At 45.3% G+C, this 82,375-nt stretch carries 69 protein-coding genes and 1 other RNA gene; 61 read left to right on the top strand and 9 right to left on the bottom strand.

All coding sequences use genetic code 11. From position 1 onward, the window contains the following. The first annotated feature begins 127 nt into the window (after positions 1-127). Positions 128-892 (top strand): RsmE family RNA methyltransferase, encoded by a 765-nt coding sequence (locus CA598_RS10525; protein ID WP_042190982.1) that lies wholly within the window; start codon positions 128-130, stop codon positions 890-892. A 3-nt stretch (positions 893-895) separates the two neighbouring features. Continuing rightward, positions 896-2,239, top strand: a complete 1,344-nt coding sequence (gene mtaB, locus CA598_RS10520) for a tRNA (N(6)-L-threonylcarbamoyladenosine(37)-C(2))-methylthiotransferase MtaB (RefSeq protein WP_094876463.1) — start codon at positions 896-898, stop codon at positions 2,237-2,239. Positions 2,240-2,331: 92 nt separating this feature from the next. Here mtaB and CA598_RS10515 read toward each other — a convergent pair whose 3' ends face one another. Next, the gene (locus CA598_RS10515; RefSeq protein WP_094876462.1) at positions 2,332-2,658 is read right to left on the bottom strand and encodes an AzlD domain-containing protein; all 327 of its coding nucleotides are present in this window, start codon (positions 2,656-2,658) and stop codon (positions 2,332-2,334) included. Further along, positions 2,649-3,383, bottom strand: coding sequence for an AzlC family ABC transporter permease (locus CA598_RS10510; RefSeq protein ID WP_094876461.1), 735 nt, complete (start codon positions 3,381-3,383; stop codon positions 2,649-2,651). Before CA598_RS10510 ends, CA598_RS10515 begins: the two co-directional genes overlap by 10 nt. Positions 3,384-3,594: 211 nt before the next feature. Between CA598_RS10510 and CA598_RS10505 the strand changes: the two genes are divergently transcribed. The 4 genes from CA598_RS10505 to CA598_RS10490 all read left to right on the top strand — a co-directional run bounded on the left by CA598_RS10505 (position 3,595) and on the right by CA598_RS10490 (position 9,186). Continuing rightward, on the top strand, positions 3,595-5,823 hold the full coding sequence (locus CA598_RS10505; protein WP_094876460.1) for a hypothetical protein: 2,229 nt from the start codon (positions 3,595-3,597) through the stop codon (positions 5,821-5,823). Positions 5,824-5,981: 158 nt separating this feature from the next. Beyond that, entirely contained in the window at positions 5,982-6,542 is a 561-nt protein-coding gene (locus CA598_RS10500) for an ECF-type riboflavin transporter substrate-binding protein (protein WP_042190972.1), read from the top strand. A 110-nt stretch (positions 6,543-6,652) separates the two neighbouring features. After that, a complete protein-coding gene (locus CA598_RS10495) occupies positions 6,653-8,359 on the top strand; it encodes an ABC transporter ATP-binding protein (protein ID WP_094876459.1) in 1,707 nt (568 codons plus the stop codon). Next, the gene (locus tag CA598_RS10490; RefSeq protein ID WP_179283638.1) at positions 8,356-9,186 is read left to right on the top strand and encodes an energy-coupling factor transporter transmembrane component T family protein; all 831 of its coding nucleotides are present in this window, start codon (positions 8,356-8,358) and stop codon (positions 9,184-9,186) included. The genes CA598_RS10495 and CA598_RS10490 overlap by 4 nt, the downstream gene beginning before the upstream one ends. A 52-nt stretch (positions 9,187-9,238) precedes the next feature. On the opposite strand, the gene CA598_RS10485 is transcribed toward CA598_RS10490, so the two are convergent. Continuing rightward, positions 9,239-10,225 (bottom strand): Na/Pi cotransporter family protein, encoded by a 987-nt coding sequence (locus tag CA598_RS10485; protein ID WP_094876458.1) that lies wholly within the window; start codon positions 10,223-10,225, stop codon positions 9,239-9,241. Between the two features lie 99 nt (positions 10,226-10,324). Between CA598_RS10485 and CA598_RS10480 the strand changes: the two genes are divergently transcribed. From CA598_RS10480 to rnpB, 30 genes are all read left to right on the top strand, one after another. Further along, positions 10,325-11,749, top strand: coding sequence for a class I SAM-dependent rRNA methyltransferase (locus CA598_RS10480; RefSeq protein WP_094870311.1), 1,425 nt, complete (start codon positions 10,325-10,327; stop codon positions 11,747-11,749). A 291-nt stretch (positions 11,750-12,040) separates the two neighbouring features. After that, positions 12,041-15,553 (top strand): helicase-exonuclease AddAB subunit AddB, encoded by a 3,513-nt coding sequence (gene addB / locus CA598_RS10475; protein WP_094876457.1) that lies wholly within the window; start codon positions 12,041-12,043, stop codon positions 15,551-15,553. Positions 15,554-15,555: 2 nt separating this feature from the next. Then, positions 15,556-19,680, top strand: coding sequence for a helicase-exonuclease AddAB subunit AddA (addA, locus tag CA598_RS10470; protein WP_094876469.1), 4,125 nt, complete (start codon positions 15,556-15,558; stop codon positions 19,678-19,680). A 41-nt stretch (positions 19,681-19,721) separates the two neighbouring features. After that, the gene (locus tag CA598_RS10465; protein WP_094870313.1) at positions 19,722-20,903 is read left to right on the top strand and encodes an exonuclease SbcCD subunit D; all 1,182 of its coding nucleotides are present in this window, start codon (positions 19,722-19,724) and stop codon (positions 20,901-20,903) included. A gap of 1 nt (position 20,904) precedes the next feature. Further along, the gene (locus CA598_RS10460; protein WP_094876456.1) at positions 20,905-24,321 is read left to right on the top strand and encodes an AAA family ATPase; all 3,417 of its coding nucleotides are present in this window, start codon (positions 20,905-20,907) and stop codon (positions 24,319-24,321) included. A 365-nt stretch (positions 24,322-24,686) separates the two neighbouring features. Next, a complete protein-coding gene (locus CA598_RS10455) occupies positions 24,687-25,046 on the top strand; it encodes a histidine triad nucleotide-binding protein (protein WP_042130338.1) in 360 nt (119 codons plus the stop codon). A 139-nt stretch (positions 25,047-25,185) separates the two neighbouring features. Beyond that, complete coding sequence (gene rpsU / locus CA598_RS10450) at positions 25,186-25,359, top strand: 30S ribosomal protein S21 (protein WP_036657994.1); 174 nt, start codon at positions 25,186-25,188, stop codon at positions 25,357-25,359. A gap of 15 nt (positions 25,360-25,374) precedes the next feature. Beyond that, positions 25,375-25,818, top strand: a complete 444-nt coding sequence (locus CA598_RS10445; RefSeq protein ID WP_042190953.1) for a GatB/YqeY domain-containing protein — start codon at positions 25,375-25,377, stop codon at positions 25,816-25,818. A 139-nt stretch (positions 25,819-25,957) separates the two neighbouring features. After that, positions 25,958-27,322 carry an NfeD family protein gene (locus CA598_RS10440; protein ID WP_094876468.1) on the top strand — a complete coding sequence of 455 codons (1,365 nt, stop codon included), beginning with the start codon at positions 25,958-25,960 and terminating at the stop codon, positions 27,320-27,322. Positions 27,323-27,385: 63 nt separating this feature from the next. Continuing rightward, positions 27,386-28,387, top strand: coding sequence for a flotillin-like protein FloA (gene floA, locus CA598_RS10435; protein WP_060621995.1), 1,002 nt, complete (start codon positions 27,386-27,388; stop codon positions 28,385-28,387). An 18-nt stretch (positions 28,388-28,405) separates the two neighbouring features. After that, on the top strand, positions 28,406-28,957 hold the full coding sequence (locus tag CA598_RS10430; protein WP_094870315.1) for a hypothetical protein: 552 nt from the start codon (positions 28,406-28,408) through the stop codon (positions 28,955-28,957). Positions 28,958-29,130: 173 nt separating this feature from the next. Next, positions 29,131-29,424: a sporulation protein YqfC gene (gene yqfC / locus CA598_RS10425; protein WP_094870316.1), complete on the top strand. Its 294-nt coding sequence runs from the start codon at positions 29,131-29,133 to the stop codon at positions 29,422-29,424. Beyond that, a complete protein-coding gene (yqfD, locus tag CA598_RS10420; protein WP_094870317.1) occupies positions 29,421-30,602 on the top strand; it encodes a sporulation protein YqfD in 1,182 nt (393 codons plus the stop codon). The genes yqfC and yqfD overlap by 4 nt, the downstream gene beginning before the upstream one ends. 15 nt (positions 30,603-30,617) lie before the next feature. Further along, on the top strand, positions 30,618-31,589 hold the full coding sequence (locus CA598_RS10415) for a PhoH family protein (protein ID WP_042190944.1): 972 nt from the start codon (positions 30,618-30,620) through the stop codon (positions 31,587-31,589). Between the two features lie 14 nt (positions 31,590-31,603). Continuing rightward, positions 31,604-33,859 (top strand): HD family phosphohydrolase, encoded by a 2,256-nt coding sequence (locus tag CA598_RS10410; RefSeq protein ID WP_094870318.1) that lies wholly within the window; start codon positions 31,604-31,606, stop codon positions 33,857-33,859. Then, a complete protein-coding gene (ybeY, locus tag CA598_RS10405; RefSeq protein WP_094876455.1) occupies positions 33,856-34,353 on the top strand; it encodes an rRNA maturation RNase YbeY in 498 nt (165 codons plus the stop codon). The genes CA598_RS10410 and ybeY overlap by 4 nt, the downstream gene beginning before the upstream one ends. After that, positions 34,353-34,748 (top strand): diacylglycerol kinase family protein, encoded by a 396-nt coding sequence (locus CA598_RS10400; RefSeq protein WP_042130323.1) that lies wholly within the window; start codon positions 34,353-34,355, stop codon positions 34,746-34,748. The genes ybeY and CA598_RS10400 overlap by 1 nt, the downstream gene beginning before the upstream one ends. 205 nt (positions 34,749-34,953) lie before the next feature. Next, entirely contained in the window at positions 34,954-35,373 is a 420-nt protein-coding gene (locus tag CA598_RS10395; RefSeq protein WP_094870320.1) for a cytidine deaminase, read from the top strand. A gap of 630 nt (positions 35,374-36,003) precedes the next feature. Next, positions 36,004-36,897 (top strand): GTPase Era, encoded by an 894-nt coding sequence (era, locus tag CA598_RS10390; protein WP_042190933.1) that lies wholly within the window; start codon positions 36,004-36,006, stop codon positions 36,895-36,897. 112 nt (positions 36,898-37,009) lie between these two features. Beyond that, positions 37,010-37,153 carry a YqzL family protein gene (locus tag CA598_RS10385; protein WP_076117313.1) on the top strand — a complete coding sequence of 48 codons (144 nt, stop codon included), beginning with the start codon at positions 37,010-37,012 and terminating at the stop codon, positions 37,151-37,153. Between the two features lie 36 nt (positions 37,154-37,189). Then, positions 37,190-37,945: a DNA repair protein RecO gene (recO, locus tag CA598_RS10380; RefSeq protein WP_094870321.1), complete on the top strand. Its 756-nt coding sequence runs from the start codon at positions 37,190-37,192 to the stop codon at positions 37,943-37,945. Positions 37,946-38,373: 428 nt separating this feature from the next. Then, positions 38,374-39,261, top strand: coding sequence for a glycine--tRNA ligase subunit alpha (gene glyQ / locus CA598_RS10375; RefSeq protein ID WP_094870322.1), 888 nt, complete (start codon positions 38,374-38,376; stop codon positions 39,259-39,261). Beyond that, the gene (glyS, locus tag CA598_RS10370; RefSeq protein WP_094876454.1) at positions 39,254-41,329 is read left to right on the top strand and encodes a glycine--tRNA ligase subunit beta; all 2,076 of its coding nucleotides are present in this window, start codon (positions 39,254-39,256) and stop codon (positions 41,327-41,329) included. The genes glyQ and glyS overlap by 8 nt, the downstream gene beginning before the upstream one ends. A 240-nt stretch (positions 41,330-41,569) precedes the next feature. Next, a complete protein-coding gene (locus CA598_RS10365) occupies positions 41,570-42,046 on the top strand; it encodes a YaiI/YqxD family protein (RefSeq protein ID WP_094870349.1) in 477 nt (158 codons plus the stop codon). A 39-nt stretch (positions 42,047-42,085) separates the two neighbouring features. Continuing rightward, on the top strand, positions 42,086-43,906 hold the full coding sequence (gene dnaG / locus CA598_RS10360) for a DNA primase (RefSeq protein WP_094876453.1): 1,821 nt from the start codon (positions 42,086-42,088) through the stop codon (positions 43,904-43,906). 40 nt (positions 43,907-43,946) lie between these two features. Next, positions 43,947-45,080, top strand: a complete 1,134-nt coding sequence (gene rpoD, locus CA598_RS10355; RefSeq protein ID WP_042130309.1) for an RNA polymerase sigma factor RpoD — start codon at positions 43,947-43,949, stop codon at positions 45,078-45,080. 106 nt (positions 45,081-45,186) lie between these two features. Next, the gene (locus CA598_RS10350; RefSeq protein WP_094876452.1) at positions 45,187-46,011 is read left to right on the top strand and encodes a hypothetical protein; all 825 of its coding nucleotides are present in this window, start codon (positions 45,187-45,189) and stop codon (positions 46,009-46,011) included. Between the two features lie 5 nt (positions 46,012-46,016). Further along, positions 46,017-46,787: a tRNA (adenine(22)-N(1))-methyltransferase gene (locus CA598_RS10345; protein ID WP_094876467.1), complete on the top strand. Its 771-nt coding sequence runs from the start codon at positions 46,017-46,019 to the stop codon at positions 46,785-46,787. Beyond that, entirely contained in the window at positions 46,763-47,878 is a 1,116-nt protein-coding gene (locus tag CA598_RS10340) for a Nif3-like dinuclear metal center hexameric protein (protein ID WP_094876451.1), read from the top strand. Before CA598_RS10345 ends, CA598_RS10340 begins: the two co-directional genes overlap by 25 nt. Positions 47,879-47,942: 64 nt before the next feature. Next, positions 47,943-48,358: RNase P RNA component class A (rnpB, locus tag CA598_RS10335), an RNA gene on the top strand. A gap of 533 nt (positions 48,359-48,891) precedes the next feature. Here rnpB and CA598_RS10325 read toward each other — a convergent pair. Then, the gene (locus tag CA598_RS10325) at positions 48,892-50,112 is read right to left on the bottom strand and encodes an aminotransferase-like domain-containing protein (protein ID WP_094870328.1); all 1,221 of its coding nucleotides are present in this window, start codon (positions 50,110-50,112) and stop codon (positions 48,892-48,894) included. 93 nt (positions 50,113-50,205) lie between these two features. Here CA598_RS10325 and pdxR point away from each other — a divergent pair, with 93 nt between their 5' ends. Next, complete coding sequence (gene pdxR, locus CA598_RS10320) at positions 50,206-51,645, top strand: MocR-like pyridoxine biosynthesis transcription factor PdxR (protein WP_094870329.1); 1,440 nt, start codon at positions 50,206-50,208, stop codon at positions 51,643-51,645. A 3-nt stretch (positions 51,646-51,648) separates the two neighbouring features. Here the strand turns inward: pdxR and CA598_RS10315 are convergent, their stop codons facing one another. Beyond that, the gene (locus CA598_RS10315; RefSeq protein ID WP_094876450.1) at positions 51,649-53,589 is read right to left on the bottom strand and encodes a S8 family peptidase; all 1,941 of its coding nucleotides are present in this window, start codon (positions 53,587-53,589) and stop codon (positions 51,649-51,651) included. A 309-nt stretch (positions 53,590-53,898) separates the two neighbouring features. Here CA598_RS10315 and CA598_RS10310 point away from each other — a divergent pair, with 309 nt between their 5' ends. The 6 genes from CA598_RS10310 to thiI all read left to right on the top strand — a co-directional run bounded on the left by CA598_RS10310 (position 53,899) and on the right by thiI (position 58,747). Beyond that, the gene (locus CA598_RS10310; RefSeq protein WP_042190914.1) at positions 53,899-54,396 is read left to right on the top strand and encodes a YpuI family protein; all 498 of its coding nucleotides are present in this window, start codon (positions 53,899-53,901) and stop codon (positions 54,394-54,396) included. Positions 54,397-54,637: 241 nt separating this feature from the next. Then, positions 54,638-54,859 carry a DUF1540 domain-containing protein gene (locus CA598_RS10305; RefSeq protein ID WP_042190912.1) on the top strand — a complete coding sequence of 74 codons (222 nt, stop codon included), beginning with the start codon at positions 54,638-54,640 and terminating at the stop codon, positions 54,857-54,859. A gap of 12 nt (positions 54,860-54,871) precedes the next feature. Next, complete coding sequence (locus tag CA598_RS10300; protein ID WP_256990450.1) at positions 54,872-55,285, top strand: DUF5353 domain-containing protein; 414 nt, start codon at positions 54,872-54,874, stop codon at positions 55,283-55,285. Between the two features lie 182 nt (positions 55,286-55,467). Next, complete coding sequence (locus CA598_RS10295; RefSeq protein WP_094876449.1) at positions 55,468-56,178, top strand: lytic transglycosylase domain-containing protein; 711 nt, start codon at positions 55,468-55,470, stop codon at positions 56,176-56,178. A gap of 127 nt (positions 56,179-56,305) precedes the next feature. Further along, a complete protein-coding gene (locus CA598_RS10290; protein ID WP_094876448.1) occupies positions 56,306-57,457 on the top strand; it encodes a cysteine desulfurase family protein in 1,152 nt (383 codons plus the stop codon). Positions 57,458-57,460: 3 nt separating this feature from the next. Further along, positions 57,461-58,747: a tRNA uracil 4-sulfurtransferase ThiI gene (thiI, locus tag CA598_RS10285; RefSeq protein WP_179283637.1), complete on the top strand. Its 1,287-nt coding sequence runs from the start codon at positions 57,461-57,463 to the stop codon at positions 58,745-58,747. A gap of 37 nt (positions 58,748-58,784) precedes the next feature. Here thiI and CA598_RS10280 read toward each other — a convergent pair whose 3' ends face one another. Then, positions 58,785-59,477 carry a TerC family protein gene (locus tag CA598_RS10280; RefSeq protein ID WP_094876447.1) on the bottom strand — a complete coding sequence of 231 codons (693 nt, stop codon included), beginning with the start codon at positions 59,475-59,477 and terminating at the stop codon, positions 58,785-58,787. A gap of 173 nt (positions 59,478-59,650) precedes the next feature. On the opposite strand from CA598_RS10280, the gene CA598_RS10275 reads away from it, so the two are divergent. From CA598_RS10275 to CA598_RS10250, 6 genes are all read left to right on the top strand, one after another. Continuing rightward, positions 59,651-60,310, top strand: a complete 660-nt coding sequence (locus CA598_RS10275; protein ID WP_094870334.1) for a TerC family protein — start codon at positions 59,651-59,653, stop codon at positions 60,308-60,310. A gap of 183 nt (positions 60,311-60,493) precedes the next feature. Further along, entirely contained in the window at positions 60,494-61,003 is a 510-nt protein-coding gene (locus tag CA598_RS10270) for a hypothetical protein (RefSeq protein ID WP_094876446.1), read from the top strand. Between the two features lie 206 nt (positions 61,004-61,209). Continuing rightward, positions 61,210-63,051 carry a translational GTPase TypA gene (gene typA / locus CA598_RS10265; protein ID WP_042190900.1) on the top strand — a complete coding sequence of 614 codons (1,842 nt, stop codon included), beginning with the start codon at positions 61,210-61,212 and terminating at the stop codon, positions 63,049-63,051. A gap of 125 nt (positions 63,052-63,176) precedes the next feature. Further along, entirely contained in the window at positions 63,177-63,473 is a 297-nt protein-coding gene (locus CA598_RS10260) for a YlaH-like family protein (RefSeq protein WP_042190898.1), read from the top strand. 86 nt (positions 63,474-63,559) lie between these two features. After that, the gene (locus tag CA598_RS10255) at positions 63,560-64,657 is read left to right on the top strand and encodes an LCP family protein (RefSeq protein WP_094876445.1); all 1,098 of its coding nucleotides are present in this window, start codon (positions 63,560-63,562) and stop codon (positions 64,655-64,657) included. A 101-nt stretch (positions 64,658-64,758) separates the two neighbouring features. Continuing rightward, positions 64,759-65,211 (top strand): PNPOx family protein, encoded by a 453-nt coding sequence (locus CA598_RS10250; protein WP_094876444.1) that lies wholly within the window; start codon positions 64,759-64,761, stop codon positions 65,209-65,211. A 29-nt stretch (positions 65,212-65,240) separates the two neighbouring features. Here the strand turns inward: CA598_RS10250 and CA598_RS10245 are convergent, their stop codons facing one another. Continuing rightward, on the bottom strand, positions 65,241-65,816 hold the full coding sequence (locus CA598_RS10245; RefSeq protein WP_094876443.1) for a YhcN/YlaJ family sporulation lipoprotein: 576 nt from the start codon (positions 65,814-65,816) through the stop codon (positions 65,241-65,243). Positions 65,817-65,921: 105 nt separating this feature from the next. Between CA598_RS10245 and CA598_RS10240 the strand changes: the two genes are divergently transcribed. Continuing rightward, positions 65,922-67,253 (top strand): PhoH family protein, encoded by a 1,332-nt coding sequence (locus CA598_RS10240; protein WP_094870338.1) that lies wholly within the window; start codon positions 65,922-65,924, stop codon positions 67,251-67,253. A gap of 383 nt (positions 67,254-67,636) precedes the next feature. Beyond that, positions 67,637-68,863 carry an extracellular solute-binding protein gene (locus CA598_RS10230; protein ID WP_094876441.1) on the top strand — a complete coding sequence of 409 codons (1,227 nt, stop codon included), beginning with the start codon at positions 67,637-67,639 and terminating at the stop codon, positions 68,861-68,863. Here the strand turns inward: CA598_RS10230 and CA598_RS10225 are convergent. Further along, positions 68,855-69,982, bottom strand: coding sequence for a coiled-coil domain-containing protein (locus CA598_RS10225; protein ID WP_256989818.1), 1,128 nt, complete (start codon positions 69,980-69,982; stop codon positions 68,855-68,857). The two genes, CA598_RS10230 and CA598_RS10225, sit on opposite strands and share 9 nt — an antisense overlap. Before the next feature lie 324 nt (positions 69,983-70,306). Further along, positions 70,307-70,543, bottom strand: a complete 237-nt coding sequence (locus tag CA598_RS10220) for a DUF2626 family protein (RefSeq protein WP_042130273.1) — start codon at positions 70,541-70,543, stop codon at positions 70,307-70,309. A gap of 345 nt (positions 70,544-70,888) precedes the next feature. On the opposite strand from CA598_RS10220, the gene CA598_RS10215 reads away from it, so the two are divergent. From CA598_RS10215 to CA598_RS10170, 10 genes are all read left to right on the top strand, one after another. Further along, positions 70,889-71,539, top strand: coding sequence for an RsfA family transcriptional regulator (locus CA598_RS10215; protein WP_094876440.1), 651 nt, complete (start codon positions 70,889-70,891; stop codon positions 71,537-71,539). Between the two features lie 164 nt (positions 71,540-71,703). After that, complete coding sequence (locus CA598_RS10210; protein ID WP_094876439.1) at positions 71,704-72,660, top strand: ketopantoate reductase family protein; 957 nt, start codon at positions 71,704-71,706, stop codon at positions 72,658-72,660. 27 nt (positions 72,661-72,687) lie between these two features. Continuing rightward, entirely contained in the window at positions 72,688-73,074 is a 387-nt protein-coding gene (locus tag CA598_RS10205) for a DUF3397 domain-containing protein (RefSeq protein WP_094876438.1), read from the top strand. 151 nt (positions 73,075-73,225) lie between these two features. Continuing rightward, a complete protein-coding gene (locus tag CA598_RS10200; RefSeq protein WP_094870343.1) occupies positions 73,226-74,935 on the top strand; it encodes a peptide ABC transporter substrate-binding protein in 1,710 nt (569 codons plus the stop codon). 222 nt (positions 74,936-75,157) lie between these two features. Continuing rightward, positions 75,158-76,090 carry an ABC transporter permease gene (locus CA598_RS10195; RefSeq protein ID WP_076284768.1) on the top strand — a complete coding sequence of 311 codons (933 nt, stop codon included), beginning with the start codon at positions 75,158-75,160 and terminating at the stop codon, positions 76,088-76,090. Positions 76,091-76,123: 33 nt separating this feature from the next. After that, positions 76,124-77,038 carry an ABC transporter permease gene (locus tag CA598_RS10190; protein ID WP_042194363.1) on the top strand — a complete coding sequence of 305 codons (915 nt, stop codon included), beginning with the start codon at positions 76,124-76,126 and terminating at the stop codon, positions 77,036-77,038. 11 nt (positions 77,039-77,049) lie between these two features. Then, positions 77,050-78,045 carry an ABC transporter ATP-binding protein gene (locus CA598_RS10185; protein WP_094870344.1) on the top strand — a complete coding sequence of 332 codons (996 nt, stop codon included), beginning with the start codon at positions 77,050-77,052 and terminating at the stop codon, positions 78,043-78,045. Continuing rightward, a complete protein-coding gene (locus CA598_RS10180) occupies positions 78,042-78,962 on the top strand; it encodes an ABC transporter ATP-binding protein (RefSeq protein WP_179283636.1) in 921 nt (306 codons plus the stop codon). Before CA598_RS10185 ends, CA598_RS10180 begins: the two co-directional genes overlap by 4 nt. A gap of 231 nt (positions 78,963-79,193) precedes the next feature. Then, a complete protein-coding gene (gene bshC, locus CA598_RS10175; protein ID WP_094876437.1) occupies positions 79,194-80,825 on the top strand; it encodes a bacillithiol biosynthesis cysteine-adding enzyme BshC in 1,632 nt (543 codons plus the stop codon). A gap of 161 nt (positions 80,826-80,986) precedes the next feature. Continuing rightward, complete coding sequence (locus CA598_RS10170) at positions 80,987-82,258, top strand: adenosylhomocysteinase (RefSeq protein WP_179283639.1); 1,272 nt, start codon at positions 80,987-80,989, stop codon at positions 82,256-82,258. Positions 82,259-82,375: the final 117 nt, after the last annotated feature.

Here is an 82,375-nt window from a genome sequence, read left to right as displayed (position 1 = left end):
ATAAGAAAGTATAAGTTTCACACTATACTTTATGACTTATATTTCTCGTTTAAACGCTTACAGTCCTTATAGGGACGCCGAAGGCGTTTATACTTGTTACTGAATTTATGAACAGGATGATGATGAGATGCAGCGATATTTCGTTACACCGGAGCAGTTTGGTGCGGATACCGTGAGAATTGATGGGGAAGACGCCCGTCATATCGCTAAAGTGATGCGTGGTAAGGCAGGGGACAAGCTTATTGTTAGCGATGGTGTTTCGCGTGAGGCATTAGTAGAGATTGCGCAGATTGAAATTGGGGAAGTCACTGTGAACATTCTGGAGTCCCTGGAGATGACGCATGAACCTCGAATTAAAATTACAGTCGCACAGAGCTTGCCTAAAGCCGATAAGATGGAAACTGTCATTCAGAAGTGTACAGAGATTGGTGCTGTAGGCTTTGTTCCTTTTCTGTCAGAACGCACAATAGTGCAATACGACGAGCGTAAAGAAAGCAAACGACTGGATCGCTGGCGTAAAATTTGTAAGGAAGCTGCCGAACAGGCTCATCGGAACATCGTTCCGTCTGTAGGATCACCTTTGTCCTGGAAGCAGCTTTTACAGACTTTTAGTGAATATGATGCTGTTTATTTCTGTTATGAAAAAGAGGAAGGCTTGCAGCTTCGAAGCAGCGTTGCTCCATGGTTAGCATCGCTTTCACCGCAATCTGGCGGGAAAGTTATGGTTGTGGTTGGTCCTGAAGGAGGTTTTACTCCGGAGGAATGCCTCAAGGCAGAAGAAGCCGGGGCAGTATCCGTAGGACTGGGACGGCGAATTCTGCGCTGTGAGACAGCGGGCATGGTTGCCGCTGCTTGTATATTATATGAATCTGGAGAAATGGGAGGAGCTTAAGAGATGCCATCCGTAGCGTTTTATACTTTAGGTTGTAAAGTGAATTTCTATGATACCGAAGCCATTTGGCAGCTATTTAAAAATGAAGGTTACGAGCAGGTTGATTTCGAGGGTCCCGCCGATGTATATCTGATTAATACTTGTACAGTAACTAACACAGGTGACAAAAAAAGCCGTCAAATGATCCGACGCGCCGTGCGCCGTAATCCAGAGGCCATCGTAGCCGTAACAGGCTGTTACGCACAAACCTCTCCTGGGGAGATTCTAGATATTCCTGGAGTTGACCTTGTCATCGGTAACCAGGACCGCGATCAGATCATGACACATGTGAAGAATATTGAAGCCTCACGTCAGCCGGTCAATGCTGTGCGTAATATTATGAAGACACGTGAGTTCGAAGAGATGGATGTGCCAGGCTTTGCGGATCGGACGCGTGCCTTTATGAAGATTCAGGATGGTTGTAACAACTTCTGCACCTTCTGCATCATTCCATGGTCGCGTGGACTTTCGCGTAGCCGTGATCCAAAAAGCATCGTAGCTCAAGCGCATCAATTGGTAGAAGCAGGGTATAAGGAGTTTGTGCTAACGGGTATTCATACCGGAGGTTACGGTGATGATCTTGATAATTACCGACTTTCCGATTTACTGTGGGATCTAGATAAGGTAGATGGTCTGGAACGGGTGCGTATCAGTTCTATTGAAGCTAGTCAGATTGATGAGAAGCTGCTTGAGGTGCTGAACCGCTCCTCCAAAATGTGCCGTCATCTGCATATTCCGTTACAAGCCGGTCATAATGATGTGCTGAAAGCGATGCGCCGTAAATATACGACAGAAGAGTATTACACCAAAATGCAATTGATCCGCCAGGCGATGCCAGATGTCGGGATTACCACTGACGTTATCGTTGGATTCCCGGGTGAGACCGATGAGATGTTCCGTGCCGGATACGATTTCATGAAGGCTGTAAATTACTCGGAGATGCATGTATTCCCGTATTCCAAGCGGACAGGTACTCCTGCAGCGCGGATGGACAATCAGATTGATGAAGAGATCAAAAATGTACGTGTGCAGGAGCTGATTGATCTATCCGAAGAAATGCAATTAGCATATGCCCGTAAGTTTGTAGGAAAGACGCTTAGTGTGATTCCGGAAAGATCCGCTAAAGGAGCTCCGGGCCGTAATATCCAGCATGGATTCAGTGACAACTATTTGCAGGTCTTCTTTGATGGAGAGGATTCACTTCAAGGAGAACTTTGTGAGGTGAAGATCACCGAAGCTGGTGTGAACGAATGCCGAGGCGAATTGGTCGGGGTTAGTCAGAGCGGTCTTAAGCAGGCTGTCCTTTAAGTAATAGACAGAAGTAAGTAGACAACAGAGCAGCCAACTTCCGTTAGTGGAGAATGGCTGCTCTGTGTTTTTGTTGCTGGGTATGGAGTAGATCAAAAAAACATTCGAAGGATCATAATCGAAACAATCCCCGCCAGCACAGTTCCTAGCAAACTCCGGGTCTTTATAGCGATCCAAAAAGTAGGGATTGCCGCAAAAAGCTCAACGTTATTAGCTATAGGTGAGAATTTTCCATCATTTAAGAGGATCTCCTGACCTATTAGTGCCGCCATAACAGAGATAGGAACATAATTTAACCAGCGCATTCCCCATTCAGGCAATTCGAATCGGCTTAGAATCATTAATGGAACCACCCTTGGAATGAAGGTTACCAAAGCCGCCCCTAGAATAATCAAAAATACATCCCATCTCACTTCCATTTTTCAAGCACCATCCCTACTGTTGACGCAATGACCGTTGCAACAATGACACCTACACTACCGGAGAATACGAAGGAGCTAGCTACAGCGATGATTACTGCTAGGATTGCGACAACTAAATCAAGTTTTATTTTATTACGATCAATCATGGAAATAACAAGGATGCCAATGAACATGGCAGGTAAAGCAAACTGTAGACCGAATTGATCTGGATCAGAAATCCACTGTGCCAAAAAAGCTCCTGCTATATTCGCAATAAACCAATTTAAATAGGCAGTGAGATTAAGGCCATGCATCCATTTTTCACTGATTTGTTGCTTATTCACTGTTTGATTAATAGCAACTCCAAAGGTCTCATCTGTCAGCAGGGTTCCAACCAGCATGTTTCTCAGTGGGGTAAGATGCCGGAAATAAGGTGAAAGAGCTGCACTAAGCAAAATGTGACGAAGATTCACGATAAATATCGTAACAATAATAGCAACAGGCGAGCTGCTTACAGCTATCATTCCAGCAGCTATAAACTGTGCTGAACCGGCATAAAGCATCAGACTTATCAAGGCAATCTCAGCAATGCTCAGCCCGGCGGTCTTTTGAACAACACCTGCTGCAAGTCCAATGCTCAAATAACCGAGTAGTGTGGGAATGCAATCTTTTACCCCTTTAAGGAAGCTATCTTCCTCTATTGGAGTAGGGATTGTCTCTAGTTGAAAGTTCTCTATACTCATCGTAGCCCCCTTGGTTCAAAAAAAGAATGTAGTAGCTAGCATATTACTTCCTAATATATTGATCAACCCTACACCTGATTATCTAGTCTGAAAGTCCTGAATTTGGCTTTATGGAGTTATAGGGTAAACACTTGGTGTACAATTGTCGATATAAGTAAAAGAGTGTGGGGATAAACCACCAAACGACATTATAACCTAAGGGAGAGAACAAATGACTGTGTACAGGAAAATGACGAAAATGCTCCTCATCATGATATTGTTAGCTACTGCGGTTTTTCCGGTAAGTGTCTTTGCAGCTGCCGGCGATATCAACTCGATTGAGTTTGAAAGCTCAGCCAAACTGCAGCTTACGGTTGGACAAACGCCAAAGCAACTGAAGATATATGCGAATGTAGAAGGGTCCTCCTCCAAAAGAGATGTGACGGGTGCAGTGGTATGGAATTCTTCTAACACTAACGCTGTAAAAGTAGTAAATGGCTTATTGACTCCGATAGATAGCGGAAAGGCTATTATTACAGCTACTTATAATCATGCACTCGCTACTATAGAAGTAGAGGTATCACATCCGATCAAAGAATTGAAGCTCGAATATAGCTCCGAAGGGAACTATAAATTGGGTGACGAAGAGGATAAACTGTTGGTCAAAGCCAATGCGATTGGTGGCGAAACAGCGACTTCTGCCAAGGATGTAACGGCTGATACCACTTGGAGCAGCTCCAATACAAGCGTATTGACGATTGCAGAAGGTAAGATCACACTAGCGGGTGAAGGTACTTCAACCATTACTGCCAAATATAAGGACTTAACAGCAACCTTTAAAGCGGTAGTGAAATTGCCTTATTCTGAAATTGAGCTTAAAAATGATAAGGGCATCGTAATTAAGGAAATTGAAATGCTCGTTGGTGATAATCCGGTGAAAGTAACTGCGTTTACCAAAGAGACTACAAAGACGACCCCAAATGATATTTCAGAGAAAGCGGAATGGTCTTCTTCTAATACAAGTGTCGCTACTGTAGACAAGGGAGAAATCAAAGTACTGTCCGCAGGAAAAGCTGTAATTACAGTATCTTATCTGGGGATTACACAAACTGTGGATGTATATGTACGTGCTCCTTACGAGGCGTTATTGCTTACTCCATCAGGCGATCAATTCTTGTTTATGGGTGAGAGCTTGAACGTTAAAGCAGAAGTTCGAGATGCTGCGAATTCCACTCCGAATGTATCCAGTAGTGCAGTATGGAGTTCGGACAACCAACTCGCGGCGACGGTTACTGCGGGTACTGATGCTGCAGCGATCACCGCAAAAGCAGTGGGAACATCGGTTATTAAAGCAGAATACAGAGGGATTAGTAAAAGCTTTAAGTTGATGGTATATCCTACGATTACAGAGTTGGAAGCTGATAAAACGGAACTGGACATGTACACAGAGGATTCCGTAAGTTTGCCAAAGGTAAACGGAACTAAGCTAGACGGCACGAAGCTGGATCTCAGTCAAGAAATTGAGTGGACTTCTGCCAATGATGATATTGCCACCATCAAAGATGGCAAGCTCGTTGCTGAAAAGGCTGGTACTGTTAATATTGTCGGCAAAATAAAATCAGAGAATCCTACCTCCTCCAAAGCGGCTATCCGGGAAAAAAGTGTTGTAGTGAGTGTTACAGTTAAAGATAAGGTTCATATTTTGCTCGGACCAGAGGAAAACGTTGTGATTGTTACTGGTGAAGAGAAGGCTGTTCCTGAAGTCAAAGCTGTGATGGAAAATGGGAATGAACTCGATGCTACAGGTACTATGGAGTGGGAGATTACCGGTACGAATGCAATTATCAAGACAACCTCTTCAGGCAAGGTAATCAAAGGACTAGTGAAGGGTTCTGCCACTTTAAAGGGAACCTACGCTAATAAGACTATTAGTATCCCGGTTACTATTGAACAAAAAGTTACTAAAATTGTTGTAGAACCGAATGCGATTGAATTGAATATTAAAGGTTCTAAATCCATAAAGGTAACGGCTTACTACTCTAATGGTAAGACGGGGAATATCTCCAGCAGCATGAATTGGGAGTCCTCGAATGAAGCTGTTGCCACGGTTAAAAGTACATCTGTTAAAGCCATAACAGAAGGAACTGCGACGTTATCAGGTTCTTACCAAGGGCTCGCTGCTAGTGTCAAAATTAATGTAGTTCCTAAGCTAATGAAGTTGACTGTCAACGAGACTAGACTGAAGATGGCTCCGGGAGCTGTTCAGAATGCAGTTGTGATTGCGCAGTATGATACGGGGAAGACCGCTATTGTTACTGGAAGTGCGGCGTGGACTAGCTCTAAGCCTTCTGTAGCTAGAGTATCTGCTAGCGGTCAGATTGTAGCTGTGAGCAAAGGAACGGCATCCATTAAAGGAAAGATTGGTACCAAGACAGTGACGGTTACCGTTACTGTGAAATAGATGAAGCAAATCATATAATAACTCTATAAGTGGTTTGGGTCTGCAAAGCCAACATTAATGTTGGCTTTGCAGATTTTTTTATTTTAATCTATATTAATTCCGACTATTCCGATGTATAATTACATAAAATAAAAAGAAGCTTTGGGGGAGATGAAAATATGGCAAAACAAAAGGTGTTATCGATTAAGACGATTGTTGCGATTGGTATCGGTTCTGCTTTATTCGTTATTTTGGGCAGGTTCGGTTCGATTCCATCCGGAATTCCAAACACTAACATTGAGACTACATACGCTTTACTGGCATTGTTTGCACTATTGTACGGTCCGTTTGCCGGATTACTCATTGGCCTGATCGGACATACACTGAAGGATGCGATTTTTTATGGTTCCCCTTGGTTCAGTTGGGTGATCGCTTCTGGAATTGTTGGGCTCGTTGTTGGGCTGCTTGTGGCTAGAATTGGGATTCATGATGGGGAGTTCGGACGAAAGGAACTGATTCGTTTTAATCTGGCCCAGATTGTCGCTAACGCAATCGCCTGGTTCTTAGTAGCACCTGTACTGGATATTCTAATCTATGCGGAACCGGCGAATAAAGTATTCACACAAGGACTTATCGCCGGAGCATCCAATATAGTCACTGTGGCAGTGATTGGTTCTCTACTGGCAATAGCATATGCAAAGACAAGAACGAAGCAAGGCAGCTTGACCAGAGAAGCCTGAGTAGCATATAATCCAAACCAAAAGCCGGTGGAGATCACCGGCTTTTTTATGGCTGTAAAACATATAATGAAAGTGAAATTCTTCAAACGAAGCTAAGAGGAAGGTCAAGGATGAAAAAAGCAGTGATTGAATTTAAGGATTTTAGTTTTCAATATCGAGCACAGCAGGAGCCTACACTCACAGATATTAACTTAACGATTGCCGAAGGGGAGAAGGTACTTATTGTGGGACCCTCTGGTTCTGGGAAAAGTACACTGGCTCATTGTATAAACGGACTCATCCCTTTTGCTTATAAAGGTGAAATGTCTGGATCATTGCGAATTATGGGTCTGGAGCAGAAAGAACTTAGTATTGCAGCATTGTCGGATCAGGTAGGGACTGTACTGCAAGACCCGGATGGACAATTTGTTGGATTAACGGTTGGAGAGGATATCGCCTTCAGTCTGGAGAATCACGCGGTCCAACAGGCCGAAATGATAGAAAAGGTAGTGGCTGCAGCAACAGCCGTGGATATCCACGAATATTTAGGAGCGTCACCTCAGGAATTGTCAGGTGGTCAGAAGCAAAAAACGACCTTAGCTGGCGTTCTAGTTGGTGATGTGGACATCCTGTTGTTTGATGAGCCTTTGGCAAACTTAGATCCATATACCGGCACAAAAGCAATTGAGCTTATTGACCGAGTGCAAAAAGAGACCGGTAAAACGGTTATTATTATCGAGCACAGGCTCGAGGAAGTACTTCACCGTGCGGTGGACCGCATTATTGTGATCCATGACGGACGCCTTGCGGCGGATATGCCAGCCGCTGAGCTATTAAGCACGGGCTTACTTTCAGAAGCAGGCATTCGGGAACCTCTCTATTTAACGGCTTTAAAGTATGCAGGATGTACGATTGCATCAGATATGAATCCGCAGCATATAGATGAAATTCAGCTGGACTCTTGCTCCAGCAAGCTTGAGTACTGGTATGATAACAATAATTCGCAGCAGGATAAACGTGAGAGTCTACCTATCCTTGAGCTACGTGATGTTTCATTCGGTTATGAGAAGAGCAGACCAGTACTTCATAAACTTAACCTTCTTATTCATAAAGGAGAAATGGTCTGTATAGCTGGGAGAAATGGGGCTGGGAAATCCACGGTATCTAAGCTTATCTGTGGCTTTTATAAGCCCACTTCCGGTTCGGTATTGATGAACGGAAGGGATATTGCCAAGGATACGATTAAGGAGCGGGCAGAGCGGATCGGTTTCGTGATGCAGAATCCTAATCATATGATTTCTAAGACGCTTTTATATGATGAGGTTGCGCTAGGCCTTAAATTACGAGGGGTGTCTGAGGAGCTTATTCGTGAGCGAGTGCATCATGTTTTAAAAATATGCGGTCTATACGCTTTTCGTAGCTGGCCCATCTCTGCGCTCAGCTACGGTCAGAAGAAACGTGTGACTATTGCTTCTATTATGATCCTGGAGCCGGAAGTGATCATATTAGATGAGCCGACTGCAGCACAGGATTATAGGCACTATAACGAAATGATGGAATTTCTTTTGACGCTTCGTGAACAGGGAATGACGGTCATTATGATTACGCATGATATGCATCTTATGCTGGAGTATGCCGATAGAGCTGTAGTGTTGTCTGATGGTGTTAAGCTTGCTGATGATAGCCCTGAACGAGTGCTAACCAATTTAGAAGTAGTGAGGACTGCTAATTTGAAAGAGACCTCACTATTTACATTGGCTATGAAGGTCCAATTGGATCAGCCAGAAGAGTTTGTAAGAAGATTTATTACATACGACAGGAGGAGCCGGGGCGGATGAAGGCCACAATGTTAACTTTTACGAAGCAGGATTCACCTGTTCACCGTCTTACAGGCGCCACTAAGCTGATTTTATTTATAGTGTGGTCTGTGACAGGGATGATTACATATGATACAAGATGTCTAATAGTGATGCTATTATTTAGTTTGATTGCCTTTAGAGTCTCTAAAGTTCAATTTCAGGATTATGCTTTTGTACTATATTTTATCCTGATCTTCTTTGTGCTTAATCATATAGCTATCTTTATTTTTTCTCCATTGGAAGGTGTAAAGGTATACGGTTCACGGCATGATATTGTTCATCTTGTAGGTCGGTATACCGTAACATATGAGCAGCTATTCTATCAATTAAATATTGCCCTTAAGTATGCAGTGGTCATTCCCATGGCACTGTTGTTCCTTCTAACGACAAATCCTAGTGAATTCGCAGCGTCTTTAAACCGGATTGGTGTGAATTATAAAATTGCATATTCTGTATCGCTTGCGCTGCGGTACATTCCGGATATCCAAAGAGATTATGAGAATATTTCGTTCTCCGCTCAGGCACGGGGAATAGACATCTCTCGAAAAGAAAAGCTGCCTAAACGGCTTAAAAATATTATTTCAATTCTTATGCCTTTGATTCTGACCAGCATTGAACGCATTGAGAATATTAGTACGGCTATGGAATTACGTGGCTTTGGAACACAGAATAAACGGACTTGGTACAGCAGTCGTCCTTTCTCAAGAAATGATTATATTGCTTTGATCTTATTCGCTCTGATTGCAATCACTACGACGATAATCACTTTTTATGATGGATCGCGGTTTTATAATATTTTCGATTGAAGTATAATAGTACAGTTGTGGAAAGTTTGGGTTCAGGCGTTACAGTAACTCGTTACGATAGAAGACGTTTCTCCAGTCTTGACCATACAGGCAGGTAACATAATGGCAGTGCGATTATCGAGCAGATTATATTAAAAATAGTCTGGGCATGGGCGATCTGTGAAGAGGGGCCTCCGCCGATCCAAGCAGCGGTTGCTTGCAGGGGTCCGAGAAGTGGCAGGAACAATAGTGCACCGCCAACATTGAGTGCAACATGCGACCATGCGACGAAGACGCCAGAAGACGAGCCGCCGATGGAAGCGATGACTGCCGTGAGGCAGGTGCCGACGTTGGCGCCGAGCACGATGGCTATGCCAAGCTCTGTGGGCATGGCACCCGACGCAGCAATGCTCATAGCCATGGCAATGACCGCAGCGCTGCTATGTAGCAGGGCTGTTAAGCAGGCACCAGCGGCGATTCCCCACAAGGCACTTGTGGCCGCATGATCCAAGAACCAAAGGAATAGGCCGCTCTCCTGAAGTGTCCCGCCGATGGACTGCATAACTGCGATTCCCCATAAGACTAAGGCGAATCCTGATATAGCCAGGCTGATGAATTGCAGCGGCTCTGATATTTTCAGGCACAGTGCTGCTGCCCGTGACGTATGAGGTAACTCGCCTGCTATAACAGCTGCTGCCCACAAACTCAGCGAGGCAGCCAGCAATGGTGTAGCCATAGTATTGATCTGAAGTCCGATGAGTTCGGTGGTCAAAGTGGTGCCGATGTTGCTACCTAAGATAATGCCAAGCGTACGAGCATAGGTGAGCAGACCGGCATTTACCATGCCGATCGTTAGTACAGTTACAGCCGTGCTGCTCTGAAGCAGGGCTGACAGTACACTGCTTGCGATCAAGCCTTTGATAGGTGTAGAGGTTGCCTTATTCAGACTTGTTGTTAACAGAGGGCCTGCAAGCTTGGACAATGCTGTCTCCATTAGCTTCATGCCAGCCAGAAAGATAACCAAACCATATATAATAGGAAAAAGCAGATCACGGAACATAGGGCATACTCCTTTGAACGAGGGTTGTACACCAATATATGAAAGTAACGAGTAGGACATGTATAAAATCATTTTTAGAAAAACAGGGAGTTGAAGTCATTGGCATCGGTTAGATTAGAACGCAATCGCAAAAAAAGATTGGAACAGGGCCATCCATGGGTCTATGCAGGTGAAGTTGCATCAGTAGAAGGAAACCCGGAAGCAGGGGGATTAGTTGATGTTCTTAATCATCAAGGCCGTTTTCTGGCGGTAGGATATTACAATCCAGCGTCGCAGATTCGGGTAAGAATTGTATCGCAGGGACCTTTGGCTATCATGGACACCGCCTTTTTCGCAGAACGGTTTACGAATTGTCTGCAACATAGAGAACGTTTCCTGCCTGGGGCGGATGCTTATCGTTTGGTTTATGGTGAAGCGGACTTTTTGCCAGGTCTGATTGTGGATCGGTTCGGCGATATTCTGGTTGTGCAGCTACTTACACTCGGAATGGACAAGTGTCGTACAGAGATTGTTGAAGCACTTGTACAGGTTATGGCACCGCGTGGTATTTATGAACGCAGTGATGTTAGTGTACGTGAACTGGAAGGGCTGGAGCAGACTACAGGTGTGCTGTACGGGGAATGCCCAAGACATGTTACTGTAAGTGAAAATGATCTGAAGCTGGTAGTAGATATCGAAGAGGGCCAGAAGACCGGTTATTTCTTTGATCAGCGTGAGAATAGAGCATCCATTGCGCCTCTCATGAAAGGCTGGGGTGGACGAAGCGGAATTACACTGCAAGAAATAGAAGCAGAAGATGGCTCGTTACAAACTTTGCCGGTAAATAAGAGTGGTAAACACGTAACCTTCCCTTATTGGGATGGTGCTACAGTGCTGGAGTGCTTTTCGCATACAGGCAGCTTCACGCTGCATGCTTGCAAGTATGGCGCGAAAAAAGTAACCTGCCTTGACGTTTCCGCTCATGCTATAGAGAGTGCTAAGGTTAATGTGGAGCTAAATGGCTTTACTGATCGAGTGGAATTTGTAGTGGACGATGCTTTTGCCTACCTTCGCAATCAGGTCAAGGGGCTGGAGGAACGTTCGGAGCGGGCGACGGTTGCCAGCGGAACGGAATCAACAGTAACGACTACAAATGCTAAATCCGGAGGCAAAGCCGCCAAAACGGACACCTCCAAGCCTATGACAGCAGGTGGAGGTAGAACTTGGGATGTAGTTATCCTAGACCCTCCAGCGTTTGCGAAAACTAAAAGTGCAGTAGCAGGCGCTTGTCGTGGTTACAAGGATATCAATCTACACGGCATGAAACTGGTGAACGAAGGCGGATATTTGGTTACTGCAAGTTGTTCTTACCACATGCAGCCGGATCTATTCCTTGAGACGATTGCCGACGCAGCTAAAGATGCAGGTAAAGTATTGAGACTTGTGGAATGGCGTGCCGCAGGTAAAGACCATCCGCAGATTCTAGGTGTTAACGAAGGACACTATCTGAAGTTTGCGATTTTTGAAGTGCGGAGTAAGAAATAAGCTGGCTGTTTATATAAGTAATGGATTTTAATCCGTAAAAGGAGTCTTCGATCGAGGCCTCTTTTTACGGGTTTTTTTGCTATGTTCTCAAAAGAGCTGAATTCGGGATTTACAAGATTATGATTGTAAATCATTAGAAAATACTAGCAAACGCATGTTCTGATTTGTGCAGTTATGCTATACTGAGGGGACGAGGAACGACTGAGCTTTTTCATTTGAACATTATCAAACGGTGAGTATTTCACCTTGTATCTTATACATTTTCTCCGCTACGGAAGGAGTCTATCATTTATGTCGGTAACCTTTTTACTAGGCCGATCGGGCAGTGGCAAGACAACGAAAATATGGGAGTCTATCTCAACTTCATTAGAGAAGGAGCCTCTTGGTGCGCCAATCATTATTCTTGTACCGGAACAAGGCTCCTTTGGAGCAGAACGGGGGCTTCTGACCGTAGGGAATGTGAAGGGAAGCATTCGGGCGCAGACACTGAGCTTTTCTCGGCTTGCCTATCGAGTGAAACAGGAAACTGGAGGTAGCGCTAGTCTGCCGATCAGTGAAGAAGGTAAAAAGATGTTGATTTACAAAATCATCAGTCGCCGTAAAGAGGAACTGAAGTTGTTCGGTGCCTCTGCAGACAGACCGGGTTTTGTGGAACGGCTCAATCAGCTGCATACGGAGATGAAGCGTTGCTGTTTGGCTTCCTCTGATTTAGAGGAGCAGCTATCCGCAATGCGAGGCGCTATTGCAAGAAGTCCAATTCTTGAAGGCAAGCTGGATGATTTACAGCTGGTATTCAGTGAATTAGAGAAGGAGATGTCACGCCTCTATATCGATGAAGAGGATCGTTTAGCGGAACTAGCTGAGCATATTCCTGATTCCTCTTACATTCGCGGGGCGCAGATTTGGGTAGATGGGTTCCACGGCTTTACCCCGCAGGAATTCTTAGTGCTTCGAGAATTAATGCAGCAAGCATCGAAGCTGACCGTGTCCCTTACTCTTGATCGTTCGTATCCCTATGGAGATCAATTAAATGAGCTTGAATTGTTTCACCCAACTGCGGTCACTTACATTAAACTGCGTGGAATAGCTGAAGAGCTGGGCATTGATGTGTGGGACGAGCTGCTGGAGCCAGCGGTTCTTCCGCGTTTTGAAGAAAGTCCTGTTCTTGCTCATCTCGAAAGAGGATATGACCGCCGAAAGGTCTGGATGGGTGCAGATGAACTGGCAAATGAAGCGATATCTATAGGCGCAGCAGTTTCACACAGAGCAGAGGTTGAGGGAGCACTGCGTGAAATGATTAGACTGGCGCGAGATGAAGGTGCAAAATATGGTGATATGGCCGTATTGATGCGTAATATTGGAGATTACGAGCAGCTGATTAAACCGTTGTTCCAAGATTACGGAGTCCCTTTTTTTCTGGACCAGAAGGTAAATGAGCTGCACCATCCATTGGTAGAGTTTGTACGTTCCGCATTGGATGTGGTGCGTCGACGCTGGCGCTTTGAGGATGTATTCCGCTGTGTAAAGACGGAGCTTTTGCTACCACTGGACGGTAGTATTACGCGTGAGGATATGGATGCCTTAGAAAATTATGTGCTGGCTTGTGGGATTCAAGGGTATCGCTGGACGGATGGCCGTTCATGGAAAGGGATTCCTAGCTTGTCGCTGGAAGGCGGCAGACAGATGGATGAAGAACTGCTTGCTACAATGGAGCGATGCCGTGCTAGTATAACGGGTCCTCTATTTGCTTTTGAGAAACGGATACAGAAGAGTAAAAGCGGTCTTGAACTATGTACCGCAGTGTACAAGCTGCTGGATGAAACGGATGTTGCTCGAAAGCTGGAGAAACTTAGTGTCGGTTCTATGGAGAAGGGGCAACCCGAGAAGGCTAGAGAACATAGTCAGCTGTGGGGTGCAGTGCTTGATCTGCTAGATCAGATCGTCGAGATGATGGGCAACGAGAGACTTGAATTTGATGTGTTCACCGGAGTCCTAGAGACAGGACTTGCTGAGCTGAAGATGGGACTTGTTCCTCCCGCGCTCGATCAAGTACTGGTTGGTAACATGGATCGGACTCGACCAACGGGAGTTAAATACGCATTTTTGCTTGGATTTAATGAAGGTGTTGTGCCTGCGCAATTTAAGGAAGATGGAATTCTCTCGGAAGGCGAACGCTCCGTGCTTGAGAACGCCGGTATGGAGCTTGCTCCTGGTGCTTCTCGTAAACTGCTGGACGAGCGGTTTTTGATCTATAATGCGCTAACGACAGGAAGTCGAAAGCTCTGGATTAGCTACGCCACTGCTGATGATGAGGGCAAGGCGCTTCTTCCCTCTGAGGTAATCCGTCATTTGCATAGAATGTTCCCAAGGGTGCAAGAGCATAGCTTGGCAGCACTTCCCCCAGTAGGACTACCAGAAGAAGTCAGAAATTCCATTCACCTCGGTTACATTGGTCATCCAGAACAAAGTCTTCGTGCATTGATTATGCAGCTTCGCCAGTGGCGCCAGGGGACGGAGATACCTGAATTATGGTGGGATGTGTATAACTGGTTCGCTGCTGATGATATTCGTAGTCTCGAATTGAAACGTCTGCTCAGTTCCTTGTTCTATCGTAACGTGGGAACGAAGCTAAAGCGTGGAACAAGCCTTAGATTGTACGGTGGATCGACACTGCGAGGCAGTGTGTCCCGGATGGAGAAGTTTGTTGCTTGCTCCTTCTCCCATTTTGCATCTTACGGACTTAGACTGAAGGAACGCCAGCTATATAAGCTGCAAGCACCTGATATTGGACAACTGTTCCATGCTGCGTTAAGTGACATGGCTGTAAGACTGAAAGAAGAGGGCCGCGGCTGGGGAAGCTTGTCTCCAGAGGAATGTCGGCGTGAGGCAAGTGAGACTGTAGAACGTTTATCACCGATGCTGCAGGGTGAAATTCTGATGAGCTCTAAACGTTACGGATACATCTCACGCAAGCTAAAAAATATTGTTGGACGTGCTTCTGTAATTCTGGGCGAGCATGCCCGCCGAGGCAGCTTTGAGCCGGTAGGGCTAGAGCTGGATTTTGGACCGGATAAGGAGTTGCCACCTTTAAGAATTACGCTGCCGAATGGCTGTGTGATGGAGGTTGTAGGACGGATCGACCGTGTAGACATGGCCCGTGGAGAGAATGGAATTCTTCTGCGAGTCATTGATTATAAATCGAGTCAAAAAGATCTCAAGCTGCACGAGGTGTACTATGGATTATCGCTACAGATGCTGACCTATCTGGATGTACTGCTAACGTATTCGGAGCAATGGCTTGGGCAACCGGCGCTTCCAGCAGGGACACTGTATTTCCATGTACACGACCCACTGTTAACCTCATCTAACGGGATGAACAAGGAACAAGCAGAACAAGAATTGCTGAAACGCTTCAAGATGAAGGGACTGCTTACAGCAGACCGCGAGGTTGTATCCCTGATGGATACGACTTTAGATAAAGGGTATTCTTCTATCGTGCCTGTAGCAGTAAAAGCTGATGGAAGTTTTTATAGTAGTGCTTCTGTAGCTACACCAGAGCAATGGGGGCACTTATTATCATCCGTTCGGGGAACGATCTCAGATATCGGGACACGCATTATGGAAGGTGATGTGGCGATTGAGCCATACCGGATTGGGCAAGAGACAGCCTGCACATTCTGTTCCTTTAGACCCGTCTGCCAGTTCGATGAAGCTGTGGAAGGCAATGGCTACAATAATCTGAGTAAGCCAGGGAAGGACATTATCTGGGATCTGCTGTCCCGCAAAGGAGGAACTACACCGTGAGTATGAAGCCTGAAATAGAAGCGAAACCGGAAGGGAGCATATGGAGTGATGACCAGTGGCGCGCCATCGCTGAGAGCGGTGATGATATCCTCGTTGCTGCGGCGGCAGGTTCCGGTAAGACAGCGGTACTTGTAGAACGTATTATTCGCAAAATCAGCAAGGAAGAGAATGGCTTTAGCGTAGATAGATTGCTGGTAGCTACGTTTACCAAAGCTGCTGCTGCCGAGATGCGCCAGCGGATTAGGGAAGCACTAGACCGGGAGCTTGAGGAGAATGGAGAGAATGACCATTTACGCCGTCAGCTGTCGTTGCTCGGGAAAGCCTCGATTACAACACTACACTCCTTCTGTCTGGAAGTGATCCGGCGTTATTATCAGATCATTCCGATAGACCCCGGCTTCCGTATCCTGAACGAACATGAAGCAGAGATGATGCGGCAGGAGCTGCTTCAAGAGCTACTGGAGGAAAAATACGGTGAAGCAGGTGAAGATGGCGCGGATAGCGTATTTGTACAGCTTGCTGACTGGTTCAGTGGTGAACGCAGCGATGATGCGGTACATGCGCTCATACAGCGACTGCATGACTATGCCCGCAGCCATCCTTGGCCAGAGCAGTGGCTTCGGGATACCGCAGCTGATTTCTCATTACCAGACACAGATAGCTTAGGTCGAACTCCTTGGGTGCTAAGTATTCTTGAAGAAGCGAAGCTGACCCTTGAGGGTGCAGCCAGTCAGCTTATCCAAGGCAGGGAGATCGCGCTACAGCCGGGTGGTCCGGCGCCTTATGCCGAGAATTTGACGACTGACCTTGAGATGGTAAGTGCATTGCAGGAGGCTGTGAATGAACGGCCATGGGCAGAATTATATGATATTTTCATGGAAGTATACTTTGGAAAATTGAAAGCTTGTAAGAAGGATTCGACAGATCCTGGACTGCAGGAAATGGTTAAAGAACTGCGCGATAGTGTGAAGAAGAGTGTTTTAGATCTTCAGAAGGCGCTGTTTGGCCGTCCAGCAGATGTTTTTTTGAGAGAACTGAACGAGGCGGCTCCGCTTATGGCAGAGCTTGCGGAGACGGTGATAGCGTTCGGTGAACGTTATCGAATGGAAAAAGCAGGACGGGGTCTCGTCGACTTTAGTGATTTGGAGCATTATTGTCTGCAAATTTTGCGCCATCCTGATTCTCTACCAGGCCTTTCCCTGCCTTCTGATGCAGCGATGGAGTACCGCGCCCAATTCGATGAGGTTCTGCTAGATGAATATCAGGATACGAATAGTGTACAAGAAGAGATTGTGCGGCTGATCTCCCGCGAAACACCTGGTAACCGATTTATGGTCGGAGATATGAAGCAAAGTATTTATCGGTTCCGTTTGGCAGAGCCGGGGCTGTTCCTGGATAAATACCGTAGCTTTGGCTCTAAGAATGCCGGAGGTGGCAGTAATACAATAGGCGAATCCGAGTTAAGTGAGTTATCTGAGAAGTCTAATGAATCTTCCGGCGGTTCGGTTATCGATCTAGCCCGTAATTTCCGTAGTCGTATGGAGGTTGTAAATGCCGTAAATATGATTTTTCGGCAGATTATGAATGAGACGGTGGCTGAGATTAATTATGACGAACGCGCTGAGCTTGTGTATGGTGCGAATTTCCCGGGTGCAGCAGAGAAGGGGCCAGATACTTTTTTTGCACCAGAGCTATTATTGATCGATCGCGGAGCGGCATCAGGTAAAATAGAAGAGACTTCTGAGGACGGTGAGCTGCCACTTCAGGAAAGCGAAGCTATTGAGAGTGAGACCGCGCAGCTGGAAGCAAGGGCGATTGCCCGGCGTATATTACAGATGACTGGCCTGAACGGCGGATCGCCGTTGTTGATTTATGATAAAGGGCTTAAGATTATGCGCCCAGTGATTTATGGGGACATCGTGATTTTGCTTCGTTCGGCGAGAATATGGACCCCTTTGATTATCGAGGAGCTTCGGATGGAGGGAATCCCTGCTTACGGAGATTTGAATAAAGGATATTTTGAAGCCACTGAAGTAGAAATTGCACTCTCACTTTTAAAAGTAGTCGATAATCCTCAGCAGGACATTCCACTCGCCGGCGTGCTCCGCTCTCCTGTCGTTGGTTTAACGGAAGAGGAACTGGCTACAGTTCGGATGTACAGCCATGGTTCTTTCTATCATGCTGTACAAGTGGCAGCGAGCTTGCAAGATATAAAGGAAGCTGAGGAAGAATACGATCTTTTCTCGGCTCATGTGATAGAAACAGCAAGTGCAGCGGAAGAGAAAGTCACCTCAGATAATAATAATGATGAAATCATTAATGAGGTGGAATCTGAAAGTGGAGCTTTACCGCAAATCAGCCTAAAGCTGAAGCATAAGCTTAAGAATTTTCTGGAACGGCTTGAAAGCTGGAGAGATGCGGCTAGACAAGGCAGTCTCAGTGAGCTGATTTGGCGTATTTATGGTGAGAGCGGCTATCTGGAATGGGTTGGAGGCTTGCCTGGAGGCTCACAACGACAGAACAATCTTAAAGCTTTGTATGATCGGGCTGTTCAATTTGAGAATGATACTGCGGCGCGTGGGTTGTTCCGTTTTCTGGTGTTCATTTCACGGCTTCGTGAGAATGGCGGAGATCTTGGTGTAGCTGGTGGTAGCGGCGAAGAGGGCAATGGGGTCAGAATTATGACCATCCATAAATCCAAAGGCTTAGAGTTTCCTGTTGTTTTTATAGCGGGTATGGCGAAGCAGTTTAATCGACAGGATTTGCATTCTCCTTTCCTGATGCACAAAGAGCTTGGCTTCGGGCCACGTTTTGTGGAGCGGGAAACACGGGTCAGCTACCCGATGCTTCCTTATTTGGCTATTAATCGTCGTACACGACTTGAATTATTGGCTGAGGAAATGCGGGTATTATATGTAGCTTTAACTCGTCCGAGAGATAAGATGATTCTAGTCGGTACCGTAAGAGATTTACCACGGAAAATTGCGGGCTGGAGCAGTGTACAGAATCGGGATGAGCTACTGCTTGCTGATCATTTACTAGCCCGCGGTCGCAGCTATCTGGACTGGGTTGGACCGGCATTGATCCGGCATCCGGCGGCGGCTGTTCTTCGTAAGCTAGGCGGCTCTGAAGGTACCGTCTCGACAGTGCTGCACAGCGACGTCTCGAACTGGAGCATCAGTGTGCAGCATGCTTCCGAACTGAATTCCGGGGCGTTCCTTCCTTCGGATAACTCAGAGGACAAAGCAGAAGAACGTCAATCTGTACTCAAGGCGCTGCAAAAAGGTGAATCTGTAAGTGTCTATGGATCTGTGGATAGCGATGAAATTGCTAGAAGACTAGAATGGCCTTATCCGTTTGCGGCTGCCTCTGGTATTCCTGCCAAAACCTCTGTTACAGAGTTAAAATCTTTGTTATCGATGCAGGATCAGCCTTCTTATGATCTCTTAGAGGAAGATGGTTATCCTGTCACCTCAACCGAAAACAATAAGCGTTCAGATGTGGCAGGAGCAGACAGTCTGCATTTGCGGCGTCCGAAATTTATGGAAAAGCGCAGTCTAACCCCAGCGGAGCGCGGGACAGCTTACCATACGGTTATGCAGCATATTCCGCTGGAGGGTTCTGTTGATTCTAAAGTTGTGGAAGAAACATTAGCCCGTTTGCAGAGATTGGCTATTCTAACTGCTGAGCAGGTGGAGGCGGTTGCCCCCGATCAGATAGAGACTTTTTATACGAATGAACTGGGTCGTAGATTAATAGATTCTTCTTGGAAGCTTAGAGAAATGCCGTTCAGTTATATGCTTCCCGCAGGCGAGGCTTATGGAGGGCTCGATTATATGAATAAAGCCGTCTCAGAGCTAAGTCATGGAAATAATAATGAAGGCTTTAGTGAAGGAGTGCTGATCCAAGGGGTCATTGACTGCCTGTTCCGCGAAGAGGACCGGATGATTCTGTTAGACTATAAGACGGACTCTGTTTTAGAACATCAGGGTGGGTTAGAAGCGCTTAAAGAAAAATATCGTTTTCAGCTAGAGTTATACAGCAAGGCATTACATGATATTTTGGGAGAACCGATCAGCGAGATTTGGCTGTACTTTTTTGACGGCGGACATGCTGTGAAATTATAAATCTATTCATTACCGCATAGGAGCGGGGAAAGAGGACGAAGATGCGGATATTGCATACGGGAGATTGGCACCTCGGCCGAACGCTGGAAGGAAGAAGCCGGCAGAAGGAGCAGGAGCAGTTCATAGATGAATTGGTGGAAATCGCCGATTTTCATAAGGTGGATTTGATAATGATGGCGGGAGATGTGTACGATTCCGTTAATCCACCAGCGGCTTCAGAACAACTATTCTATGAGGCTGCCGCAAGGCTGACTGCAGGGGGCAGGCCCCTTGTTGTGATCGCCGGAAACCATGATCAACCGGAGCGCGTATCTTCAGTTTCACCGCTTGTATTAAGGCAGGGGATTACATTAGTGGGGCTTCCTACCTCAGAGCCAGTGACTGTTCATGCTGCACGAACGGGTGAGATCGCCAAAATCGCAGCTCTTCCTTATCCCTCCGAAGCGCGTCTCGGTGAACTACTTGCAGGAGATAGCGGAGAAGAGGAGCTTCGACTGGCTTATAGCGCACGGGTAGGCAAGCTCATGCAGCTGTTGGGACGGGAATTTACGCCGCAGACCGTAAATTTAGCGATGAGCCATATTTATGTGCTTGGTGGTGTGGAAAGTGATTCGGAACGTCCGATTCAGGTAGGAGGAGCATATACCGTTGATCCTTCTGCTTTGACTTGTGGAGCGCAATATACTGCACTAGGACATCTTCATCGCGCTCAGCGTGTCAAAGGGGAAGGAATGATCCGTTACAGTGGATCCCCGTTGGCATACAGTTTTTCTGAAGCGGGACAGGCCAAATCGGTGACGCTGATTGATGTTGCGCCGGGCGGTGAGCCAATCTTCGAAGAAATTTACCTACGCTGTGGGCGTCCGCTTGTAAGATGGAGCTCCACAGGTGGATTGCAGGAGGTATATAAATGGCTGGATGAAGGCAGAGATGCTTCTGCTTTTATAGATTTGGAGATTCGGCTTAGTGAAGCCATGTCGATGAATGATATACAGCGCCTGCGCAAGTCGCGCGAGGGAATTATTCATATTCGTCCCATTTACCCGCAAATGGAGATGGAGCTTGAACAGACTTCCCGTTCACGTATGCCGGTGCAAGAATTATTCCGTAAATTCTATCAGCGTCAGACAGGTGGAGCGGAACCGGAAGATAGCTTGATAGAGCTGTTCTTACAGCTAACTGAAGAAGAACGGCGTCAGCCAGAGGAAGGAGAGGAGAACTAAGGTGAAACCTATTCTATTAAAAGTTGCAGGATTACAGAGTTATAGAGAAATGCAAGAAATAGATTTTGAAAGTCTGTGTGAGACGGGTCTGTTTGGGATTTTTGGACCTACGGGCAGCGGCAAGTCTAGCTTGCTGGATGCTATTACTTTGGCGATGTACGGGAAAGTGGAACGTGCCGTTAATGGAACACAGGGGATTATGAACCACTCTGAAGATTCACTCAGCGTAGCGTTTACCTTTGAGCTCACTTCTTCCGCGGGGGCACGTCGTTATCGGGTTGAACGTAAATTCAAACGTACGGGAGAGCAAACCGTCAGCAACACGATTAGCCGTTTCATCGAAATTACAGCTGACGGAGATAACGTTATGGCGGATAAGCTCGCAGATGTTACGCGCTGTGTGGAGGAGCATATCGGTCTAAAAATGGATGACTTCACGAGAGCAGTTGTATTGCCGCAAGGGAAATTTGCCGAATTCTTATCACTTCGTGGCGTAGATCGTCGGCAAATGCTGCAGCGCCTGTTCCATCTGGAACAGTATGGCGATCAGCTGGCAATCAAGCTTAGCCGCCGGGTGAAGGAGAATGAGGCTGCGCTCCGCGCGCTGATTGCTGAGCAGCAGGGTCTTGGCAGCGCAGGCAAAGGGGATGTAGAGGCAGCGGCGGAGCGCCTCGAGCAGGCCACCCTTTATGCTGCGGAATGCCGCCAGAAGCTGGAGGCGGCGCTGCAGGTCTCGGAGCGTTTCGCGCGTATACGCGAGCTCCAAGAGGAACGGACCCGCCGCGAGCTACAGCGGCAGGGACTGCTCGCCAAGGAGGAGGAGATTCTCCTCCTTGAACGGAAGCTCGGCCAAGCTGACGAGGCCGAGGCTAGGCTTCCTGCGCTGAAAGCATGGCGAAGCGCGGAAGAAGCCTTTAAGAGCCGATTGGCCCGCGCGGAGGGCCAAGAGGTGCTGGCCGCCGCCGCCGAGCAGAAGGCGGTGCATGCCGCTGCCGCCGCGGCTGCTGCGCAGGCCGCGCTTGCAGCGGAAGAGCCGGCCCTCCGGGAGGGGGCCGGCACCTACCGCCGCGCGCTGGAGCTCGAGTCCGAGCTCAGCGCGCTACGGCGCGAACTCGCGGCTCTGCGCGAGCGCCGCGAAGAGGCCTCCCGCAAGCTAGCGGAGCTGCGGGAGGGCATGGCCCGGGAGCGTGAGCTTTTGGCCAAGGGCCAAAAGCGCCAGCAAGAGCTGCAGCAGAGCTTGCAGCCGCTCGGTGTCCGCTCCCAGGAGCGGCAGTCTCTGCAAGAAGCGATGCAGAGACTGCAAGGGCTGCACTCCGCCGAATCCCAGTGGGATAAGGCGGAGAAGGAGCGCCGCGAGCGTGCCGCTGCTCTCGCGGCTGCGCAGGCGCGACTCGCGGAGGCCGAGGGCCGTCGCGAACTGCAGGAAGCTGCTCGCGGGCAACTGATCCGCGAGGCAGCGGTACATCAAGAGAAGCTGCTGGCGACAGAAGAAGCTGCGCGTGCCGCAGCGGAGCACCTGGAGCAACATGTCAGTGCTTTGGAAGCAGCTATGAAGGATCAAGAGCTTCACAGACTGTCTTTAGCGCTAGCTAAGGAGCTGGAAGAAGGACATCCCTGCCCGGTATGCGGCAGCGAGCATCATCCTGCACCTGCATTATTGCAGGATAGCTTAGAGCAACAGGAACTGGAAATGAAGCTTCAGCAAGTTCGCGCATTGTCCAGACGGGCTTTGGAAGCTCGTCATTTGTTCCGCGGTCTTCGTGAACAGGATCAAATATGGCTGGAGCAGGTATTTGGAAATGAAGTCATCGAAGCGGCAAATCACCCTGCAGCTGCTGGTACAGAAGTCAGCATTACTGAGGTTTCCTCAACCGATGTGTCCGTTCCAGATGAAAAAGCCTTGGCAGAACTTGAAGCTGCACTTTTGGCATTAAAAGGACAGTCAGGCGAGCTACGCCGAATTGCGGTACAGTGGCAGCAAACGATGCAGGAGGTCCAGCAGTTGTGCCTCAAAGAAGCGGCAGGTGTCACAGGTGAACGGAGCTGGGTAGAAGGAATCGCTGCCAAAGCTGAGGAACTAAGCGCCCAGCTAACGGCTATGCGGCAGAACTGGACACAGCAGTTCCCGGATCTGGCACCTGGAGAAGTGGAACAAGCTTATCGTGATCTGTTAGCGAAGGATGCACAAGCTGAAGAAATTAGATCTCGTCTTGATATCAGCGTCAAGTTTCTGGAGGAGAAAAATGCTTCGGTGCAGAACCTTCAAGAGACCATAACGGGGCTGGATAAAGAGCTGGCTCAATCGATCACACAGATCGAAGGCAAGGAAGAATTGCAGCGTGAAAAAGATCAGCGTTTACTGGAGTGGACGAATGGCCGTGCTGCTGCTCCTCTTCTAGCGGAATGTGAAGGACGTCTGCAGGAATTGTTAACTGCTCTGGAGACAAGCAAGCAGTTACATCTCGCGGCGGCGGAGAAGGCTCAGCATGAGGTTAAGGAAGCAGCAATTACACGCCAGGCTGCAGAATCTGCGCGTGAACATTACGTAGCAGCTTCCAGTCAATGGGAACAAAGCTTGGCTTCTTCAATGTTTAGTTCAGCCGCTGAGGTTGAAGGAGCAGCGCTCACTTCTGAAGAACGGGAAATGGCATCTTCCCGCGTACGTGCTCATCGTGCCGAAGAAACTGAGGTCTCGTTGCAACTGCGTAACATTGAAGAGAAGCTTGACGGGGCCAGCTTAAGTGAAGAAGAATGGCAAGAAAGTCAAAGGACCTTAAGAGAAAGCAAGGCGGAGGATGAAATATCTCTTCAGGCAAGAGCACGTGCAGAGCGTGATCTGGAGGACCTGCGGCATCGGCATATCCGCTGGATGGAGCTTGAAGCAGAGCGGATTGAGCACGCTTCTATGCAAGATCAACTCTCCAAACTACAGACGGTCTTACGCGGGAACGCCTTTGTTGAGTACATTGCTGAGGAACAATTGATGCAGGTGTGTCAGTCCGCTTCTCAGCGGCTTCGATTCCTGAGTAAGCAGCGTTATGCATTGGAGGTTGATTCGGGTGGCGGCTTTGTGATCCGTGATGACGGGAACGGCGGGGTGAGAAGACCTGTCTCCACCCTGTCTGGTGGAGAGACCTTCCTAACATCCCTTTCGCTGGCACTTGCTCTTTCAGCTCAGATCCAGCTGCGTGGGCAATATCCGTTGCAATTTTTCTTCCTGGATGAAGGCTTTGGTACTCTCGATCCAGAGCTGCTGGATACAGTGATTACTTCACTTGAAAGGTTGCATAATGACCAGCTGTCTGTCGGTATTATCAGCCACGTTCCAGAGCTTCGTGCAAGGTTGCCACGCAAGCTGGTGATAGTTCCTGCTGAACAAGGTGGAGGGGGATCTCGTATCCTTTTGGAAAAAATGTGAAGTGTTTTAAACCGTGTGATCGATATCACAGATACAGCATCAACGCACTGTTATAATACAGCTAAGCCGACATTACTTTAGAAACACCTCGGCGGACGTATGACCGGGAATTTAATCCTTTTCATACGTCCGCCGCCGAATCAGCTTTATAAGCTGTGAAGGGTGTTTCTCTTTTTTTTGCCTTTTTAACCCTACGGGTGTATATATAGCTCCACTTCAATGGTTAATGGATTTCATTCTGTAATAGATACAGCTCTAGCGTGCGGATGTTGAATCTTCTAGCGTCTTTCGTAATTGGTGATTATCCTGTATGATTATCTTATGATGAAGTGAAATTTCACCAATTTTTAGGAGGCAAGCACTCTATGGAGACCGTGTTTAGCAAAATTATTGAGGGTACTATTCCTTCCAAAAAAGTATTTGAGAACGAACGTATTCTTGCATTCTACGACATCGAGCCGGCTGCACCGGTACATGTGTTGATCATTCCAAAGAAGTTCATTGCTTCCATGAATGATGTCACACCTGAGGATCTTCCGTTAATTGCGGAAATTCACAGTGTAGCGCAACAGATCGCTATCGACCTTGGGATTGCCGAGTCTGGTTATCGTTTGATCAATAATTGTGGTCCTGATAGTGGACAAGCTGTGCCTCATCTTCATTATCACTTGCTTGGTGGGGCCAAGCTGGGAGCTCTCACAGGAAACTCAGCTTCTCACGCATAGTACAATCATTAAATGTTGAAGAACTTGCCAGAAAAAAAGAATAACACGAAGGTTGACACCCTATTTCCGTTTGACCTATAATGGAATTTGATAAACCGTGTTATGCTCTTGGACGGTATGGTCGGAGGGAGGGGAAACTGTGTCTGAAACGAAAGTTCGCAAAAACGAGACAATTGATGCTGCACTTCGTCGCTTTAAACGTTCCATCGCAAAAGATGGTGTCTTGGCTGAGGTGAAGAAACGCAAACATTACGAAAAGCCAAGCGTTAAGAAAAAGCTGAAGTCTGAGGCTGCTCGTAAGAGAAAGTTTTAGGAGGATTACCCACGCATGAATCTTAGCGAGAGATTGAACGAAGATATGAAGCAAGCGATGAAGAGTAAGGACAAGTTCACGCTCTCCACGATTCGAATGGTTCGTTCTACAATAAAGTATCTTGAAATAGATTTGAAGAGAACATTGGACGACAACGAAGTGCTTGATATCCTTAGTCGTGAAATCAAACAGCGCAAAGATGCCCTCCAAGAATTTGAATCAGCGGGTCGCGATGAGCTTGCCGCGAGTACGAAGGCAGAAATCGAGATTATTATTAAGTATCTTCCCGAGCAACTTTCCGAAGAAGAAATTAAAGCAATTGTACAGCAGACCATCCAGGAAACCGGTGCTTCTTCGAAAAGTGAAATGGGTAAGGTCATGAGCGCACTGATGCCTAAGGTCAAAGGTCGCGCCGATGGTAAACTCGTGAACCAAGCGGTTCAGCAATTTCTGCAATAATATAGCGCCAGCACCCCTTGCAAAAGGGGTGCTTTTCTTTGTTTTGAAACGTAATTACGCTGACAACGTAATAAAGTGTATGTGTCCCGGGTCAAATTGAAGAAGGGAGGTAAAAACATTGAAAAGATTACGGAAAATTATGTTAGCCAGCATTCCGGTTGTTTTACTGCTACTGCTCTTAACGCCGTTTATCCCGAATGTAAGCGCTGATGTAACCGTGCCAAAAGCACCAAAGGCTGCGAATGGTGAGATGAAGAAAGGCCCGGTGTTTATTATTCCGGTTGATCAAAAAATTGAAAGAGGTCTGCAAAGCTTTTTGGAAAGAGGATTCGCAGAAGCTGCTAATTATGGAGCGGTTCTAATTGTACTGGAAGTGGATACACCGGGGGGACTGGTGAGTTCAGCAGAACAGATTGGGACGATGGTAAGAGATAGTGACATACCTACCGCAGCTTTTATTAAAGGTGATGCCGCTTCCGCAGGCAGTTACATAGCACTTAACGCAGGTGCAATCATCATGAAGCCGGGCAGCATGATCGGTTCTGCATCTCTAGTAGATAGTGGCGGCCAGAAAGTAGAAGACGCGAAGATGGTGTCCTACTGGAAATCAAAAATGATTGGAGCCGCTGCTTTAAATGAGCGTGATCCTGATATTGCTGCGGGAATGGTCGATAGTAATTTGGTTGTGGATAAGCCAGATCTAGGCGTATCTAAAGCGCAGGGCGAAATTATTGCCTTGTCTAGTGACGAAGCTTTAAAAGCTGGTTATGCTGATCAAATTACAACCACTCCAGAAGAGGCAATTACTTGGTTAGGTTATACTACAGATGATATTTTTCGTGTGGAGCATACGGGTGCCGAGAAAATGTCGCAATTTCTGACAAATCCGATTATTATGACGATTCTGCTATTCATCGGGATTACAGGCATTGTGATTGAGTTGATCGTTCCGGGCTTCGGTGCACCTGGGATTATTGGGACATTAGCCTTTGTTTTATATTTTTTCGGAAATTCTGTAGCAGGGTTTGCCGGATCAGAGACTTGGCTTTTGTTCATTATCGGACTTGTCATGCTTGTGCTGGAGCTGTTCGTGCCGAGCTTTGGGATATTGGGGATACTAGGTTCCGTCAGCCTTGTGGCAGGTGTCGTACGCGCAGCATACAGCTTCACACATGCATTGTTTAGTCTCGGTATCGCATTCGCGGCTGCAACAGTTGTCATTGTGATTGTGGCTGTCGCATTTAAAGAACGTGGAATTTGGAATAGGTTTATTTTGAAGGATACGCTCTCCAAAGATCAGGGATTTGTACCTGTTGAAGAGAAGTTAAGCTTAGTTGGAGCTATAGGAAACAGTATTACACCACTTCGTCCATCCGGAACGGCTATGATTGGCGGCGAGCGGGTAGATGTCGTTACAGAAGGCAGCTTTATTAGCGTTAATGCCCCGGTCTCTGTTGTAAAAGTTGAGGGCGGACGGATTGTGGTGAAGGAAATTAAGGAATAAGGTAAAAGATAAAAGGTATGGCGAATAGTAGCTCCACAATAATTTACTGGAGGTTGTAAAGTTATGGAAGCATCTTTAATTACTTTTTTGTTGATTGCGGTAGTCGTAGTTATTTTGTTGAGTGTCTTTTTAAGCTTCTTCCCGGTCATGCTCTGGATTTCTGCATTGGCGTCAGGGGTTAGAATTAGTATTATTACGTTAGTAGCGATGAGACTGCGTCGTGTAACACCAAGTCGGATTGTTAATCCTATGATTAAAGCGACAAAAGCTGGTCTTGGACTTAACATTAATCAACTGGAGAGTCACTATCTCGCTGGTGGTAATGTAGACCGGGTGGTTAATGCCCTGATTGCCGCTCAGCGTGCAGACATTCCTTTGGAATTCACTCGCGCAGCAGCAATTGACCTCGCAGGACGTGACGTACTTCTGGCCGTTCAGATGAGTGTAAATCCACGTGTGATCGAAACACCTATTGTAGCGGCTGTAGCTAAGAATGGTATTGAGGTTAAAGTAAAAGCAAGGGTTACTGTTCGTGCTAATATTGACCGTCTCGTTGGTGGTGCAGGTGAAGAAACGATTATTGCCCGGGTCGGTGAAGGGATTGTAACTACGGTAGGTTCGAGTGATTCGCATAAAGATGTTTTGGAGAATCCGGATTCGATCTCACGTACAGTTTTGGCCAAAGGTTTGGATTCCGGTACGGCTTTTGAGATCCTCTCCATTGATATTGCGGATATCGATGTAGGTAAGAACATCGGTGCTTATCTTCAAACCGAACAAGCAGAAGCGGATAAACGTATTGCACAAGCTAAGGCTGAAGAACGCAGAGCAATGGCTGTCGCTCATGAGCAAGAGATGAAGGCACGCGTTGTTGAAATGAAGGCGCTTGTTGTGGAAGCTGAATCTCAGGTGCCTATGGCGATGGCAGAGGCGCTCAGAAATGGTCAAATCGGTGTGATGGACTACATGAACATCAAAAATATCGAGGCGGATACACAAATGCGAGGCTCCCTCGGCAAAATGAATGATCAGGACGACAATAACCGTCCTAACAATAATAAATAAAAGGGGATGTGAATCTCCATGAGCTGGATCTATATCGTTGCGGTAATTATCTTCGCGATTGTATCCAATGTGAACAAGGCTGCGAAGAACAAACCTAAAGGTGCTACACGTGGAGGAATGCCCACTTTTGGTGGAGGAGATGAGAATCCTTTACGTCGTAATAAGGATGTGGATGGGAGCGGAGACCACCCTGAACAGTCTAGGAGTGGGTTTCCAACTCCTGTGACTACATCCTCCCGCGAGTATGATGCATCACCTGCCTTTCCAGAGCCTGCGTACATCCCGACACCAGATTATTCTACTGGAGAAGGTATGTCTTTGGAGCACGCTGATGACGGAGTTGAATTGCGCACGCAAAAAATGCAAGAAGAGGTGCGGCGTATTCAAGCTGCTTTTGATGGAATCGCGGGAGCAGATTCCAAATCGGAGAAGACGAAGAGCACATCCTCTGACACAGCTGTCGAGTCAAATAGAACAGCGAATAGGGGTGAGTTGCGCAATGGTGTGGTTTGGGCGGAGATTCTAGGACCTCCGCGCGCGCGCCAGCCGCATTCCACCCGAAGATCGTAATTTTCGGTCAAAGTAACAATTTTAAGCCTTAGTTTTCTTATCTTAACGATAGGAAAGCTGAGGCTTTTTTTATGTTTTTTATACCTGAATGCTGCTCCTTTATTACTTCTTCTCATAAACAAAAGCGTTGCCGCATAAGGTGTACAGAAGGCAGGAAGGGGGAACGTCTACTTATGACCCGTATTGGCCGCAGGCTGCGGGGATGGACAAACGGGGTGCTCGATTTACCACAGGACTTACTACAGGAAATGCCCCGGATCACCCTGATCGGCAATAAAGAACTGTATATCGAGAATCATCGCGGCGTGCTGCATTTTTCCTCAGGCCAGCTTAAGCTCGCGTTAGCTAATGGATCGCTTGAAATCACGGGCGAGGATCTTGTCATTCGCAATATTCTTGGCCAGGAGCTGGCGGTAGAAGGCATTATCGGAGAGATCAGATATAAAGAAAGCGAGGGGAAATCATGAAGGAACCACCTCTTTCATCACTGCGGGGATCCGTTACACTGCATGTAACGGGGCCTCAGGTGGAGAGATTCATTAATGTCATTTCTGAAGCAGGTATAGTGATTTGGGATGTGAGGCCCGCTGAGGGCGGCGCTTCCCTTAAGCTGCTTCTGAATGATTTTTATGTCCTCCGTCCGATTTTAAAGAAGACAGGCTGTCGGATGCACGTTACAGGAAGAAGCGGACTGCCTTTTTTGATGGCGCGGCTTTGGAAACGTAAATTTTTTGGCATGGGAATATTGGTATTCGGGATTATGCTCTTTATGTTATCCACGATGGTATGGAGCATTAGAGTCGAGGGGAATGAAAAAATTGCTTCTGAGGATATATTGGCAGCTGCTCGTCAGGAGGGGGTGTATCCTTTTCAATGGATATGGCGTCTGGATGAGCCGGACAAGCTCTCTAAGGGGCTCCTAGCCCAATTACCCGGCGTTTCATGGATAGGGGTGCAGCGGACGGGGACGAGCATTAAAATTCAGGTGGTAGAATCTAAACAGCCGGATATTAAACCTCTTCTTAGCCAGCGGCATTTGATTAGCAGAACAGATGCGGTGGTAACTGAAATATATGCGGAGCAGGGCAGACCGGTTGTAGCGCGTAACTCACGGGTCAAAAAAGGGGATATCCTGATTTCGGGTGCTTTAGGCGACGAAGAGAATGTACAGTACGTGGTGGCTAAAGGTGAAGTTAAGGGTCTAGTGTGGCATGAATACAATATAGAGGTGCCTCTTACAACAACAAATAGCTCATATACAGGGGATCGTAAGGATCGAACCTATCTGGTGCTTGGCAAATGGGCTATCCAGCTATGGGGTTATGGCGATTCTCCTTTTGAGAAATCACGAACGCTTATTGAGCACGATCCGCTATCCTGGCGGTCCTTTAAGCTGCCGCTGGGCCTAATGACTGAGAAAGAAATGGAGATTAGTGAAACAAGTGAGACATTAACTCCAGAGGCTGGATTTGAAAAGGGAATAGAGCGAGCGAAGAATGATATTTTGGCGCGTTATGGCGTTGATAGCGTCATCAAAAGTCAAAAAGTTTTGCATGAGAAGAAAGAGAATGGTAAAGTTTATATGAAAGTGATCTTTGAAGTAGAAGAGAAAATTTCCGAAGAACTGCCAATAGTAAACAATTGAGGAGAATGAGGCTACTTGTCAGAACAGACTGCAAGCATTCGTATTACTTTGCAAAATGCGGGAGAAGCGCAATCGTTGTTCGGCCCGCAAGATGGATTCCTAAAAATCATCGAGAGTGAAATTCCTGCTATTATTGATTCCCGTGAAGCAGAATTAACGATACGTGGTGCGGAGCGGGAAGTAGACATGCTGGGACAATTGTTTAATGTGTTGCTGTCCCTCATTCGGAGCGGTTACATACTTACTGAACGTGATGTGCAGTACGCTGTGGAGCTGGCGAAAGACTTTCGAGTCGATCAATTGCTCGATTTGTTCAAGGGAGAAATTACAACAACTTTTCGTGGAAAGCCTATCCGTGTCAAAACGATTGGCCAGAAACATTATGTGACAACGATCAAGAAGCGTGATATTGTATTCGGAATCGGTCCTGCAGGAACGGGTAAGACCTACCTGGCGGTAGTGCTTGCAGTTACGGCACTAAAAGAAGGTTCTGTTAAGCGTATCATTCTTACGCGCCCAGCAGTAGAAGCAGGAGAGAGTCTAGGGTTCCTCCCAGGGGATTTGCAAGAAAAGGTAGATCCATACCTCCGTCCGTTATATGATGCCTTATACGACGTTATGGGGCCCGATCAGGTGGCTAAGGCGCTTGAACGGGGATTGATTGAAATTGCTCCGCTCGCTTATATGCGTGGTCGTACGTTGGATGATTCATTTATTATTTTGGATGAAGCCCAGAATACAACGCCTGAGCAAATGAAAATGTTTTTGACTCGACTCGGCTTCGGGTCCAAAATGGTGATTACGGGTGACGTTACCCAGATTGACCTGCCTCGCGGCAAGAAATCCGGTTTAATTGAGGCTAAAGCGATTTTATCCGGCATAGAAGAACTCGGTTTTGTTTATTTTGCGGAGCAGGATGTAGTACGGCATTCCCTGGTGCAGAAAATTATCGTTGCCTATGACCGCTCTGCCGAAAACCTCCAATAAAGGGGATTGTCTTCATGGCTTCAAAGCAACCATCTAAATTAAGCGGATTTGTATATACGAACAACGGATGGAAGTATAGCGCGGCGACACGCTATGCTCTTTTCCTGTTACTCGGACTTGTGTTCTACTTTAGTCTGTCGCCCGATCTACTGCCTAAGCGGTACGATATTAAAGAGAATACGCTCAGCGCGAAGGAGATTACAGCGCCCAAGCAAATTTTGGACAAGAAGGCAACACTAAAGGCGGCGGAAGAAGCGGCCGAAGGTGTATCTCCTAAGTATAAAATTATCCCGATGAGGGCTGATAATCTCGTGACATCGCTGCTGGACCGGATTGATCGCCTGAATCAGGATGATTTGATTTCACAAAGCGATAAGACTGAGATTTATCGTGATGAGATCCCACAGAGAGCCAATGACTTTATTTTGAATTTCATAGCCTCCAATCGGGGCGGAGGCACTTATTCCGATCATCTTTTGGAGGAAATGCAATCTGTCATAAAAGAGCAGACCTATGTCATTCCAGATGAAACTTACATTAAGATTCCGCGACTGACCTCTCAGGACATTATCGAAATGAAGCCTGTCGCTCGTGATATTGTGACTAGGCTGATGAACGATCAAATCACGGATGCCCAGACTGCGCGCGCCAAAGTGGCGGAGCAGGTCAGTATCAGCTCTCTGAGTCAGCGCACGGCGCGTGAGGTTGTGCAGGAGTTAGTCCGGCTTGTTATTACTAGCAATAAGTTCTATGACGAAGATGCAACGAAGGAAGCAAAGGTGCAGGCTCGTGAGAACACACCTGATGTGTTTATTGAGCAAGGCGACGTCCTCGTCGCTAAAGGCCAAAAAATCACCCCTGAGCTCTACGCCCTTTTGGATGAGAATGGCCTGCTAAGTAATGAGGTCAACTATTGGCCTCAAGTTGGATTACTATTACTTTCTACCATGCTATCTGCGGGTCTGATGGTGTTTATCCGTTACTCGGGTGGAACCGCGGGCTTCAAGTATAACAATTCCCAGTTATTAATGCTGGTGCTTGTGTTTGTTATTACGATCATTTCCATGCGGTTGACCGCAATTTTGCAGACGGATGTCCATTCCTATCTCGGGTATCTGGCTCCAGTAGCCATTGGTGCTATGCTGATTACCATGCTTCTGGATATGACATTAGCATATTTCTGTTCTATCCTGATCAGTATACTTGCCAGTATCATTTTGAATGTTCAGCAGAATTCGGTGTTTGATTTTACCTTTGGCTTCTTTTCAATTGTTGTTTGTTATGTAGCTATTTTTGCCACTCATCGTGCAGGCCAGCGTTCCACATTATTAAAAGGCGGGATTATGGTATCCCTTTTTGGCTGTGTGACCGTCTTTATGCTGACCCTCTTAGCTGGTGGTGAATGGAAAGATGTAAGCACGCTGTATGCCGTTGGTTTTGCTTTTGCGAGCGGACTTTTGACCGCAGTGCTTGTGATTGGTCTGATGCCTTTCTTTGAAGCTACCTTTGGTATTCTATCTGCCCTGAAGCTGGTAGAGTTGTCTAATCCGAACCATCCCTTATTGCGCAAGCTTCTTACGGAAACACCAGGAACCTATCACCATAGCGTCATGGTAGGTAACCTGTCAGAAGCGGCCGCAGAAGCGATTGGAGCAGATGGCCTATTGTGCCGTGTGGGGTCGTATTATCATGATATAGGCAAAACAAAACGTCCGTTTTATTTTATTGAGAATCAGAATAATATGGAAAACCCGCATGACTCTATTGAACCGAAGCTTAGTAAATCTATCATTGTAGCTCACGCCCGCGATGGGGTGGAAATGCAACGGGAATATAAGCTGCCCAAACCGATTCGTGATATTGCTGAGCAGCATCATGGCACTACGTTCCTGCATTATTTTTACCATAAGGCTCTGAAGCTGGCGGAAGAAAAAGGTGTTGAGCCTGATTTTACCGAGGAAGATTTCCGTTATCCTGGCCCGAAAGCTCAGTCGAAGGAATCGGCTGTTGTAGGAATCGCCGACAGTGTTGAAGCTGCGGTACGATCCTTACGCAAACCAACCGTCCTTCAGGTGGAAACGATGATTGAGAAAATTATTAAAAGTCGACTGGATGATCATCAGTTTGACGAATGTGATTTAACGATTAAAGAATTGGACATTATTGCACGGACGCTGAAAGAAACGGTCATGGGGATTTTTCATTCACGGATCGAATACCCAGAAGATGTGCGTAAGCCGAAAAAAGAGGAAGGGGCAGCTAACCCATGAGTTTAGAGATCGTTTGGGATAACGAGCAAGAAGAATACGAGATAAAGGACGATCTCATCGCACTGCTGGAGAGTATTTTGAAAAAAGCAGGTGAAGCGGAAGAGATCGATCAGGGGGAGGTTGCGCTTACTTTTGTCGATAACACTCGTATTCATGAGTTGAACTTGGAGTACCGGGGAATTGACCGTCCGACGGACGTACTTTCTTTTGCGATGAATGAAAGCGGAGAGGACGAGCTGGACATTATATACGAAGTAGAAGAGGGCGAAGCACTGGAAGATGTTCCGGATGTACTGGGAGATATCATCATTTCCGTAACTCGTGCTCAGGAGCAAGCGCAGGAATATGGTCATTCGCTGGAGCGTGAGCTTGGTTTCCTCTTTGTGCACGGATTTCTGCATTTGTTAGGATATGATCATCAGGATGAAGCTTCAGAGGCAGAGATGATGTCTAAACAAGAGAAGGTACTAGCTCAGGTTGGGTTGACTCGCTAATGGTGAAGAACACGGCGGTAGGACACAAGAAGTTCTGGCACTCTTTTCGGTTTGCATCGCAAGGCATCGTGTCGGCATTCAAATCGGAGCTTAACATGAAGGTGCATTGCTGTTTGGCTGTGGTTGTACTTGTTGCCGCTGCCGTGTTCAGACTTCCTCTGGCCAGTTGGATGCTGCTGCTCTTCTCCATTACGCTTGTCTTAACTGCCGAGCTGCTCAATACGGCAATCGAGGCGACGGTAGACCTGATCTCGCCGGAGATTCATCCGCTGGCTAAGAGAGCAAAAGATACCGCCGCAGGAGCTGTGCTTCTTACGGCGGTGTTTGCTGTCTTAGTCGGGGTCTATGTTTTTTACCACCCGGTGATGGACTGGATTAGCGGACTTATGTCATAATCAGGTTACAATTCAATTTAGGGGAGAGGCGGACCCGCGTTTTGCGATTCCGCCTCTTTGGTTACTGGATGTTTAGGAAGCGAGTTTTGTACGAAGTAATTCCAGGTTGAGACGCTAACAAAACTAAGTGGATGCTCTCGAAGTGAGTTTTGTATGAAGTAATTCCATGATGTAACGCTAAACAAAACTTTAGGAGGACCCCAATATGGATTCCACTCTTCTTATGCAAGAAGCGATTAAAGCACGTGCTAAGGCATATATTCCTTACTCCCGATTCGGAGTTGGAGCCGCCCTCCTTGATCAGGATGGTCATATTCATCACGGATGTAATGTAGAAAATGCTGCTTTTGGTCCAACCAACTGTGCGGAGCGAACCGCTTTATTCCGTGCCATCGCCGACGGTCATGCTATCGGTTCTTTCAAGGCAATTGCCGTTGTTGCCGATTCCGATGGCCCCGTATCTCCTTGTGGTGTATGCCGCCAAGTTCTGATTGAGTTGTGTTCACCAGACATGAAGGTTATCCTTGGAAACATGAAAGGCGATATTGTTGAGACCACGGTGGGAGAATTACTCCCGGGCGCTTTTGGTCCTGTCGATCTGAAGCAAGGACAAGCTCCGGAATAAATTGGAGCATGTTATTGCGGATTAAGCTAATTTAGTTGCATTTTGTACAATTGAACTGCCACAATTGTGCACTAAGTTTAATTTAATTGCAGAATGTACAACTAAATCTATGCTTTTATTCGAATTTGGCTTGTTGGACAGTATTTAATTGCACAGAATGCAACTAAAACGCCAAAAACATAACTCAAACTCAAATTTGTTGTACAAAATACACTTAAAAGTGTTCCAGCACTTCCAAGTTAGGTTAAACTGGTGCAAACTATGTGTTATAGGAGTAACATCTATAAGCGATGCGGCGTAGCCGCCAGCGATTCCTAGCACAATGTAAATTGTAAACCTGCCTATAGTCGCTCATTTCAGTAGTTTTGCTTACCACGGCGAGCTTCAAGCGAGCCGTGTGAATAAGCGACAGTGAAGCGTGTCCCCGATAGGGGACGAAAGCGCTCATGCACAACCGTCCCTCTAATCCCGCCGAACGTTGCAGATACGCCTATTTCCGGGTGTCCAGAGGGCCGGGGCCCTTGGGGTCCCCCTTGGCTAAGGGGGATTTAGGGGGATCGAAAAGCTTTAAAAAAAGATTGAATGATTGAAAAAGATTGAACTAGAAGGAAAGTATGGAAGGAAGATAATATGAAATTCAAATCAGGCTTTGTCGCAATTATCGGCAGACCGAACGTAGGCAAATCGACACTCATGAACCAGGTTATTGGACAGAAGATTGCAATCATGTCGGATAAGCCACAGACCACTAGAAACAAAATCCATGGGGTCTATACAACGAATAATTCGCAAATCGTGTTCCTGGACACACCAGGTATTCATAAAAGACAGTCCAAGCTAGGCGACTACATGAACCAAACTGCAATGAGCACGCTGGGTGAAGTTGAGGCTGTGCTGTTCCTTGTGGATGCTGCAGATGGTTTGGGCGGTGGAGACCGATACATTGCTGAGCAATTAAACGGACTTAAGACGCCAGTTATTCTTGTACTCAACAAGATCGATAAAATAGAGCCGGAAGCCTTGCTCCCACTTATGGCTCAGTATAACAAGCTGCATAACTTTGCAGAAATCATTCCAATTTCTGCTAAGATGGGAAGCAATGTTAACACGCTGTTAGAGCAAGTCGCTAAGTACTTGCCGGAAGGTCCGCAGTACTACCCAGAAGATCAAATTACGGATCACCCTGAGCAATTTGTGTGCGCAGAGCTAATCCGTGAGAAGATTCTGCATTTGACGCGCGAAGAAGTACCGCATTCCATTGCCGTGGCCATCGAAGATATGAGGGTTGAGCCGAATGGTGTGGTCCATGTGTCTGCCGTTATTTTTGTTGAACGTGATTCTCAGAAGGGGATTATTATCGGTAAGCAAGGTGCGCTGCTGAAAGAGGTTGGAAGACGTGCTCGGACAGATATTGAGAACCTTTTGGGTTCGAAGATTTTTCTGGAGCTATGGGTAAAAGTGAAAAAAGACTGGCGCAATCAGGATCGCGTTTTGCGGGATTTGGGCTTCCATAAAGACCTTTAAGATCTATATCCGTTCTTCCTCGTTTGGCAGGAATTGCAAGGATAGAACCTGGCTCATCGCACATCCTAATTCTTGAAGAGACATCGTCTTTCCCAAGAAAGGATGAATACGAATGCGAAACTTTTCGTGGAAGTATTTTGCAATGACAGGAGACGTCGATGCTTACCTGCTATACAAGGAAGCTGGCTATCCACTTGAAGACAGTGGATTACAGCTAGTGGAAGAAGAGAAGGTCTGTGATGAAGAAGCGCAATAAGGACTGGTTGCTTGCCGAATGGTTGGGGGAAGAGGCATGCTACACAGGGTGGAAGGGATCGTCATCCGCAGCATGGACTACGGCGAGGGGAACGCAATCATTACGCTTTGCACCGAGAACGCGGGAAAAGTAGGAGTTCTGGTGCGTGGCGCAAAGAAGGTCAAAAGCCGCCATGCTGCACTGATCCAATTGTTCACCGTCGGTGAATTTGTTTTTTTTAGAAATAACGGAGGACTTGGGACGCTGAATTCCGGCGAAATCACGAAGTCTCACCACCCTCTACGTGAGGATTTGATCAAAGCTGCTTATGCATCTTACGCTTGTGAACTGCTTGATAAAGTCCTGCATGATGAGGAGACGGGAAGCTTCTGGTTTCGCCAGCTTACGGCCTGCTTGAACGCACTAGAAGAAGATAAGGAACCTGGAGTTATCATAAATGTTTATGAAATGAAGATTTTGCAAGCAGCCGGTTATGGTCCAGAGTTCGACACCTGTGTGATATGTGGAGCTGAAAAGCCTGATGAACAATTGCTGATAAGCCCTCGCCTTGGTGGAGCACTCTGCCGCAGCTGTAAACATAATGATCCTCCAGCAATGGAGGTCTCCGCTCGTGCGTTGAAGTTGCTACGCTTATTCGCCAGACTTGATCTAACTAGATTAGGGAATGTGGATGTCAAAGAAAGCAGCCGAGATGAATTGAAAAAAATTATGCGAGCCTTTATGGATATGCAGCTTGGATTAAAGCTGAAATCACAGAATTTCCTGGACCAGCTCGACAAGTACAAGATTTGACGAAATCTGATTTTTCCGTTACTATAGGAACAGTTTCTGTATAAGATTATCTGATCGCCGTTTTGCTCCATTTCGGGAGAGCGTGCATTGATCGGGAAAGTAGTGAGCGACATTGTTGCGATTCAGCGAGCTGGGGGTAGTGGGAGCCTGGCGGGACAACGTTCATGAACATGGCACCCGGGAGTACGGATATGGCGAATGAAAGTGGATTTCGTTCTTGTCTTTAGCCGTAATATCGCTGAAGCAAGGTATGAAATCAAGTAGGGTGGAACCGCGGGAGAATAAGTTAAACTCTCGTCCCTATGTCTGTTAATCAGGCATGGGGGCGGGGGTTTTTTGTTGCTGTCAGAAGCGAAAAGTGCCGCCTCCATGGTAAGAAGTTTTAAGCAAATGGAGTTAAAAACTTGTAAAGCGAAGGAGACGGTATTATGAACTTTCAGCAGATGATTTTGACGCTGCAGCAGTTCTGGGCTGAACAGAACTGTATTATCGTACAGCCTTATGACACAGAAAAAGGCGCCGGCACGATGAACCCTATGACTTTTTTACGCTCACTAGGTCCTGAACCATGGAGAGTTGCGTACGTAGAGCCTTCACGTCGCCCATCCGATGGTCGTTATGGCGAGAATCCGAACCGTCTGTATCAGCATCATCAATTTCAAGTCATTATCAAACCATCGCCTGATAACATTCAAGAGATTTACTTGGATAGCTTAAAGGCACTCGGTATTGATCCGCTCTTGCATGATATCCGTTTTGTCGAGGATAACTGGGAGAACCCTTCACTCGGTTGTGCAGGTCTAGGATGGGAAGTATGGCTGGATGGTATGGAAATCACTCAGTTTACTTACTTCCAACAGGTCGGTGGGATTGAAGCCAATCCAGTTGCTGTAGAAATTACTTACGGTATGGAGCGGTTAGCCTCCTACATTCAAGATAAAGAAAATGTATTCGATCTTGAATGGGTTAGCGGCATGACTTATGGTGATGTTTTTCATCAGCCGGAATTCGAGCATTCTACTTACACCTTTGAAGTATCTGATGTAAAAATGCTATTTTCACTGTTCAACATGTACGAAGAAGAAGCGCGTAGAGCGATGGAAAAAAATCTTGTGTTCCCAGCCTACGATTACGTGTTGAAATGTTCACATAGCTTTAATCTGCTGGATGCACGTGGAGCCATCAGTGTTACAGAACGGACTGGATTTATTACCCGTGTGCGTAATCTTGCCCGCTCTGTAGCGGCAACATATCTTGAGGAACGCGAGAAGCTTGGCTTCCCGCTGCTGAAGAAAGAAGGTGCTGACCGTGTCTAAAGATATCCTGTTTGAGATCGGTCTGGAGGAAATTCCTGCACGGTTTATCCGCGCTGCGATGGAACAGCTGCAAGATAGAACGTCCAAGTGGTTGGATTCTGCACGGATTACCCATGCTGGAGTTACTGCTTATGCAACGCCACGTCGTCTCGCTGTTTTTGTTAAGGATGCGGCTGAGAAGCAAGCGGATATTAGCGAAGAGGTCAAAGGGCCGTCGCGCAAGATCGCACTGGATGCAAACGGAGACTGGAGCAAAGCTGCATTAGGGTTTGCCCGGAGTCAAGGTGTATCCCCAGAGCAATTTACGTTCAAAGAGCTAGCAGAAGTAGAGTATATTTATGCTACTAGAAATAGTGCTGGGGTAGAGACAGCTTCGTTGCTCTCAGAAGGACTTTTAGGGATAGTAAATGCGATGACTTTTCCGAAAAACATGCGTTGGGGAGCTTACGATTTTAAATTCGTGCGTCCGATCCGCTGGTTAGTTGCTCTTTTCGGCAAAGATATTATTGATTTGGAAATTACAGATGTAAAAGCAGGGAATGTGAGCCGTGGACATCGTTTTCTGGGAACAGAGACTGTAATTTCGGAGCCTGCACAATATGTGGAGAGCTTGCGTGCGCAGCATGTGCTTGTAGATGTGAAGGAACGGGAAGAGCTGATCCTAAAACAAATCAATGAATTGGCTGAAGAAAAAAGCTGGACGATTGCGATCAAAGAGGATCTTTTGGAGGAAGTATTGTTTCTAGTTGAAACACCAACCGTGCTATTTGGAACCTTTGACCCATCGTTCTTGAACATTCCGCAAGATGTGCTGATTACTTCGATGCGTGAGCATCAGCGCTATTTCCCAGTTTTTGATGCAGCAGGCAAGCTTCTGCCTTTCTTCGTAACGGTGCGTAACGGAAATGCAGTATCTTTGGATGTAATTGCTAAGGGAAATGAGAAGGTACTCCGTGCTCGTCTATCAGATGCCAAATTCTTCTATCAAGAAGATCAAAAGATGAAGATTGATGATGCACTAGCCAAACTAGAGAATATCGTCTACCATGAAGAACTTGGCAGTGTTGGAGATAAAGTGCGTCGTATTCGCCAAATCTCCGATCGTCTTGCTGTAACATTGGGATTGTCTGATAGGGCCCTTTCTGAAGTAAGTCGGACTGCTGATATTTGTAAATTCGACCTTGTCACTCAAATGGTTTATGAATTCCCAGAACTCCAAGGCACCATGGGCGAAGATTATGCACGCAAAGCAGGAGAACCTGAAACTGTGGCAAAAGCAATCTTCGAACATTATCAGCCACGGTTCGCAGGAGATGCAGTACCTTCGACGGATGCTGGATCGGTTGTCAGCATTGCAGATAAGATTGATACAATTGTAGGCTGCTTCTCCATCGGTATCATCCCTACAGGTTCTCAGGATCCTTACGCACTGCGTCGACAGGCTGCAGGGATTGTTCAAATCGTGCTTGAGCATAAATTGCCGATTACGCTACGCGAAATTTTTGAAGCTGCGATTGAAATTCATAAAAATTCAGGGAATTCGAAACATTCTGACGATGAACTACGTATAAACCTGTACGAGTTCTTCAGTCTGCGTGTTAAACGACTTTTATCCGACAATGTACGCTATGATGTTGTGGATGCTGTTACAGCAGCTGGCTTTGACGACGTGGTAGATGTTGTAGGTAGAAGCCGTGCGCTTATGGGTGCTGTGTTAGACCAAGCAGACTTCAAAATCACCGTGGATTCACTTACTCGGGTTAGTAATCTGGCAGCTAAAGCAACCAGCGAAGGGATTGATCCTTCTTTACTTAAAGAAGATGCTGAGCTAGAGCTGTATAATACATGGCAGGAGTTACACACACCGTATCTTGAAGCGATGTCTGCGAACAATGCCGAAGAAGCACTCCGAATTCTCTCGGGTCTAAAAGATGCTGTTACAGCATTTTTCGATTCCGTTATGGTTATGGCAGAGGATGAGCAGATACGTGCTAACCGTTTAGCTTTGCTTGCTGGTATTGATGCTGACTCCAAGGCGTTTGCTGATTTTGGCAAGCTGGTTTGGTAAACGGCTGAGCACCGGAGTTCCCGGCTGAATTTCAAGATTCGACATTTGATCAAAGATCAGCTTTTTGAACAACATCTATAAGAAAAGTTTGTGTCTTATGGTATAGAATGTTGGTTTGGGGTATAAATATACGGAACGGTGCCAATGCGTCATTTGACATCCGTTCCGTATTTATGCATAGAAAGAAGGATTTCTTGCGGTAAGGGCGTATATATATTACACGGGAAATTGGTGATGATCATGGAGAAGAAGTCCCGGTCTAGAACTATAGTCGTGGATGGGGATGCTTGTCCGGTCAAAAAAGAGATTGCTGAAGTAGGCCGCGCTTTTGGCGTGCCGGTACTGATGGTATCTTCTTATGACCATGCACTGAAAGCTGAAGAAGGTGTTACGGTTGTGCAGGTGGACCGGGGAGATCAAAGTGCCGATCTATATATTGCCAATCATATTTCTGCTGGAGATGTGGTGTTGACTCAAGACTATGGTCTCGCGGCACTTGCGCTCGGAAAACGTTGCAGTGTGCTTTCTTTTCGTGGTCAGGAATATGATGATTCCAAAATGGATTTTATGTTGGAAGGCAGGCATGCCAGGGCCGTGGAACGAAGACGGGGACAATACTCGAAGGGTCCAAAACCTATAACGGCAGAAGAAAAAATATATTTTCAACATAAAATGACAAAACTTTTAATACTTTTGCAGGAGAATGTAGAGCAATAGCGAATTATATTTATTTGTTAAGAATTGAAGGTGGTTGAAGTGGCTAGCGGACACGGGAATATTCCGGAAGAAGTTATCGAAAGCGTGCTTGCACGTCATGATATTGTCGATACAGTCGGTAAGGTTGTCCATTTGTCCAAGCAGGGGAAATATTTATGGGGCCTCTGCCCGTTCCATTCGGAGAAAACCCCTTCCTTTACAGTTACCCCCGACCGGGGAGTGTTTCATTGCTTTGGCTGCGGCATGGGTGGAAATGCCATCAAATTTAGGATGGAAATCGAAGGATTAACCTTCCCCGAAGCCGTCAAAATAATGGCTGAAGAAAGTGATATTCCCGTTCCTGAAGGTAAGGGAGGCCTAATGTCTCCTCCTGATCCGGAACGCGATCGGTTGATTCAAGCTTATGAATGGTCTGCAAAGTTTTATCATTACTTGCTGAAGAATACGGAACACGGCAAAGCCGCAATGGAGTATTTAAGAGCCCGGAACTTCAGCGATAAAATGATTGACCAGTTTCAGATCGGATATGCTCCGGACCGCTGGGATACTTTGCTACAATTTTTGGAGAAACGGAATTTTGACCTTGCTGAGATGGAGAAAGGCGGACTCTTGTCTGCCCGGGGTGAGGGTAAAGGCTATATAGACCGTTTCCGTGGTCGGATAATTTTTCCGATTGCGAACCGCACCGGCAAGGTGATTGCGTTTGCCGGAAGAATTCATGGAGAAGGACAACCTAAGTATTTAAATTCTCCAGAGAGTAGACTGTTTAACAAAAGCCGGATTTTATACAATTTGCACCAGTCCAAAGCATCCATCCGCAAAACGCGGCAAATCGTCCTCTTTGAAGGATACGGAGATGTCATTTCGGCCTGGGAAGCAGGTGTGCATAACGGCGTAGCAACAATGGGAACTTCTTTAACTGAAAGTCATGTAGCACTGATGAAGAGCCTGGCGGATGAAATTGTACTGTCTTATGACGGTGACCGGGCAGGACAAGCAGCTGCTATAAAGTCTATTCCAATGCTTGAAGGCAGTGGCCTGCGTGTGAAAGTTGCCTTACTGCCAAGCGGACTCGATCCAGATGAATTCATCTCCAAGCATGGTGGAGAAAGGTTTATGGATCAGGTTATTGATTCAGCGGTTTCATCCATAAAATTTAAGCTTATATATCTGAAAAAAAACCATATACTCCTAGAGGAAGATGGCAAAATTGCCTACGTCAAAGAAGCTTTGGAGGTCATTGCTTCGTTACATTCCTCGACTGAGAGAGAGGTTTACCTAAGGGAAATCGCTTCTGAGCTGGAACTTTCATATGATAGTTTGAAGCAGGATTGTAATTTACTTAGGGCATCGATGCAAAAAAACATCCCTGAAGGGGATAATAACGACAAAAGGTGGAATAATGGTAGGCATAAAAAAGGGCAAGTGCAGACACCAACTTTGCTGCCCGCTTATCATGTCGCGGAACGGCGTCTACTGTCCTTTATGATTCAGGACCCGGAAGCCGCCACGTATGTGGGCGAACGCCTCGGAGAAGATTTCAACATCGATGATCATGCGGCAATTGCCGCTTATCTATATGCCTATTACGCGCAAGGCAAACCACCCGGCATTAGTCGGTTTCTATCATCGCTTCAGGACGATCGTCTAGAGAAAACTGCAACATCAATTTCCATGATGGATACACCTCCGGACTGGAATGTGCAGGTGCTGGATGATTGTATCCGTGAAGTACGGAAATACCCACTGCAGCGCAAGATGGATCAGAAGCGTGAAGAGATGATTCAGGCGGAAAAGTCAGGTGACTTTTTGCGTGCGGCACAAATAGCAAGTGAGATTATAGCCCTAGAGAGACAATGAAATGTTGACAGGATGTACCTAGGGAGGAGGGAGTCGAATTATGGCGAACGATCAGCATACTGAATTGGAAGCAGAATTTACTTTGGATCAGGTTAAGGATCAGCTTATTGAGCAAGGCAAGAAAAGATCATCATTGCTATACAAAGATATTATGGAGAAATTATCGCCGTTTGATCAAGACCCCGAGCAAATGGAGGAGTTCTATGAACAACTCAGTGATTTGGGGATTGAAGTTGTAAACGAGAACGATGAGGAGGTTAACAGCCTCCGGCCAAATGAGGACAATGAAGACAAAGAGGGCGATGAGTTCAGCTTTGATGATGATTTGTCACTGCCGCCAGGGATTAAGATTAATGACCCTGTTCGTATGTATCTAAAAGAAATTGGACGCGTTCCGCTGTTGTCGGCTGACGATGAAGTAGAGCTTGCTATGCGTATTAAGAATGGTGACGAGGAAGCCAAACGTCGTCTCGCTGAAGCGAACCTACGTCTTGTAGTAAGTATTGCTAAACGTTATGTTGGACGCGGTATGCTGTTCCTTGATTTGATTCAGGAAGGTAATATGGGTCTGATCAAAGCGGTAGAGAAATTTGACCATAACAAAGGGTTCAAATTTAGTACGTATGCAACTTGGTGGATTCGTCAGGCCATTACCCGCGCGATTGCGGATCAGGCACGTACGATTCGTATTCCTGTACACATGGTTGAGACGATCAACAAGCTGATTCGTGTCTCTCGTCAATTGCTGCAAGAACTGGGACGTGAACCTTCGCCAGAGGAAATAGCGGCTGAGATGGAGCTGACGGTTGAGAAAGTTAGAGAGATCATGAAGATTGCCCAAGAACCAGTATCGCTCGAAACACCGATCGGTGAAGAAGACGATTCACATCTGGGAGATTTCATTGAGGATCAGGAAGCCTTGGCTCCTGCGGATGCAGCAGCTTATGAACTGCTGAAGGAACAGCTGGAGGATGTACTGGACACGCTCACGGAGCGTGAAGAGAATGTACTTCGTCTGCGTTTTGGCCTAGATGATGGCCGGACGAGAACACTTGAAGAAGTGGGCAAAGTGTTCGGCGTTACCCGCGAACGGATTCGCCAGATTGAAGCTAAAGCATTGCGTAAGCTTCGTCACCCTAGCCGCAGTAAACGGCTTAAGGATTTCCTTGAATAGTATTTCATGAACTGGACCTTCTGCTGCTCAGTAGCAGGAGGTTCTTTTATTTGAATTACGACCCTAAAAGTGCTGACCTTGTGTATCTGGAAAGAAGGATGAGCCAGTGAATTTGGAAAAACGCGAAATTATTATAAAAGAGATTCAGTATTGGAGAAATAACAGATTGCTACCAGAGCAATATTGCGACTTCTTAACCAATCTGTATGATGATGAAGCTGCGGCGAAGGATAAAAATCCGATTTCGCTGAAGAATCTACAGCAGGGAAACATCAAAATTTGGCTGTTTGGTTTTGGAATTATTTCCTTGATTTTCTTGATTAGTCTTTATTTTAGCGTTTTTCCCTGGCCTTTGCAACTTGCAACAGCACTATCCGTATTAATTATTTGTTATGCATACTCAGCGGTTTATAAGAACCGAAATCATGTTATTAGTCTTATTCTGGCGGGGCTGGGTAGCGTGTTATCGCTTGGTTTTGGGCTATGGCTGATTGCTTTGCATGATCTTGATCCTCAGTTCTGGAGACCGATTCTGATTGGAGCTTGCGGCTTGTTATGGTGTATTCTGGGATTTGTGCTCCGGATCGGCTTGCTGCAGTACTGCGGGTATGCTTTTTGGGCATTACTATATGCTGGATTCTTCGGTGGAAGACGGCCTGATGCCTCGATGCTAGAGCTTGAGTTCTTATGGCTTCCATTATGTGTAATGATGGTGTGGCTAAGCTGGCTTTTACATCACAGAGTAAAAGGCGCCGCTAATGTATTTTTTGCAGTGGGCGTATCGTTATGGGTTATGCCTGAGCTCGATGCTCTTTTATTGAGACAAAATTTCCCGCAGTGGATTTCGTTTATGCTAATTTTTAAAATTGCGGTAGGCTTAGCCCTGCTGTTCTTGTTTCGAAAAAAATGGATAACGTGGGTGGCAACATGAACAATGTGAAATTATCAGATCGACTTCAGCAATTGCTGAAGCAAATTCCGCAAGGAAGCAGGTTGGCAGACATCGGTTCTGATCATGCGCTGCTTCCTGTAGCTGCTGTAGAAAGCGGTAAGGCGATATTCGCAGTAGCAGGTGAGGTAAACCCAGGTCCTTTTGATGCTGCTTGTAAAGGCGTTGCAGAGGCCGGATTAGGAAAGGTGATCTCGGTGCGGCGAGGGGATGGCCTTGAGGTACTGGAACCTGATGAAGTTAATTGTATCACGATCGCTGGTATGGGAGGGGCTTTAATTGCCTCGATTTTAGACCGTGGTCAGAGCCAAGGTAAGCTTAAGGATGTTACAACACTGGTCCTTCAGCCGAATGTGGGCGAGGATATTTTGCGTCGCTGGCTACTAGCTAATAATTGGGTTCTTATAGCTGAAAGTATTCTCGAAGAAGATGGGAAGTTATATGAAGTATTAACGGCTGTACCAGAGGATGCGAGTGCCGGAATTACGAATGCCAATGTATATCGAGAGGTAACGTTAGGTGATTCCGCTATGGTTCGTGGTCAGGATACCTTGCTACAGATGGGACCTTTTCTATTACAAGCACCGGATGCTGTGTTTTTTGCCAAGTGGCAAGGGGAGATACAGAAATTGGAAGGCATTTTGACATCCTTGTCACGTTCAGAGCTCGAATCTGCGGAGAATAAACGGAAATTAATTCGAGATCAGATCAAGGAGATTACGGAGGTGCTGCAATGCTTGCCAAAGGACAAACAGTAATTCAATATATGGAGCAGCTGGCTCCGAAGCATTTAGCCGAAGAGTGGGACAAAGTCGGTCTTCAACTAGGTTCCTTACAGAAAGAGATAACCAATGTGCTGGTTGCACTGGATGTTAATGATGAAGTCGTTGAAGAGGCAATAAGTCTCGGCTGTAATCTAATCATTGCCCACCATGCGATTATTTTCCGTCCGCTGCAAGGGATTCAAACAGACACTCCAATGGGTAGAATGTATGAAAAACTGATTAAAAATGACATCGCGGTATACATCAGTCACACTAATCTGGATGTTACCGAAGGTGGAATGAACGATTGGATGGCGGAAGCTCTGGGCATTGAGAACGGAGTACCCATCAAAGACATTCATTCAGAGCAATTGTCTAAGTTGGTGGTATTTGTACCAAAGGATCATCATCAGAAGGTATTAGATGCCATCTTGAATGCAGGAGCAGGGGCAATCGGCAACTATAGTCATTGCAGCTTCAATATTGAGGGATACGGGACTTTTATTCCGGGAGAAGGCACAGATCCTTATATCGGGGAAAAAGGGAAGATGGAGCGTGCTGAGGAGATCCGTATTGAGACGATCGTGCCACACAGTATCCGCAATAAAGTGGTACAGGCTATGCTCAAGGCTCATCCTTATGAAGAGGTTGCCTATGATTTGTACACGATGGATCTTAAAGGCCGCAGTTTAGGGCTTGGGCGGGTTGGAAAGCTCAAAGAACCTACAACACTTGGGCAATTCGTTGAGACGGTAAAAAAAGGTCTGAAAGTAGACCATGTACGTGTTGTGGGTGATTTGGATCGTCCGATTCGTAAAGCCGCTGTTCTCGGCGGTTCGGGTGGAAAGTATTATAACAGTGCTATTTTCCGCGGTGCAGATGTGCTGGTTACAGGAGATCTTGATTATCATACAGCACAGGATGCCGTGCTCGCTGGGATCACTCTGATTGATCCAGGGCATAATGCGGAGAAGATCATGAAAGAGAAAGTAGCAGAGTGGATGACTGGGAAACTGGTGGAGCATAGGTATGGTACAGCTGTACATGCTTCGCAGGTGAATACGGAGCCATTTAAGTTCCTATAAAAATTCCATTTAATAAAGCTTGTGCCAGACATGCGATGTCTGTATAATATATAATGTTGTTCGGAAAGTTTGACAGACAATCGCCGGTGACGTGTAGACGTCACGGGAGGAAAGTCCGGGCTCCATAAGGCAGGATGCTGGATAACGTCCAGTCGGCGCGAGTCGAAGGATAGTGCCACAGAAATGGACCGCCGATGGCCGCCTTAGGGCGGCACAGGCAAGGATGGAACCGAGGTGTAAGAGACCCCGAGGAACGCTGGTGACTTCGTTCCTGGTAAACCCCATCTGGAGCAAGACCTAATGAGACGCAGCAAATTCCTGTATTGGAATAGGCAGCCTTAGCCTGAGGCGCGTCTAGGTTGGTCGCTGGAGCTGTGCAGTAATGTACGGCCTAGATAGATGATTGTCGCTTATGGTGGGAGGGTAGTTCCCGATTGAACCACGACGAGCACAGAACCCGGCTTACGGCAAACTTTCCTAACTGCAACGTTATGATAAACAACAACAACCATACAAGCGGCGGCGTATCTCGGGAAACCGGATCACGTCGCTTTTTTAAAATATAAGAAAGTATAAGATTCATTTTATACATTATCCTTATATTTCTCGCAACGCTTACCATCCTTATAAGGACGCCGAAGGTGTTTATGCTCGTGGCAAGAAGATATGTAGAAAGAGGGAAATGTATAACATGGGTAATTATCAGATTTGCGGGTTCTGCGGACATTTATATGAACGAAACAATAAGAGGATGTGCAATAGTTGTGATGAGATGTATCAGAGAATCAGGCGTATCGTAGAGACTTCACCCGACACGATGGTATTAAATATATCCCTTCAAACAGGGGTAAGTGTCAGTCGAATCATGTCTTTCGTTGAAAATGGATATTTTAGGCTCAATAAAGATAGCATAGAAGTATCTAAGAAGTAAATTACGCTAAGCATGGCTGAGAAATAAAAATAACCCGGCTTCCTAATCCCATACAGGATGAAGAATCCGGGTTTTGTCATGCTTATGAACGAATGCCGGCCTGACTCTCCCGCCATTGTACCAACGCCTTCTCCAGACGCTGAACAGCAACGGGTACAAGCTTAGGTGGCGTATGGGTGAAATTCAGACGCATCTTATTCTTGTGGGGCTGTGATGAATAGAACACTTCACCGGGAACAAAAGCAACACCGTTCTCTACTGCTAGAGGAAGTAATTCCTTCGTGTTGATCTCTTGGGAAAGTGTTAGCCACAGGAACATACCGCCACGTGGCTCCAGAAAATGAGCGCCTTCCCAGTTCTGCGATCGGAGTTCCGCGGATAAGAGCTTCATTCGAGAATAATATTCTCGTGAGATGACGCGGATATGCTGCTCAATATCGAAATGCAGCAGCAGTTCATCTAAAGCCCGTTGGTCAATGGTGCTAGAATGCAGATCAGCGGCTTGCTTTGCTTTGGCGATGGTCTTGATTAGATTGGAATCGCCGATAATCCAGCCGGTACGAAGGGCAGGGGCTACGATTTTGGAAAAAGTTCCAGTGTAAGCGACACAATAATCGCCGCCATAGCTTCTGTCGATGGATGCTAGTGAGGGTGGATAAAGATCTTTATTCTCCTCAAAGGTTATTTCGCCGTAGGGATTATCCTCCAAGATAAGAACATTGTAGCGGCGGCAGATTTCCACCACTTTCTCACGGCGTTCCTTACTCCAGGTTGCTCCTGAAGGATTGTTGAAGGTCGGAACTGCATATAGGAGTTTGGGCCGTAATTTTTGTATTTGATCTTCCAGGTGATCTGGCAGCATGCCTTGCTCGTCATTATTTATCGTATGAATATCAGCCCGGTAAGAGCCGAGTACCTGTAAAGCTGCTAAATAAGTGGGGGCTTCAACAAGTACAGCATCACCGGGATCAAGTAGTATTTTACATAATAAATCAATGGCTTGCTGGGAACCTGTAGTCAAGATCATCTCAGAAGCTGTAACAGGGATTCCTTGCCGAGTAAGTCTTTCGGCGATTTTATCACGTAGTGGAGTAAAGCCCTCGGTTAATCCGTATTGAAGCACTGAGGTGTCACTGGAGAGTACACGGTTATAAGCGTCTCGTACTGCCTCCAAGGGAAACAAATCCTCCCCAGGCAGCCCGCCTGCAAGTGAAATGATGTCATTGCCCTGTGTAACTTTTAGAATCTCACGAACGGCTGATGATCCTAGATGATTGGCTGCGGTCGAGTATTTGATATCCATAAATGAGTTCTCCACCTTTCAATTTGGTGCTATCATAATAGGAGTACTGTATAACAGTAAAGCGTTGAATATAACAGTGGAGGTGGAGGGTTCATGCACATCGATCTGATTCGCAATAGCAGTAAATCTCTGCCTCATCAAATCAGTGAAACCCTAAGTCAGCGGATCTCATCAGGATTGCTCCAGCAAGGTGTCCGGCTGCCCTCCGTAAGAAGTTTGGCTACAGCTTTGAGAGTAAGCCAGGTTACAGTAAGCAAGGCATACAATGTGCTTGAGAAGCGGGGACTTATTTATTGCAGGCAAGGAAAAGGCTGCTTTGTAGCCGACCCTGAACACACCCGACGTCAGGAAGATGGCCGCTGGCAGGATATATATGATGATTATTTGCCGCGAGCTCAGCTTTGGCGCAATTTTGATTACTCTGAAGTAAAGTATCCCTTTCATATAGCTGCAATTCATAGTGAGTTACTTCCTCTAAAAAATATTGGTGACTCCTTCGCATCTTTAGTTATGCAGCAGCCGGAGCTTATGGCAACCTATGGGAACTTCCAAGGTGATCTGGAGCTGCGAGGAATTATGAGCGATCATTTAAAAACACGTGGAATTGCACTTACTTCCTCTGATGTTATGATCACAAGCGGAACTCAGCAAGGCATTGATCTGGTGGCTCGTACCTTTGTCGGACCTGGGGACACCGTGTATCTTGAGGCTCCTAGTTATACAGGGGCTATAGATGTTTTTGCAGGACGAGGTGCAGAGATGATTTTTGTACCTACGGACAGTGAAGGGATGCGGGTGGATATTCTTACAAGAATGTGTGATCAAAGACCGCCTAAGCTAATTTATACAATCCCTACTTTTCAGAATCCTAGCGGAGTAACCATGAGTATAGCAAGAAGACAACGTCTGCTGGAATTAGCCCGCAGTTACCGTTGTCTTATTGTTGAGGATGATCCATTTAGTGATTTATATTTCCATGCGCCTCCGCCGCCTACGATCAAATCGATGGATTCCGAAGGGCATGTAGTTTATATGAAGAGTTTCAGTAAAGTTATTGCACCCGGCTGCAGAATTGCCTGTGTAGCCGCTGGTGGGAATATTCTGTCACGGCTTATCGCCGCGAAGTCCGCAAGTGATTTAGGGAGTCCGCTGCTCACACAAAGGGCGGTATTGCCATTCATAGCGGGCAAGTATGAAGCCTATGCTGCTCAGTTACGAGTTACACTCCGTGCACGTATGGAAAAGGCGGCGAAGCTTCTGAAGCTTTACGCGCCGCCTGGAGTAAAATATATTCTCCCAGAGGGTGGTCTTAACCTCTGGCTGGAGTTGCCGGCTTCCCCTGATATCGGAAGGCTACATGAGCTGGCCGAACAGGAGAGCATTTCTTTTTTACCGGGTGATGTTTGTTACTCCGCGGAGACCCCTTCCCGGTATATCCGTTTATGTTATTCACAAATGAATGAAACAGATATGGAGGAAGGCTTACGATTATTTCTCCGTTTGCTTGGTAGATTTTTGCAGAGTGGTGGCTAGGTGTTACTTAGAGTTACTTAATCTTTGTTTCAAATGATTCATTTGCTTTTGTACATGCTGTGGCCATAGCTGAAGGGGAACCTGATTGCCGCTAGCGGCTTGCAGGGTTTTGTAGATATCGACCTGACCCCAGCCAAAATATTTGTCATGCCCGGGAGTACCTAAATCAACAGCATTTTTGGTCATAAGATCCATAACTTCCGTATTCGTCAGATTCGGATTTAGTGAACGCACCAGACCCGCTAGCGCAGCGACATGAGGACTGGCCATCGATGTACCGGATAAAGCGGCATACTGGCTATCTGGGTAAGTGCTTGCTATACTTTCTCCGGGCGCTGCGACATCAATATAATCGCCGTAGTTGGAGAAGGAAGCTTTTTCCCCTGAAGCATTTGTTGCAGCTACTGCAATCACTTCGGGATACGCAGCAGGAAATCCTGGTCGTTCTGTATTATCGTTGCCAGCAGCAGATACGAGGACGATATCTCGGTCGTAGGCATATTTGATCGCGTCATGAAGAAACTGGGAATCCGCATAGTTCCCTAAACTTAAGTTTATGACTTTCGCACCGTTGTCCGCTGCCCAAATGATTCCTTCTGCAACAGAATAAGTGGTACCTGCTCCTGAATTATCAAGTGCTTTTACCGGAAGGATCTTGTTATACCAGCTGATTCCAGCTACTCCCTCTCCGTTATTGACCAGGGCGCCTATAATTCCAGATACATGTGTGCCATGTCCTACATCATCTTCTGGAGTGGAACCATTGGTAATCGCGTTATACCCTGTCAAAAGCTTCCCCTTCAAATCAGGATGATTGATCTGGACTCCGGTGTCCACTACGGCCACGATCACTTCTTTACTTCCCTTAGAGAGATTCCAGCCCAGCTCCGTTTCGATCGCCGGCAAATTCCATTGATAGGTGGAGAATAACATGTCATTTGGAGTAACGGTTCCCTCTGCGTTTTTAGATATCGTGTCATTGGTTAAATACATATAGTGAGGCTCCGTATATTCGGGGTGCCATTTATTGGTGAAATAGTCTTTGAGCTCATAATAAGTCAGCTTCTCTGAACGGAAAATATAGGCATACCCAAGCTTACGTGGCTTTTTGCCGTTGATATCAGCGGTTATTGTTTGAAGCTGCCCCGGCGTAGGGGAGTTATTGCGGAAACGGACGACAATTTCATTCTCATAAAAATGGCTGGCGTTTTCGTTATCATGACCGGTCTTAACGGTAATATCTTTTAAATTATCGGTATGGACGGATTCTACACGGTACTTCCCTTCCTTTGGATAAGGGATGAGCCGAAGGTTCTTCAGCTGATGGTCTGCCACACGACCAAGCACCTTTTGGTTAATAAGTGCAATGATGCCTATATTTTTTTCTTTGTTCCGCTGAGCGATAAAGTAATATTTCTCTTTACCGATTGTAAAGGTTGGAGATTCATAGGATTGATGACCATGGATCGCTGATTTCGCCGTCTTAAGATATTTTTGCAGCTGCTGATTCTCCTGTTCGGTTCCTTGAGGAAATGAAGAGGACTTAAAGGTTTCCGTTTTATGCTTGCGAAAATCAATCCACATAAGCATAGTGATAAATCCGTGGTTCTGCTGCAACCGTTTCGCATACACTGATTTATCATGAAGCGAAGACATTCCATCCGTTTCAGAGAGGAGCTTAGTCAAATGTCTGCTGACATCCACTCTATTCAGATGATCCGTCGCATCAACATCTTGAGATAAGGAGCTTTTCTTTAATGATTTTTCCTGTGATGGGTTTGGTGCTGAATGTAGGGCTGAAGTTGGAGCAGGATTTGGTACAGCAACATTAGCGACTTCTCTGGTCGTCGTCCCATTAGTGGCAGGACGTAGTGCAAAGGTAAGCAATACAACTGTGAACGCAGCTGTTACTAAACCTGCAACCGTTAGATTTTTACGTGACATGATTTCCGCTCCTCTACGCATTGTAATGGCTATAGGTTTAGAAGAGAGCGTATGTTTTATGCATCTTAGAAAAGGATACCTTCCAAACGTTTTTTATGATAATATCAGAGAGAATAAGCATCTTGAGTTCGCATCCTGATATTGCAGGAGATACGTCGATAGATGTTCTTTTAATTTTCAGAAGGTTAGACTTCTCTGTGTTTGCATCCTGATATTGCAAGAATAAAGAGATATGTCTAAAGACTATTTCTTCATAAGATTAACTTTATTGACTACAAGAGCAGGGAATAATAAGGGGGAGCAACCGCCATGTCAGCAGCCAATGTGCAGAAATTATGTGAATCGACGAGAGACAAACTTAAAGATGTAATTGATAAGATGGAGATTTTTCTGAACGAGCATGCATTGCCTCAGCTTGTAACAGAAGATGATGAAGAAACTGTACAATTTTATCAAGGATTTCTGTCCGATGTTCGTCATCTGTTAGTGTTCTCGGAAATGTCTTATGAGAAGCTGGGAGTTGCGCTGCGTCGTGCTACATTCGATGAATCTTTTGCGCAGAAAGCGCTTTATAATGTATATCACTATGGCGTGAATAACTTCTTCTATCCAAAGAACGAAAGCTATTCTGAAGATGGACGTTATGCTTATACTGGACAGGATGCTATCCGTTTCCGTAAAAAGCCAGTTCGTCCGGCTCGTGATATCATTCTAGAAATTACCAAGACCTATGAAGAGCTACGCGATGACCTTACTTATTATGAAAACGACTATTTGACTGAGAAACGTATGCAAAATCAGGTTTAACAGTTAACTAATTCCTGTAAAGGATCAGCACTTCGTCAATTTATAATGACGAGGGCTGATCCTTTTTTGACGTATTTAGAATTTATATATTTGGGGCCCCCATAAAGTACCTGAGTACGCATCGAAGCAGCCCCCCCCACTTTGTGGGGATATTTTGCGTGGGCATCGTTACATCAACTGGAAACTGTCCTGTCGAATAGGGGGTAAATCGTGCGGACATAATGAAGCCGAGGTGATAAATATGTCGAGTGTAAAGCCATTAGTCAAATGCAGTGTAAGCAATTGTCATTATTGGGGCGAGCATAATTTATGCCGGGCAGAAGAAATTATTATTGAGATCGACAAGCACGCAGGTAGTGGATTTAAAGAAGAATATGCTGAAGAAATGACGAATGAAGGTCACCACGATCAAGTCGCAACATCGTCTGCAACATGCTGTTTAACATTTAAGCCGAACTCCTAGGAGGCCGCCCTAATGGACAGAGAAAAGGAACATGAATCAAGTTCATCAAATGGACCATCCGGTCCGAGAAAAGTTATTTTGCGTCCGCGCAGAGTAGACTATCCACGCCGGGACAGAGAACATCAAGAGGAATATGCTGCAGAGGTGAATCCGGTTTCGATGCCGATCCGGGATACAACACCACGTGTGGCGAGTGAAACTAAGGAGAATGAAGAGGAATATAGTGGAAGCAAAGCGATGGGTTATACTGGGCTTGCTATGGGTATTGCCTCCTTGTTTCTCTGGTCCATCATTCTTGGGCCCATTTCAGTTGTGATTGGTTATTATGCATATGCCAAGGAGCAAAAAACGCTTGGGGCATGGGCGATGGGCTTAGGGATTGTATCCACACTTAGTTACTTTGTGATGATACCCTTTGCTCGTTAAAAATGAACTGGTAAGTTTGAATTATAACAGGCTTTAGACCTAAATATCAGGGTCTGAAGTCTGTTTTTCATTCCAGCATATAGCAATAATCTCGGATAAAATGTAATATTAAGCCGTAATTCATCGAAATCTAAGGTTAGACCAATAGATATGATTCAACAGGATCAAAGGAGTGCGCCGGTATGGAGATTAATCCCGCTGTAACCAATGGGTTAGGGCAGCTTAAATGGGTAAGCTTAAAGAGTGCAACCGACAAAAGTAGCTCAGCGAATGAAACGGAAAGATCGGGCGCGTCGGCCTCTCAATTTGCAGCTATGCTTCAAGCTTTATCTTCTAACTCCTCTAATGACGGGGATACAAACTTCTTGACGTCACTTCCGGATGCATCCTATGTAAGTAGCCTGTTATGGCAACAGATCGGCGGAACAGCTGAAAACATCGACAGTGTAATTTCCGGGGAAATAACGGATACTAAACCAACAAGCTATGATGATCTGATTCAAACGGCAAGTGCTAAGTATGGGGTGCCAGTCGATTTGATAAAAGCTGTGATTGATACAGAATCTTCCTTTAATCCAAATGTTGTCTCTTCGGCTGGTGCTAAAGGATTAATGCAATTAATGGATGGAACAGCACGTGGTTTAGGGGTTTCTGATTCATTCGATCCTGCTCAAAATATTGATGGTGGTGTACGCTATCTGTCTTATCAGTTGAAGCGATTTGACGGACAGGAAAAGATGGCATTAGCAGCTTATAATGCAGGGCCTGGAAGGGTAATTAATCTAGGGGTAAGCAATGATCAGGAATTATTGGAGAAACTTACACTGCTCCCAAAAGAGACGCAGTCTTATCTCACTAAAATAGAACGCGCTCGCGCGGAATACGCTGTATAATAAAAAGGATCAAACGGGTAGTTCCCTTAAACCACATGCTGGTATTTGGGATCACCGTTTGATCCTTTTTCAAAATTTAAAAAAGAATGATTCTGTACTTTAAAGAAGTAAAGGAGACAATCGATATATGCTTTACTGGGATTATGCCGCCGCCACACCACCCTATGAAGACGTGGTGAAGACGATGGAACAAATTATGAAGCTGCATTATGCTAACCCTTCCTCCTTACACCGCGCCGGTAATGAGGCGGCAAAGCTGATTAGGCGCTCACGAGAAGTATGCGCGGCTGCGTTATCTGTACAACCAAAGGAGATCCTATTTACATCTGGGGCTACGGAGAGTAACAATTTGGCCATTAAAGGTGCTGCTTTGCAATATCAGTCAAGAGGACGTCATCTGATAACTACGGAAATAGAACATCCCTCTGTGTATGAAAGTTGTCTGCAGCTGCAGCGAAATGGCTGGGAGATTACTTTTGTAGCGCCTGACAGCACTGGAATGATTGATCCAGAGCGAGTGGCTGCTGCAGTACGGCGTGATACCGTACTCGTAAGTGTGATGCATGTAAATAATGAAATTGGAACAGTACAGCCGCTAATGGATATTGGCAGGCTAATTAAATCCGTAAATCCACGAACTTTATTTCATGTGGATGGCGTTCAGGGATATGGTAAGCTTGCTGTTGACCTTAAAGGATGGAAAGCGGATCTTTACAGCTTGTCTCCTCATAAAATCCGAGGTCCTCGCGGAGCGGGGCTTCTCTATATTAAAGAAGGAATTCAACTGTTTCCCTTACTTTCAGGTGGTTCTCATGAAGAGGGACTACGTGCCGGAACTGAGAATGTACCTGCAATTGTTGCCTCTTCCAAAGCAGTGCGGATGAGTGGTGAACAACGCGAATCCTTCCATGCCCGAGTATTGGCACTTCGAAATCGACTGTTACGCTTCTTGCACAGCGTTCCTGAATTTGTTATAAACAGCAGAGAGGATGGAGCCCCTCATATTGTGCATTTCTCATATCCTGGCATGAAAGGGGAAGTGTTCGCCCGTAAGCTGGAGGAACTGGGGATGGCTGTTTCTACCCGATCGGCTTGCTCCTCCCGGCTGGCAGAACCTAGTCGTGTTCTATTGTCTATGGGGAAAGATATCTCTGTAGCTTCAGGAGGCATCCGCATCAGTTTCGGTGATAGTCATACTGAAGAAGATGTCGCGGCGCTTGAGAAAGCACTAATTACTGCGGTACGAGCTTTAAAGATTGCTGAAGGAGGTATGAAGTAACTAATGAGTGTGATAAATCAGGAATCTGCTAAAGGCAGTGCCAATAGTATTGATTATGCCGATATGCTGCTTTTGCGTTTCGGAGAGTTTATATTAAAGGGCAAGAACCGTGCCAGATTTGAGAAAACGGTACTACGTCATGTGAAAGAAATGATTAAGCCTTATCCAAAGGTGATTCTAACCAAAGAGTTTGGAAGAATTTACGTGGAGCTGAATGGAGAACCTGCGACCCCATTGGTAGAAGCGCTGAAGAATGTATTCGGAATCGCTTCTGTCAGTCCGGTTAAGGTGGCCAAGTCAGAGCTCGAGGATATTGTGGCTGTCGGCCGTCATTTTTTGGAGATCATCGCGCCTGCACCGGGAACTACATTTAAAGTTAATGCACGCCGGGTATGGAAAGAGTTCCCATATGGCTCCATGGAGATGAATAAGCTAGTTTCGACACCCCTGCTGCAAGGCTATTCCGGACTTATTGTGGATGTAAAGTCACCTCAATTGGAGCTGAAGGTCGAAATTCGTCAAGGCCATACTTATATATTCTGCGAAAATATTGCAGGTGTTGGTGGATTTCCGCTAGGTACGAATGGAAAAGCGATGTTATTGCTGTCCGGAGGTATTGATAGTCCTGTAGCCGGCTGGTCATCCATGCGTCGTGGACTCGAGGTGGAGTGTGTTCACTTCTATAGTTATCCTTATACAAGTGAGCTTGCCCGGCAAAAGGTGGTTGATCTTACGCGGGTATTGTCACGATATGCGGGAGTCATCAAGCTACATTTAGTACCCTTTACAGAGGTGCAGACGTCTTTTACTGGAATTGGTCAGGATAATCTGATTATTACATTGATGCGTCGAGCGATGCTGAGAATTACTACACAGCTTGCTGAACGTGAGGGGGCACTCGCGATCGTAACCGGTGAAAGTCTTGGGCAGGTCGCTAGCCAGACGCTATCAAGCATGAACGTGATCGGCCGTGCTACACAACTTCCTCTACTGCGTCCGCTGGTAATGATGGACAAAAGTGATATTGTGGAGCTGTCTAAGAATATCGGTACCTATGATTTATCTATCCTTCCTTATGAGGATTGCTGCACTTTATTTGTACCAAAATCACCTGCAACGAACCCGAATTTACGGATTGTAGATAAGATTGAAGCTACGCTTCCTGGATATGCTGCATTGCTGGAAGCAGCGATCGGAGCCACGGAGACTGTACTGATCACTCCGTATGGAGATGAGAAGCCTAGAGATGTAGTAAGTGCTCAGGCTGGATTACAGGAAGAATGGTTCTAATATTATAAACAAAAGGCTGTCTCGTTCGTAGCAACATCTACGGTTGAGGCAGCTTTTTTGAATTATTATGGCTTGATTGGCGTCTCCAGTGTCCTCCAATTAAGATGCCAACAATGATCACGAATATAAACAGAGCTCTCAATAGTGGATGCTGCTCAAAAAATGGGGATAGCTGCTGCTCATCTGTAATCATGCTTGAGGCTGTAAACCCTAGGACTGCTGAGCCAATATAAATAATCAATGGATATTTGTTGATTAATTTAATAAAAAGAGTACTCCCCCAGACCACAATTGGAACGCTGATTAATAGTCCTATGACAACTAGAGAGATATTGTGCTTAGCGACTCCCGCAATGGCGATGACATTATCCAGTCCCATCGCAGCATCGGCTAGAATGATTGTACCCACAGCAGCCCCTAAGCTTTGACCCGCCTTGATATTCGCTGAATTGTTCTCATCTGTTAACAGCTTATAGGCTATTAGAATAAGTAAAATCCCGCCTGCCAGCAGTAACCAAGGGATTTTTAATAACCATACGACCAGAACCGTTGCGAAAATCCGTAATATGACGGCACCTGCTGTTCCAAGCACAATTGCTTTTTTTTGAGTGCTGTTCGGTAAATTACGTGCAGCAAGCCCGATGACTATGGCATTGTCTCCCGCCAGAATCAGATCTAGGAAAATAATATTGAGCAGTGATAATACAAACTCCCATATGGATGTATTCAAAGCGCAGTCACCCCTAAAATTTGTTAAGATGAGCACGAAGATATGCTTAGTTTTGTATACGCAAAAAAAAGAGCATACATGCTTTTATCCTCAAAAAAAAGTTGGACAGGAAGCATAGCTTGTCACTTCCGGACATACATGTAGTTACATGTGATTCGGGGAGGTAAGAGCGAATGGAATCATTATTGCTCCTTGGTGAAATATTGATGATCAATCTTGTACTGAGTGGAGATAATGCTATGGTCATCGCAATGGCCAGTAAGGACCTTCCGGAGAAGCACCGGAAGACTGCGGTATGGTGGGGAGCTGCGGGAGCCGTTGTTCTGCGCTGCTTGCTTACTTTTGTCGCGGTATTACTGTTGAAAATCCCTTATATCCAGGCTGGAGGAGGAATTTTGCTGCTATGGATTGCGTTCAAGCTGCTGCTGGAAGAAGAGGAGGACCTTAGAGTCGCGGAAACGTCCTCCGTTTGGAAATCCATCCGAACGATTCTCGTGGCTGATTTTATTATGAGTCTTGATAACGTTCTGGCGATTGCCGGTCTAGCCAAAGGGGATTTGGCTTTAATTGTCATCGGGATTGCGCTCAGTATTCCGATTGTAGTATGGGGAAGTGGCCTCATTGTGGGGTGGCTGCATAGATTTCCGATACTCGTATTTATCGGCGCTTATATTTTAGCCTTTACAGCAGGTGATATGATGCTTCAGGATGCAAAATTAGGGACAATGCTCTCTTTTTTACTCCCATCCACACATTCCATACTGCCGATCGCTTTAGGGATATTAGTAGTTGTTACAGGAGCAGTTAAACGAAGAACAACATCATTAGGTTAATAAATTGCAATAAAAGGCAATACTAAAAGGACATCTCCATAAATTGGAATTGTCCTTTTTTTGCGAGGTCAGTGATGGCATTTTGTGTATATTTCAGATAATATGAATGAGAAACCTGTCGTTTTCTGGGTAAGTGAGGACAAGGTAGTGAGGTAGACGTGAATTTGAAGGGATGGGTGAAGGATGTCTTCCAAGAATGACATGAGACTAGGTATATTCATTGTAGCTGCGGGCGTCTTGATTTTATTCGGTAAGCTGGGCGTCTTCGGATTTTTGGGACGTGCCCTTTGGCCGTTAGTGATTTTACTTGCAGGATTAGTTCTACATATGTTATTTTTTAGCCGCCGTGCTTCGGCAACGGTATTGATTCCCGCTGGAATATTAACGGTATATGGTTTACTGTTTGGTCTTTGCAATATATGGGGATGGGGGCTTATGAAATATTTATGGCCTGTGCTTCTGCTTGGCATTGCCGTAGGTCTGTATGAATATTCCATTAATTCTCCAAGACGGACAGGGGGATTATCTGCAATTGCTGTTATATTAGGCGTTCTAAGCATAGCGCTTTGTATTTTCAGTCTCATGGGTACGGGTGTAATCTATCTGATTGGTATTGTATTCATCGCTGCAGGGATTTGGCTGATTACAGGCCGGGGTAGAACTCGTGGCCGAAATAGATGGTATCGAAGTTAATTAATGTTGGATCTTGTGAAAAAAAACGGAATTTGGTAACTGTTTTTTTCATAAAAAGACTTGCTTTTCATAGTGCTTTCACTATAATATTAATGTTATGTTGAAGCGTCGGCTTTCTGCCTGGCGCTTCTTTTGTGAGACTGCCGTGACATGCTAAGAATTTTAACAGTTTTAATTTGATAAATGAGAGGATTTGGATACAAATCATGCATTCAAGAAAAGATATTCGCAACATTGCGATCATTGCCCACGTTGACCATGGCAAAACAACACTCGTCGATCAGCTTCTTCAGCAATCGGGGATCTTCAGCGCACACGAACACGTACAAGAACGCGCTATGGACTCTAACGATATCGAGCGGGAACGCGGAATTACAATCCTAGCTAAAAATACAGCAATTACTTATAAAGAGTTTTTGATCAATATTGTGGATACACCTGGACATGCTGACTTCGGTGGCGAAGTAGAACGGATTATGAAAATGGTTGATGGTGTATTGCTGGTTGTTGATGCTTATGAAGGCTGCATGCCGCAAACGAAATTTGTATTGCGTAAAGCTTTGGAGCAGAAGCTGACTCCAATCGTGGTCGTGAACAAGATTGACCGCCCGGCTGCACGTCCGAAGGAAGTTATTGATGAAGTACTGGATTTGTTCATCGAGCTTGAAGCTAACGATGAACAATTGGAATTCCCAGTAGTTTATGCATCTGCTCTTAACGGAACATCAAGCATGGTCCCTGAGAAGCAAGATGAGACAATGCTTTCACTTTACGAAACAATCGTTGAGCATATCCCAGCTCCAACTGAAAGTGTAGAAGACCCGCTTCAATTCCTCGTAACGTTGATGGATTATAACGAATACTTGGGTCGTATTGCTATTGGCCGTGTAAACCGCGGTGTGATCAAACAAGGTCAATCTGTAACTGTAATTATGCGTGACGGTAAGAGTAAAACCGCACGTATTGAGAAATTGTTCGGGTTCCAAGGTTTAAAACGTATTGAAACAGAAGAAGCGGGCGCAGGGGATATCGTTGCTATCGCAGGGATCAAGGACATTAACATTGGTGAGACCATTGCTGATCCAGCGAATCCAGAAGCATTGCCTGTTCTTAAGATCGACGAGCCAACAATGCAAATGACTTTCCTTGTGAATAACAGTCCTTTTGCTGGTAAAGAAGGTAAATGGGTAACTTCCCGTAAGCTTCGTGAACGTCTCTTTAAAGAACTTGAGACAGATGTGAGTTTGCGTGTGGATGAAACAGATAGTCCTGATGCATTTATCGTTTCTGGACGCGGTGAGCTTCACCTTGGTATTCTGATCGAGAATATGCGTCGTGAAGGTTATGAAATGCAAGTTTCTAAACCACAAGTAATCATTAAAGAAATCGATGGTGTTAAATCGGAGCCACTTGAGCGTCTTATGATTGACATTCCAGAAGAAAGCATGGGCTCTGTTATGGAAAGTCTGGGCACTCGCAAAGCCGAAATGGTCAACATGATTAACAACGGTACGGGTCAAGTACGTCTGGAGTTCCTGATTCCTGCACGTGGTTTGATTGGTTACAACACTTACTTCTTGACTTTGACACGCGGTTACGGCGTTATGAACCATGCTTTTGACAGCTATGCTCCACTGGTTGCTGGTCAAGTTGGCGGACGTCATCAAGGTGTGCTTGTTGCCAGTGAGACTGGATCAACAACACAATATGGAATAGTGGGCGTTGAGGATCGTGGTATTCTCTTCTTGGATGCAGGTACAGAAATTTATGAAGGTATGATCGTAGGCGAGCATACCCGTGATAACGATATTATCGTTAACATCTGTAGAGAAAAAGCACTTACCAACATGCGTACCTCAGGTAAGGATGATACTGTAAAAATGAAGACACCACGTACCTTCTCTTTGGAAGGCGCACTTGAATATTTGAATGATGATGAATATTGTGAAATCACACCTAAATCCATTCGTTTGCGCAAAAAGATTCTGAACAAAGGCGAACGCGAACGTGTAGAGAAGCAACGTAAAATGGCACAAGCAAACGCGTAAGATCAGCTTATCATAGTAAAGAGCCGTCGGAGGTTTAACTTTCGGCGGTTTTTTTTATAACAAAAACTTCCCTTACTGATGATATAATGTAAACGTATCTTAAATTTGGGAGGAGTGCGGTATCTATGCAAGTCTGGTTTGCTGAGCATCCAATCGTCGCTTATATTGTTATTTTTATATTGCTTACATTTGTGTATAATCAGGTATTTCGTGTGAATCAAAAGTTATCGATTGGCAAAGAGATTATGCTGTACATAATGATGGCGATCGGTTCCGGCATGCTCCTCATTTTTCAACATGATAAGCTACCGATCATTCAGTGTCTGCTGGTCGCTGTCGGATTAATGCTGATGGTACGGATACGTTATATCGTAGAAGCTCGACAGAAGAGAAAGGCTGCAGCTGCAGCAAAAAGACAGTAATCGAAACTTTTACTGCTTATGGAACGTCTATTTAAGTGTAGCAATTTTTTTAATTCCAAATGAAATGAAGAGGACTTTATTCTACTATGAGTACACGAAACAGCAGTTTACCTCCACGAGCAAGTGGTCAACAACCGAATAATAGAAAACAGCCTGTGAAGGGTGCTTCTAAGAAAAAAAAGAAAAAACCGCAAAAGAGAGGCTTTTTTGGCAGATTAGTTAGAATCCTGTTAACCTTACTCATTATTGCGATTCTTGGTGTATTGGGCTACGGGGGCTATCTGTATTGGAAGCTTGAAAATGGGGTCTTTAATGCAGGTAATAAAGGAACGGTTGCTCCAGGGCATTCAGCTACAGAAAAACCACTGACAATGCTTATCCTGGGTACGGATAATAGACCAAAACATCCATCTAGATTAACAGATGTTATTATGGTTGCAGCGCTTAATCCTAAGACAAAATCAGCAACCATTGTCTCTCTTCCACGCGATACCTTAGTTGAGCTCAATGGATACAAGCAAACGAAGATTAACGAATTCTATGCTCGCTTTAAGGGAAAAGAAGATTCCTCTGGTATTTTGGCAGAAGATGAGATGAAGACCATGATGGGGAAATATCTAGATATTGACGTAGATTATACAACGATCCTGGATTTTCAAGGCTTCCGTGATGTGGTGGACGAGCTTGGCGGAGTCAAAGTCAACATTAGCGATAATATGTGTTATACAGACAGCGTAGATGGTACGAATATCAATCTGAAAAAAGGTCCGGCGGAGCTTGATGGAGATAAAGCGCTAGATTATGTGCGATATCGTAAATCTAATTGTAAGCCTAAGACTAAGGCTTCAGATGATTTTGATCGGAACAAACGTCAGAATGAGGTCCTACATTCACTGGTGGATCAGATGCAATCGCTTGGTGGAGTATTAAAAATAGGCAAGGTTCTTGACGCAGTGGACAGTAATATGAAGACTGATATCGAAAATTCGCAGATTAAAGATATGATTGCGACTTATTGGAAGATTTCCAAAGATGATATCGAATTCAAACCCGTGACTGGAACATGGCGAAGTCCGTATGTATATATTAATGATGAGGAGCTTGAGGCGGCCAAGAAAAGCTTGCAGGATCGATTAGCAGGAGTTTCTGCTAGTTCCACTTCAGAATCCACTGAGGCGCCTTAAAGTCCTTAATAACACTTCACCTTAAAATTGAATGCAAGTTTCAGCCTGTGCTATAATATAATAAATCGAATGAATTTACGCCGCATAGGGGGCCAGTACTTATGTCCGAAGCCGTTGCTCAGCTGAACGAAACCTTGTTATCGATGCTGCAATCGGAAACTTTTGTTCTTCTCAACACCGTTGATGCGGAAACAGGAGGTCCAACGTCCACGGCCATTTCGTGGATTTATGCAGTTAGTCCTAGTACTGTGCGTCTGGCTGTAGATCATCGTTCCAGACTCGTGAACAACATGAAGGTTAACCCGTTAGTAACCGTCACTGTGTTCGGTGAGGGTACTGTCTATGCGATTAACGGCAGTGCCGTTGTAAAGCAGGATCCACTTCAGGATGTGCCTTTCAAGATGTGCTGCTTTGATGTTGAAATTATGGCGGTGCGTAACGCGCTTTTTTATGGAGCGCAGCTTGAATCCGCCCCAAGATATGCAAAGGTTTATGATGGACGTGCCGCTGAGAAGCTGGACGGACAAGTATTTGCTGCCATGAAAAAAGCCTAGTGAGAATATCACTGGGCTTTTTTTAACCTCTACTCTGCATTTTTAATCGGTTTAGTATCTTCTGGCAGCTGCGGCATGATTCGACCGATGATATCAGCCAGTTCGGATGAGAATCCGGAAATCGGATGTCCCTGAGAGATATGGCGGCTCATGTCCGCTAAGCGGCTGGAGAGATCCATATCGGCTGTGACAAGTGCACGTACACTTCTCGGGTCTTTGCGGATAGCTTCCGCTACAGAATATTTAATGCTTCCGACACGTGATCGGTCTAGAGAACCTTCTACGTCAAGACCTACAATGGCTACTTTGTTCATGACTACACAGTGTGCGCCATTCACACCAGGAACTCTTTTGGCCAACTGTTCAAAATGATCCTTAAGTGCAATTTCACTTTCGCCCTTAACACTGACGGTGTGACCAGCTTTTGAGGTGGCCTTAGGATTAGTTGCACCATCGTTGGCCAATTGCCGGACCTCATGGTTTCCCGTACCCTTTACAGCATTCGCAGATTGTTTATTCTGAGGAGAGGGTGATGTCTTTTTATTAGCGATACCGCAGCTTGTCAATAGCAGCAGTACCAGCAACAGACATATTGATTTTCTCATATGTGATTACTCCTTTCAGCCAAGATCGTTTCTGTACCTTATCTTTTCCCTTGGCGGAAAGAGTTATGTATGATCAATCAAACCAGGCGCTGTGGAGGGGATAATATGAACAAGATATTTGTGCTAGATACCAACGTGCTTTTGCACGACCCCAATTCGATTTTCTCTTTCAAGGAGCATGAGGTGGTTATTCCAGCAGTTGTGCTGGAAGAAATCGACTCCAAAAAGCGCAACGCTGACGAAATTGGTCGGAATGCCCGCACGGTTTCCCGATTGCTGGATGGACTTCGTGAACTAGGACATCTGCATAGTGGTGTGGAGCTGGAGCATGGAGGCAAGCTGAAGGTAGAACTTAACCATCGCAGTTTTGTGAAAGTACAGGAAATGTTTGGAGAGGTGTCTAACGACAATCGGATTTTGGCTGTAGCGCTCAATTATTTAATTGAAGAGAAAGAGAAGCCTGATCCGCGTCCCGTAGTGCTTGTGAGTAAGGATGTGCTGGTCCGTATAAAAGCGGATGTGCTAGGAATTACACCAGAGGATTATTTATCAGATCGTACTGGGGATTTAAATGAACTTTACACCGGTTACCAATCTTTGCAGGTTCATCCGGCATTGATTGATGAATATTACAGTCACCGTTCTTTAACGGTTAAACAGCTCGCGCTGTCGTACCCGCTCTACCCTCATGAATTTGTGATCCTTAAGGATGAGATAGGCACGGGCAAATCAGCTCTTCTCAAGGTGAATAGTGAGGCAACCCGTCTGGAGCCGCTCTATCTGGGCAATGATTCAGTTTGGGGGATCAGCGCGCGAAATGCTCAACAACGAATGGCATTGGAGCTGCTTCTCAATGATGAAATCCCGCTTGTAACCATTACAGGCAAGGCAGGTACAGGAAAGACATTATTGGCACTTGCTGCCGGACTATTCAAAGTTGAGGATGAGCATAAATACAAAAAACTGCTCATTGCCCGTCCAGTCGTTCCAATGGGGAAAGATATTGGATATTTACCTGGAGAGAAGGATGAGAAGCTCAGACCTTGGATGCAGCCTATTTATGATAATCTGGAGTTCTTGTTCGACACCAAAAAAGCTGGCGATATCGATAAAATATTAATGGGCTTAGGCAGCATACAGGTAGAAGCCTTAACTTATATTCGTGGCCGTTCAATCCCTGCACAGTTCATTATTATTGATGAAGCTCAGAACCTTTCCCGTCATGAAGTGAAGACGATCGTCTCCAGAGCGGGTGAAGGGAGTAAAGTCATTCTTATGGGGGATCCGGAGCAAATCGATCATCCGTATCTGGATGCTGCGAGTAACGGACTTAGCTATATTGTTGAGAAGTTTAAGCAGCAAGGGATTAGCGGACATATTACTTTGGAAAAAGGCGAGCGTTCCCGTCTGGCCCAATTGGCCGCGGATCTTCTCTAACTTATTTTAAATCTCAGCCGGGAGCAGCAGACCTCCCGGCTTTTTCCTGCCGTCCAGAAACGGCGGAGGAGTTTATCAGGTTATGGTTATTAGATGAAGAGCGGAAAGCGAAGGGGGAGGAATTGTTCTGTAGAAGTGCTAGGGTTCGCCTTTGTCTCCGGATTTATACCGCTTAGGAATATCATCCATAAATCTGGGGACAACAGCGATCGGAAGAATAATCCGCACACGGAGCGCCCCTCGCACTCAGAGAATCATGAACGTTTTAAATTTCTCTATCGTTTCACCTATATAATAGTAAGAGAACGTTTTCACATTCTAAAGACAAGCAGCGGCGGGTTTGGTAAAATAGGGGTGAGTAATCATGGGGAAGGTGGGGAAATGTGCTGAAACGCAAAAATTATTGGCTGCTTTTTGCAATTTTACTACTATCGCTGACAAGCTTGTCACCCAGTATGGAATTGAGTACCAATAACGACCCACATCCTATGAAAAAACCACAAAATCAGTCGACAAACCCCTCTTCAGGGGAAGAGGGATCTATAGATAGCCTGCGCATTACAGTATCCTTAAATAGTGAGGAATTCAGTGAACTGGAGCTTCTAAGCAATCGTTATACTTTAGAAAGTGGAGTAAAGGTAATATTAAGAAATATTGATAGCGAGGATGCAGACGAAGTTTTGAAGCGTGATCTAACCATCGGGGATAGCCCGGATATCGTTATGGCGGATGGACGAAGTATTCTCGACTGGGCTACACGTGGATATTTGTTGCCGGTGGATGTATATCAGAGCATTCCGGGAACTGCACCGTTAACTCAGTTAATCCCCTGGATGCAATGGAACGGATATAATTGGGGAGTGCCGCTGGATATCGACCCTTATGTACTTGTTTATTCACCACAGCGGCTTGCGGAACTGGGATTCACCACCTTACCAAGAAGTCTGGAACAGTGGAACACATTACTTCAGAATGTGCTCAAAGAGCAAGGGAAATATTTACTCGCGATGGATACACGTAATCCATATGGATTGTCCGCCGTTATGGAGAGTATGAACAGCAGCTTGCTATCGGATAACCAAGAAGTGATAAATTGGACTCAAAATGCCCGCAGTTATTTTTACCTTACCAGTCGATATAACAAAGATGTTTGGGATATGATTCAGAGCGGAAGCGTTGCTGTTGCTGCTCTACCGCTTTCTGAGTGGGAAAAACATGGGAATTCATCTTTAGTTGCTGAAGCACCACTGACCGTAAGTAACGGGAGAGGACTTGAATCCTATTACAGTCGTTCCTTTGCACTTCCAGCTCAATCCCCAAATCCAAAGGAAGCCGTGAATTGGCTGACGTTTATCACCTCTGAAGCTTCTCAGATGGACTGGCTGGAGAACACGGGGAGCTTGCCTGCGCTGGATGTCCTATATCGTTCGGAAAATGATTTCAAATATAGGCTTCCTTTTGGAGTCGAACTTTTACTGACAGAAGAAACCGCCCCGGAGGTCGAATTCCAAGGCGGCTGGAGGAAGATTGTTGAAGCAGTATCCTTACTGCTTACAGGAAAAATTGATGCGGCCGGGTACAAAGATTTCATCAAGGAAGGCTTAGAATGAGATAGATAGTTTAACCTGGAGGACGCCCTCTTTGCTATCTACTTCTGTGGCACGTAGGAAAGAAACAATTTTTGCAGGGTAAAAGCCTAAATCAAATTCCTCCTCAAGTGTTCTTCTAGTGGTGTCAGGTAATTCGAGTCCATTAAATACAACATGATCGACTTGGAATATAAGTCCGTTGATGGGTTCTTCCTGTATGACGTAGTGGCCGGTTAATGAAAGGGCTAAAGCTCCACTTTTTCCTGTAGCAGTAATCGTTCCGTCATTAAAATGAAATGCGAAATCGTTAAATAGCTTATTCTGGGACTGAAGGAATTCGTTTAAATCCTCTTCCTTCAGATTCAGAACATAAGTCATCCCCTTACGAGTAAGAACACCCTCTCGATTCTGGACAAACTGCGGTAATTTATTCATTGCGGTAGATAATGCTTTGAAGTAGGTCTTTACCTCACGCAAACCAATATTCTCCCAATATAATGTGAATTCTTGAAGCAGAGCGCTCATATTATCAGGATCACTACTGTCTTTAATCCCACCTTCAATTTCTTTATTGAGCGCGGCTACCCGAATTTTCTGTTCCTCCAGAGCGGTTCGCAGCTGTGCAAGATCCTTCGAGCTGCGCTGTGCAGTCTGGAGGGTCTTCTTTAGATCCTTATATTGGTCCTCGTATTGTGTGAGAATGTTGCGGTCATTTCCAATAATTATTTCATAATAATCGAATAGTGCCAGGAATCTGCTAATGCTCTTCGCGGATAGAAATGCGGCTAAGAGACCGTCTCTATCCCCCATATAATAAGAACGAAGGACCGCACCTGCACGCTCTTGTTGATTTACGATGGCGGATTTTTTCTGGATAGCTTGCTCTTCTAGGTAATCTACCTTTTCTTCAAGTGCTTTTTGTTCGGCTGTAATCTTGATGATCTCCCGTTCAATTTCTGCGGAAGATAAGGTCTGCTCCAGAAGTTTACGGGTTTCTTCATTATCTGGTATAGAGGAATTGAAAAAAGAACCGCTAGGATCGGCAGACAGGTACATCGTAGATTGTAACGGAAATAATGTACAGCAGAAGAGAATTAGTATGGTTGCCATCATGCGGCTTTGGGCATTGCGGGAGCGCACCACACCACCACCTTTTTTTGAAATTTAAGAAAATAATTTATCTGTTTTACTCCATAGATCATCCTTCTATTTCTCGTAGAAATGGAAACTGGCCCTAAAAGACGGCAAAACCGTTTCTTCTTGAATGGATATATGTATGTACTAATAATATGTTTAACCCTTCTAAAATAGCATACATACAAAAAATCCCCACAAAGTGAGGCTATCCTTCAATGCGTACTCAGGTATTTGTGGGGCCTCATATATATACTAACTGATAAACAAAAAAACGGAAGTGATCCTTATTAAATAAGGACCTCATCCGCTTCAAGAGTGTACTGCAATTTATAGTGGAAGACCCATTTGAAAGATCGTCCAATAGCTGAAACCGGTGAAAGTCAAAATCATGTATGCCCAGAAAAGTAGGACATAAGTTTTTTCAGTAAATTTCAAATAACCGAGAATTACGAAAAAAGCGGTTTGCAAAAAGAAAAGCAAGGCCATTTCTGTCAGACCTCCGGCGAAAGCCATCAATCCTATAGCCAATGTAAAAAAACCTAATACCCGAAACATGCGGTCCAAGAGAGAGTCCCCCTTCCAGTATGTATCTCACGAATATTCCTTCGACTTATTATACCCGTTCAGTAAAAATGTGTAAACGAATTCATTGAAAAAAATACACTAATCTTGAAAAAATGTGATTTTTATAATTGACTGAAGTGTTTAGTGCTTGAAAAAAGAGAATTTATTACTTAAAGCGTATGATGTGGGCAGATAATGGAAATACAATTTAGTATCAAATAGATTCTATGAACTCTATGAGAAGCATAGAAATGGAGTAAGCAGCTTTTATCCCTATTCACTACCCGGCAGAGCTGTCGGTTATGGAGATGGTTATTTCAAGATGTTGTTAGGAGGTTTGGTTGGATGACAGCCGTTAGACAGGATGCTTGGAGTGCAGAAGATGATCTAATACTGGCAGAAGTAACCTTGCGCCACATTCGGGAGGGCAGCACACAACTTGCTGCTTTTGAAGAAGTGGGTGAGAAAATCGGCAGAACGTCGGCTGCATGCGGATTCCGCTGGAACAGCTGTGTTCGAAAAAGCTATGAAGGTGCAATTGGAATCGCTAAAGGCCAACGTCAAAAGAGAAGTTACCTGAAAAAGCAACCGTCAGTAAGAGGAGCGCAGGTAGCGGGTCTGATTCTCGGGGATAACGATGAGGAGTTCGGACGAGGCGAAGGATTAAGTGAAAACACATTATCCATTGATGCGGTTATACGTTTCCTGAGACAATGGAAAGGTACAATCCAGGAGGCAGGACGCCAGCTGAAAATGCTGGAGAGAGATTTGCGCGAGAAGGAAGATGAATTAACTGAATTAAGATCTGAGAATGAGCGGTTGTCAAAAGAGGTTAATCTTGCTCAAAGTGACTACCGGGTAGTCAATGATGATTACAAAGCTTTAATTCAGATTATGGATCGTGCGCGTAGGCTAGCTTTCTTAAACGAAGAAGAAGAAGAAATGAAGACTCGTTTCAAAATGGATGGGAATGGAAATTTAGAACGTATTGAATAAAAGATAGGCAAACTAAAACACCCGTAAGTGGTTCGCTTTATTAGCGCCATTTGCGGGCGTTTTGGTTTTGTATTGTCATTTATGGAGGACGACAACGGTGGTTCTTCTTGGTATATTAAGGCTATACTTAGAAAAATTGCGTTTGAGATCAACAGGAGGATCAGATGAAAATCGATATAATCGGTGCGGGTTCACTTGGGCTGCTTTTGGCAGGGAGACTGACCCAGTCCGGGAATGAAGTGAGATTGTGGTGTCGAGGGGTAGAGCAGTGCCGGAAATTAAAAGATGCGGGCTTAACTGTGAGCTATGAGGATGGCCGCGATCCGATTTCGATTTCAGGGGATCGATTTGTGTCCGCACCAATAGAGGGATTTGCAGCTGCCTATCTTCGTGAGCCCAGTGATTGGATCATAGTAACAGTTAAACAGGACATACTACATAATGTTTTACCTGAATTTCTGTCCCCTCTTAGGGAACTACAGGTACACATCATTTGTTTTCAAAATGGCATTGGACATATGGAGATGCTCAGTAAATTGCTGCCGAAAGCTAATTTATATGCTGCCGTAACAACAGAAGCTGCGAAGCGAAAGTTTATAACTGAAGTCATTCATGCAGGTGCGGGTGAGGTATGGGTAGGGAAATGGAGCTTAAAGAATGGACAAGCCCACAGTATACATACTGATTTACAAGTGAATTATTTAATAGAAGTTCTCATTATGGCAGGATTCTCAGCCTTTTTGTCGAATGAAGTGGATACCATGATTTACCGGAAGCTCCTAATCAATGCCGTTATTAATCCGCTCACAGCGATTTGGCGTATTCCAAATGGTGAACTGCTTGCTTCAGAAGAGCGCCTGCAGTTAATGAGAGAACTTTTTAGAGAAGCTACTATGGTATATGATGCCTGCGGAGTTACTTATGATCATGATGCGTGGGATAACATTCTTAAAGTGTGCAGGACAACGGCGGGCAATACTTCATCCATGCTGGCAGATGTTCTAGCTTCAAGAAGCACAGAAATTCATTGGATCAATGGAAGTCTTGTAGAAATGGCAGAACGCACTGGAACAATGGTTCCTTTACATCGCTTGATTTGCCAACTAGTAGAGGGAATATAGGTATGATCTCGGAGGAGAGGTGAAGCTATGGAATTGCTGATGAATTCGGTCGGTACTTTAAGCTTGATTCCAATAATACCGTTTTTAATTGTTTATTTCATTGGAAAAGGCTTGAAAAAAGATAAAAAGAAAACTTTTATGCTCGCTATGGACGTGACTACATTTTTTTTATTATTGTCGGTCTCTGCATTATTTAACAACTTGTTTAATAACGGTTTTGGGTTTTATCTTATACTACTTATTGTATTAATATCCACTGGACTGATTGGCGGCGCTCAGAATCGACTAAAAGGAAAAGTAGATGGGAAGCGGTTATTTCGGGCAGTTTGGAGACTTTCCTTCTTTTTTATGAGTGCCGGATATTTATTATTTATGTTTGTAGGGCTAATTAAGTACATATCACAAGCGATGTAATGTTCCACTGCTCCGGTGAAGCGGCAACGTCACAAAAGTTTAAAGTTTTAATAAAAAAAGAATTTTCTGAAAACATACCACTAGATTTTTTTGACCACTGGTTGTATAATCATAAACCATATACCACATTCTATTTAGGGGGAACTGCTAGATGAAGAAGAGTAAAAGTCTATTGCTAATGCTTGCATTAGTACTTGTTATCGGCACAGTGCTTGCTGGCTGCGGCGGAAACAACGCGAACAGCGGCAATAAAGGTAATGCTGGTAACACTGGTAACACGGGAACTGGTAATGCGGCTACAGAAGAGAAATTGGCTGCGGACCAAACACTGAGAATTAACCTAAGCTCTGAGCCTCCAACTTTTGACCCAGGATTGGCTCAAGATAGCCAAGCTCACACTGTCCTGACAACAATGTACGAAGGTCTAACTCGCATGAATGCTGAATCTGGTCAAGCTGAACCAGGTGTTGCTGAAAGCTGGGATGTTTCCGCTGACGGTCTGGTATATACTTTCAAACTCCGTGATTCACAATGGAGTAATGGCGATCCTGTAACAACAGAAGACTTCGTTCGCGCTTGGAAACGCGTGCTCGATCCTGCTGCTGCATCCGCTGCACCTTACGCTTATCAATTGTACTACATCAAAAATGCTCAAAAGTTCTACAACAAGGAAATTACCGATTTCAGTCAAGTAGGTATCAAAGCGGTTGATGAGAAAACTCTTGAAGTTACTCTTGAAGCCCCAACTCCTTACTTCCTTGGATTGCTTTCCTTCTACACTTATTACCCTGTACACAAATCCATTGAGAGTAATCCAAAATGGGCAACAAGCAAAGATACTATGATCGTTAACGGTGCTTTCACTCTTACTGAGTGGACTACAGGTCAAACACTTGTTGTAACTAAAAACGATAAATACTGGGATAAAGATTCCATTAAACTTAACAAAATCGACTTCTCCCTTGTAAACAGCGGTGCAACTGAACTGCTCAGCTACAAGAACGGTGAATACGATCGTGCCGGTGGACCAACTGGTGAAATTCCATCAGAACAAATTCCAATCGTGCAAAAAGAACTTCCTAAAGAATTCAGCCGTAAAGGTATTGCTTCCGTATACTACTACGAATTTAATATCACTGAAAAACCATTCACAAACGCTAAAATCCGTAAAGCTCTTGCAATGTCCATTAACCGTCAAGCTTTGATTGACAATGTAGTACAAGGTGGACAATTCCCAGCATTCGGTTATGTACCTCCGGGTATCGCTGGTGCTGATGGTGAATACCGTGCAGCAGTTAAAGATAGTTACTTCACTGAAGATCTAGAACAAGCTAAAACTTTGCTTGCTGAAGGTCTGAAAGAAGAAGGTATGGATAAACTGCCTACATTCTCTTTGACTTACAACACAAGTGAAGGTCACAAGAAAATCGCTTTGGCGATTGCTGATATGTGGAAAAACAATCTTGGTATTGACGTACAAACCGTTAACCAAGAGTGGGCTGTATTTATTGAAAACCGTCAAAACCTGAACTACCAAGTTGCACGTGCTGGTTGGACTGCGGATTACAATGATCCAATGACTTTCCTTGATATGTGGGTAACAGGTGGCGGTAACAATGATACTGGTTACGCTAACCCTGAGTATGACAAATTGATCAGCGAAGCTAAAGCAAGTACTGACTTGAAAGAACGTCAAGACAAGTTTGCAGCAGCTGAGAAATTGCTCATCGAGCAAGATCAAGTTTTGATTCCATTGTACTACTACACTAACAACTCCCTGACTAAAGAGTACCTCAAAGGTGTTACTCTTGACTTCAGTGGTGCAATTGACTTGACTCGTGGATACTTGCTTGAGCACTAAGATTTAGCTCATGTAAATTAAACAGAATAGTTAGTTGACTGAAGTAACACAATACTTCGGGATATATATGTGGAACTCCATATATATCCCTTTTTTTTGTATTTCCGTCTATTTGTTATTTATTGTTATTTATAACATATTTAGAAAATGGACAAAAATCCGTTTTTTTCATAAAATCAATATAATGCTCTCAAAAAAATTGTCGGAGGAGGTGTGATGGGGATGGTTCGTTATGTCGCAAATAAATTCTTCTATATGTTGGTTTCATTATTTGTACTGATTTCTGCAACTTTTTTCTTGATGAAAGCTATTCCAGGGGATCCGTTTACTTCTGAGAAAAAAGTACCGCCAGAAATTAAAGCGCGTTTGATGGAGCAATATGGTCTGGACAAGCCGCTCTCTCATCAGTATTTTAAGTATTTAGGTGATATTGTCCAAGGTGATCTGGGTGTATCCATGAAACGCCTGAATCAAGATGTATCACATTTGATTGGCCAAACCTTTTCAGCGTCGCTGAAGCTGGGACTCGTCGCAATTGTTGTGGCGGTTATTGTTGGGGTTCTTCTCGGCATGTTAGCGGCACTCTATCACAGAAAGTTTCTGGACAGCGCCGCGATGGTGTTGGCCGTTCTGGGGATTGCGGTTCCGAGCTTTGTAGTCGCGTCATTATTACAGTATGTGTTCGCTTTCAAATTGGGTTGGGTACCGGTTTCAGGTTTTAAAGGGCCAATCTATTATTTCCTTCCTGTAGCAGCGCTCTCGGCTCAGCCGATAGCATTTATAGCGCGCTTGACACGTTCAAGTATGCTTGAAGTTCTGAATGCGGATTATATCAAAACGGCTAAGGCTAAGGGATTAAGCTGGATGGCTATTCTAAGCCGTCACGTACTTCGTAACGGTATCCTGCCGGTTGTTACTTACATGGGACCTATGACAGCTAACATCGTAACAGGTTCGGTTGTTATCGAGCAGATCTTTGGCGTTGGGGGTATTGGTAAACAGTTCGTGGAAGCGATTGGTGTCCGTGACTATACCGTTATTATGGGGATTACCATTTTCTATGGTGTACTACTCATGGTAGCCCGTTTCATTACTGATATTGCTTATGTATTGATTGACCCACGTATGAAATTAAGTGGAGGAAAGGAGGGCTAAAGAGTGGCATCTGATAATAACTTGTTAAAGAACATGAATCTAAAACCGGAAGACTTTCAAAAAGTCGGTGTAGATGAAAAAGAAGCCGAGGTAATTCAGCGGGAGAGTCTCTCTGCCTGGAAAGATTCTTGGCAACGGTTGCGTCAGAACAAAATGGCGATGACCGCGCTTGGGATTCTAGGCTTGATCGTGCTAGCAGCGATTATCGCTCCCTTATTCTCGAAATATAACTATTATTCCAATGACTTGATGAATACCAATAAGCCCCCTTCCTCCGATCACTGGTTTGGAACGGATGATCTTGGACGTGATATTTTCGTTCGTACTTGGTACGGCGCACGGATCTCCTTGATCGTTGGTCTAGCTGCGGCAGCCATCGACTTGTTCATCGGTGTTATCTATGGAGGTATTATGGGCTTCTTCGGCGGCCGTGTAGATAATATCATGAACAAATTCTCCGAAATTTTGTACTCTATTCCTTATCTGCTTGTTGTAATTTTGCTCTTGGTTGTGCTTGAACCAAGTCTTGGTACCATCATCCTAGCCTTAACCATTACGGGTTGGATTACGATGTCGTGGATTGTACGCGGTGAAATTATGCAGCTCAAGAATCGCGAGTTCGTATTGGCTTCCCGTTCCATGGGTGCCGGTTCTGCGAGACTGTTGTTCAAACACCTTCTGCCAAACGCAGTGGGTCCGATTATTGTAACGATTACACTTTCTGTACCAAATGCAATTTTTGCCGAGGCTTTCCTAAGCTTCTTGGGTCTTGGTGTACAAGCTCCTATCGCTTCACTTGGATCTATGATTAACGATTCTCTCACCGGTTGGTTGTACTATCCATGGCGCTTCCTGTTCCCTGCCATTCTGATCAGTTTAACCATGCTTTCTTTCAATATTTTCGGTGATGGTCTTCGTGACGCGCTTGATCCTAAGCTGAAGAAGTAGGAGGGTTATGGATGGAACCTATTTTACAAGTCAAAGATTTGCATGTTTCGTTTTTTGTTAAAGGCGGAGAAGTGCAAGCTGTCCGTGGTATGAATTTTGAAATTGGCAAAGGTGAAACGGTTGCCATCGTCGGCGAGTCCGGCAGCGGTAAGAGTGTAACTGCACAATCGATTATGCGGTTGATCCCTTCCCCACCCTCAAAAGTGAAAAAGGGAGAGATTATTTTCCAAGGACAAAATCTGCTAGACAAAAGCATGAAAGAAATGGAATCCATTCGCGGTAAAGATATTGGCATGATTTTTCAAGACCCGATGACTTCTTTGAACCCAACCATCAAAGTGGGCAAACAGATCACTGAAGTTTTGATTAAACATCAGAAAATGTCAGCGGCCGAAGCGAAAAAGCAAGGTATTGAGATGCTCAAATTAGTTGGCATCTCAAATGCTGAGGCTCGCTTTAACCAATATCCCCACGAGTTTTCAGGCGGTATGCGCCAGCGTGTAATGATTGCAATCGCGCTAGCCTGCCGTCCGGCTTTACTCATAGCGGACGAGCCTACAACGGCTCTTGACGTAACCATTCAGGCGCAGATCATGGAAGTTATGAGAGAGATGCAGCAAAAACTAGGTACCTCCATCATTTTGATTACCCATGATCTTGGCGTCGTTGCCGGTATGTGTGATCGGGTTATTGTAATGTATGCAGGTGAAGTTGTGGAGACCGGAACAAGATGGGAAATCTTTAAGAATCCACAGCATCCATATACCAAAGGTCTGCTGCGCTCAATGCCGCGTCTGGACCAAAAGAAAGGCGAGCCGCTTATTCCGATCATCGGCACACCGCCGGATCTGATCAAGCCGCCGATCGGATGTCCGTTCACCGCGCGTTGCAATGAAGCAATGCATGTTTGCGAACAAATCGATCCCGGCGCCACAGAATTCAGCGAAACGCATATGGCGCGTTGCTGGAATCTGCATTCGATGGCCAAGGAGGTGCAGTACTCTTGAGTAAGAACCTAATAGAGGTAGAAGGTCTTAAGAAATATTTTAATGTAGGTCAAGGCAAGGTTCTTAAGGCTGTTGATAATATTAACTTCACGATCCGTGAGGGCGAGACGCTTGGAATGGTAGGAGAGTCCGGTTGTGGTAAGACTACTGCTGGACGTACAATTCTTCGCTTGTATGAGCCAACTGCCGGAAGTGTGAAATACAATGGTACGGACATTTACAAATTGCCTTCTGGCAAAATGAAAGCTATGCGCCGTGACATGCAGATGATTTTCCAAGATCCGTACGCATCACTTAACCCGCGTTTTACGGTTTCTGATATCATCGGCGAGGCTCTGGACATTCACGGAATGGCTGGTAGCCGTGCAGAACGTAAAAAACGGATCGAAGAGCTGCTCGATATGGTTGGTCTTAACCATGATCACGCTACTCGTTATCCGCATGAATTCTCTGGTGGACAACGCCAACGTATTGGGATTGCCCGTTCGTTAGCGGTAAATCCTAAGTTCATCGTTTGTGATGAGCCGATTTCCGCGCTTGACGTATCCATCCAGGCTCAGGTCGTAAACTTGCTTAAGGAATTGCAAGATCGTCTGGGACTAACTTATCTTTTCATCGCGCATGATCTGTCCATGGTTAAACATATCAGTGATCGCGTAGCAGTTATGTACTTGGGTAAAATGGTAGAATTGGCGGAAAGTGAAGAGCTTTATGCAAATCCTATCCATCCTTATACTAAATCTCTCTTGTCAGCTATTCCAATTCCGGATCCGGAAATTGAAGTGAACAAGAAACGTATTCACTTGCATGATGAGCTTGGTAGTCCTATTTATTCTGCTAACGAAAAGAGCAATGATAGTGACTTTGAATTAGTAGAAGTATCCAAAGGACACTGGGTAAGCAAAAAATTTGCTTAAATCTATAGCGAGTATTAGACAGGCGGGAGCGTTATGCTCTCGCCTCTTGTATGTAGTGGGGATATTTAATAATCATTTTAAAGGAAAAGAAAATAAAACGGCTGCTCTTGCATTGCTTTTTTGCAGGTATGTAATTCTTTTGACGCGGCCCCTGACATTGGATACAATCATATAGAGTTTACGAACTTGGATTTACATATAACTGCTCAGTAGAACTGGAGGCACTAGCAAATGAATATTGTTAAGGAACCGCTCCCGGGTGGATCTGCACTCGCGCGCGACTATATAGAAAATTTTGAGAAGGTTAGTCATTTGTATGGTGGGGATTTCCGAAGTAAAGAGAGTAGAAGCATTCGGGCGGAATGGCTGGATCGTAGTGAGGGTCTCCGTGCGGACCGGACACAAGTTGCTGCATGTCTGCGACAATATAATGAAAAGCATAACTCACATGATGCGGTGATGGCTTCGCTGGCGCTTTTGGAACAGCCGGGAACATTAGTGGTTACTGGTGGGCAGCAAAGCGGACTTTTCACAGGACCACTGCTTGTAGTATATAAAGCAATGACAACCATTATGGCGGCAAAAGAAGCAGCAGAACAGCTCGGTCGGCCTGTAGTCCCATTATTCTGGATTGCAGGAGAGGATCATGACTGGGACGAAGTGAATCATACGTATGTATTGAATCGTACGCAAGAGATTACAAAGATTAAGATAGAAAAATCAGAGGAGAAACGCTCCTCGGTGAGTAATATTCACGTAGAAGAGGAAAGCTGGCAGCAAGTAGTGGAGCAGCTGGATGCGCTACTTCAAGATAGTGACTTTAAACCGCAAATCATGGAATTTATTCGATCTTCTTCATTTAGATCAGACAGTATGACGGATGCTTTTGCCAAGCTGATGGGTTCTTTATTTGGTGAATTTGGTCTGATCCTGCTTGATTCTGCTGATCCTAACCTTCGTAAGGTAGAAGAGCCTTTCTTCACTTCGCTAATTATGCAGAATGATGCACTGGAAACAGCGTACATGAATTCTGCTTCTGATATCGTAAACGCAGGATATGAGCTTCAAGCTGACGTTACGGCAGGCAATGCCAACCTCTTTTATATACATGAAGGTGTACGATTATTGCTTCATAAGAAAGATGGCAATTTTTCCGATCGCAAGGGCCAGGTATCGTTCACCCGTGATGAACTACTGGAGGAAGTGAAGGTTTATCCGGAACGATTCAGTAACAACGTGCTGACACGTCCGCTTATGCAGGATTATGTGTTGCCGGTTCTAGCTACGGTGCTAGGTCAAGGTGAGATTGCTTATTGGGCCATTCCGCATCATGCGTTTGAGACCATTGGAGGACAAATGCCCCTGATCATCCCGAGAATGTCTTTCACAGTGGTGGAAGGTACGCTTCATAAGCATATGGATAAATATCAACTAAGCTTTGAGGATGTAAGACAGGGTTTAGATCGTAAAAGACATGAGTGGTTGGCTGCACAGGATGAGCTGGGGATTGAACAACGTTTCGAAGAAACTAAAGCTACTTTCTCCGCCATGTACGAACCACTGATTGAGCAGCTTGGAACCATTCAGGCAGGTCTGCTAAAACTAGGGAATAACAATAAAGATAAGATTTTAGATCAGATTACTTTTTTACAAGCGAAAGCTCAAGATGCAATGGCAAAACAGAATGAAGCTGCAATCCGTCAATGGGAGCGAATCGAGCTGTCGTTAATGCCACTGGGTAAACTGCAAGAAAGAGTGTACAATATCATGTATTACTTGAACCGCTACGGACTTCCATGGTTAGATGAGCTGATGGCTATTGAACCTGATTATAGTGGGACGCATCGCATCATTTATATGTAGAGAAGTATTGCTCCATAAAACAAAGCGTATGCTTACGAAGCAAGATTTGTACGAAGTAGATTCAAGAAGTAATGCTCACAAAACAAAGTGTATGCTTACGAAGTAAGTTTTGTACGAAGTAGATTCAAGAAGTAATGCTCACAAAACTTTTAGGAGGTTTCATTATGAGTTCATCAAATCAAAATAGTATCGTGGCGGATATGTCACTCGCACCCGAAGGTCATTTGAAAATCGACTGGGTTCGTCAACATATGCCGGTATTGAACCGTATCCGTGAGCAGTTCGAAGCTGAACAGCCGTTCAAAGGACTGAAAGTCTCCATTACGCTTCATTTGGAAGCTAAAACCGCTTATCTGGCGAAGGTAGTCAAAGCAGGCGGTGCAGAAGTAACCATTACTGGATCCAATCCACTTTCTACACAGGATGATGTATGTGCGGCGCTTGTAGAGGACGGAATTACCGTATTTGCTAAATACAACCCTTCTCCTGAAGAGTTCAAAGCCCTTAATATCAAGGCGCTGGAAAGCAAACCGGATTTGATTATTGATGATGGTGGGGATTTTGCTACCTTGCTACATTCGGAGCGTCCTGATCTAATGGAGAATATTCGTGGGGGTGCTGAAGAAACAACAACCGGCATCATTCGTCTAAAAGCTCTTCAAAAGCAAGGTGTGTTGAAGTTCCCAATGGTCGCAGTAAATGATGCTTATTGCAAATATTTGTTTGATAACCGCTATGGCACAGGCCAATCCGCATGGGATGGAATTATTCGGACGACCAACCTGATCGTTGCTGGCAAAACTGTAGTTGTTGTCGGATACGGCTGGTGCGGTAAAGGTGTTGCTATGCGTGCCAAAGGGTTGGGCGCAAAAGTGGTTGTGACAGAAGTGGATGCTATTAAAGCCGTTGAAGCACATATGGATGGTTTCGAAGTTATGCCTATGCTGGAAGCTGCTAAGGTTGGTGATTTCTTCGTTACAGTAACGGGTAACCGTTATGTCATTCGCGGTGAACATTATGATGTGATGAAGGATGGCGCAATCATGTGCAATGCAGGCCATTTCGACGTTGAAGTGAATAAGCCTGAATTGTCTGAAAGATCCATATCTCAGCGTACTGTTCGGAAAAATATCGAAGAGTACCAGCTTCGCGACGGACGTAAACTATATCTGCTTGCAGAAGGCAGACTTGTAAATCTGGGTGCTGCGGATGGACACCCTGCCGAAATTATGGATACGACTTTTGCGTTACAAGCACTGTCGTTGAAATATGTTAATGATAATTATAAGAGCATAGGCGTAAAAGTTGAGAATGTTCCTTATGAGCTCGATGAGCAGGTAGCACGCTACAAGCTGCAAAGTCTGGGCATTAACATTGATAGCCTGACTTCAGCACAAGTGGATTATTTGGACAGCTGGAATCTGAACGATTAATTACGGAATGCACAACAATAAAGTATATTAACCAAGAGTACCTTGAACTGAAGCAACTTTTGTAAAATATAAGAGAGTATAAGTTTTACGCTATACATTATCCTTATATTTCTCGCA

The sequence above is a fragment of the Paenibacillus sp. VTT E-133291 genome, assembly GCF_002264395.1.
Lineage (GTDB): Bacteria > Bacillota > Bacilli > Paenibacillales > Paenibacillaceae > Paenibacillus_AQ > Paenibacillus_AQ nitricinens.
This window is presented reverse-complemented; position numbering and strand designations above follow the sequence as displayed.

Coding starts and splice junctions, on each gene's coding strand:
- CA598_RS10525 (WP_042190982.1), top strand. CDS start 128: ATGCAGCGATATTTCGTTACACCGGAGCAGTTTGGTGCGGATACCGTG.
- mtaB (WP_094876463.1), top strand. CDS start 896: ATGCCATCCGTAGCGTTTTATACTTTAGGTTGTAAAGTGAATTTCTAT.
- CA598_RS10515 (WP_094876462.1), bottom strand. CDS start 2,658: ATGGAAGTGAGATGGGATGTATTTTTGATTATTCTAGGGGCGGCTTTG.
- CA598_RS10510 (WP_094876461.1), bottom strand. CDS start 3,383: ATGAGTATAGAGAACTTTCAACTAGAGACAATCCCTACTCCAATAGAG.
- CA598_RS10505 (WP_094876460.1), top strand. CDS start 3,595: ATGACTGTGTACAGGAAAATGACGAAAATGCTCCTCATCATGATATTG.
- CA598_RS10500 (WP_042190972.1), top strand. CDS start 5,982: ATGGCAAAACAAAAGGTGTTATCGATTAAGACGATTGTTGCGATTGGT.
- CA598_RS10495 (WP_094876459.1), top strand. CDS start 6,653: ATGAAAAAAGCAGTGATTGAATTTAAGGATTTTAGTTTTCAATATCGA.
- CA598_RS10490 (WP_179283638.1), top strand. CDS start 8,356: ATGAAGGCCACAATGTTAACTTTTACGAAGCAGGATTCACCTGTTCAC.
- CA598_RS10485 (WP_094876458.1), bottom strand. CDS start 10,225: ATGTTCCGTGATCTGCTTTTTCCTATTATATATGGTTTGGTTATCTTT.
- addB (WP_094876457.1), top strand. CDS start 12,041: ATGTCGGTAACCTTTTTACTAGGCCGATCGGGCAGTGGCAAGACAACG.
- addA (WP_094876469.1), top strand. CDS start 15,556: ATGAAGCCTGAAATAGAAGCGAAACCGGAAGGGAGCATATGGAGTGAT.
- CA598_RS10465 (WP_094870313.1), top strand. CDS start 19,722: ATGCGGATATTGCATACGGGAGATTGGCACCTCGGCCGAACGCTGGAA.
- CA598_RS10455 (WP_042130338.1), top strand. CDS start 24,687: ATGGAGACCGTGTTTAGCAAAATTATTGAGGGTACTATTCCTTCCAAA.
- CA598_RS10445 (WP_042190953.1), top strand. CDS start 25,375: ATGAATCTTAGCGAGAGATTGAACGAAGATATGAAGCAAGCGATGAAG.
- CA598_RS10440 (WP_094876468.1), top strand. CDS start 25,958: ATGTTAGCCAGCATTCCGGTTGTTTTACTGCTACTGCTCTTAACGCCG.
- floA (WP_060621995.1), top strand. CDS start 27,386: ATGGAAGCATCTTTAATTACTTTTTTGTTGATTGCGGTAGTCGTAGTT.
- CA598_RS10430 (WP_094870315.1), top strand. CDS start 28,406: ATGAGCTGGATCTATATCGTTGCGGTAATTATCTTCGCGATTGTATCC.
- yqfC (WP_094870316.1), top strand. CDS start 29,131: ATGACCCGTATTGGCCGCAGGCTGCGGGGATGGACAAACGGGGTGCTC.
- yqfD (WP_094870317.1), top strand. CDS start 29,421: ATGAAGGAACCACCTCTTTCATCACTGCGGGGATCCGTTACACTGCAT.
- CA598_RS10410 (WP_094870318.1), top strand. CDS start 31,604: ATGGCTTCAAAGCAACCATCTAAATTAAGCGGATTTGTATATACGAAC.
- ybeY (WP_094876455.1), top strand. CDS start 33,856: ATGAGTTTAGAGATCGTTTGGGATAACGAGCAAGAAGAATACGAGATA.
- CA598_RS10400 (WP_042130323.1), top strand. CDS start 34,353: ATGGTGAAGAACACGGCGGTAGGACACAAGAAGTTCTGGCACTCTTTT.
- CA598_RS10395 (WP_094870320.1), top strand. CDS start 34,954: ATGGATTCCACTCTTCTTATGCAAGAAGCGATTAAAGCACGTGCTAAG.
- era (WP_042190933.1), top strand. CDS start 36,004: ATGAAATTCAAATCAGGCTTTGTCGCAATTATCGGCAGACCGAACGTA.
- CA598_RS10385 (WP_076117313.1), top strand. CDS start 37,010: ATGCGAAACTTTTCGTGGAAGTATTTTGCAATGACAGGAGACGTCGAT.
- recO (WP_094870321.1), top strand. CDS start 37,190: ATGCTACACAGGGTGGAAGGGATCGTCATCCGCAGCATGGACTACGGC.
- glyQ (WP_094870322.1), top strand. CDS start 38,374: ATGAACTTTCAGCAGATGATTTTGACGCTGCAGCAGTTCTGGGCTGAA.
- CA598_RS10365 (WP_094870349.1), top strand. CDS start 41,570: ATGGAGAAGAAGTCCCGGTCTAGAACTATAGTCGTGGATGGGGATGCT.
- rpoD (WP_042130309.1), top strand. CDS start 43,947: ATGGCGAACGATCAGCATACTGAATTGGAAGCAGAATTTACTTTGGAT.
- CA598_RS10340 (WP_094876451.1), top strand. CDS start 46,763: ATGCTTGCCAAAGGACAAACAGTAATTCAATATATGGAGCAGCTGGCT.
- CA598_RS10325 (WP_094870328.1), bottom strand. CDS start 50,112: ATGGATATCAAATACTCGACCGCAGCCAATCATCTAGGATCATCAGCC.
- pdxR (WP_094870329.1), top strand. CDS start 50,206: ATGCACATCGATCTGATTCGCAATAGCAGTAAATCTCTGCCTCATCAA.
- CA598_RS10315 (WP_094876450.1), bottom strand. CDS start 53,589: ATGTCACGTAAAAATCTAACGGTTGCAGGTTTAGTAACAGCTGCGTTC.
- CA598_RS10310 (WP_042190914.1), top strand. CDS start 53,899: ATGTCAGCAGCCAATGTGCAGAAATTATGTGAATCGACGAGAGACAAA.
- CA598_RS10305 (WP_042190912.1), top strand. CDS start 54,638: ATGTCGAGTGTAAAGCCATTAGTCAAATGCAGTGTAAGCAATTGTCAT.
- CA598_RS10300 (WP_256990450.1), top strand. CDS start 54,872: ATGGACAGAGAAAAGGAACATGAATCAAGTTCATCAAATGGACCATCC.
- CA598_RS10295 (WP_094876449.1), top strand. CDS start 55,468: ATGGAGATTAATCCCGCTGTAACCAATGGGTTAGGGCAGCTTAAATGG.
- CA598_RS10290 (WP_094876448.1), top strand. CDS start 56,306: ATGCTTTACTGGGATTATGCCGCCGCCACACCACCCTATGAAGACGTG.
- thiI (WP_179283637.1), top strand. CDS start 57,461: ATGAGTGTGATAAATCAGGAATCTGCTAAAGGCAGTGCCAATAGTATT.
- CA598_RS10275 (WP_094870334.1), top strand. CDS start 59,651: ATGGAATCATTATTGCTCCTTGGTGAAATATTGATGATCAATCTTGTA.
- CA598_RS10270 (WP_094876446.1), top strand. CDS start 60,494: ATGTCTTCCAAGAATGACATGAGACTAGGTATATTCATTGTAGCTGCG.
- typA (WP_042190900.1), top strand. CDS start 61,210: ATGCATTCAAGAAAAGATATTCGCAACATTGCGATCATTGCCCACGTT.
- CA598_RS10260 (WP_042190898.1), top strand. CDS start 63,177: ATGCAAGTCTGGTTTGCTGAGCATCCAATCGTCGCTTATATTGTTATT.
- CA598_RS10255 (WP_094876445.1), top strand. CDS start 63,560: ATGAGTACACGAAACAGCAGTTTACCTCCACGAGCAAGTGGTCAACAA.
- CA598_RS10250 (WP_094876444.1), top strand. CDS start 64,759: ATGTCCGAAGCCGTTGCTCAGCTGAACGAAACCTTGTTATCGATGCTG.
- CA598_RS10245 (WP_094876443.1), bottom strand. CDS start 65,816: ATGAGAAAATCAATATGTCTGTTGCTGGTACTGCTGCTATTGACAAGC.
- CA598_RS10240 (WP_094870338.1), top strand. CDS start 65,922: ATGAACAAGATATTTGTGCTAGATACCAACGTGCTTTTGCACGACCCC.
- CA598_RS10215 (WP_094876440.1), top strand. CDS start 70,889: ATGACAGCCGTTAGACAGGATGCTTGGAGTGCAGAAGATGATCTAATA.
- CA598_RS10210 (WP_094876439.1), top strand. CDS start 71,704: ATGAAAATCGATATAATCGGTGCGGGTTCACTTGGGCTGCTTTTGGCA.
- CA598_RS10205 (WP_094876438.1), top strand. CDS start 72,688: ATGGAATTGCTGATGAATTCGGTCGGTACTTTAAGCTTGATTCCAATA.
- CA598_RS10200 (WP_094870343.1), top strand. CDS start 73,226: ATGAAGAAGAGTAAAAGTCTATTGCTAATGCTTGCATTAGTACTTGTT.
- CA598_RS10195 (WP_076284768.1), top strand. CDS start 75,158: ATGGTTCGTTATGTCGCAAATAAATTCTTCTATATGTTGGTTTCATTA.
- CA598_RS10190 (WP_042194363.1), top strand. CDS start 76,124: ATGAATCTAAAACCGGAAGACTTTCAAAAAGTCGGTGTAGATGAAAAA.
- CA598_RS10185 (WP_094870344.1), top strand. CDS start 77,050: ATGGAACCTATTTTACAAGTCAAAGATTTGCATGTTTCGTTTTTTGTT.
- bshC (WP_094876437.1), top strand. CDS start 79,194: ATGAATATTGTTAAGGAACCGCTCCCGGGTGGATCTGCACTCGCGCGC.